Genomic DNA, 114,079 nt, shown 5'->3' with positions numbered 1-114,079 from the left:
CACCCAGCGCAACCAGAACCTTGGCGGCGAGATGACCTCCAAACTCAGTAACGCCGAGTTGCAGGATGAGTACTTCATGATGCGCGTGCGCTTCGACGGCGGCCGCGCCGATCCCGCCAAGTTGCGTGCCGTAGGAGAGATTTCGCGCGACTATGCGCGCTCGACTGCGGACTTTACGGACCGTCAGAACATCCAGCTGCATTGGATTCAGATTGAAGATGTCCCCGCCATTTGGGAGAAACTGCGCTCTGTGGGGCTAGATACTCTGCTGGGTTGCGGCGACGTCCCCCGTGTCATCCTGGGCTCACCGGTAGCGGGAGTGGCCGCCGACGAAATTATCGATGCCACCCCGGCCATTGAGGAGATCAAGAATGATTACCTCTTGCGCGATGAATTCCACAACCTTCCGCGTAAGTTCAAGTCCGCCATCTCCGGCAACGCCCGCCAAGACGTCACCCACGAAATCCAGGACGTTGCTTTCGTGGGCACGAATCACCCTGAGTACGGGCCCGGCTTCGACTGCTTTGTCGGCGGAGGCCTATCTACCAACCCGATGCTTTCGCAGTCCCTCGGCGCATGGATTCCGCTCGAGCGCGTGCCGGAGGTATGGGCCGGTGTGGCGCGCATCTTCCGCGACTACGGCTTCCGCCGCAACCGCAACCGCGCGCGCCTTAAGTTCCTCGTAGCGCAGTGGGGCATCGAGAAGTTCCGAAAGGTATTGGAAGAGGAATACCTCGACGCGCCGCTTCTCGACGGCCTCCCGCTCCCCATCACACCTGGCAACCGCGACCATGTGGGCGTGCACCGCCAGCAGGATGGCAAGTTCTACGTAGGTGTTAAACCCACCGTGGGGCATGCCACCGGCGAGCAGCTCATCGCCATCGCGGACGTGGCCGAAAAATTCGGTATCAGCCGAATCCGCACCACGCCGATGAAGGAGCTGCTCTTCCTCGACGTGGAAGAAGCGGATATCCCTGCCCTGTCCCGTGCCTTGGATGAGACGGGCCTGTACTCCCAACCTTCGGAGTTCCGCCGCGGCGTCATCTCCTGCACCGGGCTGGAATTTTGTAAGCTCGCCCACGTGACCACCAAGGCCCGCGCCATCGAGCTCGTCGACATACTGGAAGATACCCTTGGTGACCTCGACGGCCCGCTGTCCATCGCCCTCAATGGCTGCCCTAATGCCTGCGCACGCTCGCAGGTAGCGGATATCGGTCTTAAGGGGCAGATCGTCACCGACGCAGACGGCAACCGTGTCGAGGGCTTCCAGGTCCACCTCGGCGGCGCCCTCGGCCTATCCCCGGACTGGGGCCGCAAGCTGCGCGGACACAAGGTGGTGGCGGATGAGGTTCCGGACTATGTCATTCGCTTGGTCAACAAGTACAAGGAACAGCGCGAAGACGGCGAACAGTTCCGCCACTGGGTCCTGCGCGCGGACGAGGAGGACCTGCAGTGAATTTTCGTCGCCAGCCTAACCCCAACCGCAATCACCCAGCCTTTTGCCCCTACTGCGCCGGAACAAACCTATTTCCAGATGAGGAAGATGATTTCGCCTGGAAGTGCGAAGAGTGCCTCCGCATCTTTTCCGTACGCTTCCACGGCCAGGACGATGCCCCCGTAGCGCCCGCGCCGGCGGTCTCCTCCGCGGAGGCGCTGCAGCGCTCTCTCGCTCGCCGCGGCCACTCCACCGCGAAAGCTCACACTTAAGGAAACACACCATGACCGCCCCGACCGCTACTACTGCTTTACTAACCCTGTCTCACGGCTCACGCCACCCCGAGGCCGCAGCGAACGTTATGGCCCTGACCCACGCCGCTGGCGAGCTAGCCGGGGTGCCGGCTACCGCCGCACACTTGGAATTCAATGACCCGCCGCTCGATGAGGCGGCGCGCAGCCTAGCAGCGCAAGGGGTACGCGAGGCGGTCGTTGTGCCTCTGCTCTTTACCGAGGGCTACCACCAGCGCATCGATGTTCCTGCAGCTTTGGCCCAGGCCTCTGCGGCGTCCGGAGTGCGCCTTCACCAAGCCCGTGGCCTCGGTACCGGCGAGGACATGGCGCGTCTGTTGGCTAAGCGCGTTCCGGAGGGGACAGATACCGTTGTGCTCTATTCTGTCGGCTCCTCCGATGAGCGTGCCAACGCTGACGTCGCGGATCTAGCACGACGCGTCGGTGAGCTCACCGGCTGCACAGCGAAGGTTGCCTATGCCACGCGTGGTGAGCGCGAGCCCGTTGGTTCAGATGGCAATCAGGAGGTCGTCGTGCCACTCTTTGTGAGCCCGGGACTGCTCTTAGATCGCCTCGACGAGGATGCAGGGCACAGGGGCGGGGAGTCCCGGCAGGTTCTCCCTCCGCTGGGTGAGGCACTCGCCGGCATTGTTTCCCACCGTTATGCGGAGGTGGCCCATGCGTAGCCTCATCCTCATCGCGATTGCGGGTGCCGCCGCGCAGCTTGTCGACGGCGGCATCGGCATGGGCTTCGGCGTCACTTCCACCACCATCCTGCTGCTGGCGGGTTTGGGACCGGCGACGGCCTCCGCCGTGGTGCATACCTCGGAGCTAGGCACCACCTTGGTCTCGGGAATCAGCCACTGGCGTTTTGGCAACGTGCATTGGCCCACGGTGCTCAAGCTCGGCGTGCCGGGAGGTTTGTCGGCCTTCATTGGAGCGACGGTTCTGTCTAACCTCTCGCTCGAGGCTGCCGCGCCCGTGACCTCCGCTATTCTCGTGGTCCTCGGCATCAACCTAGTCTGGCGCTTCTCACGCCCACGGATCAGTACATCGCAGGAGACCCGACAGCACTCCACTCCTTTTCTCGCGGGGCTCGGCGTGGTGGGAGGCTTCGTCGATGCTTCGGGCGGCGGTGGCTGGGGTCCGATTTCCACCTCGACGCTCATGGCGGTCGGCCGCGAGCAGCCGCGGCGCATCGTCGGCACCGTCAACACCGCAGAATTCCTCGTCACTTTTGGCGCCACGGCGGGCTTCATCGTTGGCCTCTGGGAGGAGATCGTAGCTAACGCCGCCGCGGTTGTAGCGTTGCTTATCGGCGGGATGATCACCGCACCGATTGCAGCCTGGCTCATCTCCCGCATCAACCCCACGCTCCTTGGAGGCTTCGTGGGCACGGCTATCGTGACGCTCAACATTCCGAAGGACCTAGGGTGGGCGCTGGCGCATCAGCAGATCCTTCTTCTGCAGGTCGCTGCGCTGGTCCTCGGTGTTGCTCTCACGGTCTGGGCGAACCAGCGCCGGGCCCGGTCTGCACAGAGCTCGGAGGGGGATGCTGCTTCGCAGCAACGCGGTGGCAGTCGTGTCGTTGAAACGACGGAGCCAACTGGCCGCGAGGGCGCCCATGCAGGCAGCTCCGCGGAATCGGAGGAAGAGCGCGTCGGAGTTGAGTAGAACTCGGGGCTAGAGCCCAGCAACCTCACCGATGACGATGACCGCCGGGGGAGCCACCGAGTGCTCCTCCATGGTGGCCCCCAGCTCCGCGAGCTCGCAGCTGAAGGCCCGCTCGCCATCGAGGGAGCCTTCCTGGATGATGCGCACGGGGGTGTGGGGGGAGAGGGAGGCGTCGATCAGCGCAGCGGCGATGGCGGCCGCGTTTTTGACGCCCATGATGACGGACAAGGTAGCCCCGGACTGCGCCAGTGCTGCCCAATCCACCAAGGACTTGGGGTGGCCGGGCGGCAGGTGCCCGGAGACCACAGTGAAGGCATGAACGACGCCGCGGTGCGTCACCGGAGTGCCCGCCAGGGCGGGCACCGCGACCGCCGAGGTCACCCCGGGGACGACCTCCACCGGGATACCCGCTTCGGTAAGCGCCGTGAGCTCCTCGAAGCCACGCCCAAACACATACGGGTCCCCGCCTTTGAGGCGGACCACGCGGCGCCCCTGGCGGGCGTTCTCAACCAGAATCTCGTTGATACGCTCCTGGGCCACTTGGGCGCGGTAGGGGATCTTGGAGACGTCGATAAGCTCCTTGGCATTAATATCGCACAGCTTATCTAGCTGGGCGGTGGGGCCGAGGTGATCGGCCACGACGACATCGGCTTCCTGCAGTGCTCGCATGCCGCGCACGGTGATGAGATCCCACGCGCCAGGGCCGCCGCCAACAAGGACTACCGGATGAATGCTCATGGCCACTCATCCTAGCTATGCTCGGGCCTATGACTTCCTATGACCCCGAAACCGTGGGCTTCTTTGACATCGCCCACGAAGGCGCCCAAGCGCGCGTGGTGGCTGCATCCGTGCCGGAGCTTGCTCGCGTGCTGGGCGGACTCCGTCCGCGAAGCCTCGTCATCCTTGCCGCCGACCAAGTTTCCCGCGCTGCCGCTCACGTTGCTGTGGGCCTAGCTGAGCCCGCTGAAGTCCCCATCATGGTTAGCGAATCGCTGCCGCGCTTTACTGGTGCCCTCGACGTCGTGGTGGTGGCGGGAGATAGCCCATGGGCGGAGCGCGCGCTGCATACCGCTGCGCGCCGGGGTTCCACGACCATTCTCCTCAACGAGATCGAGGACGCACCCGAAGACGCCATCGTCATAGACACTTTGCCCACCGCCGAAGGGATTTCCCCGGTGCGCGTGATTACAGCTGTGCATGCGGTGTACGCGGTGCTGAGAGAAGACCCAGTTCTCGTTTCTCGTCGCGTGGAGGACGTCGCCGATGCCGTGGACCGTGAGCTGGAAGCACTATCCCCGCAACGTGACTCCACGACGAATCCTGGGCGCGCGTTGCGTGAGTTCGTAGAGGGCGGCCGGGTCATCCACAGCAGCGGGCCTGATCCCTATGCGCTGTCAGAAGAGCGCACGCGCGTGCACCTCGACGCGCTTGTTGCCCGCATGGCCGGTGAGCTGTGGGCAGCCCACGGGCTGGGAGGGACCGTTGTTGATGCGGAAGGCTTAGGGCCGATTCTGCAGACAGACCAGACTGACATCTTCTATGACCCGTTTGAAGCGGAAGAGCCTTTGGTACCCTTGAGAGTTGTTTTATGGGGACAGGAAGAGGCGAACCTTCCCCATTCTTTCGCAGCGGCGAGCGCCGACACCTCCTGTGGGGAATTGGCCCGCGCGCTGCAGCTGATTACGCGCAGTTATGCCGCGACCGCCTACGACGTGAAATAGAGGAAGTCAATGAAGTTGCTCACCAGTGCAGCCCGCAATTACTCGTGGGGCTCACGCACGCTGATTCCGACGCTGCTCGGCGAGCCGGAAGCTACTAGCCCGGTTGCTGAGCTGTGGTTCGGCGCGCACCCGGCTGATCCCTCGACGGTGGATGGCGAGAAGCTGGATGAGATCATCGCCGCGGATCCACAAGGACAACTGGGGAAGCGGGTAGCGGATACATACGGCGCCAGCTTGCCCTTCCTGTTGAAGATCCTGGCGGCGGCCGAGCCGTTGTCGCTGCAGGCGCACCCGTCCAAGCAACAGGCCGAGGAAGGCTTTGCTCGCGAGAACGCGGAGGGCATCGAACTCACAGCGGCCAATCGCAACTACAAGGATGACAACCACAAGCCGGAGCTCATCGTGGCACTCACAGAGTTTTACGCCATGGCGGGCTTCCGCCCCCTCTCGCAGACCCGCAGCCTCTTCGCGGCTTTGGACTGCGAAGAGCTCGCGCACTACGAGGGCATGCTCGATCCGGACCCCGCTGCTGAAGGCGACAGCCTCCGCGCGCTGTTTACCACGTGGATCACTATCCCCAGCGCTAAGCGCAAGGAGCTTATCAGCGCAGTGGTAGCCGCGGGCGAGCGCCTGCGCGAAAGCCAAGCCGGTGAGCCGTGGATGTCTACCGTGATGGGGACCGTGTCGAAGATCAACGAGCAGTACCCGGGGGATATCGGCGTGCTGGGCGCGCTGCTGCTGAACCACATCGTCCTGCAGCCGGGTGAGGCTATCTACCTCGACGCCGGACAGCTGCACGCCTATGTGTCTGGTCTGGGCGTGGAGATCATGGCCAACTCGGACAACGTGCTGCGCGGCGGCCTGACCCCGAAGTTCGTTGACGTCCCTGAACTGGTCAAGGTCCTGACGTATCAGGCGGCAGAGGATCCGCGAGTGGAGCAAGTAGCGCACGCAGATGCAGCTGGAGAGGAAGCAACAGGCAGCATTACAGGGGCCACGGCGTGGGCCTACCCAGTGCCGATTGGGGAATTCTTGCTGGACCGCGTGGAGCTTTCCGGTGCGGACTCCGCCGAGGTAGACAGCGATGGCCCGATGATCCTGCTGTGCACCGCTGGCGCGGCCACGGTGAGCAACGACGAGGGGGAGAGCGTGGACTTCAGCGCTGGCCACGCAGCATGGATTCCAGCCAGCGACCCAGCCGCCACGATCCGTGCCGCGGAGGCCGAAGGCGCGGAGGTATTTGTCGCTCGCGTCTAGAGCTTAAGGTGCACCTTTAGAGGTGCACCGCTGCCGGTTCGGCGGCGGGTTCCATGGGTTTCTCGCCCGGCTTAACGGCGGTGGGGGTTTCTGCGGACGGTTCCTCCGCGGCGGGGACGTCATCCGTTGGGGCTGCCGGGGTGGGGGCCTCATTGGTCCGGTGCGCCTCGGATTCGCGCACCAGCGACTCTATCGCCTCATTGCCGTGCTGGGCAGACTCGTCCCACTGCTTTTGCTCGGCTTCGGTCGGCTCACGGTGTTCCGTAACGGAGTCAGGCTCGGCCTCAGGCTTCGGGGCTTCTTGGGCGAGCCCGGCCGGCCGCGGGATGAAGGAATCAGAAGCCTTAGGGGAGTCCTCGCCCTGCGGGGATATAGGGGCCTCGGTGGGTTGCTGCTCGGTCAACTGGGGGTTGTGCTCGCGTTCCCCGCGGGATTCCTGTGGGGCCGAATCCTGCGGTGCGGCAGTCTGCGGCTCCAGGGTGGCCGGCGGCGGCGTTGGCTCGGTGTGCTGCGGGGTAGAGCCAGGTGCCACGGATTCGGAGGCCGTCGACGAGTCAGTCGAGGGAGCAGTCGCTGGGGTGGTAGCAACCGGTGCCGGCGGGTTCTGCACGTTCTGTGTCGCCTGCGGTTGCTGGTTCTGCAGCGAGGAGACGTTATCCGGGCGGTAGACGGCCGTGGGGCCAGCGGGCTCCGTGTTGTTGACAACGGCGTTCGGCGCTAAGTACGGATCCTCTGCTGGCGCAGCAACCGGCGTGTGCGAGTCCTTCGACTGGGTGGTCGTCGGAGAAGCCGTGGTGGTGTAGGAGTGCGTCGCTGATGAGGACGTGGTGGCTGTGCTGGACACCGCGGTGGCGGCCGAGGGCTTAGCCACGACGGATTCGGGTGCGCTCATGCGCCACACCGCGACGCCCACGGCGACGGCACACAGGAGGCCGGCCGCCACGAAGGCGAGGATGCGGCGTGAACTGCTCGTCATGCGGGGCGCTCTCCTAACTGCACAAAGGTCACAAGTCGGTAACAACGATAGCACGAATATAGGGATAGTAAATGGCCTGGGCAATAACCCCTGTTCATACCTCTTTCCACAATGCAGGCAGGTCGGTATTACAGGGAACCGTGGCGCAGCTGTAATAAAACGGGCTCATTGGCCGAAGCCTTGCATAAGGGCGCCTAAAGAATGGTAGAAATTGGATTAGATAGCGGCTGGCGGTGGGCGCGCCCCACGACGCCACACTGACCCACCGTGGACACAAGAAAATAGACCCCAACATAAACCCCCTATTCGCGTAAAGGATGAAGGAGAAACAATGAGCTCATGGGATGAGGACATCTTCGCCGACGAAGTCAACGTCGACTTCTTGGATGAACTGGCAGACCTTGAGGACGAAGAGATCGTTGCCGCGGTCGATGATGCCTGCGCCCTGGCGGTCTCCGGTGAGGATCAGACCGAGGACGAACAGCGCAACGCGCTGGCGGCGGCCACGATCGCCGCGATTTGGGCGGGCGCCCCGTTCAGCGCCGGGGAGGTGGTTGAGGACTACCCGTTCATTCGTGATCTGGCCGGTTCCGGAAGCGAGAACCTCAATGAGCACGCCCTTGAGCTGCTCGAAGGCGTCGAGGAGGACTACGACCTCGAGCCCTTCATCGAGGCGCTGTCCTAGTACGCCAGCATGCTGATCAGTATTGAAGGAATCGATGGTGCGGGAAAGAACACCATCACCCAGCGTCTGCGGGAAGAGCTCGACTGCGAGGTCTCGGTCTTAAGCTTCCCGCGCTACGAAGACTCCGTGCACGCGCAGCTCGCGCAGGAAGCGCTCTACGGGCGCATGGGAGATCTCACCGATTCGGCCTACGGGATGGCCACGCTCTTTGCCCTAGATCGGTGGGGTGCTAAGGAACAGCTGCTCGCTGCCGCCGAATCCACAGACTCCTTGCTCATCCTGGATCGCTACGTGGCTTCGAACGCGGCCTACTCCGCCGCAAGGGTGGGCGGGGAGCTCATCGTTGACTGGGTCTACGAGCTCGAATTCGAGCGTTTTGGCCTTCCTGTTCCACAGTTGCAGATCTTCTTGGACACTGACGTCGAAGTCGCCGGCCAGCGCGCCGTGGCCCGCGCGGCGGAGGATGAGGGGCGCCATCGCGATCGCTATGAGCGGGATGCGTGGCTGCAGGCCCGCACGGCCGCTGCTTACCGTCGTCTAGCGCAGCAGCAGTGGGCTGGGCAGTGGATCGCCACCGCGGATGCCGATATGATTATCCAAGCTGTCAAGGAGCTTGTAGGAGAACAATAACGTGGCACCGAAAATCTTGGTCGTGGATGATGACCCGGCAATCGCCGAAATGCTCACCATCGTGCTCGAGGCAGAGGGGCTGGAACCTATTGCCGTCAACGATGGTAACGAGGCCATCCCGGCCTTCCGCGAGCACGACCCAGATCTGATCCTGTTGGATCTCATGCTGCCAGGCATGAACGGCGTCGATATTTGCCGTGCCATCCGCACCGAGTCCTCTGTGCCCATCGTCATGCTCACCGCGAAGACGGACACCGTCGATGTGGTCCTCGGCCTCGAATCCGGGGCGGATGACTACATCACCAAGCCCTTCAAGCCCAAGGAACTCATCGCCCGCATCCGTGCGCGCCTGCGCCGGATCGACGGGGGCTCCGGAGAGATCATCGAGGTAGGGGACCTGCTGATCGACGTTCCCGAGCACACCGTCACCCGCAAGGGCGGCGAGGAAATCTCGTTGACCCCGCTGGAGTTCGACCTTCTTTTGGAAATGGCCCGCAAGCCCGGGCAGGTCCACACCCGTGAGGCGTTGCTCGAATCCGTTTGGGGTTACCGCCATGCCTCGGATACTCGCCTCGTCAACGTGCACGTTCAGCGCTTGCGCGCCAAGATTGAGCACGATCCGGAGGATCCACACATCGTCCTCACCGTGCGCGGTGTGGGGTACAAGACTGGAAAAACCGCCGAGTAAAGGACTGCCGCTATTTTTGGTTGGTTAGCGCGAGCCCGGGATGGCATCGTCGAGCGCTGGCGTACGTCACTGCAGACACGCGTGCTGGGCATGATGCTGGTGGCTTCCACGGTGGTCATGATCATTCTGGCCTACGCTCTGGTGTCGGTGCTTACGCAGCAGCTGGTGAGCCAGAAGGAGGACACCGCGCTGCAAGAGCTCGACCGCGCCCGCGTAGCCGTGGAGCAACAGATTGACGCGACAGGAACGGCTAACTCAACGCAGGTACGCATCAACTCCGCACGCGCTGCACTGGGGCAGATGTCGGCACAGCAACCCGATGCTCAGGCCGTGTACGAACCGGTTATCCTCGTGGAGAACTCCGACGGCACGGCCACCACCTCGCCGGAGGGCTACCGCATCCCCGATGGCATGCGCGAGCTCGTCGGTCAGGGCCAAGTCGTGCAGCAGTACGCCACGGTGGATCAGCAATCGGGGGCTACCTACAACGCACTGATGGTGGGCACGCCCATTGAAAGCGACATCCCGAATACCCAGGTCTACCTCGTGTTGTCCATGGAATCTGAGGAATCCACGATGGCGCTCATGCGTGGTTTGCTCTCCGCTGCTGGAGTGGTCGTCGTGGTTCTCCTCGTGGGCATCGCGTGGCTGGCTACCCAGCAGGTGATCGTGCCGATTCGCTCTGCCTCGCGTATCGCGCAGCGCTTTGCCGCCGGTCACCTGCGTGAGCGCATGGTGGTCAACTCGGATGATGAGATGGGCCGCCTTGCCTCCTCCTTCAACGACATGGCGGATAAGCTCTCCAAGCAAATCGCCCAGCTGGAGGAGTATGGCGATCTCCAACGGCAGTTCACCTCCGACGTGTCCCACGAGTTGCGCACGCCACTGACCACGGTGCGCATGGCGGCGGATGTCATCGCGGCGGACGCGGATGAGTTCAACCCTTATACCAAGCGCTCGGCGGAGCTGCTTATCAAGGAACTGGATCGCTTCGAGGACTTGCTCGCGGATCTGCTGGAGATCTCTCGCCACGATGCGGGCGTGGCGGATCTGTCCACGGCCTCCATCGATATTCGCTCCTGCGTAGACTCCGCGTTGAGTCAGGTAGAACACCTCGCCGCCGAGCTCGACGTGGACGTCATCGTTCATATTCCGGAGGAACCCGTGGCCGTCGAATGCGATTCACGGCGTGTCGAGCGCATCCTGCGCAACCTGCTCGCGAATGCCATCGACCATTCTGAGGGAAACCCCGTCACCGTGGATATCGGGGCGACGGAGGACGCCGTCGGTATCGCAGTCACCGACTCCGGTGTTGGCCTCAAGGAGGGCCAGGAGGAGTTGGTGTTCAACCGATTCTGGCGTGCGGACTCTTCCCGTAAACGCCATTCTGGCGGAACCGGTCTGGGCCTTGCCATCGCCCGCGAGGATGCGGTGCTGCACGGCGGTACGTTGGACGCTATTGGCTACTTTGGCGTGGGCTCGCGCTTCCGCCTTATCCTGCCCCGCACACCAGACCAGAAGGTAGAGTCCGAGCCCATCGCTTTGGAGGTCCCAGGTGCACCGGGGCAGGTCGAGGCAGAAGAACAATCCGCGCTCGAGTTGACCTCGGAGCCGGACATGCCCGTGTTGAAAGGTGATTCGGACACAGGAATCGTGTGGCCTTCAGAGCGCGAATCCCGTGGCGTGGACACGCCTTTCAATCACAACACCGTTCCTGATTTCGAGGAGGAGGCCCAGCGATGATGCCGGCCCGCCGCCCACTCGCAGTGTTCAGCTGCGTTGCGCTCATAGCCCTCGTCGGGTGCTCGACCTTGCCGAACAACACGGATCCGCAAGTGATCGGGACTTTCGAACCGCATGACCGGGCAGACGATGCTGTCGTCGAACCGCGTACAGATAGCGAGCCTGATCTCCTCGTGCGTGACTTCTATTCGGCGGTGGCGATTCCCACCGGTAACTACGCCGCCGCCCGCACCTTCCTTTCGACGAATATAGCTAATTCCTGGGACCCCACGGATACCGTTCTGGTGGTGGATTCCATCGATCTCGTGACGTCCAATATGGAAGACGGCGACCTGGAATACTCGGTCCGCGGCAATATTATTGGCCGTTTGGCCAATGGCGGGGCTTATGTCCCCGATAATTCGCGCATCGAAGCAACCGTCCGACTGCGCCAGTTCAATGGGCAATGGCGCATCACGGATTTGCCCACTGGTGCTGTGATTGAGCGCACCGAACTGCGCAACCGCTACCGGCCGCAGTCGCTGTACTTTTTCGATACAACCCAACGCCTGCTGGTGGCGGACCGTCGTTGGCTCTATTCGGGGAAGGAGTCAATCGCCTCGGAGCTAGTGACCCTGCTGCTGCAGGGGCCGTCCTCCGATATCGCGCCGGCGACGTCCACCTTAAGCCCCAAGGACGCTACCTTCTTGGGAATCAACGATGGCGTCTACGAGTTCAGCGGGATGGCAGGAATGACCCAGGAGGAGCGCCTCAAGTTCGCCGCCCAGTTGGTCTGGACCCTCAACAACGCAGAGATCACGAAATCAGTGCGCGCCACCATCGATGGCAGCCCGCTTGTCGACGGCATGGAGGAAATGACCATCGATGACTTTGCTGAGTTCAACCCAGAGGTGGCTGCCCAGTCCGTGCCTAAGCTCTACGCGGTCAATGACGGCTCACTCCTCGAGGTTAAAGGTGAAGGCAGCACCGAGGTGCAGGGAATGGCCGGGCAGATTCACGATATCCAGTCCGCGGACGTCTCCGATGAGGGCATGGTCGCCGCGGTACGCAAGCGCTCTGAGAAGGAGTCACAGCTGGCGATGGGCGAGCTCGGCCACGAGCTCAAGGATTCGGTCAAGGGTGAAACTTTAGCCCGCCCCACCTTCGAGGTGGGAGGACAGGTGGCGTGGACCGTCGTCGACGGCAAGCACGTGGTCCGCGTGACACGCTCGCCGGCCACCGGCGAGCTGAGCACCGCGGAGGTGGACACCTCCGCATTAGAGAACGTGGAAGGCGAAATCTCCGTCATCCGGCTGTCCCTGACGGGAGCGCGTATCGCCATGATTATCGATGGCAGCATTTATACCGGTGTGGTTGCCCGCGCGACGTCGGGTGAGCGGCGCATCGTCAACGTTCACCAGGTGGGCCCAGAGCTGGCCGGCTCTGCTTTGTCGGTGGAGTGGCAGACAGACGGCTCCCTGCTCGTGGGTACCTCGGCGTCGAGCTCTCCGGTGTGGCGCATCGAGCAAGACGGATCTTCGGCCACCACACTGCCCACCGGAAATATCACCGCACCCGTGGTCGCGGTGGCCTCTTCGCCGTCGACGCTTTATGTCACCGATGCGCATGCGCTGCTGCAGCTTCCCGCGGGTGGATCCGAGCGTTCTTATTGGCGTGAGGTCGAAGGCCTGCAGGGAGTGCGTTCCTCTCCGATTATCGCTCGTTAGAGGACAGCTCAGGAGTCAGGCTAGAGTTGGGTGCATGCCGAAACATCGGGGGATAGGTGAGGCCACCGCCGCGCTCATGGAGCTGTTCCTCCCGCGCCCGTGCGCCGGGTGCGGGGGTGAGACCTCTGCGGGTGGCGTGCTGTGCGCTGCCTGCCAGCACCACCTGCGCCAGATTCCGCGCCGTGTGGAACGTCCGCAGCCATTAGGGTTTCCGGCGTGGGCGCTCGGACCGTATTCCGATACCCGCCGCGGGGTCATCATCGCGATGAAGGAACGCGGACACCAGGCGGTGCGCGCGCACTTAGGCGCGGTGCTTGCCGCTGGCATCGACTACCTGCGCGCCCGCGGCGACATTCCGGAGACCGCGCTGTTGGTGCCCGCCCCGACACGGGCGTCGTCGGCCCGCAAGCGTGGTGGTGATCCGGTGACCGCGCTATGCCAGGCGGCGTCTGCTCGGCTTCCTGGTTGGGACGTGGTTAATGCCTTGATGACGGCCGAAGGCAGTGCGGATCAGTCGCAGCTCAACGCCGCGGAGCGCACAGACAATATGCGCAGTGCCGTGCGGTTGCTGCCGGCCGCCCGTACGTTGGCGGGGCGCAGCGTGCTGCTTGTCGACGACGTCATCACGACCGGCGCGACACTCCGCGCCAGCGCAGCTCGCGTGTGGGCCGTCGGGGGTGACGTGGCGGGGGCGATTGCCCTGGCAGATGCGTAGGGTGGAGCGACATCCAGCGTCTGTAGAGGGGGCCAGTGAACCCGTTGGTTATGACCAGTGGTAGCATGAGGGGTGTCACAGGGAAGCGGACACTAAGCCCCGAATCACAGGCTTGAATGAGGTCCGCAGAATGTGCAGTCATTCAGTCCCCACGAGTAAAGGGAGGCATTACATGTCCCAGCAGACCAACGCTCAGGTCACCATCACCGGTCGTAACGTGGAGGTTCCGGAGCACTTCCAGGAACGTGTCACTGAAAAGCTAGCCAAGATCGAGCGCCTTGATCCGACCCTGACCTTCTTCCACGTGGAGCTGCAGCACGAGCCGAACCCACGCCGCGAGTCTGAGGCAGAGCGCCTGCAGATTACCGCTACCGGCAAGGGGCACATCGCCCGCGCTGAGGCTAAGGAAGATTCGTTCTACGCGGCACTCGAGACCGCTCTGGGCAAGATGGAGCGCTCCCTGCGCAAGGTAAAGGTGCGCCGCGAGAACGTGAAGTCCGGCCACCGCGCTCAGAAGGGTACCGGTCAGATTGCTGCTGAGCTGGTCGCCGAGGCTGAAGCGGCTAAGCCGGGTAAGGAAGAACGCTACATCGATCCGTACGCAGAGACGGTCGAGGACGTTCGCCCGGGCCAGGTTGTGCGCTTCAAGGAGCACCCGGCTACCCCGATGTCCGTGGATGATGCACTCAGCGAGATGGAGCTGGTCGGCCACGACTTCTACCTCTTCATCAACGAGGAGAACAACAAGCCGTCCGTGGTCTACCGCCGCCACGCCTTCGACTACGGCCTTATCTCCCTGACGGACGCTTAAGGGCTAAGCGTCCTAAGGGCTAAGTATTAAGCCCTTCGGGAAAATTATCCCGGCTACAACACGTTTCCCCGCGCTGAACATGCAGCGCGGGGAAACGTGTTTTCGTTTATCGCGACGCAGCTATATTCCGAATTGGCTGGACAGGTGCACTTCGGCCTCAGCTAGCTTTTGCAGTGGCAGCATGAGCAAGGCCACTGGGGCGAACAGAATCAGATCCAGTCCGAAGTTTTCGGTGGGATGCGACCCTGGGCGGTGGGAAGTGGCGATGGCATCCATGGTTCCAGTCATGATCGCGTCATAGGTCCACATGGCGCTACCACCGCGCGGTGCTTCAGAATCATCAGCCACGGCGGCGGGGGCGGTTATGGTGCTCAAAGCTAAAGCTGCGGAGGTAGCGGTAGCTACGGCAATCTTGGAGAACTGCATAGCCATTCCTGTTCTGTCTCGTTCTGCGTCCGGCTGAGTAGGGGACTGCGGGTTGGGGACGTGGGCGCTCTTGTTGTGCCCTTATATAAACCTTCGTTGTGAGGTGCGCAACTGTTAGCAGTTGGTTGTTAGGAGTTCGTTGCCGCGCCTCGCTCTGTGGTTCTGAGAAAACACAGGATGGGCGCACGAGTGGGCGCGGGTTAAGTATCGGATTTTGTGTTTTGGGTTGGGTGGCGAATCGATACGGAAAAGCTAGTGAGTACAATGGCGACGAGTTAACTTTATTGTCGCGACCAGAAGGACTATCTAGACGTGTTTGGACTTTCCAAGCTGCTCCGTGCCGGTGAGGGACGCACCGTCAAGCGCCTGGCTAAAATTGCTGATGATGTTATTGCCCTAGAAGATAAATTCGCGGCGCTGTCGGACGACGAGCTTAAGGCTAAGACAGACGAGTTTAAGAAGCGTCTGGCGGATGGCGAAAAGATGAATGACATGCTTCTCGAAGCATTCGCCACCGTGCGTGAAGCCGCCTGGCGCGTGCTCGACCAGAAGCACTACAAGGTGCAGATCATGGGCGGTGCCGCCCTGCACTTTGGCAACGTTGCCGAGATGCGCACTGGTGAGGGTAAGACCCTGACCTCACTGCTGCCGGCCTACCTTAACGCCCTCGAAGGCAAGGGCGTCCACATCGTGACCGTCAACGACTACCTGGCTAAGCGTGACGCCGAGATGATGGGCCGTGTGCACCGCTGGCTGGGACTGTCCGTCGGTGTCATCCTCTCCGAGATGCGCCCTGCAGAGCGCAAGGAAGCCTATGCCTGCGACGTTACGTATGGCACGAACAACGAGCTGGGCTTTGACTACCTGCGCGACAACATGGTCCGCTCACTCGATGAAACTGTCCAGCGCGGCCACAACTACTGCATCGTGGATGAGGTTGACTCCATTCTGATCGATGAGGCGCGTACCCCGCTCATCATTTCCGGCCCGGTCGATGGGTCCTCTCAATTCTACGGAGTCTTTTCCAAGCTGGCCCCGAAGATGCGCGAGGGCATCCACTACGAGGTGGACCACAAGAAGCGCACCATTGGTGTGCTTGAGGAAGGCGTGGAATTCGTCGAAGACCAGCTGGGCATTGAAAACCTCTACGCACCTGAGCACTCCCAGCTGGTGTCCTACCTCAATAACGCTTTGAAGGCGAAGGAGCTCTTCACCCGCGATAAGGACTACATCGTCCGCAATGGCGAGGTCCTCATCGTGGATGGATTCACCGGCCGCGTGCTGGCTGGTCGCCGTTACAACGAAGGTATGCACCAGGCTATTGAGGCGAAGGAAGAGGTGGAGATCAAGAACGAGAACCAGACGCTGGCGACCGTTACCCTCCAGAACTACTTCCGCCTTTACGACAAGATTTCCGGCATGACCGGTACCGCAGAAACTGAGGCGGCCGAGCTGCACTCCATTTACGGTCTCGACGTGGTGCCGATTCCGACCAACAAGCCGAACCAGCGTACCGACCACTCCGACCGCATCTACAAGACCCAGGAAGCGAAGTTCGCTGCGGTGGTCGATGACATCGAGGAGCACGTGGCTGCCGGTCAGCCGGTGCTCGTTGGTACCACCTCCGTGGAACGCTCCGAGTACCTCTCCCAGCTGCTGAGCAAGCGCGGCGTCAAGCACTCGGTGCTCAACGCCAAGCACCACGAGGAAGAGGGCCAGATCGTCGCCCGTGCTGGCCGCCCTGGCACCGTCACCGTGGCCACCAACATGGCCGGTCGTGGTACCGATATCGTGCTCGGTGGCAACCCCGAGGTCATCCTGGATGAGAAGCTGCGGGACCGCGGCCTCGATCCCTTCGAGGACGAGGAGAAGTACCAGGAAGCCTGGGACGCTGAGATCGAGCAGGAGAGGGAACGCTCCAAGAAGATGGGCGATGAGGTCCGTGAGGCCGGCGGCCTGTACGTGCTGGGCACCGAGCGCCACGAGTCGCGCCGTATTGATAACCAGCTGCGTGGCCGTTCCGGACGTCAGGGTGACCCGGGAGAGACCCGCTTCTACCTGTCCATGCGCGATGAGCTCATGGTGCGCTTCGTGGGCCAGTCCATGGAGAACATGATGAACCGCCTCAACGTGCCGGATGACGTGCCGATTGAGGCCAAGATGGTGTCGAACTCTATCAAGGGTGCGCAGGCACAGGTGGAGAACCAGAACTTCGAGATGCGTAAGAACGTGCTCAAGTACGACGAGGTTCTTAACGAGCAGCGCAAGGTGGTGTACGCCACCCGCCACGATATCCTTGAGGCCAACGACATCAAGGACAACATCCGGACGATGATCAATGACACCGTGTCCGCCTACGTGGCAGGGGCTACTGCTACCGGTTACGTGGAGGACTGGAATCTCGATGAGCTGTGGAATGCGCTGGAGTCCCTGTACGGGCCGACCATGACGCATGAGGAGCTCGTTGACGGCACCGAATACGGCGCCGCCGGCGAACTATCTGCGGAGCAGCTGCGGGATGCCCTCCTGGCTGATGCCAACTCCGAGTACGACAAGCTCGAAGATGCTGTGACTGCCATCGGCGGTGAGAACCAGATGCGCAATACCGAGCGCATGATCATTCTGCCGATCATCGACCAGAAGTGGCGCGAGCACCTTTATGAAATGGATTACCTCAAGGAAGGTATTGGCCTGCGTGCTATGGCACAGCGCGATCCCCTGGTGGAATACCAGAAGGAGGGCGGCGACATGTTTAACGCCATGAATGACGCAGTGAAGGAAGAAACCGTCCGCCAGCTGTTCATGTTGCGCAAGCAGTTCAAGGCCCAAGAAGAGGCGAGCGCAGCGGGTGAAGCAAACGCGGAAGCGGAAGCTTAATCTGCCGCGGCTTGAAACTGCGCTGACGCGCGGGCGCTAGAAAGCGCGGAAAGTGATGAGGCGCCGTGTGGGAAGAACTCCCCACGGCGCCTTTTTATTGGAAGCAGTTAGGTATATACTGTCAAATTATTAATTGTTCTGCTTCGGAAGGTTGAGTTAGTATGCGCCGCTTGTCTCTGCGAGTAGGTCTCTCCGTGTTCGCATCTGCCACCCTGTTGGGCGGCGGCGCAGCTGCGTCAGCTATCGAGCTTGCTCCCGAGGAGCAGTGCCAGCTCTCTTCCGTCTTGAGCTCGCAGGACGATGAGTCCTCCCAGGACGCCGTGCTCAGCTCCCAGGACACCGTGGCCAATCAGTGCGGCGCTGCGTCTGCTCCGGAAACCTCTGAGGAAGCTGCAAAGAACCTGCCTGTGGTCGGAGCCACCATGTTTGGCGGTATCAGCTTGGCCCTGGTGAGTGCGTCCGCGGCGTTCGCCGGCATCGATTGGACGCCCATCTTGATCAAGCTCGGTTCGCTTTTTTAATCTCCCGCAGTTTCCAGCCAAGGTTATCCCTTGGCTTTTTGTTTAGCCTCCCGTAGCTTGCCGGTCGCTTCCAGCGATACTGGGGCTGGGGCCGACTGAGAGTAACCGGAAGGAACGTATGTGCCGCCCGGCTGCGGAGCCGGTGAAAGCACGCTGGTGCGAACCTATCAGCACTGAACCGAAGAACTCGCCGTTTGCGCGCGCATGCAAGCTGGTGAGTGCCATGCCCCCGCGGAGCTCTGCCGCTGCATGGGCCTTCCGCCACGCGCGTACATGGGTGATGATTTCTGGAGCAAAGCGCGGGTTGTTGAGATGGCTCATCGGCCGCAAAGCGGCGGCAACTTCTAAAACAATGACGACGAGCCCGTGGATCTCGTCACGTGTGGCGAGGTCACCAGCAGTGGGCTCGCGCTCATAGCGGATACGCTGTGGAGCAACATAGAGCTGCAGATGGCTCATGCCGGGGATGGGGGTGTACATTTGGAATCCGGTCCTTATCCGCGACGAGCAGCGCGGAGAAAGGCGTTCGGGCAGGAGAAGGCGAGCGGAGGAAAGGAAGCTGGACGCACGTTCATTGTGCCACGCTGGCGGCATCCTCGGCTAGAAGGCGCTGCGCCTTGGCCTGTGGGAGCAGGCGAGCGGTATGTTCGCTATACTTTCGGACGATAAACACAGCTCAATGCGAAGGGTAGATAATATGCGTGGACTCATCGTCGATTTTGTAGGCGTGCTTGACGGCACCGAAGAAGACGTCAAGCGCTGGCGGGAGCTGTTCGCCGCCGCGAAATCCAACGGAGTCGCCACCGCTATTCTTTCTAACGATCCGGGCGGCCCAGGCGCGGAGCACATTCGCGAGTGGGAATACCGCGGCATCGTTGATGCCGTCGTGCTTTCCGGCGAGGTCGGTGCGGAGAAGCCGGATCGTGCCGCCTTCCAGGCTGCAGCGGACGCTATCGACCTGCCGATTAATGACTGCGTCATGGTAGATGATTCCATCGTCAACGTCCGCGCTGCGGTGGAAAATGGCATGGTGGGTATGCTCTACACGGTCTTTGACCGCACCAGCGTGGAAGTCCAGGCAGTCTTCGACATTGAAGGTGAGTTCTAAGTGTCGAAGGATGTGCGCGTCTTCCTGCCAGCCACTTTTGCCATGCTGACAGAGCTGGAAGAAACCGGCCAGCTTGCCGCCCGCAGCGGCTGGGGATTTACAGTAACCCCGGCGCTGCGCGAGTTTTACACGGAGGGCGACGAAGAAGAGATCGAATACTCTGCCTTCCTCGAGGCTTCCATGGCCTCCCTGCGGCTCTTGGCCATCGGCGATGAGGACAAGTTCCCGCACCGCCGAGTCGTCATTTCCGTCGACGTGGACGAGTCCGTAGTGACCCCGAAGCCGGACATGGGTGAACCAGTCGTGGCGCTCAACCCGGCCACTATCACGAAGGACAATCTGCAAGCTATCCACGTGGACATCGAGGAATCCGAGGCTGCCACCGCCAAGGCTATCGCCGCTATCGACAATGCTGACCTCGGCGACGAAGACGCCGAACTCGCCGTCGGTGATGCCCTAGATAACTTCATGGCTTTCTATGATCCCACCGAGCTGCCCATCCTCGTAGAGCTGCTCTAGAATTCACCAGCGTTAACAGCCCTAACGCGAATGGTGGTGCTACTCTAAGCCCTTATTGCCATTGCTTGAGAAAAGGAGCACCATCATGAAGGCAACTCGCCTTGCTAGCCTTATCACCGCTGCAGCCCTGAGCGTCACAACCCTCGTTTCAGCACCAATTGCCGGGGCAGAGGAAGCAGTAGCGCCGGCAGCGCAGAAAAATCAGACCGCGCAGGGGAGCTCTGCTCAGGAAGCGGCTCCCAGCGAACCTGACCCCAACAATCCGGACCCCAACATGGCCGTGATGCCTAAGACTCCGTGGCTGCGCATCGTTGAGGGCTCCTCGCAAGGACCGATGGGGGTTATCGTCGCCATTCTCTTCGGAATTATCAGCATCGGCTTCGCTGTGTACAAGGAGTTCGGTGATTACCTGCCCAAGTTGGGCTAAATGCTGATAGTCTGCTGGAGTAAAACTCAGCTCGATCGAAAGGTCCCCTCAGCATGACTTCCTCTCGTCTTCGCCGCGTAGTTGCTACCTCCACCTTGTCCGTCGCACTTGTTGCTGGCGGAATCGCTGCCCCCACTGCGGGTGCGGTGACCACCTCCATCAAGAATGACAAGTGCACCATCACGTTGAGCGAGGACGAAGCCAGCGACCTCAAGAACGCGGAGTCCAAGGACAACGACGTCGACAGCAGCCTGCTGAAGGATGGCCTTAAGATTTCGCCCAAGGACGCGGAGAAGCGTGCTCGCGACGTAGAGAACCAATCGGACGAGCTCTACCGTGCTCTGGCTGGCTATGAGGCAGAGGTCGAGCTCGGTGACGAGGACGCCGTCAAGCGCGCTAAGAACAACATCAAGGTAGCCGAGACTTTCCGCGACATCGCGCCGGAGTACGTCAAGGCTCTCGATGCGTGTGCCAAGAAGGAAGAGTTCAACAAGAAGGCACCGAGCGGTGATAACACCTCCTCCAACATCGACAAGGGTGGCGCCATCATCCTCGGTGTATCCGGCGCCCTGACGGTGTTCTTTATGGCTCTCCGCGCTGCCAGCCCCTTCCTGAAGACCGTCCTGCCGCCGCAGCTGGCGGCTATGCTTCCGGCCTAAGCTTGAGGGCTTAAGGCCTAAGCCCAATCGACGTTGGTGCGCAGGGAGGCCAAAAGGCCCCGCACTGCATCGCGACGGCGCGCAGAAGCAGTGCCTTCCTCGATGCTCAAGTCCAACCCGCACTCCGGATCCGCGGGCGGCCCAGCATGCGTGCAGCCGCGCGGGCAGTCCTCGATGGCTTCGGCCAGATCATCGAAGACCTCGATGACGTTCTCGGCATCAATGTGGGCCAATCCAAAGGAGCGGATGCCGGGCGTATCAATGATCCACCCGCCATTCGGCGTGCTTCCTTCCGCCGGCAGGCGCAATGCCACCGACTGCGTCGAGGTGTGGCGGCCCTTGCCCACCGCAGAAACCTCACCAGTTTCGCGGTTGGCGTCTGGGACAAGCCGGTTGACCAGGGTTGATTTACCCACACCGGAGTGGCCGATGAGGGCCGTGACATGTCCATCAATTGCGGCGCAGACCTGCGCCAGTCCATCGTCGACGCCGGCCTCCACCACCGTGACATCCAAGTCCGCAAACTCTTGGGCAAACGGAGTGGGGTCGGTGAGGTCGGTCTTCGTTAGACATAGGACCGGCTGGATATTGCCGGCAAAGGCCGCGATGAGGGCACGCTCCACGAATCCAGAACGCGGCGGGGGATCCGCCACGGCGCTGACGATGAGCAGGCGGTCCGCATTCGCCACCACGATGCGCTCATAAGGATCCGTGTCATCCGCGGTGCGTCGGAGGACGGAGCGGCGTTCCTCGAGCTTCACGATGCGCGCGAGGGTGTCTTTCTTACCCGAGGTATCGCCCACGACGCCGACCCGATCACCGACTTCGACGGGTGTGCGGCCCATCTCGCGGGCACGCATGGCCGTGACGACCGGGCCATCGTTATCTAGAGCGACTCCCCAACGGCCGCGATCCTTGGTGATGACCATGCCGAACTTGGCATCCTTGTGCTTTGGGCGGTCCTTCGTGCGCGGGCGCGAGCCTTTGCCGGGCCGGATGCGGACATCGGATTCGTCATAGCTGCTTGCGCGCCTAGCCACGGATCATGGCCTCCCACATCCCGGCGAAGCCGGGCAGAGTCTTGGACGTGGTATCGATGTCCTCGACCTCGACCCCTTCGACTGCCAGGCCGATGATGGCGCCGGCGGTGGCCATGCGGTGGTCGGCGTAGGAGTGCCACTGCCCTCCGTGGAGTGGAGCAGGGGTGATGCGGAGGCCGTCGTCAAGCTCGGTGACGTTGCCGCCCAAGCCGTTGATCTCGGTAGCGAGGGCCGCCAGACGGTCCGTCTCGTGACCGCGCAGGTGCGCGATGCCGGTCAACGTCGAAGGCGTGGAGGCGAGCGCGCACAGCGCAGCCACGGTCGGGGTGAGTTCACCGATATCGCCCATGTCGAGATCGATACCGCGCAGGCCTGCTAGACCCTCCTCTGGGCCGGTGACCTTCAAGTAGGGATCCTGGTGAGGTGCCTGCGGGACGTACTCAACCTGAGCTCCCATCTGTTCCAGGATGCCGCGGAAAGCATCACCCGGCTGGTCCGTTTCCTCCGGCCAGTTCGGGATGCTCACGCTTCCGCCACAGGAGGCAGCAGCGGCAAGGAAAGGAGTGGCGTTGGAGAGGTCCGGCTCGATATACCACTCGCGGCCTTCAATCTTTCCAGGGCGCACGACCCAATTATCTTCGCCCGCGACCACATGCACGCCGGCGTCACGCAGCATGCCGATGGTCATCAGGATGTGGGGCTGGGAAGGTACGGTGCCGCCTTCGTGGCGCACGCTGAGCCCGTAGCGGTAGCGCGCACCGGCCAAAAGCAGGCCAGAGACGAACTGGGAGGAGGCGGAAGCGTCAATGGTGACCTCGGCGCCCTCTGGGACACCGTGGGGCGTGATGGTCAGCGGCAGGCTATCGCCCTTGATGTCAACGCCCAGCTCACGCAGGGCCTTCGTCATGGTGGACATGGGGCGCTTGCGCGCATACGGGTCGCCATCGATGATGACGGGGCCATCCGCCAATGCGGCTACCGGTGGCAAAAAGCGCATAATCGTGCCGGCCAAGCCGCAATCGACGGTCGCCCCATGCAGCTGGCCCGGGGTCACACGCAGGTGCGGGCCCCAGTCGGAGATACCTACGCCCATGGCCTTCAAGGCTTCTTTCATCAGGTCAGTATCGCGGGAGATCAGTGGGTTGTAGATGATAGAGGGGGAGTCAGCCAGCGCGGCGAGGATGAGGGCGCGGTTGGTCATCGACTTCGATCCGGGGACTTCTTGAGTCCAGGACAGCGGGCCGGTGGGTTGGGGAGCACTCCAGTAAGCAGACATGTAGTCCATAATAAAGGGCATGTGCGGAAGATTTGTTCTGTTCACCGAGTCCCTACTGGAGGAAATCGGAGCGTGGGAGTCCATTACGGAAGTTCATGCGCCGGAAGGCCTGCCGCCGGCACGCTATAACATTGCTCCGACCCAGCCCATCGCCATCGTGCGGGTTGCGGAGGAGACCGCCCGTGTGGAGCCAGCGCGCTGGGGACTTATTCCGCATTGGAAGAAAGACCTCGACGGCCCGCCCCTGTTTAATGCCCGCGCGGAGACTGTGGCGCAGAAACCTTCCTTTCGCGATGCCTTCAAGGCGCAGCGCTGCGTCATCCCGCTGGATGGCTACTACGAGTGGAAAGCCGGGGAAGATAAGAAGGCCAAGAAACAGCCCTACTATGTGACCGGACCCGATGGCCTGTTGTGGGCGGCTGGTTTGTGGGCCACGGGGATGGAGAGGCTCTCAGCCACGATGGTGACCACGGATGCCACGGAGGAGATGGCGTGGCTGCATCACCGGCTACCCAAGTTTCTGACTACAGATGAGATCGCACCTTGGCTGGCGGGGGAGGCTCTGTTGGAGCCGAGCTCCGTGCGCGGCTTCCAGGCACACCCGGCGGACCCCGCGGTGGGTAACGTCCGCAACGACTACGCAGAGCTTATCGACGAACCACCGGCCGCCACCCTGTTCTAGTACGCGAGCTCTAGACGGCAGAACTAGTCGGCGAGCACGTCGGCGAAGGAGAGCTCCAGGACGCGGGGGAGATCCTCCGGGTTCATCTCGATGTCGAGGCCACGCTTGCCGCCGGAGAAAAAGATGGTGTCGAAGAGTAGCGCCGTCTCGTCAACAACGGTGGGCAGGACATGCTTGTGCCCTAACGGGGAGATGCCGCCGGGGATGTAGCCGGAGGACTTGGAGGCGTCGGCAGGCGCGGCCATTGTGGCCTTGGACGCACCGAAAGCGGCGGCGGCCTTCTTGAGGCTGAGCTGGTGGGTGACCGGAAGGACGCAGACGGCAAGTTGGCGTTTGGGGCCTTTGCCGGCGCTCAGATCAATGACGAGGGATTTGAAGATGCGTTCAGGCGCAACATCGAGGGCCGCAGCGGCTGCCTCGCCGAAGTTTTCGCGACCGCCGTCGAAGGTGGAGACGCGGTGGTCAATACCTGCCTCTTCGAGGAGTTTGAGAGCGGGGGTAGCGGCACGCGGGGTCTTCTTAGACATATAAACCACCCTAGTCCGGAGCGCTAGGATGGTCGGTATGGCCACAGAAACGACGAGCGAGACGCTTCAGAAACAGCGGTTGTTTGAGGAGCAAGCCTTGCCCTTGCTGGACCAGCTCTACGGCGGAGCGATGCGTCTGACGCGGAACCCGCAAGACGCGGAGGATTTGATCCAAGAGACCTACCTCAAGGCCTTTAGCAACTTCGATTCCTTCAAACAGGGCACGAACTTGAAGGCGTGGCTGTACCGCATCATGACGAATACCTACATCAACTCCTACCGGAAGGCCAAGCGCCGCCCGGTGGAATCCTCCGCGGATGAGCTTAGTGACTTTCAGCTGTATACCACGTCCGGGCATGATTCCACGGGCCTGGAATCAGCGGAGGTCGAAGCACTCAAGCAGATGCCGGATTCGGAGATTTCCGAGGCCATGAATGACCTGCCGGAGGACTACCGCATGGTGGTGTACTACTCGGATGTGGTGGGTTTGGCTTATAAGGAAATCGCAGAAGTGATGGGCACCCCGTTGGGGACGGTCATGAGCCGCCTCCACCGCGGAAGAAAACTACTCCGCGCGGCGTTGAAGGACGTAGCACGAGAAAAAGGCATTGGTCGCAACCACCCAGAGATGGAGGAGAAGTAATGGAACGCGCAACAGGACGCAATTGCGGTGCGTGTAACTCTCCCGAGGTTGAAGCGCTCTTTCGGGAGCTGTTCGATGAATCAACGAGCTATGCGCGAGCACTGGAAATCCGCGAGCACCTCGCGCAGTGCGATGCCTGTCAGCAACGCGTAGAGAGTGAAGAAGTAGTCCGAGCGCTTGTGCGCAAATGTTGCGGGGGACAGGCTGCACCGCAGTCACTGCGCCAGCGCATTTGCGTGGAGATTACGCGGACTGAAATCACCTGGGGCTAGGGCGGCCAAGGCCAAGTTAAATAGGCCTCGGCGTATAAGCAAAGGGCTCGTTCCCGTCCTCGGAATGAGGAAGGAAACGAGCCCTGAATGCTGACGTTATGCGTTAGGACGCTTGCCGTGGTTAGCGGACTTCTTACGGCGATCCTTGCGCTTACGGCCACGCTTGCTCATCGCGTACTCCTTCTGTTAAGGGTAAATGAACTTATTTAACTGTAGCGGCAGGGTATGCCGGAGTGTTAATCGGGGGTGTGCCTTCTGAGGGGTCTTTAGGCGGAAACGCGAGCGCGGGCGCGGCTGCGGTTGCGGCGCTTGATGGCGCGGCGCTCCTCCTCGGAGAGACCGCCCCAGACACCAGCGTCCTGGCCGGATTCCAGGGCCCACTTGAGGCAGGAAGAGGCAACTGGGCAGCGGTTGCAGACCAGCTTGGCCTTAGCGATCTGGGTGAGAGCAGGGCCGGAGTTACCGACAGGGAAGAAGAGCTCCGGGTCTTCGTCGCGGCAAACAGCTTCGTGGCGCCAATCCATGATTGAAATCTCCTAACAAATTTTTGACAGCAGTGGGTGAAAGTAGGCGCACCTAGGACAGTTCACAGCTGTGAACTGTTCCGAGTGCTACGGGGTGAAGTGGACTGGTCTGCGGTCAGTGGGGCCCTGTCTCGAGTTGGGGCCAGCGTCGACGCCGCCGTGGTTCACTTTCTGTTAACTCGAAGTTTGCTCCGAGTTATGAACTGATTTAACAGCTCGTTGTTTTTGCTACCTGAGAATAATGACACGTTTACTCAAAGTCCGCTAGGGGTAAAGGGTAAAAAGTGTCCAAAGTCACTAAAGAAATGTCGTCGGTTTAGGATTTACTAATGGGTTGAAGGCTGTAAGAAGGCTGTCAATAATTCGTCTACCAGCGTTGATGTGGGTAAAACTGTGAGTGTGGTGACCTGGATCGCGTCAAATCCATATTCAGTCCTCTGCCCCCGAAAACCCTGTGTGAGGGAAGGCCTAGCTGAATGCCGAGGACTGTGTCTGCGGGGCGGGGGAGTCTGCGGTGTGGAGATGGCCTAAACCGAAGGGGTAAGAAGTAGACTAAGCGGCCGTGAACAAGAAGAAGAAACAGTCCTCGACTACGTCACCTCGTACCAGTGGGAATGGCGCGCCGGCTTCAGTCATCGCGGCTGCGGGAATCGCGGTGGTTCAGTCCATCGCCGTAATCATCTTTGGCATTTTCCTCATCGTCCGTGAGGTATCTGGTGCTGAAAACGACTCGATGGTTTCGGACTCAGGCGCGACAGGCTTCGTCGGCCTGGGCACGGCCATCTTCATTTTTATCGTCTTCGGCTTTGTCATCGTCGGCTCCTGGGCCTTCGTGAAAGGCAAACGCTGGGGGCGCGGGGCCATCGTGCTCGTGGAATTCATCCTGGGCGCCATCGCCTTCCAGATGTTTAGTGGGGGCTCGGCCCTGCTCGGTGCGCTAACCCTAGCGAGCGCCGGGTTGGTGCTGTACCTGCTCATGGTGCGACCCGAGGCAGCGCAATGGGCTGAAAGCCACTTCTAGGATGCCTTGAGCGCCACGGCCGTGTCCCCGCGCTGTTCAACGATGACCGTGCCAGACAAGGTCAGCGAAATCGGGCCTGAATAGCCATCACGGTCGACGGGGATGGTGCGCTCCGTCTTACCGGTCGACCAATCCACCACGTCGATCCCTTCTTCAGTGGGCACGAGAACGCGTTCGTCAACGGCTACGCCGGTGCCCAGCGCTTGCTCTAAAACGTGGTCAACCTTGAGCTGAGTTGGCGTAAAGAGGTAGAGGCGCTCGCCATCAAACCACGTCATGTGGTGGGGCAGATCGGCTACGGCAGGAGCAAAGGGGGAGGCGGAGTTGGTGATGGACGTCGAAGGTTCCACGTCCGTGGACGACAGCGCTTCACCCTCAAAGTTATAGGACACAATGCGAGGCGTATCGCCCGGCAAGAAGACTGCGGCCGCCTCCTGACCGTAGGCGACGAGGCGCGCGCCCGGATCCTCGATCTTGATGTCTTTGGAAATCTCCGGGGAGCGGGAATCCTCCGGTGTGGCGGTCTGGATACGCAACCACGTGGCATCCGGGGAATCCGGGCAGGATTCGGTCACTGCCATCGTCTCGGTACGGGTCAGCGCTGATGTGATGGCGCAGTCCTCGTGGGGCTGCATGTTGGGTTCCTGCTTGGCATCGACATCGCCGTACTCCACCGTGCGCACGAGGTCGGAGCGCCACAGCTCTACCCGCTCGGCGGAGACCGTTCCCACGCGGTCGTTCGAGACGATGGGGACCACCTCGTCGGAATTGCGGGCGCTGCGGGTATCGGAATACTGGCCGGAGGCAGCATCGATCGCCACCACATCACCGCAGCCGTTGCCCGAATCATAGGAAGCGACAATCTTGTTCCACGCCGTGCCGAGCGAACACAGGTCGGCATCGCGGCGCTGATAGGTCCACACCTCATCGCCGGCAGCATTCGTGGCGCTCAGGGTGTCGCCGTCATGGGTCACCAGCAGGCCCTTCGACGACACAGCCCGGGCTTGGCCTGACACCAAGGCGTTGGGGAGGCTGAAGGATTCGGTGAGGGAGTTCGGGACGGCGGTGAGGAGCGCTGGCTCGGCGTTGGCCGCAGCGTCGACTGCCGGGGTGAGCTCAGCCTTGTGAATCGGTGCGGTGATAACCGCACCACCGATGGCGATGGCGCATACCGCGCTGATCGCGCCCACGGCAATCCAGTCCGCCTTCGTGGAACGCAAAATGGGTGCCTTCTTTGCAGCGGCGTCGTTGACCGGGGATTCTTGGGCGTGCTCGGTGCTCATCGGCGTCCTCCTTGGCGGGGATTGCGTTTACGGGAACGAGTGCGGCGCGAAGCGCGAGCAGAGCGCGTGGATTCACCACGCGGGGAGCCTCCACGCGGTGAGCCTCCACGCGGTGAGCCCGTGCGCCGGGGTCCACCCAACACCTTGGTGGGCGGGCCGACCGTATCGGCAACCCCCTCCGGAACATCAAGTGCTTCCGCGAGCTCCGGGGACGTACTGAACCACTGCGGCGGCTCCGGCTGGCCCAAGTCGAGCTCGTCGTTGATGACTTGCCACTTTCCCAGTTCGTCATAACCGACGAGGGTCACCGCCGTGCCCGTATGGCCGGCGCGGCCAGTACGGCCGATGCGGTGAACAAACGTCATCGGATCGTCCGGAACCTGATAGTTGATGACGTGGGTGACATCATCAATGTCGATGCCGCGGGCGGCGACATCCGTGGCTACGAGAATCTCCACGGTGCCGTCACGGAAGGCATCGAGCGAGCGCTCGCGTGCTTTTTGATCCATGTCGCCATGAACCGCGCCCACGCTAAAACCGCGCTGTGCTAGCTCGTCTGCGACGGCAGCCGCCGAGCGCTTCGTGCGCGTGAAAATGATGGTGCGCCCGCGACCGTGGGCCTGCAGGATCTTTCCCAGTACCGCAATCTTGTCCATGCGGTGCGCTTGGAAGGTGACCTTGCGTGTGGAGGCATGGGTCTGCTGGGCGTCAGCAGATTCGGCACGGATGTGTACTGGCTGGTCCAAGAAGGTGCGAGCCAGCGTCACGATGGGGCCAGGCATGGTGGCGGAAAAGAGCATGGTCTGGTGCGGGTTGCCGTGCAGCAGGGAGAGAATCTTCTCGATGTCCGGAAGGAAGCCCAAATCCAGCATCTCGTCGGCCTCATCCAATACAAGAACGCTGACCTGATCGAAGGATAAGTGCTTCTTCTGGCAGAGATCGAGGAGGCGGCCCGGGGTGCCCACGACGACGTCCGCGCCTGCCGTGATCTGCTTGATTTGTTCCTCATAGGGGCGACCGCCACACAAGGTGATGACGCTGAGCGGCAGATTCGCGGCAGCGGCCTGCAAGTCCCCGCTGACCTGGATGGCGAGCTCGCGCGTTGGCGCAATGACCAGCGCGCGGGGAGTTCCGTCGAGCTCCGGAATATCGGCATCATCGAAGACGCGATCGAGAAGCGGTACACCGAAGCCGTAGGTCTTTCCCATGCCGGTGCGGGCTTGACCAATGAGGTCCTGGCCATTGAGAGCGATGGGGAGCGTGAGCTCCTGGATGGCGAAGGTGTGCGTAATCCCGTTGTCAGCGAGGGCATCGCAGATCTCTACAGCGACGCCGAGTTCGGCAAAGGTAGGGGATTCGCGGGAATCGCGGGAAGATTTCGGGGCAAGCACACCTTGATAGTAGAGGACGTGGCTATAGTGGGGCCATTAGAGCGCCGGGGGCGCAGGCCTCACGGCACCGATTAATGACAACGATCTAAGGGAGACACACCACATGGACATCAAGTTTGGTTTTGCCGATACCGCCCGCGAACTGGTGATTCACGCCGAAGGCGAGCGTGAGGAACTGACCCAGACCATTAACAACGCCTTGGCGGAGAACTCTACCCTCGAATTGAAAGACACCAAGGGCCGCTCCTACATTGTGCGCACCGAGCGAGTCGTCTACGTAGAAATCGGCACCGCACGCGCCCACACCGTCGGTTTCGCGGGCTAAGTACGCGCGCGCCGTCTCAGCGGGTAGCCTAAATGGCCATGGAGAATCCCGCGGATCTTGGACAGCACCCACAGCGCCTTTCAGAGGTGGAGCGTTTCGCTCGCGAGTATGGCTGGTGGCGCGTGGTGGCGATCCCTGTCATGGTCGTCATCACCGTGTGGGTGCTCGTTGACGTTTTCCGCTCCCCAGCCCAGGAGGCAGAAGTGACGGCGGCAGGGGAGACGTCGACAAGCAGCGCCACCGCAACCCCGTCCCTGCCCAAGGGGCCCGATCCTGCCAACGCCAGTGCGATCGCTGCCGCCAAGGATGGCTTGCCCGCCGGCGGTGCCTTCACGGAGCAAGGTGATGAAACCTACCGCGATGCTGGCCCTTCCACCATGCACGCGGGCAAGGGCGGAAAACAGACCATCCGTTTCTCTGTGGAGATCGAAAACGGCGTGGACACCTCCACCTACGGTGGGGATGCTGCGGTGGTCGCTCTGGTCGACGCCACCCTGTCCGACCCCCGCGGGTGGACCGCCAACGGAGACTTCGAATTCATCCACGTCAAGGCCGAGGACAACCCGGATACGCACATCCGTCTGACCTCACTGGGGACCACGGCGAAGCTGTGTGGTGCGCAGCTGGAATCGGAAACCTCGTGTCACACGACGATTACCGGTGAATCCGCGGTCAACCTCAACGAGTCTCGCTGGGTGCGGGGCGCTGCACCGTTTGAGGGGGATTTGGGCAACTACCGCCAGTACCTGATCAACCATGAGTTCGGCCACGCCATTGGTTACGCGGCCCACCAGCCCTGTGGTGGCGAGGGTAATCTCGCGCCCGTCATGATGCAGCAGACGCTGAGCCTCAACAACGGGAAGCTCTTTGAGAAAGAACCAAACGAGGTGTATCCGGACGAGGACGTCACCTGCGAGCCGAACCCGTGGCCCTACCCGAATCCGGCTAATTCTGATCACGCCAAGCCCGAGTAAGCCGCTCGAAATTTAAGGACTATTTCCCCATGCCACTGCCACCTGAGCCCGTTCTTGCCGCCTTCAACGCCGAGTTCCACCCGCGCCGCACGCAGGGAGAGCTCGTGGGGCCTGCCTGGGATAACGGGATTCGCGTCGGGGATATCGTCTTTGCCGAGGCGCGGCCGTGGACTGGTTGGTCCGCCAAGGTACGCGAGAAACTCAGCGTGCCGGGAGCGCGTATCGCCCGCCCGGTTCTGACCGCCGATGGGCGCTACACAGCCGCTGGGTGGAAGGCCACGCAATTCGTGGAGGGCCAGCTGCGAGGTCGCATCGATGAAACCGTGCAGTTGGCGCTGCGCCTTGATGACGCCCTCGATGTGGCCCCGCTGCCCACCATGGACCGACACGAGGACGTATTTGCGCGGGCGGAGCGGGCCGCGTGGGAGGAGAGCGGCGAAGCTTATTCTGATGCTGAGCTTGCGCACCTCCCGTTGGTCACCGCTCACATGGATCTTCTGGGAACCACCATTTTTTCCGGCGCCAATCCGCCGGCGCTGATTGATGTCGTGCCTTCTGCCGCTCCGCGTCCGGCGGGCTGGACTGCAGCGATAGTCATGGTGGATGGTCTGATTGCGGGGGCGGTGGATGGTGATATTTGCACCCGCTTTGCAGCGGTGCCCGGAATGCAGCAGCTCTTGCTGCGTGCGGTGGCGTATCGCCGTTACGTCAATATCCTGCACCCGCGCTCCAAGGCGACCGTGCGTTCGAACATTGAAAGGGTGGAAGAGGCTCTCGTGTCCGCGGCATCTGACAGACTGTAGGACGTGAAGTACAGCAGCGAATCCCCCACACGTTCCGGCGTCACGCTTCCTCCCTCGCCGGATGTCCGCCTTGTTCCCCGGAACCGCCGGGCCACGTCTCGCACATGGGATGTACCGGTGCCCTCGGAGGGTACGTGGCGGGTGCTCGGTGCGGCGGGTTCCGGAGTATCGAGCCTGCTGATCGACGTGGTCTTGGGCCAGCTCAACGCCGGGGCCGATGCCTCCGGCATCCTCGTCGTCGCCCCGTCCAAGGAATCCGGTTCGCTGCTGCGCCGGGAATTAGCAGAAAACCTCGATGATTATGCGGCGCAAACATCGATGGTGCGCTCGGTGCACTCGTTGGCCTTTGCATTGCTGCGCCAGAGCAGCGAGGAAGAGCTGCGCCTGATTACCGGCGCAGAGCAGGATGCGGTCATCCGCGAGCTGCTCCAAGGCCATGCTGCGGATGGCAGGGGTGCGTGGCCGGAGGAGATGCGGCCGGCCCTGGAGTACGTGGGTTTTGCGCGCCAGTTGCGTGACTTGTTGTTGCGTGCCATCGAACGGGGGCTGGGCCCGACAGAGCTCGAGGAGCTCGGGGAGCGCCATGCTCGGCCCATGTGGACTGCTGCCGGCGAGTTCCTGCGCGAATATGAGCGGACTCAGGCGCTGGCGGGTTCGCATTCCTATTCCGCGGCAGAACTGGTCAGCCAGGTGCTTTTGCGCCCTGAGCTACTGCGCGAGCACCCGTGGCACACCATCGTGGTCGATGACGCCCAGTTGCTCGATCCGACCTCCGGCCAGCTGATCGCGGAGTTGGCGAAGACCGCCCGCCTCACCGTGATTGGTGGTGACCCCGACCAAGCGGTCTTTGCTTTCCGTGGTGCTAATTCGGAATTCCTCACCACGTGGGAGGCGGAGAACGAGCTGTGCTTAGACTCGACGCACCGCACTCCCTCCCCGGCCTGCGTGAGCGTCGTGGAGTCCCGCGGCACCTTGCGCGATGTCCTGGCCAACACGGTTCGCCGCCGGCACCTCGAGGACGGTGTGGACTGGCGTGATATCGCTGTCATCGTGCGCTCTACTGGGGATATCGGCCCCGCCCGGCGCACGCTGCTGTCTGCTGGCGTGCCGGTGCACATCAACCCCACGGACGTGGTGCTGGCGGAACAGCGCTTGGTCAAGGCGGTGCTTCTGGCTCTACGTGCTTTGGAGAATGAGCTTGAGCCCGTGGAGCTCGAGGACCTGATTACCGGTCCTGTCGGCGGTGCGGACCCAGTCACGCTGCGGAGGCTCATTCGCGGCCTGCGCCGTTGGAAGCCGGAGCAGCGCGGTATGGACACGCTGCGAGAGCTGCTGGATGGTGAGTTGCCGGACTTCAACAACCTCCTGACTGAGCGCGAAGAAGCGATCCTGGCCCGCATTCGCGGGGTGCTGTCGGCCGGGCGTGCGGCCCTGCACGTAGGCGCCGCAGTCGAGGAAGTCCTCTGGGAGGTGTGGCAGGCCACCGGTTTGGACACGCGCCTGCAGGCGGCAGCCTTGCGCGGCGGTGCCGCGGGTTCGCAGGCGGACCGAGACCTGGATGCCATGATGGCGCTGTTCGATGCCGCCGGTGACTATGCCGAGCGCCGCCCGGCGGCCTCCCTAGAGTCCTTCATCCTGCACATCACGGAGCAAGAATTGCCCACCGGCGTGCGGGATCGTCGCTCGGCGCTGCCTGATGCGGTAGAGATCCTCACCGCGCACGGCGCGGTGGGCCGCGAGTGGGACACCGTCATCGTGGCGGGCGTTCAGGAAGGAACGTGGCCGTCGGTAGGGGAGACCGGCTCTCTCTTCGGGCAAGAGGACCTCATCGATCTCCTAGATCGCGGCATCACACCCGGCACCCCAGTCAGCCACGTGTCGGGGCGCTTGGCGGAGGAGCGCCGGCTCTTCCACGTGGCCACCACGCGTCACCGATGCCGCCTGCTCGTCCTCGCGGTGGATTCGCCGGAGAGCGATGTGGCCGAGGAGCCGTCGCGCTTCATCGATGAGTTCCTGTCCGCCCGCGGTGTCGATGTCCCAGGAGCACAAGCGCGCCGGGAAGCAGGTAAGCGGCTGGCGCGCCAGGCCTGGCCACGCGAGCTGGGCCTCGAGGTTCCGGAACCGAATCCAGTGACGTTGCCCAGTGCGGCTAGTGGGGAGGAAGAGCTCGATCCCCTTGACGTCTCCGTGCTCTCGGTGCCCGCCTTCGTGGCGCAGCTGCGGCGTTGCGCTACCGATCCGGAGACGGGTGAGGCCGAGCGCTCCCAAGCGGTGCGGCAGTTGGCCCGTCTGGCCGAGGCTGGGGTTCCGGGGGCGCACCCGGATCAGTGGTGGGCCGCCCGCGGCATCGCCTCGGAGCTGCCTCTGCATGGTTCCAGTACCGTGTCGCCGTCCCGGGTCGATGCCCTGCTCACGTGTCCGCTCAATGCGGTGCTCGGGCAGCTCGTCGAGGATGACTCAGCGGATATCAACCTTCTGCGGGGAAATTTGGCGCATGCTTTCCTGGAGGCGCTGGGCCGGGGAGCTGCCGCTGAGCCTGCGAAGCAGCTCGTGGTTGATGCCTTCGCCGCGCTGCTTGATGGCCCCGCGTGGCGCCGCGAGGCTGAGCGCGCGGACTTTGAGCGCCTTATCGACCGCACCCACAGCTGGGTGCTCTCGAGCTCGACGTCACTCGAACCCGTCGGCGTTGAGGTTCCCGTCACCGTGGACATCGGCCTCGATGTCACCATTCGTGGGTTCATCGACCGGCTGGCGAAGGCCGGTGAGGACTATGTGGTAGTGGATCTCAAGACCGGAACAACGGTTCCCTCGAAGGCCAGCGCCCAGGACAATACCCAGCTCATGACGTATCAGCTGGCCCTGGCACACGGTGAACTCGTCACGGCACCAGCGGACTCTGACGGCGAGCCTCAGTCTGTATCCATCCGGACCGGTGCCGGCCTGCCGCGTGGCGGCGGCGTGCTGGTGTACCCGCGATCCAGCGCTGCCTCCGTGTCCACCCGGGAACAAGCGACCAAGCCCCCGGAGGAACTCGAGGAATTTGCGCAGGCGCTACCTGCACTCGTGGCCGAGCTGCGCGGACCGGGGCTGACCGCGCGTGAAAACGCCGATTGTGATCGGTGCCCGATCCGCCCTATTTGCCCTGTGATGAATGAAGGAGCTCTGGTGACCGATGCCTAAGAACACCACCCAACACTTCAGTCCTGAAGAGCTGGCCAGTGCGCTGGGGAAGCCTTTTCCTCCCACCGCAGAGCAAGCCGCAGTCATCGACGGTCCACTCGGGCCGAAACTTGTCGTGGCCGGCGCGGGCGCTGGTAAGACGGAGACGATGGCCTCGCGCGTGGTGTCGCTGGTCGCAAACGGGTTGGTGCGGCCCGAGCAAGTCCTGGGCCTGACCTTTACCCGCAAGGCAGCCCAGCAGCTGGAGCAGCGCATCCGCCGCCAGTTGCTGACCCTGCGCTCCTCAGGAATCCTTGCTCCGGGCAGCCCAGCGGCAGAGGCAGTGGAGAATATCGCGCCTAACGTCTCCACCTATGACTCCTACGCGGGTGATCTGGTCCGCGAGTATGGCTTGCTCATGCCGGTGGAGCCGAATGCCCGCATTATCACTGAGGCGGAGCGCTATGCCATCGCCCACGAGGTCGTCAGCAACTACACGGGCTCGCTGAGCACCGATAATGCCGTGGCCACGGTCACCGCCACCTTGCTCAAACTGGCAGAGACCATGGACGGGGAGCTCAAGGATCCCCATGATCTGTATGAGCACGAGGACATCTTCCGCAAGACCGCTGAGGACCTAGAGAAGAGCAAGAGGACCAGCAGTGAGTACAGCCAAAAGCTGCAGGGATACCTGGATACCCAACGCCTGCGCCTGGAGTACCTGCCCTTGGTGGAAGCACTGAAGAAGGAACAGGCGGAGCGGGGCGTCATCACCTTCGGCGAGCAGATGTCCATCGCTGCCACCCTGGCCAAAAACTTCCCCCTCTTGGGCGAGCAACAAAGCGCGCGGTATCGCTTGGTCATGCTGGATGAGTACCAGGACACTTCCCACGCGCAGCGCATCCTGCTGCGTTCCCTCTTCGGTGGTAAGCGCGAGGGGCTCTCGGTTACCGCGGTCGGTGACCCCATGCAGTCCATCTATGGCTGGCGAGGGGCGACGGCGGAAAACCTCGAGGCCTTCGTCACGGACTTCCCGCAGGCTGACGGCACCCCGGCGCCCAAAGACCAGCTGACCACCTCCTGGCGCAACCCCTCGACGGTGCTGGGAATGGCCAATGACGTGGCCTCGAAGCTCTTCTCCGAAAGCCCGGGCGAGCGGCCGGTGGATGAGCTATCGCCGAAGCCCACCGCGCCGGCAGGCACGGTAGAGCTGGGCTATTTCGCCTCCGAAGATGAGGAACGAGACTTCATCGCAGAGCACCTGCGTCAGCTCTATGAGTCCACGCCGGAGGGTGAGGACTTCAGCGCCGCAGTACTCGTGCGCACCAATAAACAGTCGCCGTTGATCGCCGCGGCCCTGGACAAGGCCGGGGTCCCCAACGAAATCTTTGGTCTTGGCGGGCTGCTCTGGCAGCCGGAAATCCAAGACCTCGTAGCAGTGGCCACTCTGTTGGTACGTCCGCAAGACACCGCGGCGGCGCTGCGCGTGCTGACCGGGCCGATGTGCGGCCTAGGTATCGCCGACATCCAGGCGCTGCATTCGCGTCAGCGCAACCTTGCCGGTGCTGCGGAGGGGCGCACGCGCTGGGAGGGCGGTGATCCCCTGGAGCACCTGGCTACCCAGATCGAGGACATCACCGCAGAGGGGCCTGACCAGGTGCTGGGGCTTGCCGACGCCCTCGCAGACCTCGGCGAACGCGAGCGCTACAGTGCCGAAGGTCTAGAGCGCATGGAAGAGGTTTCCTCTAAACTGCGCTACCTCCGCACCTATTCCCTGGGAAAGTCGCTCAACGACATTGTCGCCGATATTGAGCTGCTCTTTGGCCTGCGTACCGAGGTCTTAGCCTCCGAGAAGCCAGGCGGGGCAACACACCTCGACGCCTTCGCCGACGTCGTCGCTGGTTTCCACGGGGAAGGCCTAGCCGGGCTCCTGGACTATCTTGAGCTGGCTAAGGAGAAGGAAGACGGCCTTGAGTTGGGAGAGGTCCCGCTCGTGCGCAACCGCGTCCACATCATGACGGTGCACAAGGCTAAGGGCTTGGAATGGGAACACGTCTGCGTGGCACACGCAGATTCCACAAGCTATAAGGCGCAGGCGGAGACTTTCCTGACCAAGATCGAAAAAGCACCGGGTGATGAGGATGTCATCGATGTCCCCGAGGACGCGGTGACACGCTCCGACTTCGACAAGGCGTGCGAGGCTTTCAAGGAACAAAACCGCGAGTTCCAAGCAGAGGAAGCAGCCCGCCTGTTCTACGTGGCAATGACCCGCACCGAGTCCACCCTGACGGTGACTGGCTCCGGAACCAATAAGGCGAAGGGCAAGAGCAAGAAGGGCCCGTATTCCTACCTGCAACTGCTGGCGGATAAGCACCCAGAGCTCGTCGTCCACTGGGAGGTCCCCGAGAACCCCGTGGAAGACGAAGAGCGCTCTGTTACGGAGGCCTCTTTCCCTGCACTAACCCCGCAACCGGAAGCGCTCAAGGCCGCAGACGCGGTACGCGCGGCAATGGAGAACCTGCCACCGCTGCGCGATGGCGAGGTCTTCGGGCTCTGGGAGCAGGAGGCGAGCGCGCTCATCGAGGAACACAAAGCCCTCCAGGCCCCAGTGGTCGATGTGGAGCTGCCTGGCGAGTTGACAGCCTCCGACATGGTGGCGATGTCAGCGGATCCCACTCAGTTTGCCCGCCGCCAGCGCCGCCCCATTCCCTTCAAACCCAACTCCTATGCCAAGCGCGGCACCGCCTTCCACGCCTGGCTGGAGGATCGGTTTGGGGCGCCTGCCTTGCTGGGGGAGGACGAGCTGCCCGGCTCCCACGATGAGCCGGACCACGACCTGGAATCACTCAAAGAGTCTTTCCTAGCTTCGGAGTGGGCGCAGCGCACGCCTGCCTATGTGGAAGCGCCTTTTGAGATCACCATTGGGGACTCGGTAGTCCGCGGCCGCATGGACGCGGTTTTCCAGCAGCCGGATGGCTCGTGGCTCATCGTGGACTGGAAGACTGGCCGTCGCCCCCAGGGCGCTGCACTGAACTCGGCGCAGATTCAGCTCGCCGTGTACGCGGAGGCATGGCGGCGTATTCACGGCGTGGAGACCGTCCGCGCGGCGTTCTTCTATGTGCATGAGAACTACCTTTTGGAGCCGGATGACTTGCCCACTGGAGCACGGCTGGCTGAGCTTTTAAGCTCTGCAGTTTCCACGCCACCAGGGTTGAGTCTAAGGTAGTCTCACGAGGAAATCCGCATCATCTAGGGAGGTTGGCGCTTCGTGCCCAAGCACTTAAGAAAACGCATTACGTCGCGTTTTTTATCGCAGGTTGAGCTGACCTCGCAGCCTGACCACGCGTTGCTCGATGTCATCACGATTCCGCGCACGCAAAGCACCAGCCCGTGGAAGCAACTGGCGCGCCGCGTGATATGGGCCATGGGGCTGATGGTCTTTGTCACCATCATCGTCTTTTTCGACGGTGACGGGTATAGCGAGGATTTGTCTTTCTTGGATGCCGCTTATTACTCAGCGGTGTCGTTGACCACTGTGGGCTACGGCGATATTGTCCCCGTGACCCCCACCGCGCGTTTCATTAACCTTATTATCGTCACCCCGGCCCGCCTGCTCTTCCTTGTTTTGTTGGTCGGTGCTACCTTGTCGGTTCTGACGGATCGAGCCCGTCGCACGTTTGAAATCCAGAATTGGAGAAAGCAATTGCGTAACCACACCGTCGTAATCGGCTATGGCACCAAGGGCGCCGGTGCGGTCGCCGCGCTGATCGCGGATGACGTCCCCGCCTCCCAAATCGTTGTTGTTGATAACAACCGTGCGGCCCTGGCCAGCGCCGAGCACCACGGCCTCGTCACCATCTATGGCTCCGGAACCAAGCAGGACGTGCTGCGCATCGCCGGCGCGCAGCATGCCTCCTCCGTGGTTGTGACTCCGTCCACGGACGATACCGCGGTGCTGTGCACGTTGTCCGTGCGCGAGCTTAATCCCAAGGCCAAGGTTGTCGCGTCTGTGCGTGAATCTGAAAACCGCCACCTTCTCCTTCAATCCGGTGCTGATTCGGTGGTGACCTCGGCGGAGACGGCCGGCCGCCTCCTAGGCCTTGCTACCGTAACGCCAACCGTGGTGGAGATGATGGAGGATCTCCTCTCACCGAACGAGGGCTTCTCCGTTGCCGAGCGCGCGGTGCGCGAATTCGAGGTGGGCTCCAATCCGCGCCACCTCGCCGACATTGTCCTGGCCGTTTTGCGCAACAACGAGCTGCACCGCGTCGACACAGCAGATGCTTATGCTCTCAAGCCCGGTGACCGTCTGCTCTACATCAAGCATGAGATGCAGCAGGCTGCGGAAGATACCGATGAAGACGGGGACGAAGGCAACTAATGTTCCTTCCTGTCACCGAGACCGGCCGCGTCCCAGTTACGCCGCAGGGCCAGCCGGTCTTTCTGGCTGAGCCAACGGGGGACATCGTGGTCACGGCCGGGGCCATCCATGCTTTCCTGCTGGGCACCGAGGCCGCCGAGCGGCTCGGCGCGCTGCGTGATGCCACCTTCTTTAACGGTCAGCGCGACATCCTCAAAGCCCTGCACCTGATCCGCAACCGTCGGGAAGCGCGCTTTGATCCGCGCAGCGGCCGCGAGCTGTCTTATCCTGCGCCCGGGGCGGTGGGGCACGACGGCGAGCGCCTCGTCTTCCCGCGCCTTGATCCCGCCGTCATCGGCATTATCCGTCACGCAGAGTCGGACCAGATCCTGTTGGCTCGTAACCGCCACCGTCCGGACTTCTTCTCTTTGATTGCCGGATATGTGGACCCCGGTGAGACCCTCGAAGAAGCGATGATTCGGGAGGCACTGGAAGAGACCGGCCGCCGCCTTGAGTCAGTCAAGTACTGGGGTTCACAGCCTTGGCCACCCAGTGGCTCCTTGATGGTGGGCTTTTCCGCGGTCACGGAGGATGTCCAGCCCGTGTGCGATACTGACGAGGAGCTCGCTGAGGTGCGGTGGGTGTCCCGCGCCGAGCTTCCAACAATGACCATTGCCCGCCAGGGCTCAATTACACACACGATGATTATGGAGTGGTTCCACGGTGATGAGACCGGATCTGTCCCTGCTCGATGAAGACCAGCGGGCCGCCGCCACGGCGCCGCGCGGCCCGGTCTGCATCCTGGCCGGTGCCGGAACGGGCAAAACTCGCACGATCACCTATCGCATCGCCCACATGGTGGATCAGGGCTTCGTCAACCCGCAACGCGTGCTGGCCGTCACTTTTACCTCTCGTGCCGCGAGTGAAATGCGCGAGCGGCTCAACCAGATGGGCGTCGGGGGAGTACAAGCCCAAACCTTTCACGCCGCGGCGCGCCGCCAGCTGAAGTACTTCTGGCCGCAGGTCGCCGGGGATCTACCGTGGCAGCTCATTGATAATAAGTTCAGCCTGGTTGCTCGTGCGGTGCGTTCGCTTGGTCTGGACAATAATAAGGACACCATCCGTGACTTCCTGGGGGAAATCGAATGGGCCAAGTCCTCGTTGATTAGCCCCGAGGGATATCCCGGCGTCATCGAGTCCACGGACCGTGAAGCCCCGGGGGACCCGGCTAAGGTGGCAGAGGTCTTCCGCCGCTACGAGGACATGAAGGCCACCCCGGATCTCATGTACCTCGATTTTGATGATTTGCTCATGCACATCGCGGGTGCCATAGAGAACGTACCTGCGGTGGCGGAGGTCTTCCGTGAGCAGTACCGCACCTTTGTCGTCGATGAGTACCAAGACGTGACGCCGCTGCAACAGCGCGTGCTGGAGGCCTGGCTGGGGCAGCGCGATGATCTGACGGTCGTGGGCGATGCTAACCAGACCATTTACTCCTTCAACGGGGCTTCCCCGGAGTACCTGCTGAATTTTTCTCGCACCTATCCGCAGGCCACGGTGGTCAAGCTGCAGCGAGATTACCGCTCCACTCCGCAGGTGACGGATTTGGCCAACGAGGTCATCTCGAAGGCCACGGGCCGCGCGGCGGGGACCCGCCTGGAGCTGCAAGGTATGCGCGAGCCTGGGCCCGAGCCCACGTTTAAGGCCTATGAGTCTGAGGAGATCGAGGCCAAGGAGGTCGCAGGCCAGGTTCTGACCCTGCTGAACCAAGGCGTGAAGGCCTCTGAAATCGCTATCCTTTACCGCATCAACGCGCAATCGGAGCAGTTTGAGCAGGCGCTTGCTGACGCCGGAGTGGTCTACCAAGTCCGCGGCGGCGAAGGCTTCTTCCGCCGTCCAGAGATCTTGGAGGCCATCCGCGTGCTCATCGCTGCCACTCGCCGTGATGATCTGCCGAATGACCCGGTGGCCGTAGCGCGTGCGGCCTTCGTGGAGCTGGGGCTGTCCGCCACGGAACCGCAAGGCGCGCAGGCCCGCGAGCGCTGGCAGTCGCTCACGGCGTTGGTGGATCTCATCGCGCAGATCGTAGAGGACCACGAAGGGATCGACCTGCCTGGCGTGCTGGGGGAGCTGCACCGCCGTTCCGAAAACAAGCACAACCCCACGATGGAGGGCGTTACCTTGGCTACCATCCACGCTGCCAAGGGCTTGGAGTGGGATGCGGTGTTTTTGGTGGGGCTCACCGAAAAACTCCTGCCCATTAACCACGCTATCAAGGCCGGCGATGAACACGTTGAGGAGGAGCGCAGGCTGTTTTATGTCGGCATTACCCGCGCCCGCGAGCACCTAGCTTTGTCGTGGGCGCTGGCTAAGACCACCGGTTCGCGGGCCTCGCGTGAGCGAACTCGCTTCCTGGACGGCGTGGTGCCGGGAATCGAGGAGAGCCAGACATCGAACCGTCGCTATCGTCCGCGCCGCTGCCGCGTGTGCTCAGGCCAGCTCAGCAGCCCGGCAGAGAAGGTCCTCGGCCGCCACGAGTGGTGCGAGTACGAAGGCGATGAGGATGTCTTCAATGCGCTGCGCGCCTGGCGCGCGTCCGTGGCTAAGGACTCCCAGGTTCCTGCCTATGTCGTGTTTTCCGATGCCACCCTGCAAGCCATCTCGGAGGCTCTTCCCGCCAGCGAGGCGGAGTTGCTCGATATCTCCGGGGTAGGCCCCTCCAAGCTGGAGCGCTACGGCGCGGAGGTGCTGCAGATCATCGCCTCGACCCGGGGTTAGGCACCGGCGCAGTACGTACAGCGCGGGTGCTCCATCAGCAGCCGGTGTTGCTCGATCCCGTAGGGGTCTATCTCCTTAAGCTCCCCGGCTAACGGCTTGCCGCCGGGAGCCCCGGGCGGGGCGGGCCTTCCCAAAAGGCGGCGGATGGTGACCGCAGCATGCATCACTATTGCGGTGCGCACGATTGGATCCCCCGGCGGTTCTACCGCGGCGGCGCGGCGCGCCACCTCGTGCCACTGCTCGTCCGCATCGATGCGGTGCAGATGCGCGCACAGTGGGCAAGGCCCCGCGCCGGACACCCGGACCGGACCGATGATGCCGCGGGCATCCAACATCGATACCGGCAGCCACGTCGCCGAGGATTTGTGCAGGGCTTGTGCCCATTCCGTGGCGCCGTCCAACATGTCGACGGCCACGATCGGCAGGTACCCGGCCACGTTCGCGATGTACTCGGAGGGTGTTTCGCTGTGGAGAGGGGAGCGGGGCTGGAAGGAATCGTTAAGGAGGACATCGCGCAGCTCATTGGCGAGGGCCGACGTACCCAGCACGGCCACGCGCTGCGGCTGGGGCGCTGGCCATAGAACCCGGTAACTGATCAGATCATCAACCAGGCTGCGGGCAGCGGACGGGCTCGTGCCCGTATTCTCGATGGATTTTTCAATGGTTTGCCGGGTCAGCGGGGTGCGCAACCGGTTGAGCAGGCGTGCCAGTTGCGGGTGGGCCTCGAACACGCCAACGCGCGTGGCATCCATGCCACACTGGAGCATTCCGGGTTCGCGCTCCAGGATTGTGGTTTCCGGCGCCAACATGTACGTCTGTGCAGACATGGTTTCCTCCCCGTTGATGACCCACCCCAGCTGTGCTTAGCCATCATTGCACCACAGGTAGAATGCCCTGTCATGTCGAGCAATCCCGAGGTCCGTGTCATCCGCTCCGCCCGGCGCCGTCGCACCGTTCAAGCCCGCGTTGTTGATGGCGTTCTCGAGGTGCGCATTCCTGCCTGGATGTCGGCAGCAGAAGAGCAGAAAGCGGTGGATGAGATCGTGGCGAAGGTGCGTAAGAAGCACACCTCGTCGCAGCGTTCCGATGCCTCTCTCGCTGCCCGCGCATGCACCTTGAACACTCGCTATTTGGAAGACCGCGCCACGGTGGGATCCATTCGGTGGGTCAGCAACCAAAAATCCCGTTGGGGTAGCTGCACTACCTCAACGGGCGATATTCGGATTTCTGACCGGCTGCAGGACGTCCCCGACTATGTGCTCGATGCGGTCATCATCCACGAGCTGACGCACACCTTCATCCCGGGTCATGGTCCGGACTTCTGGGAGTGGGCTGACCGCGCGCCCAAAGCAGAGCGCGCGAAAGGATACCTTGAGGCTTACCAGCGTTTCCGCTAGTTCTCTTCTTCCGGCCCGTCCTCTTTGTCCTCGCCGCCGTCGGCGTCTGTGTCCTCACCAGCGCTATCGCTGGTGTTATCGCTGGTATCGTCCCCGGCATCCTGCTGGCGAAGCATCTCCTCCAGCTTGGAGAATTCTGCCTCAAAGCCCTCATCAGGATTGTCATCGAGCAAACCGTCGATGAAGGACGCCGGGTTCTCCAGGTGTTCCGCCGTGGGCAGAAGATCCGGGTGGTCCCAGGCGGAATCGCGCTTATCGGCGCCCACCGCGACGGTGGCGCGGCGCCACAGCTCAGCGGCGGCCTCCACCTTCGGGGCGTTGAGCTCGATGCCGACGACCTGGGAGAAGGCCTTCTCTGCGGAGCCGCCAGTGGAGCGGCGGTGCGCCCACGCCTCAGTCATTGCCTTCGTAGATGGGATGCGCTCTCCCAGTGCCTCGGTCACCACGTGCTCAACCCAGCCCTCGACGAGTGCCAGGAGGGTCTCCAAGCGGGAAGCAGCTCCCGCGTTGCGCGAGGTGATCCGCGGGGACAGGTCCATGCCTTGTAGCTTGTTCATCGCGTCCTGGATGGCCTGCGGGTCACCGGATTCCAGGTTGAGCTCGCGGGTAGCTTCCTCGATATGGGAGGTGTCGATGACCAAGCCCATGGCGTATTCCTCAACGGAGGAGACGAGGCGCTCGACCAACCACGGCACGTGCTTGAACAGGCGCTGGCGGGCGGCCTCACGGGCGCCGATGTAGACGAGTACTTCCTGGCCCGGAACGTTGAGATCGCGCGCGATGGCCTGGATATTGTGCGGCAAGAGTGCGGTGGTGCCTGCGGGGGAGACAGGCAAGCCGAAGTCGGAACCGGTCAGCGCCTGCGCAGCCAGGTCACCGAGGGCGTGGCCGAGCTTCATCCCGAAGTTCATGCCAGACATCGAGTTCATCATCGAGGTCATCGGGCCCATCATCTCGCGGGCCTCCTCCGGTAGGGATTCCAACTGCGCGGAATTCATGTGTTCGGCTACCGGAGTGACCATGCGCTGCCACATCGGCAGCGTCTCATCCAGCCACTGCGCGGAATTCCACGCGGTCACGGTGCCGGACGCGGTGGGCAGAATCGTGGCATCATCCAGCCACAGTTCTGCCAGCCGCACGGCTTCTTGCACAGCGGTGCGGTCTTGCTCGCTGACCTCTTTATCGCGGGAGATCTGCTGGTGCGCGATGCGCTTGGCCAAGTCATAGTTGACCGGGCCAGCACCCTCCGGGGAGTTCATGGAGGAACCCATGCCGGACAGCATCTGGCCGAACTGATTCAACAGGTCTCCTAGGCCACCGTTGCCCGCGCTGAAGCCGAAGGCGCCGAACGGGTTCTGGTCGCGACGATCGTTATCATCGTCATCGTCGTTATTGGGGAAGGAAAAACCGAATCCGTTGCTCATGGGCCCTAATCTACTAGGTTTCCTAGCGCGGATTCTAGGACCACGGCAACGCTGAGAGCGAACAGGCAGCCTAAGGCTGTAGGCTGATCCTCCGTGAAAACCCCGCAGAACCCCCGAGCCCGCCGCCTGTCCACCCTCACGTGGGGAGCCATTCCGGTGGTGTTGACGGGAGCCCTGCTCAGCGTCGACCACATCCCCGGCACCGATATCACCCTGTCGGTTCCTTATGCCGCCGAAGGACCGGGGCCTACCGTGGATACCTTGGGCGAGGTGGAAGGGGAGCCTGTCGTTAACGTCGAAGCCCCGGAAACGTTTCAGCCGCAGGGGCATCTCAACATGACCACGGTCTCTGTGCGCACCAACATGACGCTAGCCCAGGCCCTGGGCCGGTGGCTGTTGACGGATGACACCATCGTCCCCATCGAGAATGTTATCCCGCAGGGCAAGACAGATAAGGAGGTCCAAGAGGCCAATCAGCAGGCCTTTACCCAGTCCGAGTCAGCCGCCACGGTCGCTGCCATGGACTATCTGGACAAGCCCGTGCGGATTGAGGTCGCACAAGTCCTCGACGACGGCCCCGCAGCAGGCGCGCTTGACGACGCCGACATCATCACCACCGTCAACGGTGACAAGGTCACGGAGCCTGGCCAAGTGCAAGAGAAGATTCGTGCTCTTCAGCCTGGCGATGAGGTGGAGCTAGGCATCGTTCGCAAGGGCGAGGAAAAGACTGTCGGGGTCACCCTCGGCTCCCACCCAGAGCAGGGGGACGTGGCCCTGCTAGGCATCCTTATGACCTCGGTGCCCACCGAGGACATCACGGTGGACTATAACCTGCAGGACATTGGCGGGCCCTCGGCCGGCATGATGTTTACGCTGGCGGTGATTGACAAGCTTTCCAGTGAGGACCTCACCGGCGGCCGCTTCGTTGCCGGCACCGGCACTATCGGCGAGGACGGAGAGGTCGGCCCCATCGGTGGCATCGTCCATAAGGTAAATGCAGCGCAGGAGGCGGGCGCCGAGCTTTTCCTCGCCCCAGCCGATAATTGCGCGGAGGCGGTTAGCCGCAAAACGGGCGACATGGTGGTGGCCAAGGTCCACACGCTGGATGATGCCATCGAGGCTATGCACAACTTCGCCGAGGGAAGCCCCGTCGAGACCTGCGAAGGCTAGACCTTAAGGAAGTTGCGGCCCTAGACCAAGCCAAGCTCCTTGAGGCGCTCTTCCGGATCGTCCTGGTCCGTGGAAATCATCTGCTGCATGATGAGGCCCTCATCGTTATCCACCACGGTGAGGATGGCCGTGTTACCCAACATGGACCAGCCCACGACGCGGCTTCCGCTGTCCTCGATGACACGGGAGCTGCGCAGCTCGGTGAGCACCTGGGTGGTCTGGGAAGCCTTGGTCTTCGACTTGAAGAACTGGAACTGGCCCACCTCTGAGCCGGAGCAGTTGAAGGAATCCGTCACGCCGTTGGGATCGCAGCGGTCGAATTGAGCGAAGATCTCCTCTGGGACGAGGCCGCCAAAGATCTCATAAGCCTGTTCCACAGAGTCGGTGAACTTGCCGCTGGGCTCAGCGGACTCGCTGGCGTCCTTGTCTTTGTCCTTCCGAGCAGCGGAGCTTCCTGCTGTCGAGGATTCATCCTCCGCTTCCGAGCTGTCTGCAGACTCGGACGCAGCGGGAGTGGTCGTCTCGGATTCCTCGGCGGAGGTGGCCGGGGCCGGCGCGCTGGTCTTCTCCGCGGCGGTGGTTGCTTCGCTCGCAGGAGCCGGCTCAGGGGAGGGAACATCGTCCTTCCCACATGCGGTGAGCAGGCAGCCGGTGGCAAGCACGGCCGAAGCTGCGGCGGTGAAGCGGGATGTCAAGCGCACGAGAGACTCCTCTATCAATTGCGTGCCCAGCCCCGAGAGCTGAGCGCTAATGGCCACTGCATTCTGAGTTTAGTCGATTAGAGTATTTCCTCCGGATCCTGCTCCAACCCGTAGCGCAGGGCAGCGATGACCCCCGGTGCCACATTCGGACCACCGCGCAGCTGAATATCATCTTCCGCGAAGGGGCCGGCCTCAGCGAGTTCCTCCTCGGTCGGACGCAATTGCAGCAGGGTGAGCTCGGGGCCGTGGCCATCGACATCCTCGGCGTCGGCCGTGGCGCTACCGTCCATGGCGGTAGCCCGCAGGACTCCGGAGAAGAGGCGGGCGGGGCGGGCGTCGCCAAGCGCGGCGTCCGAGGTGTCCTTAAACATGATCTCCTGGGCCAGGATGACGCCGGCGATCTCCTGTGGCCAGGCCAGGCGCGAGACGTAGTCCGCGAGGTGCTCCGATCCCGGTTCGATGCCTTCCGGCAGCTCCTGCACCACGAGGGTGAGGGGAGAGGAATCATCGACGTCGCCGAGCTGGGCGGCCACCAGCTCAGTGGGGACGAGAGCAAAAAGGGTAGGAGGCGCATCCCAGCCCTCGGCGTGGATGAAGTCCACGGCTTCGCGCATGGCCTTGTTGAGCGCGCGGTGTACAGCGGGCTGGGAGGAAGGTTGGGAACTCATAAGCGTCCTTGTTCGTTGACGGTCATAGTGCTTCTCTAGACTAGAAGCTTGATACCTCTATATTCGCACGACACTTGATTGGAGCTGGAGTTGGCTTCCGGACTCAACCGACCCGCCGCCCCGATGAAACGGCCGCCCAAATTTCTCTCGTGGGTTGTCGCCATCATCGCGGTCCTCTTGTTCATTGGCCCCATGTTGGTGGGCTTCTATACGGATTGGAAGTGGTTCGGCGCGATTGAGTACCGTGGGGTCTTCACCAAGACCTTGATCACGCGCATCGTCCTCTTCATCCTCTTCGGCCTCGTAGCAGCGGCTATTACGTACGTTGCGGGCCTGATTGTGTGGCGGGGGCGCGGTGACTCGATGGACATGGCGGATTTCAATTCCCCCGTCTATCAGTACCGTAAGTCCATTGAGAGCACGATGAGTGTCTTCCTCAAGGTCATCCCGGTGCTCGTTGGCGTCGTTTCCGGCCTGTTGGGGCAAGCCAACTGGCGGACCGTCATGCTCTTCCTCAATTCCCACGATTTTGGGGTGACGGATCCGCAGTTCAATCACGACCTTGGCTTCTACGCTTTCCGCTTGCCGGTGTGGTCAATGCTGGTCAGCGCCGCCTCCATGCTGGTCGCCGTGTGCTTCCTCATCGCACTTGTGGGGCACTACATTCTTGGTGGCATTCGCTTGGGCAATCGCGCCGCCGGCGTGCGTGGTTCGTTGTCGAAGGCGGCCCGCACCCAGCTGGCCGTGACCGCCGGCCTGTGGATGTTGCTGCAGGTGGCTGGTTACTGGTTGGGCCGCTACCAGCTGCTCTACACCGAGCACTCGCTGTTTACGGGTGGTTCCTACACCGACATCAACGCCTACCTGCCGGCCAAGATCATCCTCATGATCATTGGCGTCTTCGTGGCCGTGGCAATCTTCTCTGCGGTGGTCATCAAGGACCTGCGTATCCCTGGTCTGGCCGTGGTGCTCATGGTTCTGTCCTCATTGGTCATCGGCCAGGGCTGGCCGCTCATCATGGAACGCTTCTCCGTGAACCCGAACCGCCAGGCTAAAGAGGCGGAGTCGATCTCCCGCAACATCGAGTCCACTCGCTTTGCCTATGGCCTCACAGACGACAAGGTGACCTATGAGGAGAACTGGGGCGCGGAGGACGTCGCCGATGACAAGGTTGCCTCGGATGACTCCACCATCTCCAACCTGCGCCTGCTGGACCCGGATATTTTGGCGCCGACGTTCACCCAGATGCAGCAGCTGAAGAACTTCTACGGCTTCCCAGAGACGCTGGCGATGGATCGCTATGAAATCGATGGCGAACTCCGCGACTTCGTGGTTGCAGCCCGCGAGCTGGATCCGAACGAGCTGCAGGAGAACCAGCAGAACTGGATTAACCGTCACACCGTGTATACCCACGGCAATGGCTTCATTGCGGCGCAGGCCAACACAGTCGATGAGGTGGCTCGTGACGCCGGTTCCGCGCGCGGTGGTTTCCCCATCTTCACGGTGGCTGACTTGCAGACCCAGGCGGGTAAGGACGCCGAAGGTGAGGGCGAAACCCAGAATGCTGAAGAATCCCTCGGTATCAAGGTGGACCAGCCGCGAACCTATTTCGGCCCGGTTATCGCTAGCGCCCAGGATGGAATGGACTACGCCATCGTGGGCAAGACCGGTGATGAGGCCGTCGAGTATGACACCGATACCTCTACCTACACCTATGACGGTAAGGGTGGCGTCGACATCGGCAACATTGTTGACCGCACTGCCTTTGCGCTGAAGTACCAGGAACTCAACTTCCTGCTCTCGGACCGCGTGGGGCCGGAGTCCAAGCTGCTCTATGACCGCGACCCGCGCGAGCGCGTGGAGAAGGTTGCTCCCTGGCTAACGACGGATTCCTCCACCTACCCGGCGGTCATCGACGGCCGCATCAAGTGGATTGTCGATGGCTACACCACCTTGGATTCCCTGCCGTATTCGCAGCGCACCTCCCTGACGGAGACCACCCAGGACGCACAGAACCCCACGGGCACGACGCAGCGCTTGGTTAACGACCAGGTGGGCTACATCCGTAACTCGGTGAAGGCGACTGTCGACGCTTACGATGGCACCGTCGACCTCTATGAGTTCGACACCGAAGACCCCGTGCTTAAGGCATGGGAGGGTGTCTTCCCGGGCGTCGTCAAGCCCGAGTCGGAGATCTCCGACGAGCTGCGTCAGCACATGCGCTACCCGGAGGACATGTTCAAGGTACAGCGCAACCTGCTGGCCAAGTACCACGTGGATGACCCGGGCGTCTTCTTCAACAACGATGCCTTCTGGTCCGTGCCGGAGGATCCGACCGCTGGTGAGTCCCAGGGTCTGAACCAGCCGCCGTACTACGTGCTGGCTTCCGACCCAGAGACCAGCAAGCCGAGCTTCCAGCTCATCACCTCCTATCGTGGTTTGAACCGTCAGTTCCTCTCTGCACACATGGCGGTGTCTTCCGACCCGGATACCTACGGTGACATCACCGTGCGCGTGCTGCCGACGAATACCCAGACCCAAGGTCCGAAGCAGGCGCAGGACGCCATGATGTCTTCTGATCAGGTGGCTCGTGACCGTACGCTGTGGCAGGGTTCGAATGACCTGAAGAACGGTAACCTGCTGGCCCTGCCGGTGGGTGGGGGAGAGATCCTCTACTTGGAGCCGATCTACTCGCAGCGCAAGGGGCAGGAATCTGCATTCCCGAAGCTGCTGCGCGTGCTGGTCTCCTACAAGGGCCGCGTGGGCTACGCGCCGACGATTGGTGAGGCTTTGGAGCAGGTCGGCATCGACCCTAAGGCCGCCCAGGACATCACGGAGATCGAGGGTGATTCCGGCAGAAAGACGGAAAAGGATGAGCAATCCACCGATGGCGAGAAGAAGGATGCAGGGGACGCTAAGGACTCCGATGCTTCTGGACCGGCCTCCGCTCCGAAGGCATCTAGCGAGGGCGAGGCTATCGACGCCATCAACAAGGCTCTCGATGGTGTGGACAAGGCCAAGAACGGCTCCTTTGAGGAGTATGGCAAGGCCCTGGACGAGCTGGACAAGGCGGTAGAGGACTACCGCTCCCTGCAGTCTCAGTAAGTCCGGATAGGCGCCAGCGAAAAACTCGGCGCCTCACCTATGAAATGGCGCCTGCCCAGGGGATTTGGGTAGGCGCCAAGGTGTCTGTATAGTTACATCCGTCGCCGGCACACGGGACAGTGTGCAGAGCGCTTGATGTTTGGAAGTACATCTCGACGCGGGGTGGAGCAGCTCGGTAGCTCGCTGGGCTCATAACCCAGAGGTCGTAGGTTCGAATCCTGCCCCCGCTACCAACTTCCAAGCCCCTACCAGTGGAAACGCTGGTAGGGGTCTTCTTTGTTTTGTGTTGAAATCGGCATTTGGTGCACTAGATGGTGCACTAGGGCCAAAATCCTGCACCATGTTGAACTGTGACATGTCAACAAAATGGCGCATGTTTTTACGTCTTTTTCACCGCGAACGCCTTAGAAAGTTATCACTACTCCGCTAAGATTGTCTTCGAGCGCGAGTTACCCGGATGCCTGTTTTACAGGCACGAGTCTCGCGCATTTTTAGGATCAAGACTGAATCAATGAGCAAGGTGACATAGACGATGGCGGGCAATACCAACTTAGGCGCAGCCAAGGTCGCGAAAAACGACGAGTTCTACACGCAGTGGAACGACATCGAAATCGAAATGCAGGCGTATCTCGAATACGACCCTGACGTGTTCAGAGGCAAGACAGTGCTGCTGCCGTGTGACGATCCAGGAGCAAGTAACTTCACCAAGTACTTTGCATTGAACTTCGAAAAATTCGGCTTGAAGAAGCTGATCTCAACCTCCTACGCCCCAGCATCAAACCCAGCCGTGACTGAGAAAGGCCAGATGCTGTTGGACTTTGAGTTGGGCGAAGACCTGGACGAAAAGTTCAATGAAGATGACACCTGGCACAGGGGGCGTATTTACGTCCTTGAGCAGGGCACCGACCTCAACGATGACGGGCGACTTAATAAAGAAGATCTCCAGTGGGATTACCTTGAGGGCGACGGAGACTTCCGTTCTGAGGAGGTTACGAAACTCCGCAATGAGGCAGACATCATTGTTACTAACCCGCCGTTCTCACTCTTCCGGGAGTTCCTCGCGTGGCTGATTGAGGGGGACGTCCAGTTCTCCGTTATCGGGAACATGAACTCTGTTACTTATCGAGACGTTTTTCCACTGTTCCAAGAGAATAGGACTTGGTACGGGCCTTCTATCTCTAGCGGCGATCGCGAGTTTCGTGTACCAGATAGTTACCCACTCACCGCCGCGGGTCAGCGTGTGGATGAACAGGGTAATAAATTCGTCCGTGTAAAAGGTGTCCGATGGTTCACAAATATCGAACACGGTCGCCGCCATGAGCCGCTTGTGCTTATGACGATGGATGACAACCTCATCTACGGCTCCAAAACAGTTCGCAGTGTGGCATATCCGAAATACGACAACTACGACGCTATTGAAGTGCCTGAGACAATGGGTATCCCTAGCGATTACGACGGCATGATGGGCGTCCCTATCTCATTCCTCGATAAATACAGCCCTGACCAGTTTGAGATCCTCGGGATCACGAAAACGTGGGATGATGGTGCTGGGTTAAAAAAGAAGATTTACCCAACGCAGACCCAGGTCAGCAAAAACGGAGCGACGTCAAATGTTGGCAAACTCAACGACGGTGCGGCAATTCCACACGACACGCCTCCTGAAAACACGACGTATTACGAGGTCGAAGGGCGGATCTTTACCCAGCCATACGCCCGTGTACTCATCCGCCACCGTCGCCCCGAAACCAAGGAGTCCTAAGTCATGGAAGCAAAACTCAACCCACGCAAGATCCGTGACATCGTAGACGGATTTCACTACAACGAACTCGAAGGCAAAGGCCTGTACGGTTTGGCTGGCAACCTCACCATCCAACCGGAGTACCAGCGCAACTACATCTACAACGACGGTAAGAAAGACGTTGCCGTCATCGACTCGCTGCTTAAGGGCTATCCACTGGGGCTAATTTACTTCAACCAGCCCAAGCAGGACGAAGACAAGTTCGAGATCCTCGACGGTCAGCAGCGCATTACCTCTATCGGGCGCTTCTACAAAGACCTGTTCGTCGTCAAAGACACTGACGGCAATGAGCAGTATTTCTCGTCGCTGGGCAAACACCAGCAAGAGCAGATCCTTGAGACTGAGCTGCTTATTTACGACTGCTGTGGCACTGAGGCCGAGATTAAGGAGTGGTTCAAGACCATCAACATCGTCGGTGTGCCGCTTACAGCCCAAGAGCTACGCAATGCCGTGTACTCGGGTCAGTTCGTCGATGCTGCTAAGAAGGTCTTTTCCAACTCCGGCTCTGCCATCATGTCGAAGTGGTCGAACTTCGTTAAGGGCGACCCAGCCCGCCAGGAGGTGTTTGAAGTAGCGCTGGACTGGATCGCTCAGCGTGAAGGCACCACCGTCGACAGTTACATGGCAAAGCACCGTGAAGACGATAACTGCAACGAACTACAGACTTACTTCAAGGCTGTTATCGACTGGGCGGCAAGTGTGTTCAAGATGACAGACACGTCCATACGAGGCATCGAATGGAACACGCTGTATGAGCGCTTCGGCAGCCAGGGCTACAACGCCGCTCAAATGACTGCTGATGCGCAGGATCTGCTGAGTGACTCACAGGTGAAGTCGAATAAGGGCGTCTACGAATATCTTCTTGGCGGGAAGACGGACACCAAACTCCTTAACGTGCGCGTGTTCACTGATGCCGTGAAGAAGCGCGTCTACAGGACGCAGACGGACAAGGCTAAGGCTGAGGGCGTGTCGAACTGTTCGTACTGCGCCATCGGGCATGACGCGAAGAAAGCAAAGATCTGGACGCAAAAGGAGATGGACGCCGACCACGTCACTGCCTGGTCAAAGGGCGGTAGCACTGACGAGAGCAACTGCGAACTGCTCTGCAAGTCGCATAACCGCGCCAAGGGCAACGCTTAAGTAGCAGGTCTACACTCCATCCACGGAACAGCGCCGCTAGCGCTTGTATCCTGCAAGCAAGCACCAGGTGAGCGCTAGCGACGCCCTGAGCACACTGGGGCGTTGTGCGGCAGGGATACGGCGCCGTAGCCCGGCAAAGCTCGGGCCAAATACGGAAATGACCACACATATTCCGTATTTGGCAAAGGAGTACCGCATGTCCACCTACTCTCAAACCCTTACTTCTTACGGCGACATACTCGCCAATATCCCCGGCATACTGGGATTTTATCCGCAGGACTCGCTGGTGCTGGCGTTCTTCAAGCGCAGCGAAGACTCACCTCATCTCGCCCTCAGTCCACTTGCACGGCTTGATCTCGACGATGCTGTTGAGACGCTGGTCAATAATCGAGATCAGTTCACTGCCTGGACAGAGAAGCTTGATACAGACGCCGTTATCGCCTACGTGGTAAGCAGTGATCTTTCTGCTTCAGACGATTTGGCGAAGTTCCTACTCAGTGAGGACTCGCCGTTGCCAACGGTGCTTGCCATCATCCAGGTTCCTGAGGTCACCACCGGGACTGGCTGGTGGACTGTGTATCAGCAGCTGGATCTGTCAGCACCACGCAGCGGTGAAGTCAGCGAAGTCGCAGGCTCCGCTGCACTGCAGCAGATGATTCTTGACACTGGTCAGCTACCGGCGCTGTCTCGCGATGAGCTGGAAGAACGACTTAATAGCACCGAACACGGCATCAGCGAAGTCGAGTACCAAGACATCATCGAGGATGTCGAGAACTACGATGTACCTTTTCTTCGCCATGAGCTGCAGCGTGGGTATGAGCAGGCCATGGTAGGTATTTCAGACCCGACCAATACGCGCGCCATTCGCGCCGGGTTGAAGTGCTTCACCTCATGGTCACTGCGCGATCCGCTGCTTGCCGCGCTGTTGGAAGAGCCGCAGCAGGGACTAGCATTCGCAGAATCGCTTATGCGCGCTGTACCTCGTGATTGGACCCGGATGCGCTCACAGGTAACAGCTACCGTGGCCGTGCTGGCTCAAGCGACAGGACAGACTGGCTTAGCTGGCGTGGCTGCGCATAAAGCCACTGAACTGAGCGGGGCGGAGAAGTTTCCGTCTCAAGTTGCTATGTGCCTCGACCTCGGCCTAGGTAGCAAACTCATCACAAGCGTGCACGAAGGCGCTGTAAAGGCGCGGCACATCTTGTTGGACGCTTAAGGAGGACGGACCAAACTATGTACTCTCCGCAACAAGCATCAGATACTGCTCTAGAGGAGCCTGGGGCCACTGTCATCTGTAAGCATTGCTATACCGCCAGCGGTGTCGATAAAGGCAAATTTATTAGGGTATCTGAATGGGAGGGGATGCCGACCGCTCAAGACGTTCACACATTCACGGGAAATCCCATAACAAATAAGTGCGATACCACGATAATCTCCCGGTCTTCTGATCTACCGGAAGGCTATGAAATTACACCAGAGAATGCTGAATCTTGGGTGGACGCATATGGCCAGGTTGGGCACGCATTATGGCCAGCATTCTGCCGCTGGGCTGAAGATGGCGTTATCGTTGAAGATGCGAACAATGTCCCGGACGTCGCAACATTCAGAGAACAGTTCTGCGGATGGTGGCCAGACTTCGAGGAGTATGCGCTGGGATTTTCCGAAGATACTGGATTAATGGATGGAGTAGATGCCGACTCGCAGCTTAGGATCTACTTCGACTGGAGTTCGTGGATAGAAGACCTAGCCTATGACTACACCGTTTCCGCGACCCGTACCTGTGAAGGCGGCGTGTTCGTCTATCGAAACTTTTAACTGCTAAAACCCGTTGTAGCTGAATGCTACAGCGGGTTTCCTTTTTTTGTTAGCTCTGTGAACAGGGCAGATGTTCAACCTCTGCAAGTAGGGGAGAAGAGTCTAGACAGCAGAGCTGTCTCCAAAGAACGGATTGAATATCCGATTCCAAAACAGGAGGCACACCATGCCGGATTACACGAACACGGACCTAGAGCTGCTCTACATGCTCGCAGACGGCATCGACGGCGAGGACGCTGACCCGGGTTCAACGCAGGAACTGCGCGACCTGGAAGCCGAGGGGCACAGCCTTCCCTGAGCCGTGCTCTAGCACGGCACTGCAGCAGCGGTAAAACCACTGCTCAAACACAAAATTGAAAGACTACACAGTCAACTACTCATTAAGGAGAAATCTAATGTCCAACCCATTCAACGCAGGCGTCATCACCGGCAATGCAGCGCGCGCTCCCAAGCTGTTCGAGCACGCAAACGGCAGCGCAACGGTGAAACTCAATGTCTATGCGCGCAACGCCTTCAAAAACAAGTCCACCGGCGAGGTTGAGTCCGAGATGGTTGAGCTGACCGGCTACGTCAAGGACGCTGATAACCCCGGCGTCTTTAGCTGCATTCATGCCGGAGATCGCATTGCAGTGAGCTACTCGCTGAAAACCGATGTCTTTACCGACAAGGAAGGCGTGAAGCACTACCCGCTGGTCGCACGAATTGATACTGTGCAGCTCATCGACTCTAAGGCTGAGTCTGCGGCGCGTGCTGCCCGTCGAGGCAACGACGCTGCGGCAGCCGCACTGGCAGGCGCTGGCACCAATGAGACACCGTTCTAGTACCGAAACCCCGCAGGGAAACCTGCGGGGTTATCTTTTCTTCAAAATACTGGGGATGCCGGGTCTGTACGGCGCCGGAGCGTCGACGGTAAGGAGTGGGCACCCCTCATCACGTACCGCCATTTCGCTAACCACTACACAGTGCAGTACGCGTGTTGTTTTACCCACTGTGTACATGTCTTTTCGTTAGGTACGGGCCTGTCTCCCGAAAAGTAGACATGTTAGGGGTTAGCTATGCTGCTGTGGTCAGTATAGCCGAAGTCTCGGCTTCAAAGACATCAGGAGCTACGAGATTGCACCAGGAGTGCCGCCTGCGCGTGTTGTAGCGCATGCACCACCGGAAGACCTCTTGACGACAGCTAATTGGGTTGTCAAAGACTTTCCGATCACGCAGCACTTCCCGCTTTAAGGTGGCGTTAAAGGATTCTGCCAGGGCATTATCGGCACTCGTTCCAACCGCGCCCATGGACTGGCGCACACCTAACGACGAGCAGTAGTTCCTAAAGGCTTGTGAGGTGTACACGCTGCCGTGATCGGAATGGAAAATAGTCCCGTCAAGACTGCCGCGCACGCCGTGTGCGTGGGCTAGAGCATCGATAACTAGTGAGACCCGCATGTGGTCTGCGAGTGCATAACCTGCAAGTTTACGTGAATACGTGTCAATGACTGTGGCCAAATACATGTTCTTGCCACCCTTACAGGGCAGGTAGGTAATGTCGCCAACATAAACGCGGTTCGGCTCGTTGGCTGTGAATTTACGGCCTACTAAGTCCGGCATGACACGGTGACCAGGCTTACGCCTGGTAGTAATGCATCGACGCCGTTTGCTAAAGCCTTTTAACCCCATGGATTTCATGATGCGTGCAACTTTCTTGTGATTGATCGGGGTATACGTCGTGTCCTCCTTGAGGCTTGCGGCGATGCGTTTAGCACCATAAAGCCCCGTGCTCATCATCGAAGATGGTCTTGATTCTTGCACCAATAACGGCATCAGAATACATCTTTAACCTGCGTTTTTTACGGGTGCTCACCCACTTGTAAAACGAGGAACGATTCAGCTTTAACACATCGCACATCCGCTTAACCGAGTACTCGGTTCGGTGGTCATCGACAAACTGGAAGCGGATCACCAGTGAGTCTCTTCGGCAAAATATTTCGCGGCCTTACGCAGGATGTCGCGTTCTTCGCGCAGCTTAGAGACTTCTTTTTCCAGCTGACGGATTCGCGCAGAATCATTCGCCGCTTGGGCTTGATCGTGCACGGCCTTCGTGCGGGCACGTTTGCCAGTGCCGTACTTTTTGACCCAAGAATGTAGCGAGGCACGGTTGATACCGAGCTCAGCTGATGCTGAGTTCAGCGAGAGATCCTCGTTGTTCTCATAGAGGGCTACGGCATCGCGTTTGAACTGTTCGGAGTACCTGGACATGGTGGTAGATTACCTTTCTTCCCAGCTCGACTGGGCTGGATATCAGGTGTCCACCACATGGGGGTCAGGTCCCATCGATGCCATGCTTGCTGCCATCCACGAACAGACCGTATCCATTGCCGGCGCAGAATACGCCGAACTTGGCGTAGCAATGTCCGCCACAGATGCACTAACCAAACTCGAGCATCGTAAAGAAATCGAAGCGCAGGTACTCAAGCTGATTCAGGACATTCCGCAGACCGAGATTCTTTTATCCATGCCTGGTATCGGCCCGCGTAGCGCAGCGCAGATCCTCATGACTGTTGGCGATATGTCCGACTTCCCCGATGCAGCGCACCTAGCATCCTATGCAGGGCTATCACCGCGGACGAATCAGTCAGGAACGTCTATCATGTCGAATTCGCCTAACCGGGCTGGCAACAAAAAATTAAAGAACGCCCTATGGCAATCGTCTTTTGCATCGATCAGATTCCACGAGCGTTCCCGGCAATTCTATGAACGAAAACGCAAAGAAGGCAAAAGACACAACGCCGCAGTCGTCGCACTCGCACGCCGGCGCCTCAACGTTCTCTTCGCCATGATGCGAAACGGCGAGCTCTACCGAGACATCTCCACAGTCCAGGAGGCCGCAGCAGCCTAGAACCAACAGACCCTCACCTCAAGCCGATTGCACAGCAAGCCCAATCGGCTCCTCACCGTGCCCGAAAACAACATCCACAAGGAAAAGCAGAAACCCTTCACACCCCCCCCAACAAACTCACCCACGGAATTGACAAACTATATAGGAACACCTCCCTGGGCGATGGTGCAGGCGCGGAGAGCGCCGCTGTTGCCGATGCCGCGCCCAACACCGCGACGGTAGTAGAGTACCCGCTGCCGGTGCAGGAGTTTGCGGTGACCCGCTACGATTTGCCCGCCGGCACCACGGTTTCCACGCAGCTTCCCGGACCGGCCATCGCCCTGGCTACTTCTGGTGTGGTCACGGTAAACGACCTGGAGCTAGCCCCGGGCGAGGCCGCCTGGTTGCCGGTAACCGGCGGCGACACTACCCGCCTTAGCGCGGCCGCGGGTAAAGATTCGCAGCTCTTTATCGCGGCGGCGCGCCCTGCGCGGCAAGTAGCGCTACCGCGCCGCTGGGGACGCCGCCGCGCGACAAGTAGCACTGTCGCGCTAACCGGCGCTATTTACGACATGGTGGGGCGGCGGAACGCAGCTGCGGCGGCTAGCAGCACTACGGTGAGTGCTACCATCCAGGCCACGAAAGCCCAGACTGCGGTGCCGGGCTGGCCGGTGGCAAGGATTTCGGCGCTTGGCGTGCCGTCGATGGCGGCGCCGGCGCGGGCGGCGAAGGTAAGCGGATTCCACCGGGCGATGGGTTGAACCACACCAGCGAATTGCTCCACGGGCACGAGGCCGCCGTTAAGTGCCATGGCCGCCATGATGATGGGGGCCGGGCCAATGGCGGCCTCCGGGGTGGCGCACATCGCGCCCACCATGGCCGATAGCGAGGCGGCCACCACCGCGCCGAAGATGATGACTAACAGCACCCAGCCAAACCCGGCCAGCGTGTGAATACGCAGGCCAGAAGCCACGGAAGCCAGCAGCACCGCGCAGCCGGAGATAAGGCTGCGTAAGGAATCGAAACACCAGCGGCCGAAGATCTCCGGGCTGGTGCCGTAGCGCGTGGTCGCGATGCGGGTGGTGATACCGCGTTGGCGTTCCTTAATTATCTGCGCGGCGGCGGAGGTGCCATTCATCAGTTCGCTGGAAAGGATGAGCGCGATGGTAAGCGGTAACGCGTCGAGCGTGGCAGAGCCTTGCGAGGCCGCCATGAGGTCGCCAAACAGCCACCGCATGACCAGGAACATCAAAACGGGACCAGCCACGGTATTGGTAATTACCGCGCTATCGCGGCGGGCGGCGCGCAGGTGCCTTCCAAAATGCGTGGCGACAGTGGACAGCCAGGTGGTGTCGTGCGACACGGTGGCGGTGGTGTGGTTAGTCATGTTTCCTCCCCTGGAAAGCGGTGATAAAGCCCCATACGCCAACGACGGTCATGGCGATGAGCCAGCACAGTGCTTCGACTCCGCGCGCCCCCAGGGCAGCGCCACCTAGTAGGTTGCGGGCGGTGTCCAAGATGGGAGATAGCGGTACGTGCCGGATGATGGGGCCAATGCCGCCGGGCAGCGCATCCGCAGGCACGAATGCGGTGGAGAACATCACCATGACCAGCACGAGGTTTTGGAAGAGCAAGGACGCCGAGGTGGGCTTGGGGGCCAACAGGCAGGAGCCATCGATAAACGCGGAGAGGATGATGGTGAGGGCGGCGAAAAGGGCGATGGTAAGGATAATACGACCCGGTCCGGCAGCGTAGCGGGCACCGAGCAGGATCGTGGTGAGGACGACGATGCTGCACGACCACGCGGCGCGGGTGAGATCTGCCAGCAGCCGGCCGACGACCGTGGCCCAGGCGGGCGTCCCGGTGGCGCGGATGCGGTCGTGGATGCCGTTTTCGGCGTCACGCGTAATCGCCAAGGAGGAGCCCCCGGCGGCGAACACAATCGCCTGAATAACGCCGGCGGGCAGGAGGAAGGCGGCGTAATCGATGCCGAGTTCCGTCGAAGCCTTGGCGAAGGTGGCGTAAAAGATGACCATGAACAGGCTGGGTATTGCCACGGCGGAAACCATTACGGCCTTGTTGCGGACGGTGCGCAGGACATTGCGGTGCCACGAGGCAGCGACTGCTCCGAGCGCGTTCACTGGGAGCCTCCACCGGTGTGGGGAGCCTGCTGCGCGATGTCGCCGGACCCGGCGATAGCGAAGTAGACATCGTCCAAGGAGGGCGGAACCAAGGAGACGTCCGCGACCGAGGTGTCGTCGCCATCCCACAAGGCCAGCGCCCGGACTAGGGTGTGGTGGCCATCGGGCGCATCGACGCGCAATACGGTGTCCTCTTGGCGGCAGTCGATGCGGTGTTCTTGCAAGGTGTGGGTGAGGCGTGCGGCATCGTCCGGGCTAGACATCGTGATGAGGCACACCGTGGTGCCATAGCGGTCCTTGAGCTCGGCGGGGGTGCCTTCGTCGAGCACCTTGCCTCCGGCGAGCACGGCGACGCGGTCTGCGAGCTGGTCAGCTTCTTCCAGGTATTGGGTAGTAAGCAGGATCGAGGTGCCGTCGGCCGCCAGCCCGCGGACGGTATCCCACACGGAGCTGCGCGCGGCGGGGTCGAGGCCCGTGGTCGGCTCGTCGAGGAACAGCAGCGCGGGCGGGACAGTGAGGGAGGCGGCGATATCTAACCGCCGGCGCATGCCGCCCGAGTATGCCGAAACCAGGCGGTCGGCGGCGCCAACCAGATCGAAGCGCTCAAGAAGTTCCGCGGCGCGGGCCTTCGCATCGCTAGCTTTAAGCCCTGCCAGGCGGCCAAAGAAGATGAGGTTTTCCTTGCCGGTAAGCTCCTCATCCACTGCGGCGTATTGCCCGGTCAGCGCGATGGAAGCGCGCACCTTGGAAGGATCCGTGGCTAAGTTGTGGCCATCGATGATGGCGGTTCCGCCCGTGGCGGGCAGCAGCGTGGAAAGGACATTGACCAAGGTTGTCTTGCCGGCACCATTGGCGCCTAGGACGGCGAGGATGCCCCCGCGCGGAATGGCGAGGGTCACACCGCGCAGGATTTCCGTTCGCTTCTTGACTTTTCCCAGGCTACATCGCAGATCTTGGACATCAAGCACCAGGTCGCGGCCTTTTGCGTGGGCGCTGGTTGAGGGGACTGCGGTGGCGCTGGGGTCACCGCTAGCGGTTGCCGTGGTGGGGTTTTCTTTCATGATTCATCCCTGGATATACGTCAACGGTCTATTAGACGGCGCACCGATTCTCCTACCGCAGAAGGAAAACCGATTATTGCCCGCGAACGATGGATTGTGGTCCACGGAGCAAGCGCCTGGGGTAGTGCCAACTAATCCTTAGAAAATGATGTATGTCTAGCGGCACCGGGTCGTGCACAGCGCCCCGCAGGAGAGGGCTGCACAGGTCGGCTGATCGGCGGCGACGCTGCAGGTTGCTGCAAAGTTGAGCATACCATAATTAGGCATGGCATGCTTGACAATTAAGTCGAAGGCCTGTAAGCTACCAAGTGTGAGCTAAGAATCTGGGTATTCCGACTAGTCAGGGTCAAACCGCGTGGCTGACCGTAATTCGTATTGTGGCTCGCGCCTCTCAAGCGCAAAGGAGTATCCATGGATTCTCGAGAGCAAATCGAAGATAAGATTCTCTGCGGTCAGCCCTTCCGCCCTATTGAGGACCCGGATCTCTATTACGAGATGATGGAGGCGGCGGAGAAGTGTCACGATCTCAACCAGCTTCGTCCACTTCAAACAGCGGAGAAGCAGGCAGTGATGGCAGACCTGCTTGGTGAACTGGGGGAGCGCTTAATGGTTTTCCTGCCATTTCATGTCCAATATGGCTCGAAAATCAAGGTCGGAGATGGCGTGACCTTCAATCGAGGAACGACGGTACTTGATATGGCCCCGGTGACATTTGGCAATGAGGTCATGGTTGGTCCATGGTGTTCCTTCTTTGCTGGCAATCACGCCTTAGACCCCGTAGAGCGGCAATACATGGTGTGTACCGGGGGTGCGATCACCATACAAGACCATGTGTGGCTTGGTGGCAATTGCACGGTAACTGCGGGTGTCACGATTGGGCATGGTGCAGTAATTGGTGCTGGCAGTGTTGTGACAAGAGATATTCCGCCCATGGTACTCGCAGCCGGTAATCCGTGCCGAGTCATTCGTGATATTGGCCCGGAAGATAAGCTCATGGGGGAGTCTTGGGTTCCTGAGTGGCCTAGTTGGATTACGGATTGAGACGGCTGTGAAAGTTCTCGCGGTCGTCCTGGGTTCTGAGGGTGATATGCTGCCATTTGCGCACCTTGGTGTCGCACTTCGAGATCGTGGCCACCAGTTTGTTTTGGCTGGGTTTAGCGAATTCGGCGGGAGTTTTCGTGCAAACGGGGTGGACTACATCGAGTTACCCGGTGATTACCGGGCGTTAATGAAGCGCCTTTTGGGCGATAGTAAAGGCATGATGGACACTGTCTTAGGTATCCGTGAGATGATATCTGACGCCCACGTTTTCGATGTGTTAGAGCATGCCATGGATGGCGTTGACGTGGTCATGTACACCCAATTCAGTGAAGTTGCTCGGTTGTTAGGGGCTGCACGCGGAGTCCCCAGCGTTCGGGTGCAGGTTTTCCCTACCGAACCCTGCCTCCGTTACAGCCTCGTGGATCCGCGAAAACTGGACGGCTCTGTCGGAGCTCTGGTCACCCACTGGATGTCCAATACTCTGATGGCTTGGGCGATGCGCCCAGTGATAGCGGCATGGCGCCGTAGGTTGGGGCTGCGTCAGCGAGCGCTCTCCTCTCCACCAACCACGATCTACCAATTCAGTCCCGCGTTGAGTCCGCCGGCGCCGGAATGGAAAAACCACATTCACGTCACTGGCGAGTGGCTTGACCCGCACCACAGTGAACTCGCCCTAGACCCAGCAGTCGAGGAGTTTGTGGCTGCCGGCTCGGCCCCGGTTCTGGCAAGCTTTGGGAGTATGGTCTCAGATCGCGTTTATGACCTTCAACGATGGACTCGAGACGCGTGCATCGAGCATGGTCTGCGGGCGATAATCGTCGATCCCGATCATGAGCCTGGTGTGAGAGAAGGAATCCTCACCGTCGCCCGGGTCCCGTTCGCGACTGTGCTTCCGTGGTGCCGTGCAGGCATCTGCCACGGCTCACTGGGCACCACCGGGGCGATCCTGCGCGCCGGCAAGCCGTGCCTTGCGGTTGCATTCGGTGGTGACCAACACTTCCATGCCAACGCAGTTTGTCGAAACGGTGCCGGGCCGAACTATATTGACGCCCAGCGAGGCGAACTGAGTGCCCAGTCCCTGGCCGCCGGAATTGCCAATTTGGTAAGTGGAGCATACGACTCCGCAGCCCGCAGGATGCCCGAGTTGCTTGCCACAGACCCGGGTACCGTCGCAGCAGTAGAAATCGTGCTTAATCAGTCCGACCTAGCGAAAGGCGAAAAATGACAGAAATCAGCTGCGAGGGAGTCTTTCCGTTTGTGGCCGGACATCGCACTGGAACCCTCTTGTTTTGCTTCCATCACGCAGGAGGCAGCGCTTCCGTCTATCGTGGATGGGTGGGGGTCAACCCAAGCATTGACGTGGTGCCGGTGGAGCTTCCCGGAAAGGCAACCCGTCGCCGAGAGAAATGGGTAAGCGACTTTGACAAGCTCGCCGATATGTGCGCAACCGAGATAGTAGATCTGGCGGCGGGCGCGCCGATTGCGTTGTACGGCCACTCCATGGGGGCAGCGCTGGCCTACCAGGTTGCTGCCTGCCTGCAGCAGATGCATCGGCCCACTATACCGGAAGCCGTGGTGGTGGCCGCACGGCAGGCGCCCGGAGAAACCGTGCCTGGGGAATACCACTCGTCAATGGGGTTCGGTGCGCTGCGCAGGGAGTTTGAGAAGGTAGGTGGCACACCACCTGAGATCCTTGCCAATGATGATGTGATGAAGCTGCTGCTCGCTGACATTCGTCGCGATTATGTGTTACACGAGGGCTTTCACCATGCAACCACGGTGCTTCGCTCTCCTGTGCTGGCATTGGCGGGGGATAGCGACCCAGCTGTCAGCCCAGAGATGCTTTCCCGGTGGGAAAATTTTACCAGCGGTAGTTTTGAACTGAAGGTCCTGCCGGGTGGGCATTTCTTCCCGCTCGATACTGGAACCGAGTTCCTCGACCTGCTTGCCGGTTTTCTAGCGGGAATTACTGGGAACACTGCCTGGTTAGCGCGGAACAATGCGTGATTGTGACTGTTAAGTAAAGAGGCCCCGATGACCGAACAAAAACCACCCATTACATTTAGGCAAATATCTCAACCTGCCCACCGGCAGATCACGGTGTCGCTGCTATTGGCGGTGCTGGCGGCGGTTTTGTCGCTGGTGCCGGTAATCGTGCTGGTTGAGCTGGTGCGCACCGTAATGCTGTCCTTCCAGGGAGAGCCGATAGATGCGTCAAAGCTGTGGCTGCTAGTCGCGGCGCTCATGGTGGCCACCGTCCTACATGGACAGGCAACCGTGAAGAGCCTCCAGGTAAGCCACCAGGCCGACGGCCTTTTGGGCGAGCACTTACGCCAGCAGCAGATTACCAAGCTGGGTAGGCTCCCGCTGTCTTGGTTTACGCGGACACCTTCGGGGACTGTGAAAACCTACATCGAAGACGACGTCACCAAGATCCACCAGCTCATCGCCCACGCGCCGCACGATTATTCGGCCGGTGTACTCGTACCGCTATTGAGCCTGGGATACATGTTCGTGGTGGACTGGCGGATAGGCCTGCTGGGCCTGGTACCACTGCTGTTGGCAGTGGCCACCATGCCGTTTATGATGCGCGAGTTTCAAGAAAAGGCGGAGAAATTTAAGTCCAGCCAGAAGCAGCTAGACGCCGCCGTCGTAGAGTTGGTGCGCGGCATCCCGGTTATCAAGGTGTTTGTTCCGGAAGGCTACGACGAGAGCATTTTCCTTAGTCGTTCCCGGAGTTTTGGTGGGTTCTATCGCGAGTGGTTGCACGCCACCGTACACCCCACCGCTTTGATGAAGATCTTCACCTCCACCGGGTTTGGCCTGCTGGTGGTAGCCGCGGCCAGCCCGTGGCTCATCACGTCTGCGGGCGTACCAGTGGCCGATGTGCTGGCAGCGTTTTTGTTCATCAACAACATCGCCGCGCCTCTGCTTATGCTTTCGCGCACTAACATCATGTTTTCGGAGGCGAAGGCTGCCGCGGCGGATCTCACCGAGTTCTTCAACATCCCGGTATTGCCGCCCGCTGCTGGCGGCAGGGAGCCTGCAAACGCCGGAATTGAGTTGAAAGATTTAAGCTTCTCCTACGTGCCGGACACCCCGGTGCTTTCCGGCATTAACCAAAAACTTACCGCCGGCAGCATCACTGCGGTGGTGGGACCTTCCGGCTCGGGGAAGTCCACGTTAGCCGCGCTCATCCCCCGGCTATTAGACCCCACGGAGGGGTCGGTGCGCATTGGTGGCGTCCCTAGTACTGATCTCCGATCTGACCAGCTCTACCGTAGGGTAGGGTTCGTCTTCCAGGACCCTTACCTTATGCGGATGAGCGTGCGGGATAACATTCGCCTCGCTCACCCGGAGGCCACCGACGCAGACGTGGTTCGCGCCGCCCGCGCCGCCCAGATTCATGAGCGCATTACCCATCTGCCGCGCGGCTACGACTCGGTGGTGGGAGAGGACGCGCAGCTTTCCGGTGGCGAGCAGCAGCGGCTGGCTATTGCCCGGTCCATCTTGCTCGACGCGCCGATCCTCGTGTTGGATGAGGCCACCGCTTTTGCGGATCCGGACTCCGAGGCCGCGATCCAGCGGGCCATTACCGAGCTGGTGGCCGGGCGCACGCTAGTAGTTATCGCACACCGGCTCCACACGATCACCGGCGCTGACCGGATCCTCATGCTGGAAAACGGTGAGGTCACCGAAGCAGGCACTCACGAAGAGTTAGTGGCGGCAGGCAAGGGCTACGCCACGATGTGGGCACGCTACCAAACCGCGCAGGCGGGCATCCAAGGGGAGGAAAAATAATGATCCGCACGCTCTATTCACTGGGCAGTCCGGCTGATCGTCGCCGTCTGGTGCTGGTCCTTACGCTAATTGGGATTTCCGCGGTGGCGTTGGCCATTGGCCTTATCCTCATTGCACTGTTTTTGGACACGCTGTTTAGCGAAGATCCCGCGCAGGCCGCAGCATGGTTGCCCTGGATCATTATCTCCGTCCTCGTCTACGCCGCCGCAGACTGGCCCACTGAGGTTATTGCCCAGGACCTGGGGCATGATTACGTGCTGCGCATCCACCGGCTTATCGCCGATCGCACGGCACAGCTACCCCTGGGCTATTTTGAAGAAGATCGCGCCGGCCAGATCGGTGTTGTAGCCACCAGCGGTGCGCTGTTTGCCGCTAACGCGCCGGCAATGATGCTGCGGCCCATGCTGCACGGTGCTGCCTCGGCCGGTTTGGCTTGCGTGTTTCTCATCGCCGTGGACTGGCGGCTGGGGCTGGTTACCGTTGCAGTGGCTGCCGTGGTGTGGTTCGCCTATAACCGCCTAATGCGGCAGTACCGCGTGGCAGAGCGCCAGAAGGGCGAGCGCAACGAGCACGGCGCCGCGGAGGTGCTGGAGTTCGCCCAGGTGCAGCCGGTGCTGCGCATGGCTGGGCCGGATTCGCTGGGGGAGCGCGCCGTGCGCGCCTCGATTCGAGAGCAGCTTAGCGCCCAGCAGCACACCCAGAAGACAGGTGAGATGATCATGGGTCGTCTGGCTTTAATCATCATGGTCGGTACCGTGGTCATTGATGCCCTGGCCACCGTGCTACTTCTCAACCACTGGCTAGAAGCAGGCACCTACATTGGCGTCATTGTGTTGGTGTTCATCCTGGCTCGCGTTGCTATGTCGGGCATACCCTACGGCGAGGGCTTGGAATCCGCGCGCAATACCTTAGATGAGATCCAAAAGATCCTCGATGCGCGGGTGTTGCCGGAGCCTGCGGTTCCGGCGGCGCCACGCGACTATGGCATCGAGTTCGATGGGGTGGGCTTTGGCTACGAACCCAACACCCCAGTGGTCCGCGACGTGAGTTTCCGCGTGGCGCCCGGAACTACTACTGCGTTGGTGGGTCCCAGCGGCTGCGGCAAGAGCACCTTGCTAAAACTTGCGGCACGCTTCTATGACGTTGACCAGGGGACCATCCGTATCGGTGGTGTGGATATTCGCGATCTTGGCTCCCGGGCGGTGTTGGATTCGCTGGCTATGGTGTTCCAATACGTGTACCTCTTCGAGGACACACTGTATGAAAACATCCGCCTGGGCTGCCACAATGCAACGCGGGAGGAGGTGCTCCGCGCAGCGGAGTTGGCCGGTGTCACCGAGATTGCCCGGCAGCTGCCGCAGGGGTTTGACACCCTGATTAGCGAGGGCGGGCAGAATCTCTCCGGTGGTGAGCGTCAGCGTGTCTCCATCGCTCGTGCGCTACTGAAGGACGCGCGGATCGTGCTGCTTGATGAGGCGACTAGCTCTCTAGACGTGCAGAATGAGCACCTTGTGATGCGCGGTATGAAAACGCTTTCTGCCGAGCGCACCATCGTCGTCATTGCGCACCGGCTGCACACCATCCGCGACGCGGACCAGATTGTGATGATGAGTCCCTCCGGCACCGTGGAGTCTATCGGCAACCACGAGGAACTCATGGAGAGTTCCCCACGCTACCGCAGCTTCTGGGGTGAAAAGAGCGACGCCACCAGCTGGAAGCTGTAGGGACTAGCTGTCGCGGCCGCGTAGATACCGCACCGTGCGCGCCAGTGCGAGATCATCGCACGGTTCGCAGGCGGTAAGGCGGCCTTTTTCCACGCGCAGGAGAAGATCGCAGCACCGCGCCACCAGCTCCATGTCATGGGTTACTACCAAAACGGTCTTGCCCTGCCGGGCTAGGGCGTCTAGCAGGTGGGCCACCCGGTGCATGCGGCACAGGTCCAGCCCGCTGGTGGGTTCATCGAAGACGATTACCTCGCGCTCACTTAGGACTGCTGAGGCGATGGCCACGCGCTGGCGTTCGCCGCCCGAAAGCGACATCGGGTGCCGGGCCCGCTTGTCCGCGAGATCAAGTGCACCAAGCACCTCGGTAAGGCGCGCTTCGTTTTTCCCAGCCGGTCCACTGGTGCCGATGATTACGTCGGACTCCACGCTCTCCCCGAAAAGCTGGTGGTTTACGTCCTGCATTACTAAATAGGACTGGCGCAGGCGCTGCCGGGGACCCGAGAGCGAGCGGTTATTGATGTCCACCACGCCGGTGGCCTTAGATTCCAGGCCAGTCAGAACGCGCACAAAGGTAGATTTTCCGGCCCCGTTGCGTCCTACCACGCCGATGACTTGTCCTTGCGGCAACTCCGTGTGGCTGATGCTCAGGGATGGCTCTGTAGCCTTGGGGTAGGTGAACTGTAGCTTTTTGAGCACCATCGTGCCACTTGAAGGGCGTGGCTCGCGGGTCACCTCGGGGACCTGCTGCGCTGAGCGCAAGCCCATGCGGTACAGTTCGGCCTTGTCTAGGGTGCGAAACTCCGAGCCGCTGAGATCATGAGCGATCTGCCCGTCCTGCATAACCAGCACTCGGTCCACGATGTCAACTAGGTAGGAAAGCCGATGCTCAGCGATCAGGACGGTGCGGCCCTGTGTCTTCCACTGCGCGACGATGCGGCGCAGCTCATCGACGGCGGCGAGGTCGAGATTTGATGATGGTTCGTCTAGTAGTAGTACCTGTGGGTGCATCGCGGCCACTGAAGCGCATGCTATTTTTTGTTTCTGGCCGCCGGAAAGTGTGAACAGGTGCCGGTCGAGGAGATGAACCATGCCGAAATCTGCGGAAAGTTCCCCAATACGCTGTCGAATCTCGTTGGGCGCCACGCCGAGGTTTTCGCAGCCAAAGGCGAGTTCGCTGGCTACTTCCAGCGTGAAAAATTGCGACTTGGGGTTTTGGAACACTGAGCCTACGCGTTCGGCGATGTCGTGTGGGTGGGCATGAGTGATGTCTTCGTCGTCCAGCAGCACCTCCCCCGAAATCTGGGCGTCGCAGAACGTGTGCGCCACGCCGTTTATCAGGCGTAGCAGGCTGGACTTACCGCAGCCTGATTCGCCACACACTAGAACTAGTTCGCCCTTCGCCACGGTGAGATTTACGTGGTGCAGCACCGGCTCCGCTGTGTTTTGACCATAGGATAGTGACACATCGTGCAGCTTTATCACGGCAGCATCACTATATTTACCAGTAGTAGGATCAGGGACACGACGAGCACGCTTATGACTATTGCGTCGCCTACGCGGAAGCCTATCTCGCACAGCGTGGTTCGTCGGCGAGGCGAGCCCAATCCGCGGGTCACTGCAGACATAGCCAGCTCGTTGCCGATGCTCACAACGGACGCCAACAGTGGCACAAAGCGGTATTCGAGCATAGCGATCGGGTTGCGCAGGCCCGAGATGCCACGCATCTGCATGGCGGTGCGGATATCGCGGTATTCCTCGAGAATCGTCGGGAAGAACCGGAACATGATGGACGTGGGGATGGTCAGGGCGTCGGGGCTCCGCATGCGCTGCATCGCGGCCATGAATTCGCTGGCCGAGACGGTGCGTAGTAGGTACCAGCAGCACGTGATGCCAGGGAGGATGAGCGAAAGCCCTGCGAACCACGTAGCGCACACGTCCACGATGATGTGGCGCTCGGGCAGGGCCTGTACCACCACCGCAGGAAAGCCGGCGAGCACCGCGAAGGTGAGTGCGTATCGCAGTGCAGCGGCCACCATGCCGGAGGCGAGGAAAAGTGCCCCGGGAACGGCAATGAGCATCCACCGGGCGGTGCTGCCCAGCGCCCCACTGGACCCGGCCGGTGAGATGAGCACCGAGGACACCACGAGGATGACCAGCACCGTGGTGCGTGGGTCCAGATGGAGTCCCGCTGTGTGCGTGCCTGATCCGGGCAAAGTGGGCGACATCAGGCGATTCCTGCTCGCTGGAAGTGCTTGGTGAAGATGCGCCGGCCGAGGATCCCGCCGAGGATCCCGCAGACGAAGGTTACTATCACAATGATGAGGAATAGCCAAGTCATCTGGCCAATAGAGGTGAGGCCATCCGCGAAACTAGCACCATATTTGGTCTGCATGCCGCTGCTCTCTATGTAGCGCCGAGTGGTGAAGAAAAGCGGAATATATGATGCGGTGGGTGACACTGCTATAAAGGCATAGGCGATCACACTGTGTATTGCGCTCGTATACTTGCCGGCGCGCAAAATTAACTCGGCAAACACGGCCATGACCAAGCTGAGCAGCAGTGGCCATATGCCTAAACCAAGCAGCAGGCTGGCGAGGCCGCTGAGAAGAAGGAATATGAAGACCATGCCGGGCTTGTGCACCTTGGCCAAGAACAGCATCATCGGGATGCCCAGGATGAGGGCCTGAACGCTGGTGATCATCACGTAGGTGATGGGGGTGATGCCGATGAAGGCGATGACCACGCCGGCTACCAAGTTGATGACGAAGAAGATGCCGATGTTCATCAGGTCGGTGATGTTCAGCCGTCCTGCTTTTGCATCTTTCGGGGTGGTGTGGGGAGTACTGGGCATGATGTTTCCTTTCAGATTAGGCTGCTTGTGCGTAGCACTGGGTTGGGGGCAAGTGGCTTGTCAGGTGAGTGAAACAGGTGTGGCATGAACTCTAAATTTCGCCTTCTTCTACGTCGCTGCCGACGATGTCGGCGATCAGGTCGGACAATTCTCGGACCGTTGGATGGTTGAATACGTCACGTATGGAGATCTCTACTGACATTTCTCGACGAATCGAGTTAGTAAGCCGCACGGCCGTGAGCGAGTCGGCACCGATGGTGAAGAAGTCATCGTCGATGCTGATCTCCTTGGGCCCGAGGAGTTCTTGCAAGACGGTAATGATACCCGAATCTCGGTGATTACGAGAGCGTTCCCTTGTTTGTGGTTGTTCAAAGGTTTTTCCTTCTAAACTCTTGCGATCAATCTTGCCGTTCCAAGACCGTGGTAGCCCATCAATGCGTGATATCACGCGTGGACGCATATAGGCAGGGAGAGACTCGGCGAGGTGGTTATCGAGTGCTGCCATGTTAAAGCCCTCATGCGTAACAACGTAGAGAACAATGCCATGGTCGTTGACAGCGACGCAATCGCGGAGTTCGTTGAATTCTCGTGCTGTTGACTCGATCTCACCGAGTTCGATGCGGTAGCCGTTGACCTTAGCCTGACCGTCCTCGCGCCCCAGGAAGATGATGTGACCAAGGTGATTGTAGAGGGCCTTGTCGCCCGTGCGGTACATTCGTTCGCCGGTGCGGGGGTGGGTGATGAATGATGCTGCGGTCTTCTCTGGGTCCTTCCAGTACCCCATGGCCAGGCCACGTCCGGCAATGTAAAGGTCTCCCGGCACATGCGTGGGTCGGGGGTTCAGGGCCTCATCGAGGATGTACATTCGCTGATTTGCCAGCGGCGTTCCATAGGGAATGCTGGTACGCGAGGCATCATCGACGCCTACCTCGTACCAGTTTGACCATATCGATGCCTCGGTAGCACCCCCAGCAGCGAAAACTGTGCAGTCCCGGAAGAGGGTGCTGACCTGGTAAGCGATATTTACAGGTATCCAATCTCCGCTGAGTAGTGCCGACCGTACGGAGGAACCAATGAGGCTCCGTTCGCGGAGGTGTTCCACGTACATCGAAAAAAGTGCTGGCACAGAGTTCCACAGCGTCACCGAGTGCGTAGTTACGGCATCTGCCCAGCACTGCGGATCACGTTTGTCTGCTGGAGATGGCAACACCAAGGTAGCACCCCGCGCGAACATCCCGAAGATGTCGTATACCGATAGATCGAAGTTTAGCTCTGAAATCCCCAATATCCGGTCGGTCGGAGTCACCCCGAGGCGTTCGTTGACATCGACAATCGTATTGACCGCCGACTCGTGGGTGATGGCTACTCCTTTGGGAGTGCCCGTCGTACCAGACGTGTAGATGACGTACGCAAGCGAGCTGGGTGTCGGACTCGATTCGCTTAAGGCCTGGTCACCTGGCCGATGCCGGGCGACATCGGCCAGAGTGATGACTGTGCAGTGCTCGGCTAACGCAGCGAAATCATCGTCCGGATGGTCCATCGCAACAATGGATGCACCCGCATCGTTGATGATGGAAGTGTTACGCCCCACCGGTTGGTCCACGCTCAGCGGCAAGTAGGCGCATCCGGCCTTCATTGCGCCTAGTACCGCTGCGATCTGTTGTGCGGACTTTTCCATCATGATGCCAACGAGATCACCAGGCGCCGGGTCAGTTGCAGCAATAAGCTGGGCCCACTTATCCGACTGCTCATTGAGTTGCTCGTATGTCCATTGCGTGGTGGCGTCTATCACCGCGAGGTTGTCACCATGCTCGGCAAGTCCCTTCTGATACAGCCCCAGTAGGCTCTTATCCGCTCCGGGGAGTTCCCGGTCTGTGTCGTTGATTCGATCTGCGGTGGGCGCGTTGGTCGTCGGAGCTATGGTACTGGTGGGCGCGTTCCAGAGTTCAGGGGACTCTGCGAGGTGCGAGAGAGTGGCTGTAAGGCTGGTGAAAAGCTCCGCCACCATGTCGTCGGGGAAGATCGCCTCGACCGCGTCCATATTCAGCATCAGGCCACCATCGTGTTCATAGACCTGGAGGTCCATCCATACCTGTGGCGTCTGCGATAGGCCATGATCGATTACGCCCAGGTAAGGACTCTGATCTGACTCGGGGTGCTCCACGACGCCCAGGCCACACGTGAAGACCACCGGCATGGTTACCCGAGCACCGCGTTGCTTAGTAAGCATTCGCTGCACCGACACGCCGGAGACACTGCCGTGATCGAGATTGCTGAACATGCGCCTGTGTAGCGCTGCAGCGCGGTCCCGGAACGATGGTGCACACTGGGTATCCACGCTGAGAATAGATAGGCTGGTGAAGTCGCCAACTATGTGGTCAACCTCGGGGGCGAACCGAGTGCGGTCGAACCGGGTCAGGTTGATGCTAAGTCGCGGCTCATCGCTGTACCTCGCTAGGACTTCGGCGTATACCTCGGCTAGGAATACGGCTTCGGTCATCCCCTCCTCACGTACCCGTTGCTTAATCCGGCGCCACTTCGCAGCGTCCACCAGGGCGTGGTGGCGGCAAAACTGCGAGGTATTAGCGCCGTTTGTGTCGGTCACCGGCAACTGCGGTGCAGGATAAATAGTATCCACTGCCGATTCCCAATAGGCTTGGTCACGCTTATGGATGTCGCTGTGTGACAGTTCAATCGTGGCTTCGACATAGTCTTTAAATGAATAGGGGATTGCCGGATCGAGACTGTCTACGCCGTGGTCGTAGGCCTGCTTCCACTCACGGAAAATGTGGAACATGCTCCAGCCGTCGATAAACAAGTTATCGAAACTTAAAAGCAGTCGACCCGCGTCGGGCTCGGCTACGTAGCGCCCGTCGATGTTCGCTATCTGGGTTGGATTTGGGTACGTGCCAACAGGATTGATTGTGGGCGGTCAACTCGCTGGGCAGGGAGGCGCCGAGGGGATGACATTCGGGCAAGCCCTTTTGGCAATCTCAGTAGGCGAGGGCCTCCTTCTTATTCTCACATTCCTGCTCGGTCTCGCGGCAATGCGTACAGGGCTTAACCTTTCCCTGATTTCTCGCATTTCCTACGGCAAGATGGGCATGATTTTGCCAATGCTCATCATGGCGCTTTTGACCCTCGGTTGGTTTGCGTCAATCGTAGGCATGGTTGGTTCAATTTTCGACGTAGCTGTAGGCGATCTCACGGGCATCACAGTTGTTAACGGGTTGTCTCTTGAATACGTGCTTTTGTGCCTGTTCTGGGGCGCTGTGTTTACCTACTCCGCGTGGAGGGGCATCACGGCTATCGAAACGATTTCAGGCTGGGCTGCACCATTTGTTCTCATCGTTGCACTGGTAGCCGCGGTCTTGATGGTTGGTGAATTTGGCGGATTTGATAAGGTAATTGATGAAGCTTCAACCCGTTCGGGCATGTCCCAAGGCACGGGCGTGACAATCATGCTTGGTGCATGGATTGCGGGTGTCATTATGGGTGTAGATATCTTCCGCTACGCCAAGAAGGTGACTCACGTGTTTATCGGAGCTGCAGCCTGTTTTATCTTGACTAATCCTTTGCTCAATATTGTCGGTTATGTCGGTTCAATTTCGACAGGTGACTCGAATTTTATTACCTGGATGGTTACAAAAGGCCTATTCTTAACTATTGTCGGCGTAACGCTGTGGGTCTTGGCTCTGTGGACAACCAACATGTCTGAGTTGTACTGCAATGCCCTCTACGTTGGCCCTGCCGCCGAGAGCGCCGGCCTTCGCCTGCACCGTGGCAAGATCGTTATTGTAGTTGGAATTGTTGGCACCATTCTCGGTTCCCTTGGTTTCTATGAATATTTCTTCTCCGACTTCATCACCATTCTTGGTGCTGCATTCGTTCCACTGGCCGGACCTATCCTTGCTGACTATTACCTACTTCGTCGCGATGAGTACTCGACCGCAGATCCTAACCATATGCCTCCGCTTCGCCTGCCTGCTGTACTTTCATTCATTGTTGGTGCCCTATGCGGGATCGCATTCCAATACTGGTTCGCCCTCCCGCTTGACTTCCCTGCTGGACTTGGCGCGCTGATTGTCACTTTTGTTCTTCACATCATCTTGTCAAAGGCTATGGCATCACGTCCCGAGCAGCAGCAGCAGGTCATCTCGGAGGGTTTCTCCTCGCCAGCTGCGTAGCAAACGCTCTATTTTTATCCTCTAGCCCGCGCAATGCAGCGAGGCACGGTTGATGCCGAGCTCTGCTGATGCTGAGTTCAGTGAGAGCTCCTCGTTGTTCTCATAGAGGGTCACGGCATCACGTTTGAACTCTTCGGAGTACCTGGACATGGTGGTAGATTACCTTTCTTCCCCGCCCGACTGGGCTGGATATCAGGTGTCCACCAAATGGGGGCCAGTTCAAAAACCTCCGGGGGTATTTTTCAAAATTACTAGGGCCCGGGGTGCCAAGGCTATGCGGCATCAGAGCTTTGCCGGTGAGGCGCGGGCATCTTTCATGACGCACTGCCATGTCGCTAACCACTACAAAGTGCACTATGTGAGTTGCTTTGGGTTCGGGCACATCCTGGTCAAGGGCTACATCGAGATCGCCTGATTGCCGAAAGTCCTAGAGCAGGTAGGGGTCGCCGAGGTCGTGGCTGACCCCTACATCGGTCCGTACAGGTTGCATGTCGCTGAAATGATATTCATCCAACTTAGCCCCTGTCTAGCCTAGTGTAGGTTGCCGACCACCTACGGGATCCCCTGGTTCTACAAGTCCAGGCACCTGTTACGGTTCCCAGAAGTGCAAGATCTGACCCCTGCGGATGTCGCCTCGGACCTTGAGGCCGTCGGTTCCCCTTTCGTAACTGCGCAAGATGTCGCGCAGGATGCGCATCACGGTTTCGTAGCTGACGTCGGTAGGCTCCGCGAAGGTATCCGGAAGCTGACACAACACGTCCTCGGGAAGATGATGAAGATAAAGTTTCGATGTTGACGCGACGGCAATTTTGCCCCGATACTTTAGGACCACACTGAAGATGGTGTCCTTGAAACTCGTCTCCTGCTCATCGATCTCGAAGAGATCCAAGAATTCCTCCTGGGTATCCCGGTTATCAAATGCGGTCGGAACCGCAAAAATGTCGTATTCATAATTACACATGTGAAACCTTTCACTTGAGCTAAATAATTACTTGTATAGGCTAATAACGTCCGGCTTATTCGTTTAGTTCCCGAGCTTCTGACCTATGCAGTGGGGCCTGGCCACCGGATAGTGGGCACACTGAAACCAGTATTTCGCTGGCGGAAGGAGGAACCTTTCCGCCATGCCACGCAAGACCTACACCGAGTAGTTCGGTGTCACCCAGTAGGTGGGGTCGATTGGGGTGAATGCGGACAGCCCGTTGGAGGGGTCGCTTAACGCATCACTGAAGCGGGAAGTCCTTCAGGATGAGTCTGTTTTCCCACGTCAGCTGGTGAGCCGCTAGACCAGCGACCCTGACTATCGCACCTTGGTGAATCCCCCGTGCCCACTTTCCGGAGTTCAGTCCCCTAAGGGGTTTGTTCTTCTCCAGCTAATCGTCTCTGGTCAGTTTCAAGGCAAGGTAGAACATAGGACCGACGATGAGGCCAATGACTGTCATTGTGACAGTTAGCCACCCTATCGTCGAGTACCATGTCTCAGCATCAGCGACGTGACCCCAAAGTGCCCCCAGGCCGTCAGGGAAACCGAGGTACGTCATAACGCCTACGCCAAGACCGCCAATGGCCACGAATCCCACACTTGCCATAAGGGCTGCTAGGACAGACCAGAGCGCGAACCTTTTGGTGTTATCTATCCGATCAGTGTCTTTCTGTATGGCTTCGGCCAACTTCTGTCGCTCTGCGCTCACCTTCTCCAGCTCTCTCGAGAGTCGGGCACTCTCCTTCTCCAATCGTGAAACGGCTGCGTTGACCGTACTGTCGAGGTCGGTCTGGACCCGCTCGAACGACTCGTTAACCACGGGCCTAATACCGGAACTCAGGCAAGCCGTTAACTGCCTGGTTAAGCCGCGCGAGACGCTCATGGCGCTTTCGTCGCTGAGCCTCACTGGGTGTTTCGCGACTTCGATTGTTGCTCGGTACATCTTCGCCAGATCGAGCAGTGTTTTCTGAATGTTCCGCATAGCCGGACCCATATCTGTCAGCATGTTGACCAGGCTGCTGATGGTTTCTGCGACTGCTTTCTGCGTTTGGTCGTACTCCTTTGTGCCGACCGTTGTCCGAGCGAGCTTCTTCAGCTGCTTGTTGAGCTTCTGCTGCTGCTCGGACAATGTGTTCAGTTCCCCCTCCGAGGCCGCGATGCTCGAAATCCTGCTCTCCAGTGCGTCCATCGCTTTGAGTGCGGTGGCCATCTTCGCTGAGTCCTTCGTGCGCTGCTCCTGCATAGTCTCCAGGGCTTCCAGGACGGGGTCGAGGCTCTCTTCGAGGTACGTCTCCAGGGCCTGCTGTTGTTGTCCGGTAAGCGCTTGTTTGATCACTGTCTTCCTCGCTTTCTTTTAGTTTCTTCAGTCGTTCAATTCGCGTCTGGCGCGCCAGTGCTGCCGCCAGTTGTGCCTGTGCCTCCGCGATACGGTCGCGCAGGCCGTTGGTGGTGTAGCCAGGCCCAAATTTCGAGCCAGCGTCTGCCGCTTTCCGCCTGCGACTACGACCCTTAGGCGTGCGTGTCGTGTAGACCGCTTCCTCGCCGTCGTCACCGATCAAGCCGATGCTGAGATCGCCGTCTGTTGACCTCAACGAGAGGTTGTACTCGGCGGCGATCTCACAGGCTTTCTGCAGTCCATCTGGGGCGGTGAGGACCCGCTCGTCACTCACAAGCGCATCAACGCGTTTACGCAAGAAATCCGCCCAGGTTTCACCTGTCAGTTCGTCGATCTCCAGACCAGTTGAGTCGACGCTCTTGCCATCTCGGAGTGCCAGTCGCTCGGCACGTCGGAGCTTGACAAAGCCCTTCGGTTGCAAAGTTCTCATGCCCCAGTCACGCATGACGGAATCGTTAATAGCTTTGACCGCGTGCCAGTTGCTCGTACGCCTAGGCGCTGCCTTTCCAGTATTCAGGTCGTGGTTGAGCAAGATGATGTGATTATGGACGCATCGTGACTTGCCGTCAGTGTGGGTGGCGATGACGTACGGTGTGCCGGGAGCTAACCTCTGCGCAAGGTCCGCGCCCATGGCATTGGCCTTCTGCACGTCGGTGGAATTGTCCCCGTCGAGTTCGTCACGCGACCAGGATTGAACCAGCGTAATGGCCTGGTTGCTGCGACTGCCGTAGCGACCCATAATCTCGCGTCCGGATTCGATGAACTCGAGCCCGGCCCAGCGCCCGCCGCTGTCGTTTTTCATTTCTTCGCCGCAGACGACGGTCAGCGCTGCCGCACGGACCCGGCCAGCTTTCGCATTCGCTCGTGTGCCGTAGACCGCGTAGACGACGGGCGAGGAGAGACTCTTTGACCTATCGACTGTTGTGACGGACATATCGGCCCACCGCCTCTTTGAGTCGCCGCAAATCCTCCTGTGCAAGGCGAATGATGCCCATCAACTCCGCATCACCGGACGTGTGTGCGAGACGCGAGAGCTGATTGATGTTTACACCGATGCTGTTGATCTCTTTCCAGAGCCGCCTTACATCGTTTTGGAAATCCTCGGGAGGGTCGTTCATTCGTTCAGCCCACCCACGTGGTAGGCGGTCGGAAAGGGTATATATCGCCCCCCGCATGACCTCAGCAGGAGTCAGGTTCGTTCGCTTGGCGACCTCACTGACAACTTCCCACTGCTCAGCGTTGAGACGCAGCGTTAACCGCTTACTTACCGGGCCATCTAACTTCAATTTTTTCGTATCCTTCATCTTTTATTACTTTGTGTTACGTAGATCTCCCAACTCGCTTACGCGAGTTGGGAGATAGCCCTTATTTCTCGCACGCTTCGCGCTACCTCCGTCTCACGGATTACTGCGTATTCCGTGAGCACTGGTGGTAGTCGAAGTCGGCTCCAAAGAAGGGCGGCCAGCATCGCCCTGAGCACCTCCGGCGCTCACCCGGCTGACGCCGGGCCTTCGGGGGCGGCTGGCAAGGGGAGGGCCCCTTGACCCCCTAATCTGACCAGCCGACAGACTGGTCAGAATCTCCCGTTGGTCGCTCTACCTCACCACGTGAGGCGTCGGATGCGGTCTCACCGACCACATCCAGCCCCAGCGCTGCGAGCAGCTCCGCGACCGTTCGGTCGCGGTACGACGCCCATTCGGAAGTAGGTTTCGTGGCGGTGTCAACCAACACTCGGCCAAGCTCCATCAGGAGCTTGTCCTGCTGTTCCTTCTCACGCCGTTTGGCTTCCTCGCGAGCGCGCTTCTCAGCCTCGATTCGCTCCAGAGCGATCTCGATCTTCGTTTTCTTCGTGGCCATGTTTAGAACTCCATTTCAACGTCGTTATGGCTCTTTGACGACGACCTCTTCGAGGCCGCCGTCCGGGACACCATCGCCTGCTTGAGGCGACGGTTATTGGTTTTCTGGCGCGACCACTGAGAGACTTTGATGATGTCCTTGGCGGCGCTTTGGACATCACGTTCGGCTGAAGCAGCGGGCGCTCCTTCAGCCACCTCGCGCATGTCGTTCTCGGCTTGCGTGGCCTTTGTGGCCAGCCGCTGCCAGTCAGCGCCGAGCACACCAGCTGTCTCGGGTGTTAGCGGTTGCTTTGTTCGCGTGCCAGTCACGCTTTCTGTCACTCTTGAAGTCAGGTTGCCCATGACGGTTTACTCCTTAGTTCAAAGTTGTTTTGGAATGTTGCGCGGGACTCCTGAGGCGGTCCACGTGTGCGCCGTTTCGTGCTCAACTTCGGTCAGTCCTTACAACCAGCCCAGGACTCAGCAGGGCCTGCGAAGTCGGACAAAACAGGTACCTCGACGCCGTCCTTGCCGGGCAGCGTTACAGCGTTGAAGGCAGCCATAACTGTCTGCGTGATCTCGTCAGCACGGTCACGCGGGACCGACAACACAATCTCGTCGTGGACGAAGATGCGGACCATCTCCAAGACCTCCTGCGGAAGGTTCATCACACCTTCAAGGAACACGTCTCGGGCCGTCCCCTGGCCGTAGGCGGCAGGGGCTTGGGTGTACGCCGATCCACGGCTGACAGCCACCCGGCGGCCGAACCCCGTGGCAACCCAGCCAAGTGCCTCGGCGTGCTTGCGTAGATAATTCTTGAAGTATTCGAGCGTCGGAAACTCGAAGCGCAGACGGTCAAGCTGCTTCTTCGCCTCCATCACAGAGATGCCCGCATCGGCTGCTAAACCCCTGGCCCCCATGCCGTAGTTCATGGCATGGGCTAGCTTCTTCGCATCAGGCCTGCGAGACGCATCGTCGAAGACTCTGATAGCCATCTCCGTGTGCGCGTCACGGCCGGGGGCAAACAGTTCTGCGTAGGCTGCATCGCCGCTACCTGCTGCCAGACACCGCGCGTCGATCTGCGAGAGATCCACCGAGAGCAGTTCCTCATCAGCGTTGTCAGGGAGGATCATCTCGCGCTGCCTGATGAGACGATCAGTACGCTTACCGAAGACCGCTAGCGCCGGTTTCGTGGTGCTGAGACGACCCGTGACTTGGTCTGCCTGGATACTTGGATACACCTTGTCTCCGTGAAGGTTTTCCTTGACCGTCGAGGCCGGTGTGGAAGACCTAAGCAGTTTCTCCATCTTGGCTGCCAGCTCGACGATCTCGGGCACGTTTGCGTGCTGTTCGGCAAGCTGGCTAAACGCCTTCGCGCTGATACTGATCTCATCCGTGTCCGTGAGTAGCGCAGCAACGCCGAAACTATCTAGATAGTCTGAGATAGCCTGTTTGCCTTCCTTGGTCATCCAAGGCGCTTTCCCCTTATTGGGGATACCGACCACATCGACAAGCCAGGTGCGAATCTCAGACTTGACGGCTGCCTCTTCTGCCAAGGCCTCTTTGACCTTGACCATGTCCACTCGAACGCCGTGAGACTCCACAACACTTAGGGCGTGCATCTTCTCGTGTTCACGCTGCAGATACTCTGCGCTGACAGCTTCCAAGGCAGCAGGCAGCATTTTCTCGTAGACAGCGGAGGTTGAGCGTACGTCCTGTAGTGCGTAAGCAACGTACTCGGCGTTATCCACGGGAATCTTGTCAAACCCACCGAACCGTTCCTCCAGGACCTCAAGAGCCGTCTTACCGTCGTCCAGCAACTTGCCGTCTACACCACAGCGCTTAGCTACGGCATTGAGCTTGTATTTGAGGCTGCGGTCCCCACCTGCAGCCCGCTGGGAGAGGATCATCGTGTCATGCACCTTGCCAGCGTCGATGAGCGCCTTGTCATCGAGGCCATAGAGCCGTCGCAGTGCAGCCAGGTCAAACTGCACAACGTTGTGACCAACGATGGTGTCGGCAGTCTCCAGCAGCGGAATAAGTTCACCAGCGATGTCGGTGGTGGTCACAGGCTCAGCACCGTTGATCGAGTAAGCAGCAAGACGCACGAATCCTGGATCATCCGTGACCTGCACAACACCTGCGTCACCCGTTTCAAGGTCGAACACGACGGTTGTACTGTCGGCGGGTGCTGAGGGTACTGCCTGCCCGTCTGCTGTTTCTGCAGGTGTTGGTGTTGGTCCCGGTGTCGGCGGAGGAGTACCACCGCTGCCACCGTCACCACCGTTACCGCCATTGCTATCGTCACCGTCGTCATCGTCAGGATCGACACGTACGACCTGGAACCGCTTCGTATGGTTAACCATCCCAGCGCTTCGCATGACGTAACCATCGAAGGGCCTGTCTTGGAAACGGGTGTACTTACGTCCAAGGCGCTGGGCCGTGGCGTTATCAATTGTCCAAAGCCCAGAAGGCAAAGGAACAAACTGACCGCCGACGTTGCGCGCTTCAATAGCCTTCTGCGCGTCGAAAGCACGGAATGGCTTGCCGTCGAAAACCTCGTCTAGCCACGCGATATGGGCAAGATCTTCCAGCTCGCTGTCGTCCGACTCCTTGCGCCACTCGCGCACACCCTCCATGAGGTCACTACGACCTGCGAAGGCGAGAATGCCACCTACGGTTAAATACCACTCTTCAAAACTACCTACGTCATATCCAGAAGGAGGTGCGGGTTTACCGGCAACAACCCAGGCACGGATCATCGTGTGAGCAGCCTCAAGAAGCCTTTTTCGATTCTGGAATACCCATTCTTTGAGGTTTGGATGCTTAAAATCATCACGTGCCTCAGGGTTGACTAAATCCGAATGTAAAATAATAGGAATGGTACGGCGCGACATGTCTTTTCGGGCTGCAACCTTCTTGCCAATAGCAAACACACACGCACTGTTCGGTACTGACTTGTGTTCAGACTTGCCGAGGATGCGACCAGAGTAGACCTCGGCGGTGATCATCGAAGCCAACGCTTCGCTCTCCAGCCCCCCACTAGCCTCATCGAACATTAACGTGGTGCGGCCGGACAAAAGCGCAGAATACAGCACCTTTTCCATCTCTTCTTCGCTGACGGGAATCTTTTGAAACTGTGCAACCCGACCCGTCGCAATAATGCTGGCAACGTGCAGACATAAGTTTTTGCCAGTACCCTGGTTATTTGCCGAGATGAGGCCCAAGGGGGCCGTTGAACACACAGACCTTGTAAGCAATGTAAGAGGCATGGACACCGCGCGGGTGAGATCGGCCTCTGAAGCAAACGGGAAGTCACAGAACGGCTCCAACAGCGTCTCCAGCGCTTCCAGAGCATCGTCAGCGGTAGGAGCGTCAGGTACGTGGAAGCCTTCGAGATCGTCTGAAAGATCCAAGAACTTACGCGTCTCAGCGTTGTAGCCAGACTCACAGACAACATTTCCACTCTCCGAGAGGATAGGGGCTTCGGCAATACCCTCAATGGAGGGATACTTCGACACACGATTCTTGTTAAAAATCACAGCGGCCTCAGTCATGCCGAGTGGCCTGACCACTACTTTCTTAGCCATGTGTTGTTCGACCTGAATCGTCTGCGCAGCAAGGTCAATAGCATAGGGAAGATCAACGGTGTCAAGGCTCTTACGTCCGTCTCGTTTCTCCAAGGCCATGAGCTTGTCGTTGGTACGAAACAGTCTCGTACCTGCGTATTTGTCGTAAACGGCCTTATCCACGGTGTCGTAGAAGACCGACGGCTCAAGATCAGAGTTGACGGATGGCTTCATACTGCCCGCCTGCGGAGTTGATGCAGTTTGCGAGGGTGCCTGAGTCATCGAGGGCCGCTTCTGACAGGGCTTATCGCCTGCCTGCTTAATCCACAGCTCAAGCATCGTCTCGCGACGATCCGCGGGGATATTACCGAGCACGTCATCGATGCCTTGCTTGCCGCCGCCAGGAACATTTACAAAACGAACGGGGGTCGCACCCCACCGGCGGCACAGTGTGCCAAGTCCCTGGGCACCGTCATAGACCAGACGGTTTGCTGCAGCATCAGCGTCTGCGATGATGTAGGTGGGCAGGCCACCAACAAGTTGGAATGCGGGGGAAGGGCCAGCGTCACCACCCTGCCAGGACGTAATGCCGGGCAGAGCGTACACAGCAGTGTCATCGTCAGTGATCGACATCACGGCCAAGGGTTGTTTCGTACCCTCAACCAGCAGCACACGGCGTGTGCCAGCATGGACTGCGCGCCGCTCGATCAGCGAAGGTACGGGATGGCCGGAGTCCTTCGAAGGACCGATGTACTTGGGTGCACGACCATCTGCCAGTACTACAGTGCCGGGCTGAGGTTTTACCTGCCAGGTCGTTCCTTTATCTGCTTCTTGAAGTTCATAGACCAGGAATGGGGCTGCGTCTGGGAACCTGCCGATCCACTGCAGCGGCTCGGGTAGATCCTCAGTGGCATAAGCCGTGTATGCACCACAGCTTGCGATGACCTCATCAGAGATACCAGAGGCACGCAGCTCAGCGAGGTGCTCATCCGACAGGGAATCTAACTCTAAACCTTTACTTGAGGTTGATGGTTTAGTGTCAACGGTAGTAATATCGGTGTTAGTGGTTTTGGTGCCCTCATCAGCGGTGATGGGGGCGCTTTCTTTTGTCTCCATTAGGCTGCACCCCCGATCGTGGGTTGTGCGTTGAGCCAAGCATCAAGATCTTTGACGCGATAGAGGATTTGTCTACCAGATTTAATGTAGCGGGGACCTCGTCCCTCGGCACGCCAGTTTGCAAGAGTGCCGCGCGACAAGCCAAGCATTTCAGCAGCGGCTGTCGGCTTAACAGAAAGACGGGGAAGATCTACATGGGTACTCACGATGAACTGTCTCCAGACATGGAAAATTCACCCCAGCCTGCGCAGTTTGCGCTTAGGAGCTATTTCATGCCCGGTTCTAATTCGTGATTCCACTTTCATTTTCGAGGACCGATAAATGGGACCTCGCTGGCGACACCCGGAAGGCTGACAACCACTCTATCCCATTGCGGGCCATTTGGCAAGGGGCAGCAGTCTGGGTTGAGGCAGGCGTAAATGCACCCCCTAGCGCATGTTCGTCGCGTAGTTCTGCATCGTTTCGTTGCTTGAGGTTCAAATAATGAAAAAATGACGAAACGCTTGACCGGTGGTTTTGCAAAACTACGAAAATCAAAAATGCGAAACAAGCTACAGGGCTGCGACCTGTGTGGATCGGCATGATCGCGGTGGTGTTTCGTAATTCAGCGACTTTTCAATCCAACTCCTTCAAAGTAGAGAAACATAGACGTTGTGAGTGACGTGGCTTGCGTATGGCAGATGTCGAAACGGGGAGGCAGGGAAATAAAGGGGATAAGGGGTAGGATTCAGCGCCTGCCGTGTAGAAATTCCAAAAAACACCTTAGTTGGTAAATACCAATGAATGTGTTTTTTCATTTTCCCTAGAGTTAGGGTGAAATAAGCCCCAGTATCCCCCCGGACCTCCTAGTTCCATGACGGGCATTATGGTTCCGAGGCGCCCCTGGTGGCACAGGTCATGCATTGGCGCTCACTATGGGTGTTGATGTGGGCAAGACGTCTTTCTTCGTCTAGACGCTCGTCAAAGGGTGAGAAATAGTGAAACGTAATGCATGTCCGCTGATCAAGCTATGCTTTCGCGTTTCGTAAATTACTTCTTTTCGCTATACATATCTCGCTGCCCCGCGTCCTCGTTCGGCTGTCGTGTGTACTTCGTGGTTTCAATGTTAGGGCCTCCACTGCTGCGTGTAACGGGTTTTGCCTCTTGGGCGGTGTGGCGGAACACTGCTAATCGACGACTGTGAACCCTTTCGACCGTTATGACCATTTGAGCAGGGGTGGAAACCATTCATCAACGGGGAGATTGGTCTTATAGGACGAGGCCCAGTGGAAGCCTGCATAGGCAGTGGGTGCCAATTCAGGTTTAAGGCCTGGCGCAGGCAGCCTTCCGTAGGCAAGCACGCGTAGGCGATCCGTGAGCTTCTTCTTCAGTGCTTTTAGTCCACGTCTGGCCGAGGCAAGCGCTCTATCGCCATGTGCGGTCTTAATTTGAGTAGTCAACTCTTCGAGGCGAGCGTTGATGCTCTTGAGGTCGCGTGCGAGCGCTGCGAGCTCAGCTTCAAGTTCTTCCTGAGTGGTTGCGCCATCATCGAGCCGGAGTTGTACGAGTTTGGGGGCGTCCCAGGGGGCTGGGCGTTGGGTGTTCATGTTTACCAGGCTACCAACATTCGAACCATTACAAAAGTGGTGCTATAGTCTTGTGTATGGTAAAGAGGCAACAAGCATCACGCGCACCACTACAGCCGGGCGAAGATACTGTTGAGCGAGTCCTGGACACGCTCTCACGAGGGCCGTTCGACGCGTTTGTCACCGTCAAGACTTGGGAAGGGCGCTCCAAACGCATTCACATCCGCGCGAAGACGAAAGGTGAATTTCGAACCAAGGCTCGAGAAAAGATCGATGTTGTCCTCAATACGTCAGCGAGTAGCTGGACGAAGGCGCAACGCCTTACGACCTTTATGGATGAGGTGAGTGAACCAGCGGTTAAAGCCGCGCGCCTGAGATTGAACACGAGAAAGCGCTATGAACTAGCCTTATCACAGCTACGCCGCCATCTTGATGGACTCACGATCGGCCACGCCGTGAGATTTAGGACTCTTGAAAAGGCGTTGCAGGACATCGGCCGAGATCATGGCGCTGAGTCTGCGCGACAGGCACGCACAGTGTTAAGTAAGTACGTCTTGGACCAGCTGATTCGCGAAGGCCTTGTTGAGCACAATCCTCTGAGAGGTATCTCCATTGACCTCGGAGATACCCGCAAAGGCAGTAAGCCTGCACAGTCGCACGCGCTTACCGATGCTCAATATGACGCGGTAGTTGATCATCTCATAGAGCGCGATACCACTGGGCCGATACCTCCGGGGACGGATAGACGGCATACCTCCATTAAGAAGCACGAAATCACAGTGGCGCTGGCCGTGCTGCAAGCGGGCACAGGCCTGCGCATTAGCGAAGCGCTCGCGCTCACCCGAGAGGACGTGACGGTCGCGCAGGGCTCGCTGGCAGTAACAGTGCGTCCTGAGAAGTCCAAGACCCACCGGGGGCGTACCGTGCCGATGCTTGATGCGCGGTGCGAGAGATTCTGGCGAGAGCGAATCGAAACAATTGGTCCCGGTGATCCACTTATTCCTGCACCGGGGGATGCACACTCGCATTGGCGGACAGATAATGCCGTCAAAGCATGCGCGGCGCTCTATAAAGATATTGGCGTCCAACTTGAAGACGGGGCTGTTTCTTCGATGAGGTCTCACGCTTGGCGTACGGTACTGAATAACCGCGCAATCGCTCGCGGTGTTCCTGCTGAGATCCGCAGTGCTTTCTTTGGTCACACCGAGGCGATGAACGCCCGAAACTACACGGACCTTACCGACGTTTCGGCCATGCAGTCGGCACTTGAGGGTGGTGCACTAGATGGTGCACTAGGGTCATGATTCTGGATGATTCTAAATGATTCTGAATGATCGAAAAAGCGCCTAAACTGCACGGTAAGAATCGAATAACACCTGTTAGGCTCGAATATAATCCTATAACCCAGAGGTCGTAGGTTCGAATCCTGCCCCCGCTACCAACTTCCAGAACCCCATCAGTCAACATGGCTGGTGGGGTTCTTTTTCATTTTCCCTGGTAGGAGCTAAAGGGATAGAGTGGGCTCACACATAAACCGCAAGGTAATGGAGGATTGCCATGTCTGCTTCGGCTCCACGAGTGTTACTCCTTGGTTTCGGCGCCATCGGGCGTCAATTGGTGACACTTTTTGATCCATCGGAATTCGAAGTCAGTGCATTTGTTCGCGATGCTGCCCCGCACCGAGAACGCGGCGCCTTGGGAGTATCGCTTCACAATGACAACCTTCTAGAGCTCATCGATGCCCACGATATTGTGGTTGAATGCGCGGGCGTTGCGGCGGCGAAAGAACATGGACCGGCAGTGATTGCCCGCGGCAAGGATTTGGTGTTGACCTCGGTAGGTGCTTTGGCCGATCCTGATGCGCGCCAGGTGCTGCTGTCTGGACCAGGGAAAGTGCATGTTACCTCCGGTGCGATCGGCGGCTTCGATTTGTGGGCAGCATTGGCAGAGTCGAATGCCGTGGATACCGTAAAGATTCGAACGACCAAGAATGCGGAGTCTCTCATTCAAAGCTGGATGAATGATGACGAGCGCGCTCAATTAGAAAACGCAACAGAACCGTTTGTACTTTTCAGCGGCAAGCCTAGTGACGCGATTGCAAAATTTCCCGGCAACGTCAATGTTTCCGTCGCTCTTGCTTGGGCAACTCGCGGAAGAGGCTCCAGTGATGACGAGTTGCTTGCGCGATCACTTGAGCGCGTCTCGGTCGAACTGGTTGCTTCCCCGAATCTGATTAAAACACGCCATGACATCGAGGTATCAGGCTCCGCCGGCGCTTTCTCTCTGGTTAGCGAATCTTCACCGCATCCCGTGAACCCCAAAACCTCCGCGATTACGGCCTTGTCGGTTGCACACACTTTGAGACAGGCGGTGGGCTCGCTTCAGTAGCGGAGGACTCTGCTGTGAAGGGTGGAGGACTACGTCACGACAGTCACCGTAAATAAGCCCCGAAATCTTGAGGCACTATTTACCGTGAATGACGTTCTTCGGGAGCGTGGCTAGCGGTTAAGGCTCCTGATGACAACAACCAGAGCGATGATGAGGCCGATGAGGACTAGGAATCCGAGTCCTGCCAACAGGAAGGGGAATCCGGAGAAGAGTGAGGAGTCATCGTCTTCTTGCGCGCGGTTCTCCGTGTCTTCTTTAGCGTCTTTTTCCGCTGGTGCAGAGGGCTTCTCAGCCTCAAGTTTGACTGGTGCGAAGGTCGGCTCCGGAACGGGATCCCCCACGGCGTCCGCAACGAGGTCATAGGTCAGCACGGGAAGCTGCGTGTTTTCGTCGATTTCTTGGTCGGTGAGGAGCTTCTCGTAGTTGACGGCGATGTATTGCTCGCCGCCCTGCCATACCTTTTCAATTCCTAGACCTCCCGCACCATCGTTGTGTGAGCCTCCATAGCGGTTGGCAAAGAGGATCGGTGCTGGGTAACTGAAATCGATTGTGCCGTCTTTAATTACGACGGCGCGGGAACCCTCCAGATCAATTTTTGCGCGTGCTTCGTTGTAGCCGGTAAGAACGAGGGAGTCACCCGGCCCATTGTTGTCAAAGTCATCGGCCTCTTCGACCATGGAGACCGTGCCGGCAACCTGTTGCCCGTGTTCGGCAGAGTTGCGATAAAAGTGGGTTTCGCCAGGCACAATCTGTGCGCGTACCGGCTGCTGTGGGGTGAGCTCAGCAGCGTCGGTGAACCACGTTCCGGGAGTAACCTCAGTGGCGCCACCGGAAGCCGTGACGTGGCCGGGTTCGGTCTTTTCCTCGGCCGGATCTGGTTGGCCCTCCATGTCCGGCTCGCCAAAGCGGGTGATGGTCACTTCCACCCCCAATTCTTCGTCCTGCTTCCAGTCACCATTTCTTTCGATGGCGAAGGCAAGCTCATCGGAGTTGCAGCCCTCTTCACCGCCTTGGGTGCTATACAAGGTTGCTGTTTGGTATTGGTTCGGGCCGAGGTCATTAGCGGTAGCGGTGTCGAGCTTGCAGGATAGCTCGGCTGAATCAATACCTAAGTGGAATGATCCACCTTTTCGGAAGTTGTTGATGCTTGGTGTTTGCGTCGTGTTGGCACTAATCACCACGTGCTCGCCTTCAGCAATGGGGGTGGTGAAGTAGGTGGTGGATTCAGCGGAGTGCCCTTTACCTTCCGTCGGTGGAAGGGTGGTGGAAAAGGCCTCCACGTCACGGCCTACCTTGGCCGGGGAACCTTCGGTTTCGCCGCCTTCGATCTCCTCTAAGTCTGACTCGTAGGCGTTGAAGGTGCGCGGTGCTGCGCGGTTGAGTTCCTTGGCCAAACTATCGGCGTCGGAGGCGTCGGCGTAGGTCCCGCCGGTGGCGTCGGCAATGCACTGCAGTTCCTGCTGTGCCTCGGGCTCAACGTTGAAGCCGACGGTGTTGATGACTAGGTCGATGCCCTGTTCTTTCAGCTCTTTCGCCACATCACACACGGGTGGCGGGGTGCAGGTGGCAACGCCATCGGAGACCAAGATGATGCTGCGCTGGCCTTCCTTTGGTAGCTCAGCGGCGGCCTTGCGGAGGGACTCGCCGATGGGGGTGAAACCACGTGGCTGCAAGCCATCCATATGGGCGATCATTTTCTCAGAGTTACCGGCCTCGGGTGGTGTTACTACGGTGATGTCCTGGCAACCGGCCGCCTCATCTTCGGGGGCTTCGCCGGTGTTGCCACCATAGGTGACAAGCCCCAGAGGGGCGTCATCCCCGGCTTCGGTGATGAAGGTGCGGGCAGCCTCCTTGGCGGCATCAATGCGGGTCTGCCCGCCGGCATCGTTGGTGATCATCGAGCCGGAGGAATCGAAGACCACCATGGTTGGAGCCATGTTGCTCGAAGAGGAACTGGAGGCATTCGTCTCTTCTTCAGCAGCGGCTACTGGGAGGAGACCTGATGCAACGGCAAGAGCGGTTGTTCCAAGAACAGCGATCAACGCCGTTAACAGGGGCGTTAGAGAGAAGCGTGACGTGTTATCCATGTGAGCCAAGCTACATTGAACGCCTGCGTGCCGCTTGCATTCGAAAAGGCGGTGGGGAATAACCCCCGAGCTACCTGCATGATTCTTTTTTAAAATCGCCCCCATGACAGCAGAAGATGACTTTTATGCCCTGAAGTATTCCTTCGACAGTGTCCCCACGCGCCCGATCATCGACTTTGAGGAAAGCTCCCGCCCAGATTCGCCTACCACCTCCAAGCTGTGCGGAACCCCGTACCTGCCAGAGCACGCGCCGTACCCCGAGTACGACGACGAGCCCATGTTCTTCATTGCCCAGTTCAACTTCGCTGAGTTTGAACCGCTTCCCGGTTTCCCTACCTCCGGCCTCCTTCAGCTTTTCGTACCCGGTGAGTACGGATGGGGAATGGAACTTTGTAACAAGTATGTGGCGACAGGTGAACGCACTTCCACGCCCTTCGCTCGATACCTCGAAGATCTTTCCGCCCCACACGTAGGCGAGGTGCCGGAGGAAGTAGAGGATTCAGGAGAGCACCCAGCGGAGGAACCGCTGGAGGCTACGACTATCGACGGGAAGCTGAGCGAGCTGAGCGTTATCGAAAACGCGCACGAGTTCGGCCGCACCGCCTTCTGGAACAATGATCTCCGTGCCCTCCTGCGGCGCGGCGAGGACCTGGTGGATGTTCACACATACGGCTGGGACATTATCACGCGGCGCGTTATCGACGGGGAAACCACAATCGAGGCGACCAAGCTCCCCGGCGATACCAAGGACGGCCAGAAGGAAATGTTCGATGAGATTGTGGCCCGCGTTGAAGCCGAGGGGTTCAGCGTTGATCCCACCGCTGAGGAATCAGAGGAGCGCGTAAACCTCGAGGACGGGCAGTGCGAGGTTCGCCTCGGCGGCTACGCCACCTACTGGAACCCCAGCAAGCTGCCTATCGGCGATGAGCACATCACACTCGCGACGGTGGATAATGGTGGCACCTTCGAATGGGGTGATGGAGGAATCGGAAACTTCTACATCCACCCGGAGGATCTCGCTGCGCGTAACTTCGACAAGGTTCTCTTCGACTGGGACTGCGGTTAAAGCGGCTGCTATCCCTATCACTCATCCAGCGCCCGCAGGTAAAACCACCAGATCAGTGCGCGCCGGGGAATATCGAGCAGCGGGCGCAGGAAGGTGAGGCGGGCGGGCTGGGAGGAGGCGTCGACAAGCAGCAGCGTGCGCCCATCCCGCAGGCGCTCCAGCGTAAAGGTTTCCTCGCCGCGCTCGATATGGCCGGGTAGGGTGCCGTAGGTAAAACCGCAGCGTCCCTCCTCGTGGAACACATCCACCACTCGGCAGCGAAACTCCCACGGCCCCAACCCGAGGCCGACCTCCGCGCCTTCTTCCACCGTGGCGTGGCTCGGGCGAACCCGAAAAAGACCGCTGCGCTGCAGGCCCCAGCGGAACAGTTTGTCTGCGGCAATATCGAAATCGGCGTCTATGACACGGGACATGTGTAGCTGCGGGAACCCTTCGGCGGAGGAATAGGACAGTGGCTCAGGCATGGGGCTTAGCCTAGTCAAACGGCCCTTAGATGATGCTTGAGAAGAGTAAAATAGGGTGTATGCAGGAGAAACAGCAACGCCTTATCGTTCCAGACTTAGCGCGTGGCACGGCGCTGTTGGGGATTGCCATGGCGAATGCTGTGCAGAGCTGGATTGTGAACGAGTGGTCCTTGGGACCTAGCTCTTCCCTGGGTGGTGTGCGCCCCGGCAGCACTTTAGACATTTTCTCCGCGGTATTTACGGCCATGTTTGTACGTGTGCGAGGTCTGCCGATGTTCTGCATGCTGTTGGGATTCGGCATTGGTCTCATTGCTGCTAGTTTGCAGCGTAAGGGCTACACCATTAAAGAATCGCGGCGCGTACTCATCCGCCGCTACGGGCTGCTGGCGGTCTTTGGTCTGGCACATGGCTTCGTGCTTTTCGACGGGGACATCATGCTGGTCTATGGCCTCATGGGCATCGCTCTGGCGTGGTGTTTTACGCTCTCGACGCGCACTCTGCGGCGCATTGCCTACTGGTTCTTTGGCGGCTATGCGGCTTTCGCCGGTTCGGGTGCATTGGGAGCCTATTTTGGTTACTTCAATCCTCTGCCCAGTTCGCGGCCGATGACCAGGGAGCTTGTCACCTTCGGTGATTTCTTCGCCCGCAACGTGCGCGGTGAGATCGCTGCTTTGGGACAGATCCCCTTGATGTTTGTTGGGCTGACCGGTGTTTTCCTCATCGGGTACATCTGGGCGCGGGAGGGTGTGCTGGCCAGCGTTTCTGCGCACCGCCGCACCCTAGTCACCTGGGTTGTCATCGCAGGCGTGGTCATCGTCTTTGTGGGTCTTCCGTGGGGGCTTGCGGCCGCTGGCGTTGTGTCAATCGAATTGGAACCGGTGTTCTTCATGCTGAACCAAGCTTTCGGTTTTCTTACTGGGCCGGGCATTCTGGCTGTACTGGCACTGCTCACAGAGAACCTCAACAACCGTGTTCCCGGGTGGGCCTATGCTTTTGTAGCGCTGGGCAAGCGTTCAATGTCGGGCTACATTGCGCAGTCGATATTATTCATTGTCCTGGTTACCCCGGCTGGCTTCGGTCTGGGAGCGGATGCTTCGGTGAGTGGCAAGCTCGGAATCGGTCTGTTGGTCTTTGTCCTGACGCTGCTTCTTGCCGCTTTGCTTGAGGCTTGGGGCAAACCCGGCCCATTCGAGTGGGCGCATCGCCGGCTGGCATACGGTCCAACGGGCCGCATAGAGCCTAAATCAGCAGGTACACCGGCCTGACGATGGTTTAAGCGGCTGATTCCTCATGCAAGAGCCAGCCGCAGAGCTCCTTTTGGGCGCGGTCGACGCCTCCGGAGTAGCTTTCCTCGAGCTCCAGCTTGACGTTATCAAAAATGCGCTCTGAGATGAGCTCCGCGCGTTCTCTGCTCAGCTTCCCCCGCAGCTCATCGAGGGGCACCTTGAGCTCCGTATATGGGCTCGGCCGGAAGTACCATGACCGCATGTCGTCGGAATAGACGACGATAATCGTCTTCGTCATGTGCGATTCCAGCACTACGTTCCCAAAGACCAGCGATGTCAGCTTCTTGGATTCCATGGCCGCGATTGTAGGCTGTCGTCGATGATTTAGCTGCTGAGACAAAAGAGAAGACCCAGAACCAAACCGTTCTGGGTCATCGGGAAACTAGTGATTAGCGGTGGAGGCGTGCGTTAAAGATGGCAAGGCCGGGACCGTGAATAGGCTCCACCTCAACAATTACCTTGTCCAGCCCGCTGACGTTGATGGGGCCAGAGTTTACTACCTGACCGGGCCTAACAACGTAAGACTTCGCGTATTCTGCGCGGTTCTTGCCGAGGTAGACCTTCACGATGGCGGAGTCGTTGCCCTCCCTGCGCTTGATGTTGTCATCCCAAGCAAGGCTAAAGGTCAGGGTGTTGTACTTGCCATTCAGATCGCCTCGTCCGACGTACGCTTCACTGTCCGATGTGGTGCGGGTACGGACCATGGTGTCGGTGATGGTTTGACCATTGACCGAAATGCTGTTGACGTAGTCCATATTCAGCAGGTACTGGCTCGAGTTTGGCTGAACAAGGTTCTCACTTGTCACTGATGGGCGCGGAGCCGGTTGGGTCGTGCTGCCGGGGCCAGGGTGCGAGCTGCCAGCACCGTTAACGGCACCGGTGATGAGGGCGATGATGGTGATAATGGCACCAATAATCTGCGGCAGGGTTTGCTCAAGCCTGTAAAGATGAATCATGAGAGCTCCTTGAGAGAGAAGAGAATTGCCCGTATGTGGCAAATTTATAATGCCTCCTGTGTGATTGCTGTGCAATAACTTGGGGGATCAACTTTAAAGTTTGTTACGTGAGGGGCGTGAGTTTCATGATTTGCGGCCAGTTACATTGAAAGGTCTATTTTCGAATCCCCCCCGGGGGTGGGCTTTAGGCGGCGAAGACCGGCTGGATTGAGAGGTAATTCGCATCGCCCGCGCAGCCTTCGAGGCCTTCGACGCGAATGAAAGCGCTGGCGGTTTCGCCGGGTGGGTACACGCGCAAGCCGTCGGCTGTCTGGGGCTGGCAGGAAGCGGGATCGAGGACCCCAACGTTGGTCATCTTGAGGCCCGCGCGGGCCGACTGGCCGGGCTGAAGCGTGACGGTTGTTGCTTCCTTGCCGGTTTCGCGCACAGCGGCGGCGCCAAGCTGGGTGCCGTCATCGTTGGTGACGGCGGAAACACCGGGGAAGCCGTGCAAAGTGCAGGGTTCGGAAGACGTATTGGTGAAGGTGATATCCGCCAAATGCGAACCGGCAGCGCCTTGCTCATCGGCTAAGCCGATATCGAGCTGGGCCGTTGCGCAGGATTCGTTGCCAGCTGCGGCCGGGTCGGTGTTCTGAGTGGATTCAGCGTCGTCGCCTGCCACAAGTTGGGAGTCCTCTGGGGCCGGAGCATCGGCCTCGGGCGATTGCGGAGCCGCGGGTGCTGGAGCCCCGGATTCGGCGTCGGCGGTCTGGGTGGTTGTAGGGGAGACGTCGGAAAGCGTGGCGTCGGTGCTGTCATCGGTGGCGCAGCCGGCCAGCGCAAGGGCAAGAGAACCGGCGGCGAGAACGGGGAGTAGTCGCTGCGTAGTCATGGGGTGGAGTCTAAGGCTTGGGAGGCTAGAGTTCCTGCAAGGCGGGGAATACCCTCTCCTTGAGTAACGGGGCGACATCGACGTCCGGGGCAGCGGGATCGACCCACGCTAGCTCGGCGATCTCCTTGTCGGGGTGTGCAACAGAGATTTCTTCTTCGTAGACATAGACGTGTGCATGGATGGTTTGTGGGGCGTCGTTGGCGGCCGGGGAGACATAGGTGGCAAGCCGACGCAGCTTGGACATATCGACCACCGCGCGTATGGCTTCGTGGGCGATGAGCTGGGCCGCGCGGGCGGGATTGATCATGTCATCGATGGAGCCGAAAGGCAGGACGAATTCTGGGGTGGAGGTGATGCGGAGGACTAGCACGCGGCCGTGGGTATCACGTAGGACAACGGCGACAATTTCCTCAATGTCTGCAGCGGGTGAAGGAGAATTGGAGGTCTCAGACATGCCTCCATAGTAGGGCCGCGCCGGGGCGGGGAGGCGGTGAAAGAAGAGAGGGGGCACCCGAAAACTGTCAGTAATGTAACGGGTTGGACACAGTCTCACACGTTAGAAACGGCCGCTTCGATGCGCGTGCCATCATGGGTAGGTCTTATAGACCAATACGAGAAGAAGTGAAAGAGGAATTGCTCAATGCGAAAAATTCCGCACCTTAAGAAAGTCCTCGTGGGCTCGGCTTTCGCAGGTGCGTTCTTCCTGGGTAACCCAGCGGCGGGTGCCCAGGAGCTCCCCACCATCCCGGAAATCGATTCGGCCGGTTTTGTTGACCAGGTGCGCGCGGACTTGAAGTCCGTTGGTATTGAGACCAAGCCTGTGGACGCAGCGCTGACCGACGCCGTCGACACCGCCGTCAACGGTGCCGCCGCAGCGGCTTCGAAGGATGTGAACCAGGCGGTCGAAGGAGCCGTGAACTCTCCTGCGGTGCAGCGCGTCGCGGAGCAGGCGAACCTGCAGACGCAACTGCCGGCCCCGTCCGAGCAGCAGGATTATGCCGGCGCTGATGCCATCACGGGTGAACCGCTGACGAACCCGACTCCCATCGGGTTGCTGGAGGAGGCCACGCAGCCGGAGTTCGTGCCCCAGGGCACTGATCCGAACTACGTGTGGAAGAACGACCTGTTCTCCAAGATTGCGGCCGGTAAACCGCACGCGGACTATGTTCTGCACCGGGTACCCGGCTCCTTCTACGATGCACCCCAGATTCCCGAGGAATCTAATGTTGCGATGACTGAAGGAAAATCGCTGTATGGCCCGGGTACCCCGCTGTACATCCGTGAGGACACCATGTGTACCTTGACGGCTGCTGGCATGGATGCTGAAGGTCGCAAGGTCGGTATTACCGCCGGTCACTGCGGCAACGTGGGTGATCCGGTGTCGTCGGCGGACTCCTGGCAGGTAGGTCCCACGGGCACCGTGGTGTCCAAGAACGCGCAGCTGGACTACTCGCTCATCGAGTTCGGCTCCCAGGCAGAGGTGACCCGCAGCTACAACGGTGTGACCGCGTACGGGATTGGTGGGGCCACCCAGCCGGGTGACATCACCTGCAAGCGCGGCGTGGCTACCGGCCGCACCTGTGGCATGACCTTCCAGCACAGCCAGAAAATCACCATCAACCAGGTGTGCGCCATGGTTGGAGATTCCGGTGCGCCGGTCTTCCACAATGGCCGCATTGTCGGATCGGTATCCCGCGGTCTGATTCCGGGGCTGCCGTCCTGCCGCACCCCGTGGCAGGGTGCACTGCACAACCCGACGGTCGTGTCCAACACCGATGCCATCATCGCGGACCTGAACCGCCGCGAGGGCGTGGGTTCCGGATTCACGATTCCGGAGAACTAGTTACTACTGAAGAAGGGGCCCTGCGGGCCCCTTCTTGTATTCGCGGTACGTTTTCGTAAATAAGGCGGAAAACTTGGGTTCTGAAGGGGCTTGTTTGCGAAAACGGTCACGGAGCCGCGGGCGCACGGCTGGAAATGTACGTTTCTAACAAATAAGGCCCCAGATCATTAAAGATCTGGGGCCTTATTTGATCGAAGCGTCGCTTGGGCCCGTCCGGGGCCGCGGGTCTGGGCGCGACGCTGGGGTGCGGCGCCGCACGGCGCTAGGAGAGGGCGCTGAGGGCGGCGTCGTGAAGCTTGCCGTTGGAGGCCAGAGCCGAGCCGCCGTGGGGGCCGTCTTCGCCGCGGACGTTGGTGAAGCGGCCGCCTGCCTCGGTCACGAGGAGCGCCGGGGCCGCTAGGTCCCAGAGGGAGACCTCGGGCTCGGCGGCGATATCGACGGCGCCTTCGGCCACGAGGCAGTAGTTCCAGAAGTCGCCGTAGCCGCGCAGGCGCCAGACCTTGTCCGTGAATGAGATGAAAGCATCGCGGTTCGGCTGCCACCCAGACAAGGAGCTCATGGACAGGGAGGCATCCTCCAGTTTGGAGACCTCGGAAACGCGCAGGCGCTTCGGTTCGCCACCGAAGACGCGGTAGGCGCCGCCGCCCTTGGCCGCGTACCAGCGGCGGCGAAGGGCGGGGGCGGAGACGACGGAGACGACCGGCTCGCCGTCTTCCAACAGCGCGATGAGGGTGGCCCAGACGGGGACGCCGCGCACGAAATTCTTCGTGCCGTCGATAGGGTCGATAACCCACTGGCGGCCCTCGAAGCAGGCCTCGCCACCAAACTCTTCACCCAGCACCTCATCGCGCGGGCGGGAGCGCTTGAGCGCCTCACGGATGGCCTTTTCGCATGCCAGGTCCGCGTCAGAGACCGGGGTCATGTCCGGCTTTTCCTTGACGGACAGGTCTGCAGCCTCAAAACGGTGCATCGTAATGGCGTCCGCATGGCCGGCCATCTCCAAGGCCAAGCCGAGGTCCTCTTTATACTTACCCACGGAGCCATTCCTCCATCTGATCAACTACCTGTTTATTACCCGCGATACACCATTCCACACCGCCGGCCTCAACCTTGCGCGCCGCGCCGCCCGCGGCCAGTACTAGCGCCTGACCTGGATACCAATCCCAATCCTTGACTGAGTGCTGCATCCAGGCACCCCACGTGCCATCCGCCACGCAGGAGAGATCCACGGAGCCCGCACCCAGCATGCGCACGGTGGCAAAGTGCGGTGCCACCTTCTCCCAGGCAGCAGCGATTTTCGGGTCGGTCATGGACGTAGGGTGCAGGTACGTCGACAAGCACAGCTTGTCGGCGGGGCTGTCGGTGAGCTTGGTGACGTCCTTGCCGTCCAAGCTGGTGGGGAAGTCACGGCCTCCGAACCAGGTATAACCCATAGCGGGGCGGTGGACGGCGCCGAGGATGACCCCTTCAGCGTCGACAAGCGCGAGCGCAGAGCACCAATAATCGGAGCCCGAGGCGAAGTTGTAGGTGCCGTCGACAGGGTCGATGACCCACGTGCGGCCGGACTTCGATTCGTGGTTGGCACCCTCTTCGCCCACGATGCCGTCCTCTCCGTGCAGGGCTTCGAGCACACCGGCGACGAAACGCTCGGCGGCGAAGTCGGCGTCGGTGACGACATCAGAGACGGAGGTCTTTTGCTCTATGTCTACTCCTTGCTCGCGCAGGCGCCAGGCCAGGCGGCCGGCGTTATAAACAAGCGCCTGGGCAAGATGGGCGTCGGTATCGTCCGCGTGGGCAACGATGAAGGTCTTGATGATGGCATCGATCATCTCGGTGAGGCTTGGCTGGTCACTCATGCCGCCTATTGTCGCGCTAAACGCGGCCGATGGCTAATCAGAGAGAAAGAATAAGTAGAGTAGGGGGCTATGCGTCCGGAACAAACAGCACGACTTGAGGAACTCAGCGCCACCTTGACCTCCATTGAAAAGGTGATGGACCCGGAGGCGGTGTCCGAGCGCGTGCGCGAACTCGAGGCCCAAGCGGGGGACCCGTCGCTGTGGGACGACCCCGACCATGCTCAGAAGGTGACCTCGGAGCTGTCGGCGCAGCAGGCAAAGCTGCGCAAGTTACAGTCCCTGCGCGGGCGGATTGAGGATCTGCCGGTGATGGCGGAGCTGGCGGAAGAAGAAGGCGATGAGGCCTCCCAGGAACTCGTCGACACAGAGTTGAAGGAGCTTGGCGCCGCCATCGAATCGCTCGAGGTGACCACCATGCTCTCTGGCGAGTATGACCAGCGCGAAGCGGTGATTAACATCCGCTCCGGTGCCGGTGGTGTGGATGCCGCGGACTGGGCGGAGATGCTCATGCGCATGTACACGCGCTGGGCGGAAAAGCACGGCCACAAAGTCGATGTCTACGACATTTCCTATGCCGAGGAGGCCGGCATCAAGTCTGCCACCTTCGTGGTGCATGGCGAATACATGTATGGCCAGCTCTCCGTGGAGCAGGGCGCGCACCGCCTCGTGCGCATCTCGCCTTTTGATAACCAAGCCCGCCGCCAGACCTCCTTCGCAGAGGTCGAGGTGCTGCCGGTGGTGGAGCAGACCGACTCCATCGAGGTACCAGACTCGGAGGTGCGCGTGGATGTCTACCGCTCTTCGGGCCCCGGTGGTCAGTCGGTGAACACGACGGATTCGGCGGTGCGCCTGACACACATCCCGACCGGCATCGTGGTGACCTGTCAGAATGAGAAGTCCCAGATCCAGAACAAGGCCTCTGCCATGCGCGTGCTGCAGGCGAAGCTGCTGGAGCGCAAGCGCCAGGAGGAGCGCGCGGAGCTCGATGCACTGGGCGCGGGTGGCAATGCCTCCTGGGGCAACCAGATGCGTTCCTATGTGCTGCACCCGTACCAGATGGTCAAGGATCTGCGCACTAACTATGAGGTAGGAGACCCTTCCAAGGTATTGGATGGGGATATCGATGGCTTCCTGGAAACCGGGATCCGGTGGCGCATGGCGCAGCAGGAGCCCTAGGCCCGAGTAACAAATGTTGCTAATGTGGCTTAAGTGATCACTTTCGAGAATGTGTCCAAGGTCTATTCGACCTCCACTAGGCCCGCGCTGGACAAGGTGTCCTTTGAGATCGAAGACGGAGAATTCGTCTTCCTCATCGGCCCCTCCGGCTCCGGTAAGTCAACCTTCCTCCAGCTCATGGTGCGCGAGACCAATGTCAGCTCGGGGGATATTTATTTCGGGGACTTCCACGTCAACACGCTGAAGGGCCGCGAGGTCAACCGCTTGCGTCAGTCCATCGGCTACGTTTTCCAGGACTTTCGCCTGCTGCCCAAGCTGAACGTTTATGACAACGTGGCCTTTGCCTTGGAGGTCATCGGCAAACGCAAGGCGCGGATTGCCAAGCAGGTCCCCGAGGTCCTCGACATGGTCGGCCTCGGTGCCAAGCAGCACCGCATGCCGCATGAGCTCTCCGGCGGCGAGCAGCAGCGCGTGGCGATTGCGCGGGCCTTTGTCAACCGTCCCAAGCTGCTGCTTGCCGACGAACCCACGGGTAACCTCGATCCCTCCACCGCCGCGGAAATCATGTCTCTGCTCACCAAGATCAACCGGCGCGGGACGACGGTCGTGATGTCGACGCACAATGCGCGCGCGGTGAACGAGGCCCGCCAGCGCGTCATTGAGCTGCACAACGGCACGCTGGTGCGCGATGAGAAGAACGCGATGTATGGGGAGGCGGTCTAGGTGAATCTGGGCTTTGTTTTTAGAGAGGCCTTCAAGGGGCTCGGGCGCAATATCACCATGACCATCGCCATGGTGATCACCACGGCCATTTCGGTGGCCTTGGTGGTGGCCGGCGTCCTGGTCACGCAGATGACCAACGAAACCAAGGATATCTACCTCGAGCGCGTCGAGGTCATGGTCCAGCTCAACGAGGATATTTCTGCCAATGATCCGGAGTGTAAGGACTCCGCCTGCGCTGGGCTGAAGAAGAAGCTGGAAGCGGATGAAGATATCGAGTCCGTGAGCTACCGCAGCCGCGAAGATTCTTATGAGCGCTTCGTGGAACTGTTTAAGGAAACCGACCCGGTCATGGTTGAGGAAACCTCCCCTGACGCGCTGCCGGCGGCCTTCCATGTGCGGCTGAAGGACCCGACGGATACTGCGCCTATCGACGCCATCGCGTCCGACCCCGCCGTCAGCGACATCATCGATCAGCAGGAGGAGGTGCGCAGCGCCGCCGGCAACCTCGACGCCATCCGGAATGCCACCTTCGTCCTGGCAGCGGTCATGGCGCTGGCCGCCATCATGCTGATTGCGAACATGGTGCAGATCGCCGCCTATCAGCGCCAGCGAGAGACCGCGATCATGCGCATGGTCGGTGCCTCGCGGTGGATTACCCACGCGCCCTTCATCATGGAGGCGGTCCTTGGTTCCCTCGGCGGTGTCATCCTCGCCGGGGTCGGTGTCATCGTGGGAAAGAACACGGTGATCGATCCGGCACTGAAGGACTTGTACCACAATCAGCTTCTGGCCCCGGTGACCGCAGGCGACGTGTGGACGGCTCTGCCTATCGTGGGGCTCGTGGCAATCCTGTGCGCTGCACTGACCGCACAGGTGACCATGCGCGCCTATGTGCGGACATAGCCCAACAGGCCTGTTGTGGGTTGTGCCTGGCAGTAGCGTAATATAGTGCGAACTATGGCGAAGAAGGCAAAGAAGAAAAAGGCGGCCGTCGACAATAACTCGACCTTGGCCACCAACCGACGTGCCCGCCACGACTACACCATTCTCGACACCCTAGAATGCGGCATGGTGCTCGTGGGCACCGAAATTAAGTCGATGCGCGAAGGCAAGATCTCGTTGGCAGACGCCTTCGCCACCATCGACGACGGCGAGGTCTACATCCGCAACCTTCACATCCCGGAGTATTCCCAGGGCACGTGGACGAACCACTCACCCAAGCGCACACGTAAGCTGCTGCTGCACCGCCGGGAGATTGACAAGCTTATGGGCCAGGTGCGCGATGGCAATAAGACGCTGATTCCGCTCAAGGTGTACCTGAAGAATGGCCGCGCCAAGTGCGAGCTCGGCTTGGCCAAGGGTAAGCAGGACTATGACAAGCGCGAGGCGATTAAGCGCCGCGACCAGGACCGCGACATTACCCGCGAGCTGGGCCGGCGCGTAAAGGGGATTAACGCCTAACCTGGAAGCCATGATTTATACGGCTAAGGTTCATGACGTTATTCGGGAAGATGAGCAGCCGCGTGGGGCAGCGGTGCTCGTCGATAAGCTCTGGCCCCGTGGCGTGGCCAAGGAGCGTCTGTCCTATGACCACTGGTTCAAAAGTGTCGCGCCCAGTCCGGAATTGCGTAAGTGGTGGGGGCACGATGCCGATGCCTTCGAGGAGTTTGCACGGCGCTACCGCGCGGAGCTCGACGAGAACGACGGCGAAGAGCTGGAGCAACTGTGCCAGCTTGCTGAGCTTGGCGACGTCACCCTACTTTTCGCCGCCAAGGACCGCGAGGTCAACCACGCCACTGTGTTGAAGGCGTGGTTAAAGGAGAGCTAGGCGAATAGCCCCCAAATGGTGGCGCCGACGGCGATGAGACCCGTGATGACGACGAAGACGTTGCTGGCACGGCCGCGGAATTGCTTGAGCGCGTCGATGCGGTGGATGGCATACATCGGCAGCAGGTAGAGAATCGAGGCGATGAAGGGGCCGCCGATGGCCTCAATGAGGCCCAGGATCGACGGATCGATAATGGCCACGATCCACGCACAGACAAAGATGATGCCGTGCATGATGGAATTGAGTTGTTTCTCCGAGAGCTTCTCGGTGGCGCGCGGAGCGGCGCTGCGTAGCAGGAAGTTGCCGCCCTCGGTAGCTCCCAGCACGTGCCCGAAGTAGGAGGAAATAATTGCGATCATCGCGATGATCGGGGAGAGGAAAGCCAAGACCGGAACACCGGTGACGTTGGCCAGGTAAGACAGGACCGGCAGGTTTTGCTCGCGGGCCTCGGCGAGGCCGTCCGCACCAAGCGTGAGAGTGCAGGACCACACGAAGAACATGGTGAAGACAGTGAGCAGGATTGCGGTTAGGGCCAGCGCGCGCGAGGCGTTCTCGGAGCTCTTCTCGCGGCCGTGTGCGGCGACCATGGCCAAGGAGAACTGGGAAATCGCGGGGGAGTGGTTAAAGGAGAATACCAGCACGGGGATGATGAGGGCGACAGCACCGACGACGCGCCAATCACTGTTGCCCACCTCCATGAAGGAGGCGATATCCCAGCGCGGGATGAGGTAGATGGACAGTGCGCCGAGGCAGAAGATTAGCGGGTAGACCAAGAACTGCGTAACGGCCAGCACCATACGTTGGCCAAAGGCGAAGACGATGGTCATGATGCCCACGAGGAGGAAGGACAACAGCGGGCGTGAAATCGTGGGTCCATTTAATTGGTTGACGATGAAGCTGTTGACCGTATTGGTGATCGAAACGCCATAAATGAGGACGATGGGAAAGATGGCGCAGAAATAAATCACCGAAATGATAAAACCTGCGCTCTTGCCGAAATAGTCCGTGACCACTGCGGTGATGTCCTCGCCCTGGCGTGGTGACGCACAAATCATGCGGGCCAGACCGCGGTGGGAGAAGTATGTCATCGGCCCAATCAGAATCGTGGCCGCGAGGAGGGGCCAGAAGCCGAAACTGCCCGCGTTGATGGGGAGGAAAAGAATGCCGGCGCCTACGGCGGTGCCGAAGAGCGAGATGGCCCACTCGGTGTTGCTTGCTGGGCGTTTAGCGTCTTCCGGGGAACTGGTGGTTTCGGTATGTGTGCTCACTTTGCAGCCTTTAACAAAGTAGGAGTATCGGACTCACACACCTTAACAGCGTTTAAGTTGATGCTAATCACAAGGGGGTGCTTATGAAAGCTATGCCTCATGTGGCCTGGGGTGAAGCTTGCGGGAATAGGGGCAGGTGCAGTAGCGTTGAACGAACCGTAGGGCGCATAAAGATGCGTTCTGCGCAGCTTTCACAGCAATGTGTAAATGAGGGGTCGACTTGGTTTCGACTTCGTACATTGAGCCAGGGGAAGCGTGCCGGTGCAGGCTAGAGACCACCGTTAAGCGTCGTAGCAACCAATAAACGCAGAGAAGAACTCTCAGCGTGACTACGCCCTCGCTGCCTAATTACAGCGACGCGTGTCTGTCAGCCTAGGTTTCGTTCCTGACCTAGATCCTGGCATCGACTAAGGAACTTGCCTGACCGGTTTGTTGTTCGGCCGGTTGGGGACTTTGAGAGCAACTGGGCCCATCATCCGGAGCGAGTTTGCCCGAGCCGGAGGGCCGAGTAGAGATCCTGTGCAGACTGCGCACGGAGAAGCCCTGGCGAGGTGACGAAGGACCCGGGTTCAATTCCCGGCGGCTCCACAAATAGCAGCAAACCCGCTGGCCATAACGGCCAGCGGGTTTCTTGTGTGAAGGGGGCGGATTAGTCGATCGGGTAACCGGTGACCGGCCCCTCGGTGTTCGGCTGCCAGCCCAGCGCAGGGGCGACATGGGTTGCGAAGTTTTCGAGAATCTTCACGTTGACGTCCACACCCATGCCGGTCGGGATGGTGATCAGCAGGGTGTCGGCGGACATCACGGCCGGGTCGGCCTTGAGCTGCTCGATGAGCTTGTCAGGCTCGGCGGCATACGTGCGGCCGAAGGTGGAAGCACCGGCGTCGGGCAGCACGCCCACTTGGTCGGAGCCTGAGGCGTGCATGCCGAAACGTTGCATATCGGCGCCGTCCACGATGGGGAAGATGGAGCGGGAGACGGACACGCGCGGGGTCCAGTCGTGGCCTGCTTCCTTCCACGCGGCGCGGTAGCGGCTGATTTGGTCCGCCTGGATCTCACCCAAGGTCGCGGCGGTGGTCTCGGAAACCAAGGTGGAAGACATTAGGTTTAGTCCGTCCCTGGCGGTCTGCTCTGCCGAAGTGTGAGTGCCGGAGCCGTAGAAAATGTGCTTGCGCAGATCCGGTGCCATGGGGAAGACGGGGAGGGCAGAGCCGGGCTGGAACATATTCGGGTACTGGCGGTCGAGGGGTGCGGCGGTGGCAAACCCGTTGCCGTCCACCGCGGCCATGAACGCCTCGAGGTGGCCGCGCGCCACGTCCGCGCCGTTGGGGGCCTCGCCCTTGTAGCCGAAAGCCTCCCAGCCGCGCTCGGCAACCTCCGGGGCGCCGCGCGAGACGCCCAAGGCCACGCGGCCGCCGGAGAGCTGGTAAAGGGAGGCGGCCTCTTCGGCGAGGTAAAGTGGGTTTTCGTAGCGCATGTCGATCACGCCGGTACCCACCTCGATGTTCTTGGTGGTGGCGGCGACTGCGCCGAGTAGCGGCATCGGGGCTGAGGCTTGCGGTACGAAGTGGTGGACGCGGAAAGACGCGTTGTTCACGCCGATCTCATCTGCAGCCTGGGCGATTTCCAGGTGGATCTTCGCGACTTTTTCGGCGGACGGTCCGCGCTGGCGCCCGAATGCGTAGTGTCCGAAGCTTAAGAATCCGAATGCTTTCATTGGCTAAACACTCCTATTGGTGACGTATCAACAACCAGGGTAGAGTCCCATGAGCAGATTGTCACGGTCTAAGGCAGCTCCGCCAAAACTCCAATCAGAAAGTGCGCTATCTGGGGTCTCTTAGTGTGTGGAGCCGCCGGGAATTGAACCCGGGTCCCAGATGCTCGTCCGTGCTCATAGGGCCTGCTTTAGGATGGCCGCATGGATACCGAATCTCTCCGCATCGCTGTCGTCTTGTTTGAAGGCTTTGAGCTTCTCGACGTCTTCGGACCCGTCCAGCTGCTTCAAGCGGTGCCTGACATCACCGTGGTTTTCGCCGGGCCGACGGGCGAGCCAGTTGCAAGCTCGCAGGGCGTGGAAGTGGTGCCGACGATTTCTTATGGGCAGATTGGGCCGACCGACGCTCTCCTCGTTCCCGGCGGTAAAGGAACCCGGCAGCTCGTAGGGGACGAATCTTTTCTGTCGTGGCTTCGTGGGTTGGGCGCACAAGCACCGTGGGTTGCCTCCGTGTGCACGGGTTCTGCGGTATTGGCCGCGGCAGGGCTCTTGGAGGGCTACGCCGCGACGAGCAACAAGCGTGCCTTTGCGTGGGCGAGCTCCTTCGGGGAGTCCGTGACTTGGAAGCCCAAGGCGAGGTGGGTGCACGACCGTAATCGATGGACCTCCTCAGGCGTGGCGGCGGGCATGGACATGACGGTCGCACTCATTGAGTACCTCAGCTCCGAAGCTGTTGCCATCGACTCTGTCAACTTTGCGGAATACGAGCCGCATCGCGATTGCGAGTGGGATCCTTTCGCCCGGCTTTATGGGCTGGTGCCCTCGAGCGTTGACGACGCTGAATGCGGGGAGTGACGTCTGGGAAGCCGACGACGCTCACGGTAGATAAGGTGCTAAAAACGGTCGATTTTGGGCCACTATTTACCGTGAGTGTAGCGATGGGTGAAAAGCGCTCTTGGTGAGAGGGCGCTCGGAACTTCGTCGTCAGCAGAAGCGTTAATGTTCTAGTGACTGATCAAATCTTGCGTGGTGAACTATGGCGATAAAGATGCCTATCGACTTAAGGCCGCTTCGTGTCGAGGATGCTACCGAGATGGCTACTGTGCTTTCCAGCCGTGCCCTGTACACGTTTACGGGTGGTGAGCCGCCTTCTGCTGATGAGCTTGCGCGACGGTACGCGTTCCAAACCCGAGGCGGCTCGAGCGACGGTACCGAAGAATGGATCAATCTCATCGTCACCCTCGGTTCGAGTAAGCAACCGATAGGTTACGTCCAGGCGACTGTGCCCCGCAGCGGTGATGCGACGGAGATCGCATGGGTGATTGGGAAACAGTGGCAGGGGCATGGATACGCCAAGGAAGCCGTGAAACTGCTTAGCGCTTATCTTGCGGAGCGAGGCATTACGCATCTCATCGCTCATATCCATCCCGAGCACTTAGCCTCACAGCATGTCGCTGCCTATGCAGGGATGAGCCCCACGGCACAGGTCGTTGACGGCGAAGTCCGTTGGGAGCGCAGATAGTCTCCAACAAAATCGTGAAAAGCGAGCATCATTGCCAACTCAGGGCTAATGGACACCTCTCAGTGTTGTTCACGGTAGATAAGGGGCTAAAAACGGCGTCGATTTTGGGGCGCTATTTGCAGTGAGCGTAATGAGAATCCCGTGAGGGGTGTAGGGGCGCGGGGCGAAAGCGGAGGACGGCTGGCCGGGAAAATGTGACGAAGAAGGAAAATATTTGTTACCCAGGTTACATTCCCGTGGTAGCCTTTCTTCAACAGTGTGACGTGGAACACTGGGACTGACCCCTACGACAGGAGTACCCATGAACAGCCCATCCAATGCAGCGCCACAAGGCGGCGCTGGTACCACGGAGAAGTCGAAAGAAAATCCCGCCAAGGCTGAGCAAAAATCGAGTCAACAGTCCAGTGGGGGAATGCTGGATAAGTTCCTCAATGGTGTCGAGTACATCGGCAACAAGCTGCCGGAGCCCTTCACCATCTTCCTGATTCTTTTCCTGATCACAGGCGTTCTCTCCACCATCATGGCGAAGATGGGCGTCGAGATTAAGATTCCCGGATCGGATGAGATCCAGCCGGTCAAAGGCCTGTTCACCGGTGAGGGGCTCACGTGGTTCACCACCACAATGGGTGAGAACTACATCAACTTCCCGCCGCTGGTGACAGTGCTGCCCATCATGCTGGCAGTTGGCGTGGCGGAGCGCTCCGGAATGCTCTCGGCGTTGATTCGCAAGCTCTTCGGTTCCGCGAAACCGTGGCTGCTTCCGTACGCCGTCGGCGTTATCGGCGTGACCGCCTCCGTCATGGCGGATGCCGCCTTCGTCATCGTCCCGCCGCTGGCCGCCATGGTCTTCAAGGCTGCGGGCCGTCATCCGGTGGCGGGTCTGATCGGCGGCTTCGCCGCCGTGGGTGCGGGCTATTCCACCGCCTTGGTGCCAACTTCCCTGGACGCGCTCTTTGCCGGTATTACGACCGCGGTCATGGAGACCCTGCCGAATACTGAGTTCGCTCCGGTTAACGCCATGTCGAATTACTACTTTAACGTGGCTTCTTCCATCGTGCTCGGTGTGCTGGCCGGCTTCATCATCGACAAGGTGATCGAGCCGCGCATGTGGCAGCAGGAAGTTCCCACCGAGGAAGATATCGATCCTGAGGATGCCGCCGAGCGCGGTGACCGCGACGAGAATGGCGAAGAGCTCACCGCTGAGCTGCGCCCGGCCGAATCCAAGGGCCTCATCTGGTCCGGTGTGGCCACGGTCATCCTCACCGCCATCATTCTCTTCGCAGTCCTTCTGCCAGAATCGCCGTGGCGCAATGAAGAGGGTGGCTTCTTGCCCAAGTCCCCGCTGCTGAATTCCATCGTCTTCATCGTCTTCGCCTACTTCTTGGTGCTCGGCGTGGTCTACGGCAAGGTAGTCGGCACGGTCAAGGGCATCACCGATGTCGTGAACATGATGATCGGCGCGCTCAAGGACATGATGAGCTTCCTTATCCTGGCGTTCATCCTGGGCCAGTTCGTGGCTCTCTTCGCCTGGACCGGTATCGGCACCTTCACCGCGGTGAAGGGCGCTGCCTTCCTGGAATCCATCGGGTTGACGGGCTTCCCGGCCATCTTCGCCTTCATCGTCCTGGCGTCCTGCCTGAACCTGCTGATTATTTCTGGCTCCTCCATGTGGACGCTCATGGCCGCGGTCTTCGTGCCCATGTTTGCCCTGCTGGGCTATGAGCCGGCCTTCATCCAAGGCGCATTCCGCGTCGGCGATTCCGCAACCCAGATCATCACCCCGCTCAACCCGTACATGATCGTCATGCTCGGCTTCCTCCAGCGCTACGAACGCGAGGCAGGCTTGGGAACGCTGATGTCGCGCCTCGTGCCCTTCGTGGTCCCATTCTTTACCGCGTGGGCGATCTTGCTGGCCATCTGGTTCTACGTGGACCTTCCGCTGGGACCGGGCAACAACGTCATGATTGGTTAAGCGCATGAACCAACGCAACAATCCATCGACAGCGTATTTGGAAGCGATGGAGGAGGGCGTCGCCAAGCGCGTGGCGTCTGCAGCACCACCGGAAAAACAGGAAGAAGACTACCCAGGCCAAGCGAAGCTCTGGGACGCGGCGGCCGCGCGGGCTGAGGCCTTGCGGGAGAAGGCCGCGCACATCGTCGCGGACCTGCACGCTCACCCTGAAACGGCCTTCGAAGAACATCGTTCCATGGCGGTACTGGCGGACCTCGTTGAAGAGCACGGCTTCTCCACGCGCCGCGGGGTTTATGGCGTGGAGACCGCGTTCGAGGCCTCGTGGCAGAGTGCAGATTTCGACCCTGAACGGCATCCCACCGTGGCCATCCTGGCGGAGTACGATGCCCTGCCCCAGATCGGGCACGCGTGCGGGCATAACGTCATTGCCGCGGCGGGCGTTACTGGATTCTTGGCGGCTACTGCCGTGCTGGACGACGCCCCTCCCATGTCCGGCCGCATCCTCCTCCAGGGGACCCCAGCGGAGGAAGGTCATTCCGGCAAGGAATACATGATCCGCGGTGGCAGCCTCGACGGCGTGGATGCCGCGGTGATGATCCATGGCTTTGGCTATGACATTGGCGCGCATGCCTGGGTGGGTCGGCGCATCCTACGCGTGACTTATCGTGGCGTGGCCGCGCATGCCAGCTCCCAACCCTTCATGGGGCGCAATGCGCTTGATGCTGCGAGCCTGGCCTACCAGGGGATTGGGCTGATGCGGCAGCAAATGCCGCCCTCGGATCGGGTACACGCCATCATGAGCGGCGGCGATCGCCCCTCCATCATCCCGAGCGAGGCGGATATGACTATTTACGTGCGCTCGTTGGGGACGCGCACACTCATGGATCTGTCCGCCAGGGTGGAAGACATCGTTCGGGGCGCTGCACTTATGGCCGGTGTTGAGGTGGAGGTTGATTGGGATGAGCACCCGATGACCCTGCCCGTGCGCAACAACGCGGCGCTGGTGGAGCGGTGGTCGGCCACGCAGGCGCGCCGCGGACGCACCGCGCTGCCCGCTGGGACGGTGCCGGATACGGTGGCCGCCTCGACTGACTTTGGCAATGTCTCTCACCTCGTGCCCGGCCTGCATCCAATGGTGAAGGTATCGCCCACCGACGTGGCCCTGCACACGGAGGACTTTGCACGCTGGGCTGCCACGCTGCAGGCGGTAGATGCGGCCGTTGATTCGGCGGCAGGGTTAGCTCAGGTTGCCCTTGATTTCCTCGCGGATGCGGACTTCCGCCGCGCGGCACGGGAGGATTTCGATAGGGAAGGGCCAGTGGCGGTTGGCGATCTCATTGCTGAGGAGGGGTAGAAGCCCACACAATTGAAATGGCACGTCACGGGGCATCGGTCGGCGGCCGGCTACCCCCGTCGTGAATTAGGAAACATCAGCATGCTTGAAAGGTAAGCTTTACTTGAGTTAGGTTAGGCGCTGCCCTTATTTGCCAACTGTGGTTAGCCACACCTAATATGCAAGGAAGCTATGTTTAACCTTTCTCGCCGTGCCGCGGGCACGACCGCCGCTAAATTTGCCGCTACTCTCTCGGTGGCAGCGCTTGCCCTCACTGGCTGCTCTTCCAGTCAGTCTGAGGAGACCGCTGAGCCGACCGAATCCGCGGCGGCAGGCGCGTCCACCATCACCGTGGAAGATAATTTCGGTTCAAAGGAAGTCACCCTGCCGGTGGAGAACCCTGCGGTGACGGATAACCGCGCTTTTTCTGTCCTGGCGCAGTGGGATATCGACCTTGCTGCCGCGCCGCTGCCGCTGGTCCCGAAGTCCTTGCGTGACACCTACAACGAGGACACGGTCGAGGTTGATCTGGGCTCCCACAAGGAGCCGGACCTTGAAGGTTTGGTAGCTGCAGAGCCGGACGTCGTGTGGAATGGCCAGCGCTTCGAGCAGTACCAAGAGGATATTGAGAAGCTGCTCGAGGATGTCCCAGTGCTTGATTTCGAGCCGCGTGATGACGAAGATTTCTTCGACGAGCTCAAGCGCCACACTGAAGCGCTGGGCCAGGTCTTCGGCCACGAAGAGGATGCTGCGCAGCTCATTGAAGATTTCGACGCCGCTGCTGAGCGTGCTAAGAAGGCCTACAACCCAGAGCAGAAGGTCATGGCTGTGAACACCTCTGGCGGTGAAATTGGATACATCGCTCCCGGCATCGGGCGTGTGTACGGTCCGGTCTTTGAGCTGCTTGGCTTGACCCCGGCCCTGGAGGTCGACAATGCTTCCGATGACCACGAGGGCGACGATATCTCTGTCGAGGCCATTGCTCAGTCCAACCCCGATTGGATCCTCGTCATGGACCGCGATTCCGCTATCTCCAAGGAAGGCCAGGATGTCACCCCGGGGGAGAAGCTGGTCAAGGACAACGCGGCGCTGAAGAACGTCACCGCTGTGAAGGAAGGCAACGTGTACGTGGCACCGAATGACACCTACATTGATGAGTCCATCATTACCTACACCGAGATCTTGAACGCGCTTGCCGACGCCTTCGAGAAGGCCAACGCCTAACCATTCTTCGGCAGCGAAGGAGGAGACTAAACCGTGACGGTGAAGAGCAGTGCCTCGGCCAAGCGCTCAGCCGGAGGCCCGCGCAACTCCCGCGAGCCTGTGCTGACCTGGAAGCTGGGCCTCGGCGTGCTCGGCGTCGTCACGCTTCTGGTCCTTTCCCTCATGGTGGGGGAGTACAGCATCCTCGATAATGAGGACGGCTGGGCGATGTTCTTCACCACCCGCGTACCGCGTACCGTGGCGCTCGTTTTAGCGGGCGCTGCGATGGCAATGAGCGGTTTGGTCATGCAGCTGCTGACCCAAAACCGCTTCGTGGAACCCACGACGACGGGAACCACCGAGTGGGCCGGGCTGGGCCTGCTCTTTTCGTTGATTCTTTTCCCGCACTCATCGGTGCTGGTGAAAATGGTCATTTCGGTGTTCTTTGCGTTCGTGGGAACCATGGTGTTCTTCGCGTTCCTGCGCCGCGTGGCGCTGCGCTCCTCACTCATCGTGCCGATTATTGGCATTATGTTGGGCGCTGTTGTCAGCGCAGTATCCTCCTACGTGGCGCTAGCGACGGATACCTTGCAGCAGCTTGGAATTTGGTTCATGGGATCCTTTACTTCCGTCTACGAAGGCCAATACGAGGTCCTGTGGATCGTCCTGCTGGTTTTGGTGGCGGTATATTTCTACGCTGACAAGCTCACCGTCGCTGGGCTAGGGGAGGATATTGCCACCAATATTGGTCTGAACTACCAGCGGATGATTCTGCTGGGAACCGGACTCATCGCCGTGGCGACGGGCGTTGTCACCGTCGTCGTTGGCTCCCTGCCGTTCCTTGGGCTCATCGTTCCCAACGTAGTGAGCATGTTGCGCGGTGATGACCTGCGCTCCAACCTGCCGTGGGTCTGCCTGCTCGGCATTGCCACGGTGACCTTGTGTGACCTAATTGGCCGCACAATTATCTCTCCGTTTGAGATGCCCGTATCGGTCATCCTGGGGATTGTGGGTGCTATCGTGTTCGTCGTCTTGATCGTGAGGTCGACCAAGTGAGGGTAAGTATCTCTATCCCTGCGACGAAGGAACCTGTGCAAGCATCTCGTGCCCGGCGAAGCGTCGGCAGTTTTCAATCCGCGGCTGCAGCACGTAAATACTGGATTATTCTTGGCGCTTTGATCGTCGCCGGGCTGGTCTTTGCTTTTGGATTGTTGGCCTACGACAACCCCATGGAGTTCGGTACCCGCAAGTGGTGGCTCATTGCGCGTCGCCGCGCTGATGCGGTGACCGCCATGGCGATCGTCGCAGTATGCCAGTCCGTGGCAACGGTGGCTTTCCATACCGTGACGAATAACCGGATCCTTACTCCTTCGATCATGGGATTTGAGTCCCTGTACGTTGCGATTAATACAGCCACGGTTTTTTTCCTTGGTGCCGCTGGCCTGACCCAGGCCCGCAACATGGGAACCTTCCTTCTGCAGCTCGTGCTCATGGTGGGCCTGTCCCTCGTGCTGTACTCCTGGCTGCTGACCAGCCGACGCAACAACATGCATGCGATGCTTCTCGTGGGCATCATTATCGGTGGTGGCCTCGGTTCGCTGTCGACGTTTATGCAGCGCATGCTCACCCCCAGCGAATTCGACGTACTCACCGCGCGGCTCTTCGGTTCCGTTAACAACGCGGAGAGCGAGTACTATCCCATCGCCATCCCGCTGGTTCTCGCGGTGACGCTGCTAATGTTCCTGAACTCCCGACAGCTCAACGTGTTGGCCTTGGGACGCGATGCCGCAACGAATCTAGGTGTTAATCACAAGGTCAATGCAATCTACACGCTGATTTTGGTCTCCATTCTCATGGCGACGAGCACCGCGCTCGTTGGGCCCATGACCTTCCTTGGCTTCCTTGTGGCAACTCTGGCCTACCAGGCAGCCGAGACTTATGACCACCGCTTCCTCTTTCCGATGGCGGTTGCCACAGCCTTCGCTGTTCTCACCGGCGCTTACTTCCTCATGCAGCACGTCTTCTATGCGCAGGGCGTGGTCTCCATCATTATTGAGCTAGTGGGCGGCAGCGTCTTCCTTCTGGTCATTCTGCGAAAGGGCAAGCTGTGATCAAGCTTTCCAAAGTGTCCAAGTCCTACTCCGGCGAGACCAACATCGGCCCCATTGATCTGGAGATCCCCTCCGGCGGCATCACTGCGTTGATCGGCCCCAACGGTGCGGGCAAGTCCACGATGCTGACGATGATTGGCCGGCTTCTCGACGTCGACGAAGGCACCATCGAGGTCGCCGGTTATGACGTGTCCTCCACGAACTCGCAGGACTTGGCGAAGATCCTTTCCATCCTGCGCCAGGAAAACCACTTCATTACGAAGCTGACCGTGCGCCAGCTGGTGAGCTTCGGCCGTTTCCCTTACTCCAAAGGGCGTTTGACCACGGAGGATGAAGAGGTGATCTCGCGCTACATCGACTTCTTCCGCCTAGGAGAATTAGAGAATCGTTACCTGGACGAGCTGTCCGGCGGGCAACGCCAACGCGCGTACGTGGCGATGGTGCTCTGCCAGGAGACGGACTACGTGCTTCTCGACGAACCCCTCAACAACCTGGACATCTCTCACTCTGTGGAGATGATGAAGCATTTGCGAAAGGCCGCCAAGGAATTTGGCCGGACGATCATCATCGTCCTCCATGACATCAACTTTGCCGCTCGCTACGCCGACTACATCTGTGCGGCCAAAGACGGAAGCATCGTTGCCTTCGGGGGACCGGAGGAGATCATGCGCGATGAGGTCCTCACACCCATCTTCGAAACTCCAATCACAGTTATTGATGGCCCGGATGGGCTGTTGGCCTGTTACCACTAGCTATTAACATTCAGGTGGACTGCCTGACAGCCAGAAAACCGCCCCAGGAAGAGTGCCAAAAGGTGCTCTAGCTGGGGATTTGTTGTTTGTTGGGGGTGTGCGTATATTTATCGAAGTCGCCGCGAGGTAGCCGGGAGGTTAACTGGTGGTAGATGTTCGGGCAATGTTTGTTCGGCGGGTTTGACTTTGGTTGAGCTTGTTGGGTAAGGTTGTTCGGGCCGCCGCAAGAGGGTTAACGTTTGGTTAATTTTTGTTGGGGTGTGCGGATGATGTTTGAGAACTCAATAGTGTGCCAATGTACTTTTTGTGTTGGTTGATTTTATCATTTTGGCTGCGATACGTCGTATGCGTATCGCGGTTGGTGTATGCCGGATGGCGCTT

General features: G+C 59.9%; 105 protein-coding genes, 1 tRNA gene, 1 other RNA gene and 3 pseudogenes (1 of these 110 cut by a window edge). 67 read left to right on the top strand and 43 right to left on the bottom strand.

What is annotated here, in order from left to right:
- The 4 genes in view from HMPREF2993_RS03865 to HMPREF2993_RS03850 are tightly spaced (at most 11 nt apart) and all read left to right on the top strand, a layout consistent with a single transcriptional unit that may run on beyond the window.
- Positions 1-1,456: the 3' portion of a nitrite/sulfite reductase gene (locus HMPREF2993_RS03865; protein ID WP_070701080.1), read on the top strand. 215 nt of this gene lie to the left of the window's left edge; only the last 1,456 of its 1,671 coding nucleotides appear in the window; the start codon falls outside the window, past its left edge; the stop codon is at positions 1,454-1,456.
- Positions 1,453-1,707, top strand: a complete 255-nt coding sequence (locus HMPREF2993_RS03860; RefSeq protein WP_049156060.1) for a hypothetical protein — start codon at positions 1,453-1,455, stop codon at positions 1,705-1,707. Before HMPREF2993_RS03865 ends, HMPREF2993_RS03860 begins: the two co-directional genes overlap by 4 nt.
- Positions 1,708-1,718: 11 nt before the next feature.
- A complete protein-coding gene (locus HMPREF2993_RS03855; RefSeq protein WP_049156062.1) occupies positions 1,719-2,411 on the top strand; it encodes a sirohydrochlorin chelatase in 693 nt (230 codons plus the stop codon).
- A complete protein-coding gene (locus HMPREF2993_RS03850; RefSeq protein WP_070701078.1) occupies positions 2,404-3,399 on the top strand; it encodes a sulfite exporter TauE/SafE family protein in 996 nt (331 codons plus the stop codon). Before HMPREF2993_RS03855 ends, HMPREF2993_RS03850 begins: the two co-directional genes overlap by 8 nt.
- 9 nt (positions 3,400-3,408) lie before the next feature.
- Here HMPREF2993_RS03850 and cobA read toward each other — a convergent pair whose 3' ends face one another.
- Positions 3,409-4,137 (bottom strand): uroporphyrinogen-III C-methyltransferase, encoded by a 729-nt coding sequence (cobA, locus tag HMPREF2993_RS03845; RefSeq protein ID WP_070512234.1) that lies wholly within the window; start codon positions 4,135-4,137, stop codon positions 3,409-3,411.
- Positions 4,138-4,166: 29 nt separating this feature from the next.
- On the opposite strand from cobA, the gene HMPREF2993_RS03840 reads away from it, so the two are divergent.
- Positions 4,167-5,120 (top strand): exopolyphosphatase, encoded by a 954-nt coding sequence (locus HMPREF2993_RS03840; protein ID WP_246822339.1) that lies wholly within the window; start codon positions 4,167-4,169, stop codon positions 5,118-5,120.
- A gap of 9 nt (positions 5,121-5,129) precedes the next feature.
- Complete coding sequence (manA, locus tag HMPREF2993_RS03835; RefSeq protein WP_070701074.1) at positions 5,130-6,377, top strand: mannose-6-phosphate isomerase, class I; 1,248 nt, start codon at positions 5,130-5,132, stop codon at positions 6,375-6,377.
- Positions 6,378-6,393: 16 nt separating this feature from the next.
- Here manA and HMPREF2993_RS03830 read toward each other — a convergent pair whose 3' ends face one another.
- Positions 6,394-7,353, bottom strand: coding sequence for a DNA-directed RNA polymerase II (locus HMPREF2993_RS03830; RefSeq protein ID WP_070701072.1), 960 nt, complete (start codon positions 7,351-7,353; stop codon positions 6,394-6,396).
- A 331-nt stretch (positions 7,354-7,684) separates the two neighbouring features.
- Between HMPREF2993_RS03830 and HMPREF2993_RS03825 the strand changes: the two genes are divergently transcribed.
- From HMPREF2993_RS03825 to hpf, 7 genes are all read left to right on the top strand, one after another.
- A complete protein-coding gene (locus HMPREF2993_RS03825) occupies positions 7,685-8,038 on the top strand; it encodes a DUF4259 domain-containing protein (RefSeq protein ID WP_046647442.1) in 354 nt (117 codons plus the stop codon).
- A 9-nt stretch (positions 8,039-8,047) separates the two neighbouring features.
- Positions 8,048-8,668 (top strand): dTMP kinase, encoded by a 621-nt coding sequence (locus HMPREF2993_RS03820; RefSeq protein ID WP_070701070.1) that lies wholly within the window; start codon positions 8,048-8,050, stop codon positions 8,666-8,668.
- Position 8,669: 1 nt separating this feature from the next.
- Complete coding sequence (gene mtrA / locus HMPREF2993_RS03815) at positions 8,670-9,356, top strand: MtrAB system response regulator MtrA (protein ID WP_046647444.1); 687 nt, start codon at positions 8,670-8,672, stop codon at positions 9,354-9,356.
- Between the two features lie 69 nt (positions 9,357-9,425).
- On the top strand, positions 9,426-11,099 hold the full coding sequence (gene mtrB / locus HMPREF2993_RS03810; protein WP_305764448.1) for an MtrAB system histidine kinase MtrB: 1,674 nt from the start codon (positions 9,426-9,428) through the stop codon (positions 11,097-11,099).
- Positions 11,096-12,805 carry an MtrAB system accessory lipoprotein LpqB gene (gene lpqB / locus HMPREF2993_RS03805; protein WP_070517840.1) on the top strand — a complete coding sequence of 570 codons (1,710 nt, stop codon included), beginning with the start codon at positions 11,096-11,098 and terminating at the stop codon, positions 12,803-12,805. Before mtrB ends, lpqB begins: the two co-directional genes overlap by 4 nt.
- Before the next feature lie 34 nt (positions 12,806-12,839).
- A complete protein-coding gene (locus HMPREF2993_RS13820; protein ID WP_070701069.1) occupies positions 12,840-13,520 on the top strand; it encodes a ComF family protein in 681 nt (226 codons plus the stop codon).
- Between the two features lie 172 nt (positions 13,521-13,692).
- A complete protein-coding gene (hpf, locus tag HMPREF2993_RS03795; protein WP_046647448.1) occupies positions 13,693-14,331 on the top strand; it encodes a ribosome hibernation-promoting factor, HPF/YfiA family in 639 nt (212 codons plus the stop codon).
- Positions 14,332-14,451: 120 nt separating this feature from the next.
- Here the strand turns inward: hpf and HMPREF2993_RS03790 are convergent, their stop codons facing one another.
- Complete coding sequence (locus HMPREF2993_RS03790; RefSeq protein WP_070545201.1) at positions 14,452-14,757, bottom strand: hypothetical protein; 306 nt, start codon at positions 14,755-14,757, stop codon at positions 14,452-14,454.
- Positions 14,758-15,069: 312 nt separating this feature from the next.
- Here HMPREF2993_RS03790 and secA point away from each other — a divergent pair, with 312 nt between their 5' ends.
- Positions 15,070-17,634: a preprotein translocase subunit SecA gene (gene secA / locus HMPREF2993_RS03785; protein WP_070545199.1), complete on the top strand. Its 2,565-nt coding sequence runs from the start codon at positions 15,070-15,072 to the stop codon at positions 17,632-17,634.
- Between the two features lie 161 nt (positions 17,635-17,795).
- Positions 17,796-18,155, top strand: a complete 360-nt coding sequence (locus HMPREF2993_RS03780; protein WP_070701067.1) for a hypothetical protein — start codon at positions 17,796-17,798, stop codon at positions 18,153-18,155.
- 42 nt (positions 18,156-18,197) lie between these two features.
- On the opposite strand, the gene HMPREF2993_RS03775 is transcribed toward HMPREF2993_RS03780, so the two are convergent.
- Positions 18,198-18,635, bottom strand: a complete 438-nt coding sequence (locus tag HMPREF2993_RS03775; protein WP_046647452.1) for a hypothetical protein — start codon at positions 18,633-18,635, stop codon at positions 18,198-18,200.
- Between the two features lie 217 nt (positions 18,636-18,852).
- On the opposite strand from HMPREF2993_RS03775, the gene HMPREF2993_RS03770 reads away from it, so the two are divergent.
- The 4 genes from HMPREF2993_RS03770 (at position 18,853) to HMPREF2993_RS03755 (ending at position 20,868) form a co-directional block, all read left to right on the top strand.
- On the top strand, positions 18,853-19,263 hold the full coding sequence (locus HMPREF2993_RS03770) for an HAD-IA family hydrolase (protein ID WP_010189184.1): 411 nt from the start codon (positions 18,853-18,855) through the stop codon (positions 19,261-19,263).
- Positions 19,264-19,275: 12 nt separating this feature from the next.
- Positions 19,276-19,782 (top strand): DUF6912 family protein, encoded by a 507-nt coding sequence (locus HMPREF2993_RS03765; protein ID WP_175974375.1) that lies wholly within the window; start codon positions 19,276-19,278, stop codon positions 19,780-19,782.
- Between the two features lie 85 nt (positions 19,783-19,867).
- A complete protein-coding gene (locus HMPREF2993_RS03760; RefSeq protein ID WP_070517843.1) occupies positions 19,868-20,209 on the top strand; it encodes a hypothetical protein in 342 nt (113 codons plus the stop codon).
- A 53-nt stretch (positions 20,210-20,262) separates the two neighbouring features.
- Complete coding sequence (locus HMPREF2993_RS03755; RefSeq protein WP_070512186.1) at positions 20,263-20,868, top strand: hypothetical protein; 606 nt, start codon at positions 20,263-20,265, stop codon at positions 20,866-20,868.
- A 17-nt stretch (positions 20,869-20,885) separates the two neighbouring features.
- Here HMPREF2993_RS03755 and rsgA read toward each other — a convergent pair whose 3' ends face one another.
- Together rsgA and aroA are read right to left on the bottom strand one after the other, a co-directional pair.
- Complete coding sequence (gene rsgA / locus HMPREF2993_RS03750; RefSeq protein ID WP_070701065.1) at positions 20,886-21,908, bottom strand: ribosome small subunit-dependent GTPase A; 1,023 nt, start codon at positions 21,906-21,908, stop codon at positions 20,886-20,888.
- On the bottom strand, positions 21,901-23,205 hold the full coding sequence (aroA, locus tag HMPREF2993_RS03745) for a 3-phosphoshikimate 1-carboxyvinyltransferase (RefSeq protein WP_070701063.1): 1,305 nt from the start codon (positions 23,203-23,205) through the stop codon (positions 21,901-21,903). Before aroA ends, rsgA begins: the two co-directional genes overlap by 8 nt.
- On the opposite strand from aroA, the gene HMPREF2993_RS03740 reads away from it, so the two are divergent.
- Positions 23,204-23,866 carry an SOS response-associated peptidase gene (locus HMPREF2993_RS03740; protein ID WP_070517846.1) on the top strand — a complete coding sequence of 221 codons (663 nt, stop codon included), beginning with the start codon at positions 23,204-23,206 and terminating at the stop codon, positions 23,864-23,866. The two genes, aroA and HMPREF2993_RS03740, sit on opposite strands and share 2 nt — an antisense overlap.
- Positions 23,867-23,889: 23 nt before the next feature.
- On the opposite strand, the gene ybaK is transcribed toward HMPREF2993_RS03740, so the two are convergent.
- Positions 23,890-24,393 carry a Cys-tRNA(Pro) deacylase gene (gene ybaK / locus HMPREF2993_RS03735; protein WP_070701060.1) on the bottom strand — a complete coding sequence of 168 codons (504 nt, stop codon included), beginning with the start codon at positions 24,391-24,393 and terminating at the stop codon, positions 23,890-23,892.
- A gap of 37 nt (positions 24,394-24,430) precedes the next feature.
- Here ybaK and HMPREF2993_RS03730 point away from each other — a divergent pair, with 37 nt between their 5' ends.
- On the top strand, positions 24,431-25,036 hold the full coding sequence (locus tag HMPREF2993_RS03730; protein WP_049156090.1) for a sigma-70 family RNA polymerase sigma factor: 606 nt from the start codon (positions 24,431-24,433) through the stop codon (positions 25,034-25,036).
- A complete protein-coding gene (rsrA, locus tag HMPREF2993_RS13025) occupies positions 25,036-25,308 on the top strand; it encodes a mycothiol system anti-sigma-R factor (RefSeq protein WP_080975102.1) in 273 nt (90 codons plus the stop codon). The genes HMPREF2993_RS03730 and rsrA overlap by 1 nt, the downstream gene beginning before the upstream one ends.
- A gap of 96 nt (positions 25,309-25,404) precedes the next feature.
- Here the strand turns inward: rsrA and HMPREF2993_RS14020 are convergent, their stop codons facing one another.
- Together HMPREF2993_RS14020 and HMPREF2993_RS03725 are read right to left on the bottom strand one after the other, a co-directional pair.
- The gene (locus HMPREF2993_RS14020; protein WP_012714902.1) at positions 25,405-25,479 is read right to left on the bottom strand and encodes a 50S ribosomal protein bL37; all 75 of its coding nucleotides are present in this window, start codon (positions 25,477-25,479) and stop codon (positions 25,405-25,407) included.
- Between the two features lie 95 nt (positions 25,480-25,574).
- Positions 25,575-25,832: a WhiB family transcriptional regulator gene (locus HMPREF2993_RS03725; RefSeq protein ID WP_042529827.1), complete on the bottom strand. Its 258-nt coding sequence runs from the start codon at positions 25,830-25,832 to the stop codon at positions 25,575-25,577.
- Between the two features lie 562 nt (positions 25,833-26,394).
- Between HMPREF2993_RS03725 and HMPREF2993_RS03720 the strand changes: the two genes are divergently transcribed.
- Complete coding sequence (locus tag HMPREF2993_RS03720) at positions 26,395-26,853, top strand: hypothetical protein (protein WP_046647461.1); 459 nt, start codon at positions 26,395-26,397, stop codon at positions 26,851-26,853.
- On the opposite strand, the gene HMPREF2993_RS03715 is transcribed toward HMPREF2993_RS03720, so the two are convergent.
- Both HMPREF2993_RS03715 and HMPREF2993_RS03710 read right to left on the bottom strand, forming a co-directional pair.
- Positions 26,850-28,136: an Rv3212 family protein gene (locus HMPREF2993_RS03715; RefSeq protein WP_070701058.1), complete on the bottom strand. Its 1,287-nt coding sequence runs from the start codon at positions 28,134-28,136 to the stop codon at positions 26,850-26,852. The genes HMPREF2993_RS03720 and HMPREF2993_RS03715 overlap by 4 nt on opposite strands.
- A complete protein-coding gene (locus HMPREF2993_RS03710) occupies positions 28,133-29,527 on the bottom strand; it encodes a DEAD/DEAH box helicase (protein ID WP_070701056.1) in 1,395 nt (464 codons plus the stop codon). The genes HMPREF2993_RS03715 and HMPREF2993_RS03710 overlap by 4 nt, the downstream gene beginning before the upstream one ends.
- A 103-nt stretch (positions 29,528-29,630) precedes the next feature.
- Between HMPREF2993_RS03710 and HMPREF2993_RS03705 the strand changes: the two genes are divergently transcribed.
- Genes HMPREF2993_RS03705 through HMPREF2993_RS03670 form a run of 8 tightly spaced genes read left to right on the top strand, consistent with a single transcriptional unit; the run spans position 29,631 to position 41,926 of the window.
- Entirely contained in the window at positions 29,631-29,852 is a 222-nt protein-coding gene (locus HMPREF2993_RS03705) for a DUF3107 domain-containing protein (protein ID WP_046647465.1), read from the top strand.
- A 32-nt stretch (positions 29,853-29,884) separates the two neighbouring features.
- A complete protein-coding gene (locus HMPREF2993_RS03700) occupies positions 29,885-30,826 on the top strand; it encodes a DUF3152 domain-containing protein (protein ID WP_070701054.1) in 942 nt (313 codons plus the stop codon).
- 29 nt (positions 30,827-30,855) lie between these two features.
- The gene (locus HMPREF2993_RS03695; protein ID WP_070701051.1) at positions 30,856-31,629 is read left to right on the top strand and encodes a hypothetical protein; all 774 of its coding nucleotides are present in this window, start codon (positions 30,856-30,858) and stop codon (positions 31,627-31,629) included.
- A gap of 3 nt (positions 31,630-31,632) precedes the next feature.
- Complete coding sequence (locus HMPREF2993_RS03690; RefSeq protein ID WP_083318686.1) at positions 31,633-34,809, top strand: ATP-dependent DNA helicase; 3,177 nt, start codon at positions 31,633-31,635, stop codon at positions 34,807-34,809.
- Entirely contained in the window at positions 34,802-38,014 is a 3,213-nt protein-coding gene (locus HMPREF2993_RS03685; protein WP_070701047.1) for an ATP-dependent helicase, read from the top strand. The genes HMPREF2993_RS03690 and HMPREF2993_RS03685 overlap by 8 nt, the downstream gene beginning before the upstream one ends.
- 42 nt (positions 38,015-38,056) lie before the next feature.
- Complete coding sequence (locus HMPREF2993_RS03680) at positions 38,057-39,169, top strand: potassium channel family protein (RefSeq protein ID WP_070701044.1); 1,113 nt, start codon at positions 38,057-38,059, stop codon at positions 39,167-39,169.
- The gene (locus HMPREF2993_RS03675; RefSeq protein WP_070701042.1) at positions 39,169-39,903 is read left to right on the top strand and encodes an NAD(+) diphosphatase; all 735 of its coding nucleotides are present in this window, start codon (positions 39,169-39,171) and stop codon (positions 39,901-39,903) included. The genes HMPREF2993_RS03680 and HMPREF2993_RS03675 overlap by 1 nt, the downstream gene beginning before the upstream one ends.
- The gene (locus tag HMPREF2993_RS03670) at positions 39,875-41,926 is read left to right on the top strand and encodes an ATP-dependent DNA helicase UvrD2 (protein ID WP_210401545.1); all 2,052 of its coding nucleotides are present in this window, start codon (positions 39,875-39,877) and stop codon (positions 41,924-41,926) included. Before HMPREF2993_RS03675 ends, HMPREF2993_RS03670 begins: the two co-directional genes overlap by 29 nt.
- Here the strand turns inward: HMPREF2993_RS03670 and HMPREF2993_RS03665 are convergent.
- On the bottom strand, positions 41,923-42,753 hold the full coding sequence (locus tag HMPREF2993_RS03665; RefSeq protein ID WP_046647470.1) for a hypothetical protein: 831 nt from the start codon (positions 42,751-42,753) through the stop codon (positions 41,923-41,925). The genes HMPREF2993_RS03670 and HMPREF2993_RS03665 overlap by 4 nt on opposite strands.
- 72 nt (positions 42,754-42,825) lie before the next feature.
- On the opposite strand from HMPREF2993_RS03665, the gene HMPREF2993_RS03660 reads away from it, so the two are divergent.
- Positions 42,826-43,323: a M48 metallopeptidase family protein gene (locus HMPREF2993_RS03660; RefSeq protein WP_046647471.1), complete on the top strand. Its 498-nt coding sequence runs from the start codon at positions 42,826-42,828 to the stop codon at positions 43,321-43,323.
- Here the strand turns inward: HMPREF2993_RS03660 and HMPREF2993_RS03655 are convergent.
- Positions 43,320-44,747, bottom strand: a complete 1,428-nt coding sequence (locus HMPREF2993_RS03655) for a zinc-dependent metalloprotease (protein ID WP_070701038.1) — start codon at positions 44,745-44,747, stop codon at positions 43,320-43,322. The genes HMPREF2993_RS03660 and HMPREF2993_RS03655 overlap by 4 nt on opposite strands.
- A gap of 93 nt (positions 44,748-44,840) precedes the next feature.
- Here HMPREF2993_RS03655 and HMPREF2993_RS03650 point away from each other — a divergent pair, with 93 nt between their 5' ends.
- Positions 44,841-45,917 (top strand): YlbL family protein, encoded by a 1,077-nt coding sequence (locus HMPREF2993_RS03650; protein ID WP_049156117.1) that lies wholly within the window; start codon positions 44,841-44,843, stop codon positions 45,915-45,917.
- 20 nt (positions 45,918-45,937) lie between these two features.
- Here HMPREF2993_RS03650 and HMPREF2993_RS03645 read toward each other — a convergent pair whose 3' ends face one another.
- Both HMPREF2993_RS03645 and HMPREF2993_RS03640 read right to left on the bottom strand, forming a co-directional pair.
- A complete protein-coding gene (locus tag HMPREF2993_RS03645; protein WP_049156211.1) occupies positions 45,938-46,618 on the bottom strand; it encodes a hypothetical protein in 681 nt (226 codons plus the stop codon).
- Between the two features lie 77 nt (positions 46,619-46,695).
- Positions 46,696-47,286 (bottom strand): PPA1309 family protein, encoded by a 591-nt coding sequence (locus HMPREF2993_RS03640; protein WP_049156119.1) that lies wholly within the window; start codon positions 47,284-47,286, stop codon positions 46,696-46,698.
- A gap of 123 nt (positions 47,287-47,409) precedes the next feature.
- Between HMPREF2993_RS03640 and HMPREF2993_RS03635 the strand changes: the two genes are divergently transcribed.
- From HMPREF2993_RS03635 to HMPREF2993_RS03605, 8 genes are all read left to right on the top strand, one after another.
- The gene (locus tag HMPREF2993_RS03635) at positions 47,410-50,391 is read left to right on the top strand and encodes a UPF0182 family protein (RefSeq protein WP_070701036.1); all 2,982 of its coding nucleotides are present in this window, start codon (positions 47,410-47,412) and stop codon (positions 50,389-50,391) included.
- A 156-nt stretch (positions 50,392-50,547) separates the two neighbouring features.
- Positions 50,548-50,624, top strand: a tRNA-Met gene (locus tag HMPREF2993_RS03630).
- Positions 50,625-50,923: 299 nt separating this feature from the next.
- Positions 50,924-52,150, top strand: a complete 1,227-nt coding sequence (locus tag HMPREF2993_RS03625) for an adenine-specific methyltransferase EcoRI family protein (protein ID WP_070701034.1) — start codon at positions 50,924-50,926, stop codon at positions 52,148-52,150.
- Between the two features lie 3 nt (positions 52,151-52,153).
- Positions 52,154-53,329: an HNH endonuclease family protein gene (locus HMPREF2993_RS03620; protein WP_070701032.1), complete on the top strand. Its 1,176-nt coding sequence runs from the start codon at positions 52,154-52,156 to the stop codon at positions 53,327-53,329.
- Between the two features lie 196 nt (positions 53,330-53,525).
- Positions 53,526-54,545, top strand: a complete 1,020-nt coding sequence (locus tag HMPREF2993_RS03615) for a DUF4192 family protein (protein ID WP_070512131.1) — start codon at positions 53,526-53,528, stop codon at positions 54,543-54,545.
- Between the two features lie 17 nt (positions 54,546-54,562).
- Entirely contained in the window at positions 54,563-55,144 is a 582-nt protein-coding gene (locus HMPREF2993_RS03610) for an antirestriction protein ArdA (RefSeq protein ID WP_070512128.1), read from the top strand.
- A gap of 166 nt (positions 55,145-55,310) precedes the next feature.
- Entirely contained in the window at positions 55,311-55,442 is a 132-nt protein-coding gene (locus HMPREF2993_RS13955; RefSeq protein ID WP_255365582.1) for a hypothetical protein, read from the top strand.
- Positions 55,443-55,539: 97 nt separating this feature from the next.
- On the top strand, positions 55,540-55,965 hold the full coding sequence (locus HMPREF2993_RS03605; RefSeq protein WP_068801519.1) for a single-stranded DNA-binding protein: 426 nt from the start codon (positions 55,540-55,542) through the stop codon (positions 55,963-55,965).
- Between the two features lie 232 nt (positions 55,966-56,197).
- On the opposite strand, the pseudogene HMPREF2993_RS13385 reads toward HMPREF2993_RS03605, so the two are convergent.
- Positions 56,198-57,391, bottom strand: a pseudogene (locus HMPREF2993_RS13385) (IS3 family transposase).
- A 73-nt stretch (positions 57,392-57,464) separates the two neighbouring features.
- On the opposite strand from HMPREF2993_RS13385, the pseudogene HMPREF2993_RS03590 reads away from it, so the two are divergent.
- Positions 57,465-58,031: pseudogene (locus tag HMPREF2993_RS03590) on the top strand (transposase); the annotation flags it as partial.
- 544 nt (positions 58,032-58,575) lie between these two features.
- On the opposite strand, the gene HMPREF2993_RS03585 reads toward HMPREF2993_RS03590, so the two are convergent.
- Genes HMPREF2993_RS03585 through HMPREF2993_RS03575 form a run of 3 tightly spaced genes read right to left on the bottom strand, consistent with a single transcriptional unit; the run spans position 58,576 to position 61,212 of the window.
- On the bottom strand, positions 58,576-59,397 hold the full coding sequence (locus HMPREF2993_RS03585) for an ABC transporter permease (RefSeq protein WP_014303356.1): 822 nt from the start codon (positions 59,395-59,397) through the stop codon (positions 58,576-58,578).
- On the bottom strand, positions 59,390-60,151 hold the full coding sequence (locus HMPREF2993_RS03580) for an ABC transporter permease (RefSeq protein ID WP_014303357.1): 762 nt from the start codon (positions 60,149-60,151) through the stop codon (positions 59,390-59,392). The genes HMPREF2993_RS03585 and HMPREF2993_RS03580 overlap by 8 nt, the downstream gene beginning before the upstream one ends.
- Positions 60,148-61,212: an ATP-binding cassette domain-containing protein gene (locus HMPREF2993_RS03575; protein WP_070701030.1), complete on the bottom strand. Its 1,065-nt coding sequence runs from the start codon at positions 61,210-61,212 to the stop codon at positions 60,148-60,150. Before HMPREF2993_RS03575 ends, HMPREF2993_RS03580 begins: the two co-directional genes overlap by 4 nt.
- Before the next feature lie 411 nt (positions 61,213-61,623).
- Here HMPREF2993_RS03575 and HMPREF2993_RS03570 point away from each other — a divergent pair, with 411 nt between their 5' ends.
- The 5 genes from HMPREF2993_RS03570 to HMPREF2993_RS03550 are packed head-to-tail and all read left to right on the top strand — an operon-like array spanning position 61,624 to position 67,778.
- On the top strand, positions 61,624-62,253 hold the full coding sequence (locus HMPREF2993_RS03570) for a sugar O-acetyltransferase (RefSeq protein ID WP_014303359.1): 630 nt from the start codon (positions 61,624-61,626) through the stop codon (positions 62,251-62,253).
- A gap of 7 nt (positions 62,254-62,260) precedes the next feature.
- Entirely contained in the window at positions 62,261-63,478 is a 1,218-nt protein-coding gene (locus tag HMPREF2993_RS03565; RefSeq protein WP_070512124.1) for a glycosyltransferase, read from the top strand.
- Positions 63,475-64,260, top strand: a complete 786-nt coding sequence (locus HMPREF2993_RS03560) for a thioesterase II family protein (RefSeq protein WP_023018093.1) — start codon at positions 63,475-63,477, stop codon at positions 64,258-64,260. The genes HMPREF2993_RS03565 and HMPREF2993_RS03560 overlap by 4 nt, the downstream gene beginning before the upstream one ends.
- A 27-nt stretch (positions 64,261-64,287) precedes the next feature.
- On the top strand, positions 64,288-66,054 hold the full coding sequence (locus tag HMPREF2993_RS03555) for an ABC transporter ATP-binding protein (protein ID WP_034970331.1): 1,767 nt from the start codon (positions 64,288-64,290) through the stop codon (positions 66,052-66,054).
- On the top strand, positions 66,054-67,778 hold the full coding sequence (locus HMPREF2993_RS03550) for an ABC transporter ATP-binding protein (RefSeq protein ID WP_014303363.1): 1,725 nt from the start codon (positions 66,054-66,056) through the stop codon (positions 67,776-67,778). Before HMPREF2993_RS03555 ends, HMPREF2993_RS03550 begins: the two co-directional genes overlap by 1 nt.
- 3 nt (positions 67,779-67,781) lie before the next feature.
- Here the strand turns inward: HMPREF2993_RS03550 and HMPREF2993_RS03545 are convergent, their stop codons facing one another.
- From HMPREF2993_RS03545 to HMPREF2993_RS03530, 4 genes are all read right to left on the bottom strand, one after another.
- On the bottom strand, positions 67,782-69,242 hold the full coding sequence (locus tag HMPREF2993_RS03545) for an ABC transporter ATP-binding protein (protein WP_246822337.1): 1,461 nt from the start codon (positions 69,240-69,242) through the stop codon (positions 67,782-67,784).
- A gap of 14 nt (positions 69,243-69,256) precedes the next feature.
- Positions 69,257-70,003, bottom strand: coding sequence for an energy-coupling factor transporter transmembrane component T (locus tag HMPREF2993_RS03540; RefSeq protein WP_014303365.1), 747 nt, complete (start codon positions 70,001-70,003; stop codon positions 69,257-69,259).
- Positions 70,003-70,629, bottom strand: a complete 627-nt coding sequence (locus tag HMPREF2993_RS03535; protein ID WP_014307391.1) for an MptD family putative ECF transporter S component — start codon at positions 70,627-70,629, stop codon at positions 70,003-70,005. Before HMPREF2993_RS03535 ends, HMPREF2993_RS03540 begins: the two co-directional genes overlap by 1 nt.
- A 91-nt stretch (positions 70,630-70,720) precedes the next feature.
- Positions 70,721-73,468 (bottom strand): non-ribosomal peptide synthetase, encoded by a 2,748-nt coding sequence (locus HMPREF2993_RS03530; protein WP_256380868.1) that lies wholly within the window; start codon positions 73,466-73,468, stop codon positions 70,721-70,723.
- A 67-nt stretch (positions 73,469-73,535) separates the two neighbouring features.
- On the opposite strand from HMPREF2993_RS03530, the gene HMPREF2993_RS03525 reads away from it, so the two are divergent.
- A complete protein-coding gene (locus HMPREF2993_RS03525) occupies positions 73,536-74,816 on the top strand; it encodes a purine-cytosine permease family protein (protein WP_168166759.1) in 1,281 nt (426 codons plus the stop codon).
- 21 nt (positions 74,817-74,837) lie between these two features.
- On the opposite strand, the gene HMPREF2993_RS13380 is transcribed toward HMPREF2993_RS03525, so the two are convergent.
- The 10 genes and pseudogenes from HMPREF2993_RS13380 to HMPREF2993_RS13375 form a co-directional block, all read right to left on the bottom strand.
- Entirely contained in the window at positions 74,838-74,966 is a 129-nt protein-coding gene (locus HMPREF2993_RS13380; protein WP_066512189.1) for an IS3 family transposase, read from the bottom strand.
- A 439-nt stretch (positions 74,967-75,405) separates the two neighbouring features.
- On the bottom strand, positions 75,406-75,777 hold the full coding sequence (locus HMPREF2993_RS03510) for a hypothetical protein (protein ID WP_066512193.1): 372 nt from the start codon (positions 75,775-75,777) through the stop codon (positions 75,406-75,408).
- A 412-nt stretch (positions 75,778-76,189) separates the two neighbouring features.
- Entirely contained in the window at positions 76,190-77,134 is a 945-nt protein-coding gene (locus HMPREF2993_RS13815; protein ID WP_066512197.1) for a coiled-coil domain-containing protein, read from the bottom strand.
- A gap of 502 nt (positions 77,135-77,636) precedes the next feature.
- Positions 77,637-77,933: pseudogene (locus HMPREF2993_RS14015) on the bottom strand (relaxase/mobilization nuclease domain-containing protein); the annotation flags it as partial.
- A 172-nt stretch (positions 77,934-78,105) separates the two neighbouring features.
- A complete protein-coding gene (mobC, locus tag HMPREF2993_RS03500; protein WP_066512200.1) occupies positions 78,106-78,498 on the bottom strand; it encodes a plasmid mobilization relaxosome protein MobC in 393 nt (130 codons plus the stop codon).
- A 244-nt stretch (positions 78,499-78,742) separates the two neighbouring features.
- Positions 78,743-79,051, bottom strand: coding sequence for a hypothetical protein (locus HMPREF2993_RS03495; RefSeq protein ID WP_070512106.1), 309 nt, complete (start codon positions 79,049-79,051; stop codon positions 78,743-78,745).
- A gap of 2 nt (positions 79,052-79,053) precedes the next feature.
- The gene (locus HMPREF2993_RS03490) at positions 79,054-79,392 is read right to left on the bottom strand and encodes a hypothetical protein (protein WP_070512104.1); all 339 of its coding nucleotides are present in this window, start codon (positions 79,390-79,392) and stop codon (positions 79,054-79,056) included.
- A 92-nt stretch (positions 79,393-79,484) separates the two neighbouring features.
- Positions 79,485-83,714, bottom strand: coding sequence for a DNA polymerase (locus HMPREF2993_RS03485; RefSeq protein WP_070701026.1), 4,230 nt, complete (start codon positions 83,712-83,714; stop codon positions 79,485-79,487).
- Positions 83,714-83,920 carry a helix-turn-helix transcriptional regulator gene (locus tag HMPREF2993_RS13005; protein WP_255365581.1) on the bottom strand — a complete coding sequence of 69 codons (207 nt, stop codon included), beginning with the start codon at positions 83,918-83,920 and terminating at the stop codon, positions 83,714-83,716. Before HMPREF2993_RS13005 ends, HMPREF2993_RS03485 begins: the two co-directional genes overlap by 1 nt.
- 990 nt (positions 83,921-84,910) lie before the next feature.
- The gene (locus tag HMPREF2993_RS13375; RefSeq protein ID WP_141758247.1) at positions 84,911-85,300 is read right to left on the bottom strand and encodes a hypothetical protein; all 390 of its coding nucleotides are present in this window, start codon (positions 85,298-85,300) and stop codon (positions 84,911-84,913) included.
- A gap of 56 nt (positions 85,301-85,356) precedes the next feature.
- Between HMPREF2993_RS13375 and HMPREF2993_RS13000 the strand changes: the two genes are divergently transcribed.
- Together HMPREF2993_RS13000 and HMPREF2993_RS03470 are read left to right on the top strand one after the other, a co-directional pair.
- Positions 85,357-86,583 carry a site-specific integrase gene (locus HMPREF2993_RS13000; protein ID WP_232751656.1) on the top strand — a complete coding sequence of 409 codons (1,227 nt, stop codon included), beginning with the start codon at positions 85,357-85,359 and terminating at the stop codon, positions 86,581-86,583.
- A 253-nt stretch (positions 86,584-86,836) separates the two neighbouring features.
- Positions 86,837-87,667, top strand: a complete 831-nt coding sequence (locus HMPREF2993_RS03470) for an aspartate dehydrogenase domain-containing protein (RefSeq protein WP_070701024.1) — start codon at positions 86,837-86,839, stop codon at positions 87,665-87,667.
- 110 nt (positions 87,668-87,777) lie between these two features.
- Here the strand turns inward: HMPREF2993_RS03470 and HMPREF2993_RS03465 are convergent, their stop codons facing one another.
- Positions 87,778-89,754, bottom strand: a complete 1,977-nt coding sequence (locus HMPREF2993_RS03465; RefSeq protein ID WP_246822332.1) for a vWA domain-containing protein — start codon at positions 89,752-89,754, stop codon at positions 87,778-87,780.
- A gap of 103 nt (positions 89,755-89,857) precedes the next feature.
- On the opposite strand from HMPREF2993_RS03465, the gene HMPREF2993_RS03460 reads away from it, so the two are divergent.
- Positions 89,858-90,820: a YwqG family protein gene (locus tag HMPREF2993_RS03460; protein ID WP_070701022.1), complete on the top strand. Its 963-nt coding sequence runs from the start codon at positions 89,858-89,860 to the stop codon at positions 90,818-90,820.
- A 17-nt stretch (positions 90,821-90,837) separates the two neighbouring features.
- Here the strand turns inward: HMPREF2993_RS03460 and HMPREF2993_RS03455 are convergent, their stop codons facing one another.
- Positions 90,838-91,284: a DUF1990 family protein gene (locus HMPREF2993_RS03455; protein ID WP_070701020.1), complete on the bottom strand. Its 447-nt coding sequence runs from the start codon at positions 91,282-91,284 to the stop codon at positions 90,838-90,840.
- Positions 91,285-91,343: 59 nt separating this feature from the next.
- Between HMPREF2993_RS03455 and HMPREF2993_RS03450 the strand changes: the two genes are divergently transcribed.
- Positions 91,344-92,549, top strand: a complete 1,206-nt coding sequence (locus tag HMPREF2993_RS03450; RefSeq protein ID WP_070701018.1) for a DUF418 domain-containing protein — start codon at positions 91,344-91,346, stop codon at positions 92,547-92,549.
- A 7-nt stretch (positions 92,550-92,556) separates the two neighbouring features.
- Here HMPREF2993_RS03450 and HMPREF2993_RS03445 read toward each other — a convergent pair whose 3' ends face one another.
- From HMPREF2993_RS03445 to HMPREF2993_RS03430, 4 genes are all read right to left on the bottom strand, one after another.
- The gene (locus HMPREF2993_RS03445; protein WP_070701016.1) at positions 92,557-92,865 is read right to left on the bottom strand and encodes a hypothetical protein; all 309 of its coding nucleotides are present in this window, start codon (positions 92,863-92,865) and stop codon (positions 92,557-92,559) included.
- A 94-nt stretch (positions 92,866-92,959) separates the two neighbouring features.
- Positions 92,960-93,526 carry a hypothetical protein gene (locus HMPREF2993_RS03440; protein WP_070701014.1) on the bottom strand — a complete coding sequence of 189 codons (567 nt, stop codon included), beginning with the start codon at positions 93,524-93,526 and terminating at the stop codon, positions 92,960-92,962.
- A 184-nt stretch (positions 93,527-93,710) separates the two neighbouring features.
- On the bottom strand, positions 93,711-94,397 hold the full coding sequence (locus HMPREF2993_RS03435) for a DUF4232 domain-containing protein (RefSeq protein ID WP_070701012.1): 687 nt from the start codon (positions 94,395-94,397) through the stop codon (positions 93,711-93,713).
- A gap of 25 nt (positions 94,398-94,422) precedes the next feature.
- The gene (locus HMPREF2993_RS03430; RefSeq protein WP_070701010.1) at positions 94,423-94,851 is read right to left on the bottom strand and encodes an NUDIX hydrolase; all 429 of its coding nucleotides are present in this window, start codon (positions 94,849-94,851) and stop codon (positions 94,423-94,425) included.
- A 186-nt stretch (positions 94,852-95,037) separates the two neighbouring features.
- Here HMPREF2993_RS03430 and HMPREF2993_RS03425 point away from each other — a divergent pair, with 186 nt between their 5' ends.
- Positions 95,038-96,240 (top strand): S1 family peptidase, encoded by a 1,203-nt coding sequence (locus HMPREF2993_RS03425; RefSeq protein WP_070701008.1) that lies wholly within the window; start codon positions 95,038-95,040, stop codon positions 96,238-96,240.
- A 262-nt stretch (positions 96,241-96,502) separates the two neighbouring features.
- Here HMPREF2993_RS03425 and hisN read toward each other — a convergent pair whose 3' ends face one another.
- Together hisN and HMPREF2993_RS03415 are read right to left on the bottom strand one after the other, a co-directional pair.
- Complete coding sequence (hisN, locus tag HMPREF2993_RS03420; protein ID WP_070701006.1) at positions 96,503-97,276, bottom strand: histidinol-phosphatase; 774 nt, start codon at positions 97,274-97,276, stop codon at positions 96,503-96,505.
- Positions 97,269-98,096 (bottom strand): inositol monophosphatase family protein, encoded by an 828-nt coding sequence (locus tag HMPREF2993_RS03415; protein WP_070701004.1) that lies wholly within the window; start codon positions 98,094-98,096, stop codon positions 97,269-97,271. The genes hisN and HMPREF2993_RS03415 overlap by 8 nt, the downstream gene beginning before the upstream one ends.
- Positions 98,097-98,165: 69 nt before the next feature.
- Between HMPREF2993_RS03415 and prfB the strand changes: the two genes are divergently transcribed.
- Genes prfB through HMPREF2993_RS03390 form a run of 5 tightly spaced genes read left to right on the top strand, consistent with a single transcriptional unit; the run spans position 98,166 to position 101,823 of the window.
- Positions 98,166-99,272 carry a peptide chain release factor 2 gene (prfB, locus tag HMPREF2993_RS03410; protein ID WP_070701001.1) on the top strand — a complete coding sequence of 369 codons (1,107 nt, stop codon included), beginning with the start codon at positions 98,166-98,168 and terminating at the stop codon, positions 99,270-99,272.
- A gap of 33 nt (positions 99,273-99,305) precedes the next feature.
- Complete coding sequence (gene ftsE, locus HMPREF2993_RS03405) at positions 99,306-99,995, top strand: cell division ATP-binding protein FtsE (RefSeq protein WP_070700999.1); 690 nt, start codon at positions 99,306-99,308, stop codon at positions 99,993-99,995.
- Positions 99,996-100,898 carry a permease-like cell division protein FtsX gene (ftsX, locus tag HMPREF2993_RS03400; RefSeq protein ID WP_070700997.1) on the top strand — a complete coding sequence of 301 codons (903 nt, stop codon included), beginning with the start codon at positions 99,996-99,998 and terminating at the stop codon, positions 100,896-100,898.
- A gap of 54 nt (positions 100,899-100,952) precedes the next feature.
- Positions 100,953-101,456, top strand: coding sequence for an SsrA-binding protein SmpB (smpB, locus tag HMPREF2993_RS03395; protein ID WP_046647497.1), 504 nt, complete (start codon positions 100,953-100,955; stop codon positions 101,454-101,456).
- A gap of 10 nt (positions 101,457-101,466) precedes the next feature.
- A complete protein-coding gene (locus HMPREF2993_RS03390) occupies positions 101,467-101,823 on the top strand; it encodes a DUF488 domain-containing protein (protein ID WP_070547139.1) in 357 nt (118 codons plus the stop codon).
- Here HMPREF2993_RS03390 and HMPREF2993_RS03385 read toward each other — a convergent pair.
- On the bottom strand, positions 101,820-103,091 hold the full coding sequence (locus HMPREF2993_RS03385) for an SLC5/6 family protein (protein WP_070547140.1): 1,272 nt from the start codon (positions 103,089-103,091) through the stop codon (positions 101,820-101,822). The genes HMPREF2993_RS03390 and HMPREF2993_RS03385 overlap by 4 nt on opposite strands.
- A gap of 211 nt (positions 103,092-103,302) precedes the next feature.
- Between HMPREF2993_RS03385 and ssrA the strand changes: the two genes are divergently transcribed.
- Positions 103,303-103,682, top strand: a transfer-messenger RNA (tmRNA) gene (ssrA, locus tag HMPREF2993_RS03380).
- A 58-nt stretch (positions 103,683-103,740) separates the two neighbouring features.
- Here ssrA and HMPREF2993_RS03375 read toward each other — a convergent pair.
- Positions 103,741-104,808, bottom strand: a complete 1,068-nt coding sequence (locus HMPREF2993_RS03375; RefSeq protein WP_070700995.1) for an LLM class flavin-dependent oxidoreductase — start codon at positions 104,806-104,808, stop codon at positions 103,741-103,743.
- A gap of 201 nt (positions 104,809-105,009) precedes the next feature.
- On the opposite strand from HMPREF2993_RS03375, the gene HMPREF2993_RS03370 reads away from it, so the two are divergent.
- The 8 genes from HMPREF2993_RS03370 (at position 105,010) to HMPREF2993_RS03335 (ending at position 113,698) form a co-directional block, all read left to right on the top strand.
- A complete protein-coding gene (locus HMPREF2993_RS03370) occupies positions 105,010-105,660 on the top strand; it encodes a DJ-1/PfpI family protein (protein WP_070700992.1) in 651 nt (216 codons plus the stop codon).
- 181 nt (positions 105,661-105,841) lie between these two features.
- Complete coding sequence (locus HMPREF2993_RS03365) at positions 105,842-106,327, top strand: GNAT family N-acetyltransferase (RefSeq protein ID WP_070530305.1); 486 nt, start codon at positions 105,842-105,844, stop codon at positions 106,325-106,327.
- Positions 106,328-106,628: 301 nt separating this feature from the next.
- Entirely contained in the window at positions 106,629-108,299 is a 1,671-nt protein-coding gene (locus tag HMPREF2993_RS03360; protein WP_070700990.1) for an AbgT family transporter, read from the top strand.
- A 4-nt stretch (positions 108,300-108,303) separates the two neighbouring features.
- Positions 108,304-109,653: a M20 family metallopeptidase gene (locus tag HMPREF2993_RS03355; protein ID WP_070700988.1), complete on the top strand. Its 1,350-nt coding sequence runs from the start codon at positions 108,304-108,306 to the stop codon at positions 109,651-109,653.
- 171 nt (positions 109,654-109,824) lie between these two features.
- Positions 109,825-110,856, top strand: coding sequence for a siderophore ABC transporter substrate-binding protein (locus HMPREF2993_RS03350; protein WP_070700986.1), 1,032 nt, complete (start codon positions 109,825-109,827; stop codon positions 110,854-110,856).
- Positions 110,857-110,895: 39 nt separating this feature from the next.
- A complete protein-coding gene (locus HMPREF2993_RS03345; protein ID WP_369816129.1) occupies positions 110,896-111,891 on the top strand; it encodes an ABC transporter permease in 996 nt (331 codons plus the stop codon).
- A gap of 35 nt (positions 111,892-111,926) precedes the next feature.
- Positions 111,927-112,946: an iron chelate uptake ABC transporter family permease subunit gene (locus HMPREF2993_RS03340; protein WP_070509566.1), complete on the top strand. Its 1,020-nt coding sequence runs from the start codon at positions 111,927-111,929 to the stop codon at positions 112,944-112,946.
- Positions 112,943-113,698: an iron ABC transporter ATP-binding protein gene (locus HMPREF2993_RS03335; protein WP_070509567.1), complete on the top strand. Its 756-nt coding sequence runs from the start codon at positions 112,943-112,945 to the stop codon at positions 113,696-113,698. Before HMPREF2993_RS03340 ends, HMPREF2993_RS03335 begins: the two co-directional genes overlap by 4 nt.
- Positions 113,699-114,079 lie beyond the last annotated feature (381 nt).

The sequence above is a fragment of the Corynebacterium sp. HMSC068G04 genome (assembly GCF_001814885.1).
Classification (GTDB): domain Bacteria; phylum Actinomycetota; class Actinomycetes; order Mycobacteriales; family Mycobacteriaceae; genus Corynebacterium; species Corynebacterium hiratae.
This window is presented reverse-complemented; position numbering and strand designations above follow the sequence as displayed.

Excerpts from the sequence above, each read along its gene's own strand:
- HMPREF2993_RS03855 (WP_049156062.1), top strand. The coding sequence starts at position 1,719 with ATGACCGCCCCGACCGCTACTACTGCTTTACTAACCCTGTCTCACGGC.
- HMPREF2993_RS03850 (WP_070701078.1), top strand. The coding sequence starts at position 2,404 with ATGCGTAGCCTCATCCTCATCGCGATTGCGGGTGCCGCCGCGCAGCTT.
- cobA (WP_070512234.1), bottom strand. The coding sequence starts at position 4,137 with ATGAGCATTCATCCGGTAGTCCTTGTTGGCGGCGGCCCTGGCGCGTGG.
- HMPREF2993_RS03840 (WP_246822339.1), top strand. The coding sequence starts at position 4,167 with ATGACTTCCTATGACCCCGAAACCGTGGGCTTCTTTGACATCGCCCAC.
- manA (WP_070701074.1), top strand. The coding sequence starts at position 5,130 with ATGAAGTTGCTCACCAGTGCAGCCCGCAATTACTCGTGGGGCTCACGC.
- HMPREF2993_RS03830 (WP_070701072.1), bottom strand. The coding sequence starts at position 7,353 with ATGACGAGCAGTTCACGCCGCATCCTCGCCTTCGTGGCGGCCGGCCTC.
- HMPREF2993_RS03825 (WP_046647442.1), top strand. The coding sequence starts at position 7,685 with ATGAGCTCATGGGATGAGGACATCTTCGCCGACGAAGTCAACGTCGAC.
- HMPREF2993_RS03820 (WP_070701070.1), top strand. The coding sequence starts at position 8,048 with ATGCTGATCAGTATTGAAGGAATCGATGGTGCGGGAAAGAACACCATC.
- lpqB (WP_070517840.1), top strand. The coding sequence starts at position 11,096 with ATGATGCCGGCCCGCCGCCCACTCGCAGTGTTCAGCTGCGTTGCGCTC.
- HMPREF2993_RS13820 (WP_070701069.1), top strand. The coding sequence starts at position 12,840 with ATGCCGAAACATCGGGGGATAGGTGAGGCCACCGCCGCGCTCATGGAG.
- hpf (WP_046647448.1), top strand. The coding sequence starts at position 13,693 with ATGTCCCAGCAGACCAACGCTCAGGTCACCATCACCGGTCGTAACGTG.
- HMPREF2993_RS03790 (WP_070545201.1), bottom strand. The coding sequence starts at position 14,757 with ATGCAGTTCTCCAAGATTGCCGTAGCTACCGCTACCTCCGCAGCTTTA.
- HMPREF2993_RS03780 (WP_070701067.1), top strand. The coding sequence starts at position 17,796 with ATGCGCCGCTTGTCTCTGCGAGTAGGTCTCTCCGTGTTCGCATCTGCC.
- HMPREF2993_RS03775 (WP_046647452.1), bottom strand. The coding sequence starts at position 18,635 with ATGTACACCCCCATCCCCGGCATGAGCCATCTGCAGCTCTATGTTGCT.
- HMPREF2993_RS03770 (WP_010189184.1), top strand. The coding sequence starts at position 18,853 with ATGCGTGGACTCATCGTCGATTTTGTAGGCGTGCTTGACGGCACCGAA.
- HMPREF2993_RS03760 (WP_070517843.1), top strand. The coding sequence starts at position 19,868 with ATGAAGGCAACTCGCCTTGCTAGCCTTATCACCGCTGCAGCCCTGAGC.
- HMPREF2993_RS03755 (WP_070512186.1), top strand. The coding sequence starts at position 20,263 with ATGACTTCCTCTCGTCTTCGCCGCGTAGTTGCTACCTCCACCTTGTCC.
- HMPREF2993_RS03740 (WP_070517846.1), top strand. The coding sequence starts at position 23,204 with ATGTGCGGAAGATTTGTTCTGTTCACCGAGTCCCTACTGGAGGAAATC.
- aroA (WP_070701063.1), bottom strand. The coding sequence starts at position 23,205 with ATGCCCTTTATTATGGACTACATGTCTGCTTACTGGAGTGCTCCCCAA.
- ybaK (WP_070701060.1), bottom strand. The coding sequence starts at position 24,393 with ATGTCTAAGAAGACCCCGCGTGCCGCTACCCCCGCTCTCAAACTCCTC.
- HMPREF2993_RS03730 (WP_049156090.1), top strand. The coding sequence starts at position 24,431 with ATGGCCACAGAAACGACGAGCGAGACGCTTCAGAAACAGCGGTTGTTT.
- rsrA (WP_080975102.1), top strand. The coding sequence starts at position 25,036 with ATGGAACGCGCAACAGGACGCAATTGCGGTGCGTGTAACTCTCCCGAG.
- HMPREF2993_RS03725 (WP_042529827.1), bottom strand. The coding sequence starts at position 25,832 with ATGGATTGGCGCCACGAAGCTGTTTGCCGCGACGAAGACCCGGAGCTC.
- HMPREF2993_RS03715 (WP_070701058.1), bottom strand. The coding sequence starts at position 28,136 with ATGAGCACCGAGCACGCCCAAGAATCCCCGGTCAACGACGCCGCTGCA.
- HMPREF2993_RS03705 (WP_046647465.1), top strand. The coding sequence starts at position 29,631 with ATGGACATCAAGTTTGGTTTTGCCGATACCGCCCGCGAACTGGTGATT.
- HMPREF2993_RS03700 (WP_070701054.1), top strand. The coding sequence starts at position 29,885 with ATGGCCATGGAGAATCCCGCGGATCTTGGACAGCACCCACAGCGCCTT.
- HMPREF2993_RS03695 (WP_070701051.1), top strand. The coding sequence starts at position 30,856 with ATGCCACTGCCACCTGAGCCCGTTCTTGCCGCCTTCAACGCCGAGTTC.
- HMPREF2993_RS03685 (WP_070701047.1), top strand. The coding sequence starts at position 34,802 with ATGCCTAAGAACACCACCCAACACTTCAGTCCTGAAGAGCTGGCCAGT.
- HMPREF2993_RS03675 (WP_070701042.1), top strand. The coding sequence starts at position 39,169 with ATGTTCCTTCCTGTCACCGAGACCGGCCGCGTCCCAGTTACGCCGCAG.
- HMPREF2993_RS03670 (WP_210401545.1), top strand. The coding sequence starts at position 39,875 with ATGAGACCGGATCTGTCCCTGCTCGATGAAGACCAGCGGGCCGCCGCC.
- HMPREF2993_RS03665 (WP_046647470.1), bottom strand. The coding sequence starts at position 42,753 with ATGTCTGCACAGACGTACATGTTGGCGCCGGAAACCACAATCCTGGAG.
- HMPREF2993_RS03660 (WP_046647471.1), top strand. The coding sequence starts at position 42,826 with ATGTCGAGCAATCCCGAGGTCCGTGTCATCCGCTCCGCCCGGCGCCGT.
- HMPREF2993_RS03655 (WP_070701038.1), bottom strand. The coding sequence starts at position 44,747 with ATGAGCAACGGATTCGGTTTTTCCTTCCCCAATAACGACGATGACGAT.
- HMPREF2993_RS03640 (WP_049156119.1), bottom strand. The coding sequence starts at position 47,286 with ATGAGTTCCCAACCTTCCTCCCAGCCCGCTGTACACCGCGCGCTCAAC.
- HMPREF2993_RS03635 (WP_070701036.1), top strand. The coding sequence starts at position 47,410 with ATGAAACGGCCGCCCAAATTTCTCTCGTGGGTTGTCGCCATCATCGCG.
- HMPREF2993_RS03625 (WP_070701034.1), top strand. The coding sequence starts at position 50,924 with ATGGCGGGCAATACCAACTTAGGCGCAGCCAAGGTCGCGAAAAACGAC.
- HMPREF2993_RS03620 (WP_070701032.1), top strand. The coding sequence starts at position 52,154 with ATGGAAGCAAAACTCAACCCACGCAAGATCCGTGACATCGTAGACGGA.
- HMPREF2993_RS03615 (WP_070512131.1), top strand. The coding sequence starts at position 53,526 with ATGTCCACCTACTCTCAAACCCTTACTTCTTACGGCGACATACTCGCC.
- HMPREF2993_RS03610 (WP_070512128.1), top strand. The coding sequence starts at position 54,563 with ATGTACTCTCCGCAACAAGCATCAGATACTGCTCTAGAGGAGCCTGGG.
- HMPREF2993_RS13955 (WP_255365582.1), top strand. The coding sequence starts at position 55,311 with ATGCCGGATTACACGAACACGGACCTAGAGCTGCTCTACATGCTCGCA.
- HMPREF2993_RS03605 (WP_068801519.1), top strand. The coding sequence starts at position 55,540 with ATGTCCAACCCATTCAACGCAGGCGTCATCACCGGCAATGCAGCGCGC.
- HMPREF2993_RS03585 (WP_014303356.1), bottom strand. The coding sequence starts at position 59,397 with ATGACTAACCACACCACCGCCACCGTGTCGCACGACACCACCTGGCTG.
- HMPREF2993_RS03575 (WP_070701030.1), bottom strand. The coding sequence starts at position 61,212 with ATGAAAGAAAACCCCACCACGGCAACCGCTAGCGGTGACCCCAGCGCC.
- HMPREF2993_RS03570 (WP_014303359.1), top strand. The coding sequence starts at position 61,624 with ATGGATTCTCGAGAGCAAATCGAAGATAAGATTCTCTGCGGTCAGCCC.
- HMPREF2993_RS03560 (WP_023018093.1), top strand. The coding sequence starts at position 63,475 with ATGACAGAAATCAGCTGCGAGGGAGTCTTTCCGTTTGTGGCCGGACAT.
- HMPREF2993_RS03555 (WP_034970331.1), top strand. The coding sequence starts at position 64,288 with ATGACCGAACAAAAACCACCCATTACATTTAGGCAAATATCTCAACCT.
- HMPREF2993_RS03550 (WP_014303363.1), top strand. The coding sequence starts at position 66,054 with ATGATCCGCACGCTCTATTCACTGGGCAGTCCGGCTGATCGTCGCCGT.
- HMPREF2993_RS03540 (WP_014303365.1), bottom strand. The coding sequence starts at position 70,003 with ATGTCGCCCACTTTGCCCGGATCAGGCACGCACACAGCGGGACTCCAT.
- HMPREF2993_RS03535 (WP_014307391.1), bottom strand. The coding sequence starts at position 70,629 with ATGCCCAGTACTCCCCACACCACCCCGAAAGATGCAAAAGCAGGACGG.
- HMPREF2993_RS13380 (WP_066512189.1), bottom strand. The coding sequence starts at position 74,966 with ATGTCCAGGTACTCCGAAGAGTTCAAACGTGATGCCGTGACCCTCTAT.
- HMPREF2993_RS03510 (WP_066512193.1), bottom strand. The coding sequence starts at position 75,777 with ATGTGTAATTATGAATACGACATTTTTGCGGTTCCGACCGCATTTGAT.
- mobC (WP_066512200.1), bottom strand. The coding sequence starts at position 78,498 with ATGAAGGATACGAAAAAATTGAAGTTAGATGGCCCGGTAAGTAAGCGG.
- HMPREF2993_RS03495 (WP_070512106.1), bottom strand. The coding sequence starts at position 79,051 with ATGGCCACGAAGAAAACGAAGATCGAGATCGCTCTGGAGCGAATCGAG.
- HMPREF2993_RS03490 (WP_070512104.1), bottom strand. The coding sequence starts at position 79,392 with ATGGGCAACCTGACTTCAAGAGTGACAGAAAGCGTGACTGGCACGCGA.
- HMPREF2993_RS03485 (WP_070701026.1), bottom strand. The coding sequence starts at position 83,714 with ATGGAGACAAAAGAAAGCGCCCCCATCACCGCTGATGAGGGCACCAAA.
- HMPREF2993_RS13375 (WP_141758247.1), bottom strand. The coding sequence starts at position 85,300 with ATGAACACCCAACGCCCAGCCCCCTGGGACGCCCCCAAACTCGTACAA.
- HMPREF2993_RS13000 (WP_232751656.1), top strand. The coding sequence starts at position 85,357 with ATGGTAAAGAGGCAACAAGCATCACGCGCACCACTACAGCCGGGCGAA.
- HMPREF2993_RS03470 (WP_070701024.1), top strand. The coding sequence starts at position 86,837 with ATGTCTGCTTCGGCTCCACGAGTGTTACTCCTTGGTTTCGGCGCCATC.
- HMPREF2993_RS03465 (WP_246822332.1), bottom strand. The coding sequence starts at position 89,754 with ATGGATAACACGTCACGCTTCTCTCTAACGCCCCTGTTAACGGCGTTG.
- HMPREF2993_RS03460 (WP_070701022.1), top strand. The coding sequence starts at position 89,858 with ATGACAGCAGAAGATGACTTTTATGCCCTGAAGTATTCCTTCGACAGT.
- HMPREF2993_RS03455 (WP_070701020.1), bottom strand. The coding sequence starts at position 91,284 with ATGCCTGAGCCACTGTCCTATTCCTCCGCCGAAGGGTTCCCGCAGCTA.
- HMPREF2993_RS03450 (WP_070701018.1), top strand. The coding sequence starts at position 91,344 with ATGCAGGAGAAACAGCAACGCCTTATCGTTCCAGACTTAGCGCGTGGC.
- HMPREF2993_RS03445 (WP_070701016.1), bottom strand. The coding sequence starts at position 92,865 with ATGGAATCCAAGAAGCTGACATCGCTGGTCTTTGGGAACGTAGTGCTG.
- HMPREF2993_RS03440 (WP_070701014.1), bottom strand. The coding sequence starts at position 93,526 with ATGATTCATCTTTACAGGCTTGAGCAAACCCTGCCGCAGATTATTGGT.
- HMPREF2993_RS03435 (WP_070701012.1), bottom strand. The coding sequence starts at position 94,397 with ATGACTACGCAGCGACTACTCCCCGTTCTCGCCGCCGGTTCTCTTGCC.
- HMPREF2993_RS03430 (WP_070701010.1), bottom strand. The coding sequence starts at position 94,851 with ATGTCTGAGACCTCCAATTCTCCTTCACCCGCTGCAGACATTGAGGAA.
- HMPREF2993_RS03425 (WP_070701008.1), top strand. The coding sequence starts at position 95,038 with ATGCGAAAAATTCCGCACCTTAAGAAAGTCCTCGTGGGCTCGGCTTTC.
- HMPREF2993_RS03415 (WP_070701004.1), bottom strand. The coding sequence starts at position 98,096 with ATGAGTGACCAGCCAAGCCTCACCGAGATGATCGATGCCATCATCAAG.
- prfB (WP_070701001.1), top strand. The coding sequence starts at position 98,166 with ATGCGTCCGGAACAAACAGCACGACTTGAGGAACTCAGCGCCACCTTG.
- smpB (WP_046647497.1), top strand. The coding sequence starts at position 100,953 with ATGGCGAAGAAGGCAAAGAAGAAAAAGGCGGCCGTCGACAATAACTCG.
- HMPREF2993_RS03390 (WP_070547139.1), top strand. The coding sequence starts at position 101,467 with ATGATTTATACGGCTAAGGTTCATGACGTTATTCGGGAAGATGAGCAG.
- HMPREF2993_RS03375 (WP_070700995.1), bottom strand. The coding sequence starts at position 104,808 with ATGAAAGCATTCGGATTCTTAAGCTTCGGACACTACGCATTCGGGCGC.
- HMPREF2993_RS03370 (WP_070700992.1), top strand. The coding sequence starts at position 105,010 with ATGGATACCGAATCTCTCCGCATCGCTGTCGTCTTGTTTGAAGGCTTT.
- HMPREF2993_RS03365 (WP_070530305.1), top strand. The coding sequence starts at position 105,842 with ATGGCGATAAAGATGCCTATCGACTTAAGGCCGCTTCGTGTCGAGGAT.
- HMPREF2993_RS03360 (WP_070700990.1), top strand. The coding sequence starts at position 106,629 with ATGAACAGCCCATCCAATGCAGCGCCACAAGGCGGCGCTGGTACCACG.
- HMPREF2993_RS03355 (WP_070700988.1), top strand. The coding sequence starts at position 108,304 with ATGAACCAACGCAACAATCCATCGACAGCGTATTTGGAAGCGATGGAG.
- HMPREF2993_RS03350 (WP_070700986.1), top strand. The coding sequence starts at position 109,825 with ATGTTTAACCTTTCTCGCCGTGCCGCGGGCACGACCGCCGCTAAATTT.